This window comes from Moraxella sp. Pampa, from assembly GCF_035181385.1.
In the GTDB taxonomy this organism is placed as follows: Bacteria; Pseudomonadota; Gammaproteobacteria; order Pseudomonadales; family Moraxellaceae; genus Moraxella.
The window spans coordinates 57,672-173,014 of record NZ_JAXCJK010000001.1; the positions used below are offsets into that span (position 1 = coordinate 57,672).

General features: G+C 40.8%; 104 protein-coding genes, 3 tRNA genes, 1 other RNA gene and 1 pseudogene (2 of these 109 cut by a window edge). 68 read left to right on the forward strand and 41 right to left on the reverse strand.

Annotated features, from left to right (window positions below):
- From rsmD to msrB, 7 genes are all read right to left on the reverse strand, one after another.
- Positions 1-462 carry the 5' portion of a 16S rRNA (guanine(966)-N(2))-methyltransferase RsmD gene (gene rsmD / locus R0123_RS00280; protein ID WP_323842690.1) on the reverse strand. The gene continues 129 nt to the left of window position 1, outside the view, so 462 of the gene's 591 nt are visible here — the first part of the coding sequence; the start codon lies at positions 460-462; the stop codon falls past the left edge of the window.
- 18 nt (positions 463-480) lie between these two features.
- Positions 481-2,487 (reverse strand): penicillin-binding protein 2, encoded by a 2,007-nt coding sequence (gene mrdA, locus R0123_RS00285; RefSeq protein ID WP_323842691.1) that lies wholly within the window; start codon positions 2,485-2,487, stop codon positions 481-483.
- Positions 2,488-2,801: 314 nt separating this feature from the next.
- Complete coding sequence (gene rimO / locus R0123_RS00290) at positions 2,802-4,313, reverse strand: 30S ribosomal protein S12 methylthiotransferase RimO (protein WP_323842692.1); 1,512 nt, start codon at positions 4,311-4,313, stop codon at positions 2,802-2,804.
- A 169-nt stretch (positions 4,314-4,482) separates the two neighbouring features.
- Positions 4,483-4,559, reverse strand: a tRNA-Asp gene (locus tag R0123_RS00295).
- Between the two features lie 5 nt (positions 4,560-4,564).
- Positions 4,565-4,640 (reverse strand) — tRNA-Val (locus tag R0123_RS00300).
- A gap of 244 nt (positions 4,641-4,884) precedes the next feature.
- Entirely contained in the window at positions 4,885-5,373 is a 489-nt protein-coding gene (locus R0123_RS00305) for a glutathione peroxidase (protein ID WP_323841278.1), read from the reverse strand.
- Positions 5,374-5,436: 63 nt separating this feature from the next.
- Positions 5,437-5,862 carry a peptide-methionine (R)-S-oxide reductase MsrB gene (gene msrB / locus R0123_RS00310; RefSeq protein ID WP_323842693.1) on the reverse strand — a complete coding sequence of 142 codons (426 nt, stop codon included), beginning with the start codon at positions 5,860-5,862 and terminating at the stop codon, positions 5,437-5,439.
- 281 nt (positions 5,863-6,143) lie between these two features.
- On the opposite strand from msrB, the gene R0123_RS00315 reads away from it, so the two are divergent.
- The 5 genes from R0123_RS00315 (at position 6,144) to R0123_RS00335 (ending at position 12,880) form a co-directional block, all read left to right on the forward strand.
- Positions 6,144-7,733, forward strand: coding sequence for an aminotransferase class I/II-fold pyridoxal phosphate-dependent enzyme (locus R0123_RS00315; protein WP_323842694.1), 1,590 nt, complete (start codon positions 6,144-6,146; stop codon positions 7,731-7,733).
- Between the two features lie 252 nt (positions 7,734-7,985).
- Positions 7,986-9,662 (forward strand): nitrite/sulfite reductase, encoded by a 1,677-nt coding sequence (locus R0123_RS00320; RefSeq protein ID WP_323841281.1) that lies wholly within the window; start codon positions 7,986-7,988, stop codon positions 9,660-9,662.
- A 43-nt stretch (positions 9,663-9,705) separates the two neighbouring features.
- The gene (locus R0123_RS00325; protein ID WP_323842695.1) at positions 9,706-10,221 is read left to right on the forward strand and encodes a DUF934 domain-containing protein; all 516 of its coding nucleotides are present in this window, start codon (positions 9,706-9,708) and stop codon (positions 10,219-10,221) included.
- A gap of 138 nt (positions 10,222-10,359) precedes the next feature.
- On the forward strand, positions 10,360-11,724 hold the full coding sequence (gene cysG / locus R0123_RS00330) for a siroheme synthase CysG (RefSeq protein WP_323843220.1): 1,365 nt from the start codon (positions 10,360-10,362) through the stop codon (positions 11,722-11,724).
- 121 nt (positions 11,725-11,845) lie between these two features.
- Positions 11,846-12,880, forward strand: coding sequence for a mechanosensitive ion channel family protein (locus R0123_RS00335; RefSeq protein ID WP_323841285.1), 1,035 nt, complete (start codon positions 11,846-11,848; stop codon positions 12,878-12,880).
- Positions 12,881-13,015: 135 nt separating this feature from the next.
- Here R0123_RS00335 and sthA read toward each other — a convergent pair whose 3' ends face one another.
- Positions 13,016-14,593 carry a Si-specific NAD(P)(+) transhydrogenase gene (sthA, locus tag R0123_RS00340; protein WP_323842696.1) on the reverse strand — a complete coding sequence of 526 codons (1,578 nt, stop codon included), beginning with the start codon at positions 14,591-14,593 and terminating at the stop codon, positions 13,016-13,018.
- Between the two features lie 73 nt (positions 14,594-14,666).
- Complete coding sequence (locus tag R0123_RS00345) at positions 14,667-15,551, reverse strand: pyruvate, water dikinase regulatory protein (protein ID WP_323842697.1); 885 nt, start codon at positions 15,549-15,551, stop codon at positions 14,667-14,669.
- Between the two features lie 246 nt (positions 15,552-15,797).
- Between R0123_RS00345 and ppsA the strand changes: the two genes are divergently transcribed.
- From ppsA to pyrF, 11 genes are all read left to right on the forward strand, one after another.
- A complete protein-coding gene (gene ppsA / locus R0123_RS00350; protein WP_323841288.1) occupies positions 15,798-18,158 on the forward strand; it encodes a phosphoenolpyruvate synthase in 2,361 nt (786 codons plus the stop codon).
- A 344-nt stretch (positions 18,159-18,502) separates the two neighbouring features.
- On the forward strand, positions 18,503-19,585 hold the full coding sequence (locus R0123_RS00355; protein WP_323842698.1) for a tetratricopeptide repeat protein: 1,083 nt from the start codon (positions 18,503-18,505) through the stop codon (positions 19,583-19,585).
- Positions 19,586-20,109: 524 nt separating this feature from the next.
- Positions 20,110-21,354, forward strand: a complete 1,245-nt coding sequence (locus R0123_RS00360; RefSeq protein ID WP_323842699.1) for an MFS transporter — start codon at positions 20,110-20,112, stop codon at positions 21,352-21,354.
- A gap of 100 nt (positions 21,355-21,454) precedes the next feature.
- Positions 21,455-22,408: an RDD family protein gene (locus tag R0123_RS00365; RefSeq protein ID WP_323842700.1), complete on the forward strand. Its 954-nt coding sequence runs from the start codon at positions 21,455-21,457 to the stop codon at positions 22,406-22,408.
- A gap of 48 nt (positions 22,409-22,456) precedes the next feature.
- Positions 22,457-23,173, forward strand: a complete 717-nt coding sequence (gene ung, locus R0123_RS00370; protein WP_323842701.1) for a uracil-DNA glycosylase — start codon at positions 22,457-22,459, stop codon at positions 23,171-23,173.
- 36 nt (positions 23,174-23,209) lie between these two features.
- Positions 23,210-23,743 carry a tRNA adenosine(34) deaminase TadA gene (tadA, locus tag R0123_RS00375; RefSeq protein ID WP_323842702.1) on the forward strand — a complete coding sequence of 178 codons (534 nt, stop codon included), beginning with the start codon at positions 23,210-23,212 and terminating at the stop codon, positions 23,741-23,743.
- A 17-nt stretch (positions 23,744-23,760) separates the two neighbouring features.
- On the forward strand, positions 23,761-24,465 hold the full coding sequence (gene cmk / locus R0123_RS00380) for a (d)CMP kinase (protein WP_323842703.1): 705 nt from the start codon (positions 23,761-23,763) through the stop codon (positions 24,463-24,465).
- A gap of 171 nt (positions 24,466-24,636) precedes the next feature.
- Positions 24,637-26,310: a 30S ribosomal protein S1 gene (gene rpsA, locus R0123_RS00385; protein ID WP_323842704.1), complete on the forward strand. Its 1,674-nt coding sequence runs from the start codon at positions 24,637-24,639 to the stop codon at positions 26,308-26,310.
- Between the two features lie 309 nt (positions 26,311-26,619).
- The gene (locus R0123_RS00390; protein WP_323842705.1) at positions 26,620-26,928 is read left to right on the forward strand and encodes an HU family DNA-binding protein; all 309 of its coding nucleotides are present in this window, start codon (positions 26,620-26,622) and stop codon (positions 26,926-26,928) included.
- A 63-nt stretch (positions 26,929-26,991) separates the two neighbouring features.
- A complete protein-coding gene (locus R0123_RS00395; protein ID WP_323842706.1) occupies positions 26,992-27,354 on the forward strand; it encodes a LapA family protein in 363 nt (120 codons plus the stop codon).
- Positions 27,355-27,381: 27 nt separating this feature from the next.
- Positions 27,382-28,074, forward strand: a complete 693-nt coding sequence (gene pyrF, locus R0123_RS00400) for an orotidine-5'-phosphate decarboxylase (protein WP_323842707.1) — start codon at positions 27,382-27,384, stop codon at positions 28,072-28,074.
- 73 nt (positions 28,075-28,147) lie between these two features.
- Here the strand turns inward: pyrF and ybeY are convergent, their stop codons facing one another.
- The 5 genes from ybeY to folE form a co-directional block, all read right to left on the reverse strand.
- Positions 28,148-28,681 (reverse strand): rRNA maturation RNase YbeY, encoded by a 534-nt coding sequence (gene ybeY / locus R0123_RS00405; protein WP_323842708.1) that lies wholly within the window; start codon positions 28,679-28,681, stop codon positions 28,148-28,150.
- On the reverse strand, positions 28,674-29,735 hold the full coding sequence (locus R0123_RS00410) for a PhoH family protein (RefSeq protein WP_323842709.1): 1,062 nt from the start codon (positions 29,733-29,735) through the stop codon (positions 28,674-28,676). Before R0123_RS00410 ends, ybeY begins: the two co-directional genes overlap by 8 nt.
- 323 nt (positions 29,736-30,058) lie before the next feature.
- Positions 30,059-30,134 (reverse strand) — tRNA-Asn (locus R0123_RS00415).
- Between the two features lie 142 nt (positions 30,135-30,276).
- Positions 30,277-30,468: non-coding RNA, 6S RNA (gene ssrS / locus R0123_RS00420), on the reverse strand.
- A gap of 193 nt (positions 30,469-30,661) precedes the next feature.
- Positions 30,662-31,267, reverse strand: coding sequence for a GTP cyclohydrolase I FolE (gene folE / locus R0123_RS00425; RefSeq protein WP_323841303.1), 606 nt, complete (start codon positions 31,265-31,267; stop codon positions 30,662-30,664).
- Positions 31,268-31,615: 348 nt separating this feature from the next.
- On the opposite strand from folE, the gene argC reads away from it, so the two are divergent.
- The 7 genes from argC to folD all read left to right on the forward strand — a co-directional run bounded on the left by argC (position 31,616) and on the right by folD (position 40,100).
- The gene (gene argC, locus R0123_RS00430; protein WP_323842710.1) at positions 31,616-32,686 is read left to right on the forward strand and encodes an N-acetyl-gamma-glutamyl-phosphate reductase; all 1,071 of its coding nucleotides are present in this window, start codon (positions 31,616-31,618) and stop codon (positions 32,684-32,686) included.
- Between the two features lie 148 nt (positions 32,687-32,834).
- Positions 32,835-33,047, forward strand: a complete 213-nt coding sequence (locus R0123_RS00435; protein WP_323842711.1) for a heavy-metal-associated domain-containing protein — start codon at positions 32,835-32,837, stop codon at positions 33,045-33,047.
- 148 nt (positions 33,048-33,195) lie between these two features.
- Positions 33,196-35,451, forward strand: a complete 2,256-nt coding sequence (locus R0123_RS00440) for a cation-translocating P-type ATPase (RefSeq protein WP_323842712.1) — start codon at positions 33,196-33,198, stop codon at positions 35,449-35,451.
- A gap of 118 nt (positions 35,452-35,569) precedes the next feature.
- A complete protein-coding gene (locus tag R0123_RS00445) occupies positions 35,570-36,340 on the forward strand; it encodes a hypothetical protein (RefSeq protein WP_323841307.1) in 771 nt (256 codons plus the stop codon).
- Entirely contained in the window at positions 36,333-36,776 is a 444-nt protein-coding gene (locus R0123_RS00450) for an ATP-dependent Clp protease adaptor ClpS (protein WP_323842713.1), read from the forward strand. Before R0123_RS00445 ends, R0123_RS00450 begins: the two co-directional genes overlap by 8 nt.
- Before the next feature lie 87 nt (positions 36,777-36,863).
- Positions 36,864-39,179, forward strand: coding sequence for an ATP-dependent Clp protease ATP-binding subunit ClpA (gene clpA, locus R0123_RS00455; protein WP_323842714.1), 2,316 nt, complete (start codon positions 36,864-36,866; stop codon positions 39,177-39,179).
- Positions 39,180-39,245: 66 nt separating this feature from the next.
- Positions 39,246-40,100, forward strand: a complete 855-nt coding sequence (folD, locus tag R0123_RS00460) for a bifunctional methylenetetrahydrofolate dehydrogenase/methenyltetrahydrofolate cyclohydrolase FolD (RefSeq protein ID WP_323842715.1) — start codon at positions 39,246-39,248, stop codon at positions 40,098-40,100.
- A 152-nt stretch (positions 40,101-40,252) separates the two neighbouring features.
- Here the strand turns inward: folD and R0123_RS00465 are convergent, their stop codons facing one another.
- Entirely contained in the window at positions 40,253-41,044 is a 792-nt protein-coding gene (locus tag R0123_RS00465; protein WP_323841311.1) for a cytochrome C assembly family protein, read from the reverse strand.
- A gap of 370 nt (positions 41,045-41,414) precedes the next feature.
- Here R0123_RS00465 and ffh point away from each other — a divergent pair, with 370 nt between their 5' ends.
- From ffh to radA, 12 genes are all read left to right on the forward strand, one after another.
- Positions 41,415-42,950, forward strand: coding sequence for a signal recognition particle protein (gene ffh / locus R0123_RS00470; RefSeq protein ID WP_323842716.1), 1,536 nt, complete (start codon positions 41,415-41,417; stop codon positions 42,948-42,950).
- A gap of 146 nt (positions 42,951-43,096) precedes the next feature.
- Positions 43,097-43,756 (forward strand): tRNA (adenosine(37)-N6)-threonylcarbamoyltransferase complex dimerization subunit type 1 TsaB, encoded by a 660-nt coding sequence (gene tsaB, locus R0123_RS00475; protein ID WP_323842717.1) that lies wholly within the window; start codon positions 43,097-43,099, stop codon positions 43,754-43,756.
- Between the two features lie 75 nt (positions 43,757-43,831).
- Entirely contained in the window at positions 43,832-44,674 is an 843-nt protein-coding gene (locus R0123_RS00480; RefSeq protein WP_323841314.1) for an undecaprenyl-diphosphate phosphatase, read from the forward strand.
- A gap of 4 nt (positions 44,675-44,678) precedes the next feature.
- Positions 44,679-45,491 (forward strand): class I SAM-dependent methyltransferase, encoded by an 813-nt coding sequence (locus R0123_RS00485; protein WP_323841315.1) that lies wholly within the window; start codon positions 44,679-44,681, stop codon positions 45,489-45,491.
- 14 nt (positions 45,492-45,505) lie between these two features.
- Positions 45,506-45,772 carry a hypothetical protein gene (locus tag R0123_RS00490; RefSeq protein WP_323841316.1) on the forward strand — a complete coding sequence of 89 codons (267 nt, stop codon included), beginning with the start codon at positions 45,506-45,508 and terminating at the stop codon, positions 45,770-45,772.
- An 18-nt stretch (positions 45,773-45,790) separates the two neighbouring features.
- The gene (gene ubiA, locus R0123_RS00495; RefSeq protein WP_323842718.1) at positions 45,791-46,666 is read left to right on the forward strand and encodes a 4-hydroxybenzoate octaprenyltransferase; all 876 of its coding nucleotides are present in this window, start codon (positions 45,791-45,793) and stop codon (positions 46,664-46,666) included.
- A 218-nt stretch (positions 46,667-46,884) separates the two neighbouring features.
- A complete protein-coding gene (locus R0123_RS00500) occupies positions 46,885-47,862 on the forward strand; it encodes a KpsF/GutQ family sugar-phosphate isomerase (RefSeq protein WP_323842719.1) in 978 nt (325 codons plus the stop codon).
- A 22-nt stretch (positions 47,863-47,884) separates the two neighbouring features.
- Entirely contained in the window at positions 47,885-48,427 is a 543-nt protein-coding gene (locus R0123_RS00505; protein WP_323842720.1) for a KdsC family phosphatase, read from the forward strand.
- A gap of 59 nt (positions 48,428-48,486) precedes the next feature.
- On the forward strand, positions 48,487-49,062 hold the full coding sequence (gene lptC, locus R0123_RS00510) for an LPS export ABC transporter periplasmic protein LptC (protein ID WP_323842721.1): 576 nt from the start codon (positions 48,487-48,489) through the stop codon (positions 49,060-49,062).
- Between the two features lie 64 nt (positions 49,063-49,126).
- Positions 49,127-49,660, forward strand: a complete 534-nt coding sequence (lptA, locus tag R0123_RS00515; protein WP_323841321.1) for a lipopolysaccharide transport periplasmic protein LptA — start codon at positions 49,127-49,129, stop codon at positions 49,658-49,660.
- A gap of 41 nt (positions 49,661-49,701) precedes the next feature.
- On the forward strand, positions 49,702-50,433 hold the full coding sequence (gene lptB / locus R0123_RS00520; RefSeq protein ID WP_323841322.1) for an LPS export ABC transporter ATP-binding protein: 732 nt from the start codon (positions 49,702-49,704) through the stop codon (positions 50,431-50,433).
- A gap of 40 nt (positions 50,434-50,473) precedes the next feature.
- On the forward strand, positions 50,474-51,895 hold the full coding sequence (gene radA, locus R0123_RS00525; RefSeq protein ID WP_323842722.1) for a DNA repair protein RadA: 1,422 nt from the start codon (positions 50,474-50,476) through the stop codon (positions 51,893-51,895).
- A gap of 116 nt (positions 51,896-52,011) precedes the next feature.
- Here the strand turns inward: radA and R0123_RS00530 are convergent, their stop codons facing one another.
- The gene (locus R0123_RS00530; RefSeq protein WP_323841324.1) at positions 52,012-52,602 is read right to left on the reverse strand and encodes a septal ring lytic transglycosylase RlpA family protein; all 591 of its coding nucleotides are present in this window, start codon (positions 52,600-52,602) and stop codon (positions 52,012-52,014) included.
- A gap of 446 nt (positions 52,603-53,048) precedes the next feature.
- The gene (rodA, locus tag R0123_RS00535) at positions 53,049-54,194 is read right to left on the reverse strand and encodes a rod shape-determining protein RodA (RefSeq protein ID WP_323841325.1); all 1,146 of its coding nucleotides are present in this window, start codon (positions 54,192-54,194) and stop codon (positions 53,049-53,051) included.
- A 375-nt stretch (positions 54,195-54,569) separates the two neighbouring features.
- Here rodA and R0123_RS00540 point away from each other — a divergent pair, with 375 nt between their 5' ends.
- Both R0123_RS00540 and R0123_RS00545 read left to right on the forward strand, forming a co-directional pair.
- A complete protein-coding gene (locus R0123_RS00540) occupies positions 54,570-55,451 on the forward strand; it encodes a D-Ala-D-Ala carboxypeptidase family metallohydrolase (RefSeq protein ID WP_323842723.1) in 882 nt (293 codons plus the stop codon).
- 3 nt (positions 55,452-55,454) lie between these two features.
- Positions 55,455-56,222 carry a hypothetical protein gene (locus tag R0123_RS00545; RefSeq protein WP_323842724.1) on the forward strand — a complete coding sequence of 256 codons (768 nt, stop codon included), beginning with the start codon at positions 55,455-55,457 and terminating at the stop codon, positions 56,220-56,222.
- 19 nt (positions 56,223-56,241) lie between these two features.
- Here the strand turns inward: R0123_RS00545 and R0123_RS00550 are convergent, their stop codons facing one another.
- From R0123_RS00550 to rpoD, 4 genes are all read right to left on the reverse strand, one after another.
- Positions 56,242-60,153 (reverse strand): AAA family ATPase, encoded by a 3,912-nt coding sequence (locus R0123_RS00550; RefSeq protein WP_323842725.1) that lies wholly within the window; start codon positions 60,151-60,153, stop codon positions 56,242-56,244.
- Between the two features lie 17 nt (positions 60,154-60,170).
- The gene (locus R0123_RS00555; RefSeq protein ID WP_323842726.1) at positions 60,171-61,466 is read right to left on the reverse strand and encodes an exonuclease SbcCD subunit D C-terminal domain-containing protein; all 1,296 of its coding nucleotides are present in this window, start codon (positions 61,464-61,466) and stop codon (positions 60,171-60,173) included.
- A gap of 66 nt (positions 61,467-61,532) precedes the next feature.
- Positions 61,533-61,859 carry a DUF493 domain-containing protein gene (locus R0123_RS00560; RefSeq protein WP_323841330.1) on the reverse strand — a complete coding sequence of 109 codons (327 nt, stop codon included), beginning with the start codon at positions 61,857-61,859 and terminating at the stop codon, positions 61,533-61,535.
- Between the two features lie 211 nt (positions 61,860-62,070).
- Positions 62,071-63,927 carry an RNA polymerase sigma factor RpoD gene (gene rpoD / locus R0123_RS00565; protein ID WP_323841331.1) on the reverse strand — a complete coding sequence of 619 codons (1,857 nt, stop codon included), beginning with the start codon at positions 63,925-63,927 and terminating at the stop codon, positions 62,071-62,073.
- 375 nt (positions 63,928-64,302) lie between these two features.
- Between rpoD and R0123_RS00570 the strand changes: the two genes are divergently transcribed.
- The 4 genes from R0123_RS00570 to R0123_RS00585 all read left to right on the forward strand — a co-directional run bounded on the left by R0123_RS00570 (position 64,303) and on the right by R0123_RS00585 (position 68,252).
- Complete coding sequence (locus tag R0123_RS00570) at positions 64,303-64,812, forward strand: hypothetical protein (RefSeq protein ID WP_323841332.1); 510 nt, start codon at positions 64,303-64,305, stop codon at positions 64,810-64,812.
- Between the two features lie 90 nt (positions 64,813-64,902).
- Complete coding sequence (locus R0123_RS00575) at positions 64,903-65,214, forward strand: hypothetical protein (protein WP_323841333.1); 312 nt, start codon at positions 64,903-64,905, stop codon at positions 65,212-65,214.
- Positions 65,215-65,404: 190 nt separating this feature from the next.
- A complete protein-coding gene (glnA, locus tag R0123_RS00580; RefSeq protein ID WP_323841334.1) occupies positions 65,405-66,814 on the forward strand; it encodes a type I glutamate--ammonia ligase in 1,410 nt (469 codons plus the stop codon).
- Between the two features lie 181 nt (positions 66,815-66,995).
- Positions 66,996-68,252, forward strand: coding sequence for an FAD-dependent monooxygenase (locus R0123_RS00585; RefSeq protein ID WP_323842727.1), 1,257 nt, complete (start codon positions 66,996-66,998; stop codon positions 68,250-68,252).
- 105 nt (positions 68,253-68,357) lie between these two features.
- Here the strand turns inward: R0123_RS00585 and R0123_RS00590 are convergent, their stop codons facing one another.
- Positions 68,358-69,260 carry a lysine exporter LysO family protein gene (locus R0123_RS00590; protein ID WP_323841336.1) on the reverse strand — a complete coding sequence of 301 codons (903 nt, stop codon included), beginning with the start codon at positions 69,258-69,260 and terminating at the stop codon, positions 68,358-68,360.
- Between the two features lie 270 nt (positions 69,261-69,530).
- On the opposite strand from R0123_RS00590, the gene R0123_RS00595 reads away from it, so the two are divergent.
- From R0123_RS00595 to ttcA, 3 genes are all read left to right on the forward strand, one after another.
- Positions 69,531-70,700 carry a mechanosensitive ion channel family protein gene (locus R0123_RS00595; protein WP_323841337.1) on the forward strand — a complete coding sequence of 390 codons (1,170 nt, stop codon included), beginning with the start codon at positions 69,531-69,533 and terminating at the stop codon, positions 70,698-70,700.
- A 133-nt stretch (positions 70,701-70,833) separates the two neighbouring features.
- A complete protein-coding gene (gene rlmKL, locus R0123_RS00600; RefSeq protein WP_323842728.1) occupies positions 70,834-73,653 on the forward strand; it encodes a bifunctional 23S rRNA (guanine(2069)-N(7))-methyltransferase RlmK/23S rRNA (guanine(2445)-N(2))-methyltransferase RlmL in 2,820 nt (939 codons plus the stop codon).
- A gap of 140 nt (positions 73,654-73,793) precedes the next feature.
- The gene (ttcA, locus tag R0123_RS00605; RefSeq protein ID WP_323841588.1) at positions 73,794-74,756 is read left to right on the forward strand and encodes a tRNA 2-thiocytidine(32) synthetase TtcA; all 963 of its coding nucleotides are present in this window, start codon (positions 73,794-73,796) and stop codon (positions 74,754-74,756) included.
- A gap of 94 nt (positions 74,757-74,850) precedes the next feature.
- Here ttcA and aroQ read toward each other — a convergent pair whose 3' ends face one another.
- The gene (gene aroQ / locus R0123_RS00610; protein WP_323842729.1) at positions 74,851-75,327 is read right to left on the reverse strand and encodes a type II 3-dehydroquinate dehydratase; all 477 of its coding nucleotides are present in this window, start codon (positions 75,325-75,327) and stop codon (positions 74,851-74,853) included.
- A 326-nt stretch (positions 75,328-75,653) separates the two neighbouring features.
- Between aroQ and R0123_RS00615 the strand changes: the two genes are divergently transcribed.
- From R0123_RS00615 to R0123_RS00635, 5 genes are all read left to right on the forward strand, one after another.
- Positions 75,654-75,863: a cold-shock protein gene (locus R0123_RS00615; protein WP_323841340.1), complete on the forward strand. Its 210-nt coding sequence runs from the start codon at positions 75,654-75,656 to the stop codon at positions 75,861-75,863.
- A 169-nt stretch (positions 75,864-76,032) separates the two neighbouring features.
- The gene (locus R0123_RS00620) at positions 76,033-76,500 is read left to right on the forward strand and encodes a hypothetical protein (protein ID WP_323842730.1); all 468 of its coding nucleotides are present in this window, start codon (positions 76,033-76,035) and stop codon (positions 76,498-76,500) included.
- A gap of 20 nt (positions 76,501-76,520) precedes the next feature.
- Entirely contained in the window at positions 76,521-77,795 is a 1,275-nt protein-coding gene (locus R0123_RS00625) for a DEAD/DEAH box helicase (protein WP_416381469.1), read from the forward strand.
- Positions 77,792-78,997 carry a radical SAM family heme chaperone HemW gene (gene hemW, locus R0123_RS00630; RefSeq protein ID WP_323842731.1) on the forward strand — a complete coding sequence of 402 codons (1,206 nt, stop codon included), beginning with the start codon at positions 77,792-77,794 and terminating at the stop codon, positions 78,995-78,997. The genes R0123_RS00625 and hemW overlap by 4 nt, the downstream gene beginning before the upstream one ends.
- A gap of 129 nt (positions 78,998-79,126) precedes the next feature.
- A complete protein-coding gene (locus R0123_RS00635; protein ID WP_323842732.1) occupies positions 79,127-79,648 on the forward strand; it encodes a tRNA (cytidine(34)-2'-O)-methyltransferase in 522 nt (173 codons plus the stop codon).
- Between the two features lie 52 nt (positions 79,649-79,700).
- On the opposite strand, the gene R0123_RS00640 is transcribed toward R0123_RS00635, so the two are convergent.
- From R0123_RS00640 to tusD, 3 genes are all read right to left on the reverse strand, one after another.
- Entirely contained in the window at positions 79,701-80,030 is a 330-nt protein-coding gene (locus R0123_RS00640; RefSeq protein ID WP_323841344.1) for a TusE/DsrC/DsvC family sulfur relay protein, read from the reverse strand.
- Positions 80,031-80,339 carry a hypothetical protein gene (locus R0123_RS00645; RefSeq protein ID WP_323842733.1) on the reverse strand — a complete coding sequence of 103 codons (309 nt, stop codon included), beginning with the start codon at positions 80,337-80,339 and terminating at the stop codon, positions 80,031-80,033.
- 67 nt (positions 80,340-80,406) lie between these two features.
- On the reverse strand, positions 80,407-80,787 hold the full coding sequence (tusD, locus tag R0123_RS00650; protein WP_323841346.1) for a sulfurtransferase complex subunit TusD: 381 nt from the start codon (positions 80,785-80,787) through the stop codon (positions 80,407-80,409).
- A 132-nt stretch (positions 80,788-80,919) separates the two neighbouring features.
- On the opposite strand from tusD, the gene glnE reads away from it, so the two are divergent.
- Positions 80,920-83,709, forward strand: coding sequence for a bifunctional [glutamate--ammonia ligase]-adenylyl-L-tyrosine phosphorylase/[glutamate--ammonia-ligase] adenylyltransferase (gene glnE / locus R0123_RS00655; RefSeq protein ID WP_323842734.1), 2,790 nt, complete (start codon positions 80,920-80,922; stop codon positions 83,707-83,709).
- Positions 83,710-83,912: 203 nt separating this feature from the next.
- On the opposite strand, the gene R0123_RS00660 is transcribed toward glnE, so the two are convergent.
- From R0123_RS00660 to R0123_RS00670, 3 genes are all read right to left on the reverse strand, one after another.
- Entirely contained in the window at positions 83,913-84,707 is a 795-nt protein-coding gene (locus tag R0123_RS00660) for a galactosyltransferase Lgt5 (RefSeq protein WP_323842735.1), read from the reverse strand.
- Positions 84,697-85,461, reverse strand: a complete 765-nt coding sequence (locus tag R0123_RS00665) for a glycosyltransferase family 25 protein (protein WP_323842736.1) — start codon at positions 85,459-85,461, stop codon at positions 84,697-84,699. The genes R0123_RS00660 and R0123_RS00665 overlap by 11 nt, the downstream gene beginning before the upstream one ends.
- Before the next feature lie 177 nt (positions 85,462-85,638).
- Entirely contained in the window at positions 85,639-86,106 is a 468-nt protein-coding gene (locus R0123_RS00670) for an Lrp/AsnC family transcriptional regulator (RefSeq protein ID WP_323842737.1), read from the reverse strand.
- 182 nt (positions 86,107-86,288) lie between these two features.
- On the opposite strand from R0123_RS00670, the gene leuA reads away from it, so the two are divergent.
- Positions 86,289-88,031, forward strand: coding sequence for a 2-isopropylmalate synthase (leuA, locus tag R0123_RS00675; protein ID WP_323842738.1), 1,743 nt, complete (start codon positions 86,289-86,291; stop codon positions 88,029-88,031).
- A 146-nt stretch (positions 88,032-88,177) separates the two neighbouring features.
- Here the strand turns inward: leuA and R0123_RS00680 are convergent, their stop codons facing one another.
- Positions 88,178-88,834 carry a TerD family protein gene (locus R0123_RS00680; protein WP_323842739.1) on the reverse strand — a complete coding sequence of 219 codons (657 nt, stop codon included), beginning with the start codon at positions 88,832-88,834 and terminating at the stop codon, positions 88,178-88,180.
- Positions 88,835-89,003: 169 nt separating this feature from the next.
- On the reverse strand, positions 89,004-89,588 hold the full coding sequence (gene ruvC / locus R0123_RS00685; RefSeq protein ID WP_323841356.1) for a crossover junction endodeoxyribonuclease RuvC: 585 nt from the start codon (positions 89,586-89,588) through the stop codon (positions 89,004-89,006).
- 241 nt (positions 89,589-89,829) lie between these two features.
- Between ruvC and R0123_RS00690 the strand changes: the two genes are divergently transcribed.
- Positions 89,830-90,438 carry an FxsA family protein gene (locus tag R0123_RS00690; RefSeq protein WP_323841357.1) on the forward strand — a complete coding sequence of 203 codons (609 nt, stop codon included), beginning with the start codon at positions 89,830-89,832 and terminating at the stop codon, positions 90,436-90,438.
- A gap of 134 nt (positions 90,439-90,572) precedes the next feature.
- Here R0123_RS00690 and R0123_RS00695 read toward each other — a convergent pair whose 3' ends face one another.
- On the reverse strand, positions 90,573-91,517 hold the full coding sequence (locus tag R0123_RS00695) for a LysR substrate-binding domain-containing protein (RefSeq protein WP_323842740.1): 945 nt from the start codon (positions 91,515-91,517) through the stop codon (positions 90,573-90,575).
- Positions 91,518-91,804: 287 nt separating this feature from the next.
- On the opposite strand from R0123_RS00695, the gene R0123_RS00700 reads away from it, so the two are divergent.
- The 9 genes from R0123_RS00700 (at position 91,805) to sodA (ending at position 100,536) form a co-directional block, all read left to right on the forward strand.
- Positions 91,805-93,634, forward strand: a complete 1,830-nt coding sequence (locus R0123_RS00700; RefSeq protein WP_323842741.1) for an AmpG family muropeptide MFS transporter — start codon at positions 91,805-91,807, stop codon at positions 93,632-93,634.
- Between the two features lie 18 nt (positions 93,635-93,652).
- Positions 93,653-94,474 carry a peptide chain release factor N(5)-glutamine methyltransferase gene (gene prmC / locus R0123_RS00705; RefSeq protein ID WP_323842742.1) on the forward strand — a complete coding sequence of 274 codons (822 nt, stop codon included), beginning with the start codon at positions 93,653-93,655 and terminating at the stop codon, positions 94,472-94,474.
- Positions 94,464-95,258: a HesA/MoeB/ThiF family protein gene (locus tag R0123_RS00710; RefSeq protein ID WP_323842628.1), complete on the forward strand. Its 795-nt coding sequence runs from the start codon at positions 94,464-94,466 to the stop codon at positions 95,256-95,258. Before prmC ends, R0123_RS00710 begins: the two co-directional genes overlap by 11 nt.
- Positions 95,259-95,282: 24 nt before the next feature.
- Complete coding sequence (locus R0123_RS00715) at positions 95,283-96,575, forward strand: AarF/ABC1/UbiB kinase family protein (protein WP_323842743.1); 1,293 nt, start codon at positions 95,283-95,285, stop codon at positions 96,573-96,575.
- Between the two features lie 158 nt (positions 96,576-96,733).
- Positions 96,734-97,345: a 6-carboxytetrahydropterin synthase gene (locus tag R0123_RS00720; protein ID WP_323842744.1), complete on the forward strand. Its 612-nt coding sequence runs from the start codon at positions 96,734-96,736 to the stop codon at positions 97,343-97,345.
- A 63-nt stretch (positions 97,346-97,408) separates the two neighbouring features.
- Positions 97,409-97,840, forward strand: coding sequence for a tRNA (adenosine(37)-N6)-threonylcarbamoyltransferase complex ATPase subunit type 1 TsaE (tsaE, locus tag R0123_RS00725; RefSeq protein ID WP_323841363.1), 432 nt, complete (start codon positions 97,409-97,411; stop codon positions 97,838-97,840).
- Complete coding sequence (gene miaA / locus R0123_RS00730) at positions 97,833-98,915, forward strand: tRNA (adenosine(37)-N6)-dimethylallyltransferase MiaA (protein ID WP_416381677.1); 1,083 nt, start codon at positions 97,833-97,835, stop codon at positions 98,913-98,915. The genes tsaE and miaA overlap by 8 nt, the downstream gene beginning before the upstream one ends.
- A gap of 73 nt (positions 98,916-98,988) precedes the next feature.
- Positions 98,989-99,615: an RNA chaperone Hfq gene (gene hfq / locus R0123_RS00735; RefSeq protein WP_323842745.1), complete on the forward strand. Its 627-nt coding sequence runs from the start codon at positions 98,989-98,991 to the stop codon at positions 99,613-99,615.
- A gap of 306 nt (positions 99,616-99,921) precedes the next feature.
- Positions 99,922-100,536: a superoxide dismutase [Mn] gene (gene sodA / locus R0123_RS00740; protein ID WP_323842746.1), complete on the forward strand. Its 615-nt coding sequence runs from the start codon at positions 99,922-99,924 to the stop codon at positions 100,534-100,536.
- A 113-nt stretch (positions 100,537-100,649) separates the two neighbouring features.
- Here sodA and R0123_RS00745 read toward each other — a convergent pair whose 3' ends face one another.
- The 7 genes from R0123_RS00745 to lipB all read right to left on the reverse strand — a co-directional run bounded on the left by R0123_RS00745 (position 100,650) and on the right by lipB (position 105,983).
- The gene (locus R0123_RS00745) at positions 100,650-101,144 is read right to left on the reverse strand and encodes a cytochrome c (RefSeq protein WP_323842747.1); all 495 of its coding nucleotides are present in this window, start codon (positions 101,142-101,144) and stop codon (positions 100,650-100,652) included.
- A complete protein-coding gene (gene mnmC / locus R0123_RS00750; RefSeq protein ID WP_323842748.1) occupies positions 101,144-103,063 on the reverse strand; it encodes an FAD-dependent 5-carboxymethylaminomethyl-2-thiouridine(34) oxidoreductase MnmC in 1,920 nt (639 codons plus the stop codon). The genes R0123_RS00745 and mnmC overlap by 1 nt, the downstream gene beginning before the upstream one ends.
- 20 nt (positions 103,064-103,083) lie before the next feature.
- Positions 103,084-103,473, reverse strand: coding sequence for a hypothetical protein (locus R0123_RS00755; RefSeq protein WP_323842749.1), 390 nt, complete (start codon positions 103,471-103,473; stop codon positions 103,084-103,086).
- 71 nt (positions 103,474-103,544) lie between these two features.
- Positions 103,545-103,847 (reverse strand): YciI family protein, encoded by a 303-nt coding sequence (locus R0123_RS00760; protein ID WP_323841369.1) that lies wholly within the window; start codon positions 103,845-103,847, stop codon positions 103,545-103,547.
- A 52-nt stretch (positions 103,848-103,899) separates the two neighbouring features.
- A complete protein-coding gene (locus R0123_RS00765) occupies positions 103,900-104,520 on the reverse strand; it encodes an inner membrane-spanning protein YciB (protein WP_323842750.1) in 621 nt (206 codons plus the stop codon).
- A gap of 131 nt (positions 104,521-104,651) precedes the next feature.
- The gene (locus R0123_RS00770) at positions 104,652-105,182 is read right to left on the reverse strand and encodes an inorganic diphosphatase (protein ID WP_323842751.1); all 531 of its coding nucleotides are present in this window, start codon (positions 105,180-105,182) and stop codon (positions 104,652-104,654) included.
- A gap of 177 nt (positions 105,183-105,359) precedes the next feature.
- Entirely contained in the window at positions 105,360-105,983 is a 624-nt protein-coding gene (gene lipB / locus R0123_RS00775; RefSeq protein WP_323843222.1) for a lipoyl(octanoyl) transferase LipB, read from the reverse strand.
- A gap of 385 nt (positions 105,984-106,368) precedes the next feature.
- On the opposite strand from lipB, the gene pncB reads away from it, so the two are divergent.
- Entirely contained in the window at positions 106,369-107,580 is a 1,212-nt protein-coding gene (gene pncB / locus R0123_RS00780) for a nicotinate phosphoribosyltransferase (RefSeq protein WP_323841373.1), read from the forward strand.
- A gap of 109 nt (positions 107,581-107,689) precedes the next feature.
- On the opposite strand, the gene xseB is transcribed toward pncB, so the two are convergent.
- Both xseB and R0123_RS00790 read right to left on the reverse strand, forming a co-directional pair.
- Positions 107,690-107,896, reverse strand: a complete 207-nt coding sequence (xseB, locus tag R0123_RS00785; RefSeq protein WP_323841374.1) for an exodeoxyribonuclease VII small subunit — start codon at positions 107,894-107,896, stop codon at positions 107,690-107,692.
- Positions 107,897-108,071: 175 nt separating this feature from the next.
- A pseudogene (locus R0123_RS00790) lies at positions 108,072-109,522 on the reverse strand (NAD-dependent succinate-semialdehyde dehydrogenase).
- Between the two features lie 446 nt (positions 109,523-109,968).
- On the opposite strand from R0123_RS00790, the gene R0123_RS00795 reads away from it, so the two are divergent.
- From R0123_RS00795 to R0123_RS00820, 6 genes are all read left to right on the forward strand, one after another.
- On the forward strand, positions 109,969-111,411 hold the full coding sequence (locus tag R0123_RS00795) for a DASS family sodium-coupled anion symporter (protein ID WP_323842752.1): 1,443 nt from the start codon (positions 109,969-109,971) through the stop codon (positions 111,409-111,411).
- 407 nt (positions 111,412-111,818) lie between these two features.
- The gene (locus R0123_RS00800) at positions 111,819-112,097 is read left to right on the forward strand and encodes a hypothetical protein (RefSeq protein ID WP_323841376.1); all 279 of its coding nucleotides are present in this window, start codon (positions 111,819-111,821) and stop codon (positions 112,095-112,097) included.
- Positions 112,098-112,296: 199 nt separating this feature from the next.
- Entirely contained in the window at positions 112,297-113,022 is a 726-nt protein-coding gene (gene pyrH, locus R0123_RS00805; RefSeq protein ID WP_323841377.1) for a UMP kinase, read from the forward strand.
- A 92-nt stretch (positions 113,023-113,114) separates the two neighbouring features.
- Positions 113,115-113,669: a ribosome recycling factor gene (gene frr / locus R0123_RS00810; RefSeq protein WP_323842753.1), complete on the forward strand. Its 555-nt coding sequence runs from the start codon at positions 113,115-113,117 to the stop codon at positions 113,667-113,669.
- Positions 113,670-113,795: 126 nt separating this feature from the next.
- Positions 113,796-114,578: a polyprenyl diphosphate synthase gene (uppS, locus tag R0123_RS00815; RefSeq protein ID WP_323842754.1), complete on the forward strand. Its 783-nt coding sequence runs from the start codon at positions 113,796-113,798 to the stop codon at positions 114,576-114,578.
- Positions 114,563-115,343 carry the 5' portion of a phosphatidate cytidylyltransferase gene (locus R0123_RS00820; RefSeq protein WP_323842755.1) on the forward strand. 74 nt of this gene lie beyond the right edge of the window, so the window shows 781 of its 855 coding nt (coding positions 1-781); the start codon lies at positions 114,563-114,565; the stop codon falls past the right edge of the window. The genes uppS and R0123_RS00820 overlap by 16 nt, the downstream gene beginning before the upstream one ends.

Below are 115,343 nucleotides of genomic sequence, written 5' to 3' on the forward strand. Positions count from 1 at the left end.
ATCATGGAATAAATGTCCGTTCATGATGAGCATTAAAATATCCTGCCATAGATTAAGACCATACGGTGGGTCAATAAAAATAATATCAAATGCTTGATCTAATTTTGTCAGGGCTTTTTGGGCGGTGTCATGAATGATGCAAATATCAGATTTGGTGAGTCTTAGAGCGTTGGCATTGCGTTTTAATTCGCTTGCTTGAGCTTGATTTGCCTCAATAAGTGTGGCAAAAGATGCACCACGAGATAGGCTTTCAAAGCTTAATACACCAGAGCCTGCACAGACATCAAGCACGCACGCATCTTGTAAATTGCCCATCAGCCAATTAAATATTGTCTCACGCAGGCGGTCAGGTGTAGGACGCAGTCCATCTGCATTGACAAAGCTGATATTTCGGCGTTTAAACTGACCGCCGATGATGCGTACTTGATTGGTGGATTTTTGGGTAGAGGATTTTTGTTTCATTGATGGTTGAGTTTTATTTTATTGATTTTGACTATTTTTGTTTTGTTCTACGCTCTTGTTTGTTACTTCTGCTTTTGCCTGTTCTTGGGTAGCTACATAAGCGTCAATTTTTGCTTGCATTTTGAGTTGTTTATCAGCACGAATGGCAGTCATTTCATTTTGACTTGGTGGTAAAATAGGGTTATTGATACGCTGAATCATCCAGTAGTCAAACAGTATGCGTCCAATAGGAGCGGCAACTTGACCGCCACCGCCACCATTTTCAACCAATACCGCCAAAGCGATTTCTGGGTTTTCAACAGGTGCAAAACCCATGAACCATGCATGATCCCAATGGCGTTCGCTCAGGCTGGCTTTGTTATAGGATTTGCCTTGTGCAATAGATTTAACTTGTGCCGTGCCTGTTTTGCCTGCACTGCGATATCGTGTGGTGTAGGCAGCCCTACCTGTACCAAGACGCAAAGTATCTTCCATGGCTTGGTGCATTTGTAGCCAATCAGACTCCGAGCCATTAAAATCAATTTGCCTTGTAGGTTTGTTAGGAATGGCGATGGTTTTTGCCCCTTCTGATTTTTTAAGAAAGTGTGGTATGGTCATCAATCCTTTGTTGGCGGTCGTGGCAGTGGCAGCAGCGACTTGTAGCGGAGTTGCTAAAAATGCACCTTGTCCAATTGATACCGAAATGGTTTCGCCAGGTAACCAATCTTTGTTGTAGGTTTGTTTTTTCCATTTGGGCGAGGGCATCAGTCCTGCTTTTTCATTAGGCAGGTCAATGCCTGTTTTTTTACCAAAACCAAAACGACCCATCCAATCGTGCAGGCGATCAATGCCTAATATGTATGCGTTTTTATAATAGTAGGTGTCTACTGACATGATGATTGACTTTGCCATGTCTACTGTGCCATGCCCTCCTTTCTTCCAGTCACGAAAGCGATGACTATCTCCTGGCAAGCTAAAATAACCTGGGTCATAAATGGTATCTTCCCAATCCATGATACCATAATGCAAAATCCCCATTGCCTCAAATGGCTTGATGGTAGATGCTGGTGGGTAAAGACCTTGTAAGGCTCGGTTGTACAATGGTTGATCGATATCATCTCTGAGCGTGCCATATAATTTAGATGAGATGCCAGAGATGAATGGGTTGGGGTCAAAACTTGGGTTGGATACAAATGCCAACACCTCACCATTTTTGGGGTCTAGGGCCACGATGGCACCACGCCGACCATCTAGTTGATCGGCGGCAATTTTTTGCAGTCCATAATCAAGGCTAAGGTAAATATCATTGCCCGCTATAGGTGCTTTACTATCAAGGCGACGCAAAACATCTCCATGTGCATTTGTCTCAACCGATTGGTAGCCTGGCTCACCAAGCAAAATATCCTCGTACTGTTTTTCAATGCCAGTTTTGCCAATCAAATCCGTCCCAGCGTACAGCTGTTGGGTGATGGGATTGTTTTTGATGGTTTTGGATTCTTTGTCATTGATGCGTCCGACATAACCGATGACATGGGCAAATAAGTCATCATAAGGATAAGAACGAGTCAATTTGGTCTGTACACTGACGCCACGAAAAAACGGCTTTCTTTCGCTAAATTGGGCAATTTGTTCTTCGGTAGGGTTTATCTTAACAGTAATGGGATTGTTTTTTGATTGATCAATGCGTGATAAAATATCGGTGATGTCTTCGTTGGTTAAAGCAAAAATTGGCTGTAACAACTGCAAGGTATATGCTGCGTTTTCAACTTCATCGGGTGAAATGACGACAGTAAAAACTGGCTCATTGTCTGCCAGCAAAATGCCATTGCGGTCATAAATGTGTCCACGAGATGGCGGGCTTGAAATGAGCTTGATGCGGTTATTGTCAGAAGCGGTAACAAATTTATCATGTTGATGAATCTGCAAATAACCATAGCGTGCCAATAAAACTGCTGTTCCCATAAGTATGGTTATGGCCAAGACCCCAACACGACGACTAAAAAGTTGCTTGTTTTGACTGGTGGTGCTGTGAATGGATTCTCTCATGGTATGCGGTGTATTGTTACGGCTGGCTGTCTGAGTATTAAAAAATCAAAATTAAAATTGCTTTATTTAAAAGTTTGAAAGTCAAGTTGTAAAAAAATAACAATAAGCTAAGCTTGGCATTTTATCACGAATTGGCCATCATTTTAAAAATATCTACAATAAAATGCCTGTACTCAACATGGGTTTATAAAAGCCATCAATGGTAGGTTACTTAAATGGCCTTTAAGGGTGGAATATAGGTTGGTCTAGAGGGTTTGTCATAAAAAAGTAACCCCCCCCCCTTATTCAAAAATAACCTCAAAAAATTTGTATGGCTATTGATTTAAGCTGATATCAAAGCTTGCAAATAGATCATACTCGCTGGCTTCATCAATGGTAACGGTCAAAAACTCACCCACCTTGATGCTTTGATTAATATTATCCACATAGACATGACCATCAATCTCTGGGGCATCGCCATAACTGCGACAAATGGCAATATTTTCTTCTGTGTCAATTTCATCAACCAGTACTGTCATCGTACGACCGACTTTTTCTTGCAATTTTTCTTCACTGATGGCTTGAGCAACCGCCATAAATCTTTCATAACGCTCTTGCTTGATGGTTTCTGGTATGGGATTGGGTAAGTTGTTTGCCATCGCACCTTCAATCTGTGAATAAGTAAAACAGCCAACACGGTCAAGGCGTGCTTTTTTTAGCCAATCAAGTAGGTACGCAAAGTCTTCTTCGGTTTCACCTGGAAAGCCCACCACAAAAGTAGAGCGAATGACAATTTCTGGGCAAATTTCACGCCATTTGGCAAGTCTTTCTAGTACATTTTCACTATGAGCTGGGCGTTTCATTGCTTTTAATACGCTGGGGCTTGCGTGTTGAAAGGGAATGTCAAGATATGGCAAAAGACCGCCTTTACCACCACTGGCTTTCATGCTGTCTGCCATGATTTGTACGACATTATCTACATGTGGATAGGGGTAGACATAGTGCAAGCGTACCCAAATGCCAAGTTTGGCAAGTGCTTGGCACATATCAAAAAATTTAGTTTTAATTGGTTCGCCTTGCCAAAACGCCATTTTGTATTTCAAGTCCACTCCATAAGCAGAAGTGTCTTGGCTGATGATAAGCAGTTCCTTGACGCCTGCCTTTTTGAGCGCTACTGCTTCATTCATCACGCCATCAATGGTGCGAGAAACCAAATCACCACGCAAAGATGGAATGATGCAAAAAGTACAGCGATGATTACAACCTTCTGAAATTTTGACATAAGCGTAATGAGCGGGTGTGAGCTTAACGCCTGCATCATTGATTAGGTCAATTTTTGGATCATAAGTTTTTGATTTGGTGGGTTTTGGTAGATGATGATTGACGGCTTGCACCACCTCATGATAGGCATGAGCACCAGTAACTGCAAGTACGGCAGGGTGCATGGTGCGAATGCGTTCAGCATCTTTGCCCAGACAACCTGTTACGATGACTTTGCCATTTTTGGTAATCGCTTCACCAATAGCATCAAGGCTTTCTTGCACCGCCGATTCAATAAATCCGCAAGTGTTTACCACCACTAAATCTGCACCATTATAATCTTTGGCAACCTGATAGCCTTCTTTGGTCAGTTCAGTGATGATACGCTCACTGTCTACAAGTGCCTTTGGGCAACCAAGTGAAACAAAACCAACTTTTGGTGCATTGATGCTGTTGTCATCTGATTTGGTGGTTTGGCTTAGGTCTGCTGACTCTGTCAGTGTGCGGTTTTGATTGTGGTTGGCTTGATGATGATAACCAACCTCGGTGGGGTTTGGTTTTTTTGGGTTAAAATTCTGAACTGTCATGTTGGCTGTCTTTTATATATAGATGGCTGAATAAAGGGCTAAAAAAAGATAAGGTGTGCAAGGTGGTATTATAGCACAAGTTGACTGATGACTCACAAGACCGTCTTAACGATGGCGTACTAAGCAATAAAAAGTCCCAAATCGTTAAGATTTAGGACTTTTTGTATAATGGCGCAGCGGACGGGACTCGAACCCGCGACCCCCGGCGTGACAGGCCGGTATTCTAACCAACTGAACTACCGCTGCGAACATGGTGGGCGGTAACGGATTCGAACCGCTGACCCTCTGCTTGTAAGGCAGACGCTCTACCAACTGAGCTAACCGCCCATGTTCTTTTAACTCATCAAATGCAGTAACTTAAATATTTATTTGACTAATATTAATTTTACTGTGTTTGTTTGTTGTGGTGCGTATTATATAGATTTTTAAGATGGTGTCAAATACTTTTTTATCTAACTGTTTAAAATATTTTATAGGTTGTTGATTTTGTTATTAAATTTATTTAATAACCACCCAAGTATTACTTAGGTGGTTTTTTGCTCTTATTACAAGCTACCATGGTCAAACAAAACTAAGACAGGATACCCAATGCTTTTTTGATGTCTTTTTCTAAGTCGCTGGGTTTGGTTGTGGGGGCATAGCGACCAACCACTTTTCCATCACGACTGATTAAAAATTTGGTAAAGTTCCATTTGATTGCATCGCCCAAGATACCGCCTTGTTGGGATTTTAAGAAATTGAAAACTGGGTGAGCGTTGTTGCCATTGACATCAATTTTTTGCATCATCAAAAAATCTACGCCATAATTTTTCTGGCAAAATTCACCAATTTCGCTGTTATCATAGGGTTCTTGTCCGCCAAATTGATTGCAAGGAAAGCCAATGATAACCAAGCCTTGTTGGTGGTATTTGGCATGCAATTCTTGTAGTCCTGCAAGTTGTGAGGTGAATCCGCATTTGCTGGCGGTATTTACGATCAGCAAGGCTTTATCTTGAAAGTCCTTAAAATCAATGTTGTTTCCAGTGATGTCATTGGCACTAAAATCGTAAATGGTGGTCATGGTGTTCTCCTAGGGGTTGTGGTTGCTTGTTTAAAAATTATTTTAAATTTAAACATTAAATAATCAGCGTGCCTTAAAATCAATGGCAACCGAATTAATGCAGTATCGTAAGCCTGTCGTTTCTTGTGGACCATCTGAAAAAACATGGCCTAAGTGTCCGCCACAATTTGTACAAGTAACTTCAATGCGTCTCATGCCGTGCGACAGGTCAAGTGTTTCGGTTAAGGCGGTATCAGTCTTGGTTCGATCAAAACTTGGCCAGCCACAACCTGAGTGAAATTTATGCGTACTATCAAATAATATTGCATGACAGCCACGACAATGATATACGCCATCATCTTTACTGTCGGTGTATATACCTGTAAAAGGGCGTTCTGTACCTTTTTGGCGTAGTACATGATACTCATCGGGGCTTAGGCGTTCTTGCCAGTCGGCTTCGGTCATTTGACGAATCTGCTCTGGGCTTAAGACTTGGTCGGATAATGACATAAATTCTCCTTATTTTTGGTTTAAAAGTTATTAAAGTTTTTGTGCTTAAGTTTGGTATAAATGGTTGTTGTGTTTAATAAATACAAGAAAAAACAAGAAAAATATGAAGATTTATTATATTTGCAAGATTTACTTGCATTTTTAATATCAAGTGAATGATTTTTACATTTTTGCCATGAATTTTCTTGCAAATTAAGAAAAAATTACTTAGAATGATTGCAGATTTTAACCATTTTTAGCAAATTTTTTGTTAAACTTTTTACAAAGTTGCAAGTTGAATCATGACGAACTTAGAAGACAGGCAAAAATTGCAAGGCAAGCGTCTAAAACAGCTTCGCAAACAACTGGGTATCTCTGCCAATAGGCTTGCTCATCAGTTAAACGAGCAGGGAGCGAGTGTTAGCCGTGGAGCAATAGCCAATTGGGAATGCGGTAAAAATGGTATTGCCAGCAATAAGTTACCTATTTTGGCAGCTGTGCTCAATACCACAGAAAGCTATCTTTTGACAGGTCAGGGCGAGCCAAACGCAACCAATACGGTAAATACGACAAAAAATGTGCAAGTCACTAAAAAGTCATTACCTTTTAATCATCATACAGACATACAGGCGAACAGCATGAGCCAAGCCAATCAAATGAATAGACCTTTAAAAAAATCCAATAAACTTGCCAATGTCTGTTATGACATTCGTGGCGAGTTGTTGCAGACAGCCAATCGTATGGAAGCAGAAGGACAAAGGATCATTAAATTAAACATTGGCAATCCTGAGCCATTTGGTCTTTTGCCACCTGATGAAATTGTGCAAGATGTGGCAATCAATTTGCAAAATGCTTCTGGCTATTCAGATTCTAAGGGGATTTTTGCCGCTCGCAAGGCGATTTTACAGTATTACCAAGCTAAGGGTTTATTGTCTGCCACTGATGTTAATGATGTTTTTATCGGTAACGGTGTGAGCGAACTGATCGTGATGGTCATGCAGGCACTTTTAGATGATGGTGATGAAGTGTTGATTCCTATGCCTGATTATCCGCTGTGGACGGCGGCAGCAAATTTGGCAGGTGGCAAAGCGGTGCATTATCGCTGTGTTGAAGAGGATAACTGGCAACCAGATCTTAGGGATATTGAAAGTAAAATTACGCCAAATACCAAAGGTATTGTGGTGATTAACCCAAATAACCCCACAGGTGCCTTGTACTGTGATGAGACATTAAAAGGGATTGCTAATTTGGCACAAAAATATGGGCTGGTCATCATGGCAGATGAGATTTATGACCGTATTTTATATGATGATGCGGTGCACACACCCATGTGCACGATTACTGATGAGTCTTTGGTATTGACCTTTAATGGCTTGTCTAAGTCGCACCGCATTGCAGGGTATCGCTCAGGTTGGGTAATGCTGTCTGGCAAAAAAGACCATGCCAATGATTTTATTGAGGGTTTGACCATGTTGGCGAGCATGCGTCTGTGTGCTAATGTGCCAGCTCAATATGCCATTCAGACTGCGATGGGTGGTTATCAGTCCATGCAGGCTTTGACCGCACCGACAGGGCGACTGTGCAAACAGCGAGATTTGGCAGTTGCTAGGCTAAATGCCATCAAAGGCGTGAGTTGTACTGTGCCACAAGGAGCGTTTTATTGTTTTGCTAAAATTGATCTTGATGTTTATCCAATCAGCAATGACATGCAGTTTATGATGGACTTGCTTGTTCAAGAAAAAGTATTGATGGTGCAAGGGAGTGGCTTTAATTGGGATAGGCCAGACCACTTTCGTGTGGTATTTTTGCCCAATCTGATTGATTTGGAAGATGCGATGGATCGTTTAGATAGATTTTTTGCAGCCAAACGCCGTGAATTTGGTACAGAATAATACAGAATAAAATGATGTGCAATCAACGATATGGCAGTGTTTAAAAAAAAGCTCACTTAAATGGTGGGCTTTTTTGTTGGGTGTGTGTATGGACTTAATGGTTGTCTCATTGCTTCTTAAATATACCCAAACTTGCTATTGATATGCTGTTTTTGAATTTTAAATTTTGGCATGAAATGCTTAATATGGTTGACCTAAAAGTTAGTGTTAATGCCAAGGCTAGGACCAAATTCAGCACCAAAGGAAAAAAATATGTATCAATATTCTTATACTGACCAAAAAATTGTTGATGAGCGAGTGGCACAATTTCGTGATCAGACTCAGCGTTTTTTGGCAGGTGAATTGTCAGAAGAGCAGTTTTTGCCACTGCGTCTGCAAAATGGACTTTATATCCAGCGTCATGCACCAATGCTTCGCATTGCCATTCCTTATGGATTGATGGCAAGCCATCAACTTCGGGTGCTGGCTGAGATTGCTCGTGATTTTGATAAAGGTTATGCACATTTTACTACTCGCACCAATTTACAGCTCAACTGGTTAAAAATTGAAGAGGTGCCTGATATTTTAGCAAAATTGGCAACTCATCAAATGCACGCCATTCAAACATCAGGTAATTGTATCCGCAATACCACAACAGACCCCTATGCAGGCATTCATGGTGAGGAGGTGGCCGATCCACGCCCATATTGTGAGATTATTCGTCAGTGGAGTACTTTTCACCCTGAATTTGCTTATCTGCCAAGAAAATTTAAGATAGCGGTGATTGGTACAAAGGTGGACCGTGCTGCCACTCAGGTGCATGATATCGGCTTGCATTTGGTCAAAAAAGATGGGCAAATTGGTTTTGAGGTCATTGTGGGTGGTGGGCTTGGGCGTACACCCATCATTGGTAAAGTGATTAATGAATTTTTACCAAGAGAGCATCTGCTAAGCTATCTTGATGCGATTTTAAGGGTGTATAACCTAGAAGGACGCCGTGATAATAAATATAAAGCACGCATTAAAATTTTGGTAGAAAGTCTGGGCAAAGAGGTGTTTGCCCAAAAAGTTGCTGATGAGTGGAAGTGCCTAAAAGATGGTGATTTGACCTTAACGCAGACACATTTTGCTAAGGCGGAAAGCTACTTTACCTTGCCTAATTATGAGCAGATTGACGCATTAGCCGCTCAAAATAACCTACAAGAATACTTACAGAACAAAGATTTTGACAACTGGTATCAGCACAATACCGTTGCCCATAAAGTGGCGGGCTATCGTGCGGTGGTGATTTCATTAAAAGCAGGTATGGTTAATGGTAAATATGTACCATCTGGTGATATCACTGACGCACAGATGTTTGCTCTGGCGGATTTAGCAGACGAATATAGCATGGGTGAGATTCGTGCCACCCATCATCAAAATTTGGTACTTGGTGATGTAAAAATTAGCGACTTATACACCCTTTGGCAAAAGTTGGTGGCGTTAAATTTGGCTCGTGCAAATATTGGCACATTAACCGACATGACGGTATGTCCTGGCTTTGATTATTGTGCACTTGCCAACGCCACAACACACAACATTGCTGCCAGCATTGAAGCTAAATTTAATGATTTGGATTATCTGTACGATTTAGGTGATATTCGTCTGAATATGTCAGGTTGCATGAATGCTTGTGCACATCACCATGTGGGCGATATTGGCATTTTGGGTGTGGATAAAAAAGGTGAGCATTGGTATCAAATCAGCTTAGGTGGTAGCTCTGGTGAAAACACCAAACTTGGACAAATTCTAGGGCGTGCGGTAGCGGCTGACCAAGTGGCCAATGCAATCAATACCATTGTAAAAGTCTATCAAAATGAGCGTATCATTATTGATGGGCATATAGAGAGCTTTGCACAGGTGGTGGAGCGTGTGGGTATTGTGCCATTTAAGATGGCGGTTTATACATAATTTTGGACATTAAAAATTTGGATATTAAAAAAAAGGAGTGGTTATGGTAACGCAGGTCATCAATATAGATGGTATGGCAAATATTTATGAAAGTGCAGAGGATTTCTTTTTAATCACCAGTTTAAAAGATAAGCCATCAGAGTATTTGGGCTTTGATATGAATGCCTTAAAAGCACATGATCAGGGTAAAGGTACTTCACTTAGTACACCAAGCGATTATCATGATGCCAGCGGACTGCTCTTGACAGCCAATGACACCATAGAGACGGTAAAAGCAGTACTTAATCAAACATCGATAAAGCTGTTTGTGGTCTATGTGCTGGATTTTAAAGATGGTCGAGTATTTAGCTTGGTGCGTCAGCTTCGTCAGCTGGACACACAGGCACGAATCATCGTTGCAGGTGAGTTTGGGCTTGACCAAGCATCTTATTTTTATAAATCTGGTGCTGATGGTTTTGTGGTATCGCCCGAACGCATTACCCTACTTAAAAGCACCTTGAATGACCTAAAAACAGCACACGCAGGCACTTCAGCCAACGCCTTGCCGATGTTTTGCTAAACCAATGTTTTGTAAATATTTACTTTCCTTTGTGTATGTGCCGATGATTATTGGCGTATTGATTTTGACTGCCAATCATTTTAATTGACTGTTTCAAGTTTAATTGTCAGGCTTGGCCTTATTTTGTGATGAATGATGATGAATACCTTGCCGTTATTTTTTAATTTAAAGCATCGAAGTGTTTTGATTGTCGGTGGTGGTGATGTTGCCAAACGAAAAGCAGATTTACTGCATAAGGCTGGTGCAAGCCTTATTGTGCTAGCAAATAACTTTGATGATGAATTTTTGGCATTTTTGCATGATCATCAGCACATGGTTTTGCACAAGCCTTATCACAGTTTGGATTTGACGAGCATTGCAAATGAGCATCAGCTTGCTTTGATGATTTGTGCCACAGATGATGATGCTCTAAATGTCCAAGTTCACGCTGACGCCAAGCGTCTAGGAATTGCCATTAATGTGGTGGATTGCCCATCATTGTGTGATTTTATCTTTCCTGCAATTGTTGATAGAAGCCCAATTGTTATTGGTGTTTCAAGTAATGGTAGGGCGCCTGTGTTGGCAAGGCTGATTCGTGCTAAGATTGAAAGCCAACTGCCATCTGGTATTGGTAAAATTGCTAAATTGGCGGGAGATTTTCGCCAAATCGTCAAGAAAAAGTTACCAACCATTACTGAGCGTCGCTATTTTTGGGAAAAAATTTTTAATGACGCATTGGCCGATAGAGCGGTGGGTGCTTTGTCGGATGAGCTTGATGATTTTGTGGCGAACAATAAAAAAACAGGCGAGGTATATATTGTCGGTGCTGGTGCTGGCAACTTGGATCTATTGACTTTTAAAGCGTTAAGGCTCATGCAACAAGCAGATGTCGTGCTGTACGATGCCTTAGTATCACCTGATATTTTGGATTTATGCCGTCGTGATGGTGATAAGATTTTTGTGGGGAAAAAACGAGTCAATCATACCAAGACCCAAGATGAGATTAATGCACTCATTGTTAAATATGCCAAGCAAGGCAGGCGAGTGCTACGCTTAAAAGGTGGTGATCCTTTTGTGTTTGGGCGTGGTGGCGAGGAGATGCTTGCTTGCCAAGAAGCTGGTGTGCCTTATCAGGTGGTCAGCGGCATCACATCAGCGTTGGCGGCAAGTAGCTATGCGGGCATTCCTTTGACGCATCGTGGGCTGGCGACCAGTGTGCGGTTTTTGACAGGCTGTTATAAAAGTGGCGATGTGTTTGATGGGTTAAAAAGTGTCTATCAACCTGACGAGACATTGGTTTTTTATATGGGTTTGCATACTTTGGCAAAAATTGTAGACGGTCTGGTTTTGTCTGGCCTGTCAGGCGATACGCCGATTGCCATCATTTCAAATGCCAGTTTGCCTACGCAACAGGTATTGATAGGTACGCTAAATGATATCGTCCAAAAAAATGAACAAGAACAACCATCTGCACCTGCAATTATTATTGTTGGGCAGGTTGTCTCGCTATACCAAGCAGATTGATTTTCTTTCGTCTTTACAAATGCAAAAAGATGAATTTTAAATGAAAATAAGATACAATGACGCACTTGCTGGGCTTATTTTTTGAATATCGTCATTGATTTAAAGAGTACTGGGTGCGACCATGACAAAACAAACCATAAATAATGTGGTAACAAATGTTGCCAAAGAAGTAGAGCAAACAACAGAATCCACCAAGGATGTGGTCAAAGATGTGACAAAAGCAACCTCTCAGGGTTTGGAAAATGGTACCAATGATGTACTACAATTTTTGGGTGTGCCAGTTGATATTGATGGGTTGATGCAGTATGGCTTAGAGCTTGGGGTTAATCTACTACTTGCTTTGTTCATCTTTTTTGCAGGGAAATGGGTTGGCAAGCGTCTTTTGTCGGTGGTTAATCGTGTTTTAGAAAGTACGCAACTTGATCAAACGGTGGTTAATTTTTTAAACAACCTTTTGTATGGCGTGATGATTGTTGCTGTTTTATTGGCGGCACTGAATAAACTGGGGATAAATACCAACTCATTCGTAGCGGTTCTGGGTGCGGCAGCAGTGGCGGTCGGTATGTCGCTAAAAGATCAGTTGTCTAATTTGGCAGCGGGTGTGATGATTGTGGTATTTCGTCCATTTAGTCGGGGTGATTATGTTGAGGTGGGTGGTAAAACTGGTACGGTGATTGAGATTACATTGGTCAATACACGCATCAGAACACCCAGCAATCACGAGGTCATCATTCCTAATGGTGATATCATGACGACATCTAGTACCAATTATTCATCATTGCCTACACGCCGAGTTGAGGTATTGGTTGGTATTGGTTATCAAAGCGACATACAAACAGCACGCAACATTATGTTGTCGGTTGCCAAAGAGCATGAGCTCATTTTGTCAGAGCGTGAGCCTTTGGTTAGAGTAACTGCTTTATCAGAAAGCTCGGTGGATTTGACGCTGTATGTATGGACGCAAAATGATGACTGGTTTGGGGTACAGTGTGATTTATTGGAACAAATAAAATACGCTTTTGATGAGGCTGGGGTGGATATCCCATTTCCAAATCGTACACTGCATTTAGAAAGTCTTGATAATTTGACAAAGTTACTACAAGAGCAAAGTATTGATAAAATGTCAGATTTAACAAAGCAGCATAATAAAGAGTGATGATAGCAGAGTGATGGTTATAATGAACAGTGGTGATCATGATGAGTAAACAAAAAATCCCTAATACATTTAGGGATTTTTTGTTTTGTGGTATTTATCATAACCATCATGTTTTAGGTCAATATAAACGGCTATTTAAAAAATACGATTTAAGCCGTTGAGTGCTGCCACACGGTAGGCTTCAGCCATCGTTGGGTAGTTGAAGGTGGTGGAGATAAAATATTCTAGCGTGTGGCCACATTTCATGACTGCCTGACCAATATGAATGATCTCGGAAGCATGATTACCATAGCAATGAATGCCCAAAATTTCTAAGGTCTCACGGTGAAATAAAATTTTTAATACACCAGAGCGTTCACCAATGATCTGTGCGCGTGCCAAATGTTTAAAAAATGCCTGTCCAACTTCATAAGGAATTTGGTCTCGTGTTAAGTCTTCTTCGGTCGCACCAATACTTGAAATCTCAGGAATGGTATAAATGCCAGTTGGTACACTGTCAATGAATTCAGCTTGCTCATCACCTACCATAAAACCTGCGGCGTTGCGTCCTTGGTCATAAGCAGCAGAGGCCAGTGATGGCCAGCCAATGACATCACCAACTGCATAGATATTTGGTATGTTGGTGCGATAGGTTTTATCAACTTCAAGCTGGCCACGATTGTTGGCTTTTAGACCAATGGCTTCTAGGTTTAAACTTTCGGTATTGCCCGAGCGTCCATTGCACCATAAAATGGCATCGGATTTAATTTTCTTACCGCTTTTTAGGTGTAATATCACACAATCATCATGAGTTTCTAGGTGGTGAATTTCTTCATTATTGCGAATGCGTACGCCAAATTGTCGAAAGTCATGACTGAGTGCATCAGAGATTTCATTATCCAAATAGCTGAGCAACTGGTCCTTATTATTAATCAAATCAACAACATAACCCAAGCCTGTAAAGATAGAAGCGTACTCACAGCCAATCACCCCAGCACCATAGATGATGATTTTACGAGCGACATAATCCATTTGTAGGATTTTGTCAGAATCAAAGACTCTTGGGTGGTCAAAGTCCAAAGCATCTGGACGATAGGGGCGAGAACCAACAGCAATGACTGCTTGGTTGAAAGTAAGGGTTTGTTTAATGCCGTCTTCTGGTGATTCAACTTGTAAAGTATGTGTGTCCACAAAACTGCCCCAGCCTTGAATGATTTCAATGCGATTGCGTTCATAAAATAGGCGATGGGTATTGACCTGGCTTAAAATAACTCGGCGAGCCTTGCTGAGTACTTTATTGAGTGGCACTTGAAAGTTGTCTGTAAATGAGCTAAACAAAGGGTCTCGCCGCATGGCAATGATGTTAAAAACCGATTGACGCAGTGCCTTGCTGGGAATGGTACCAACATGAGCACAGTTACCACCCACTTGGTCTCGTGGGTCAATGACAGCAACTCTTAAGCCTGATTTGGCAAGCTTCATCGCAGCTGCCTCACCTGCAGGGCCTGCACCCAAGACGATGGCATCGTATTCATAACCATGTTTTTTGTGTTCTTTGGCACCGCTTGGCGTATGCAGTTCAATGCGTTGGCCGTCTAGTGGGCTGATGAGCGTTTGGTGAATGAGATCGGCATCTACCTGTTCGTGAATTTGTGAATTGGCGTCTTTGATGTCATGGCTTTGACTGATCGCTTCCTTCTTTACCGTGTCTGTATTTGCTGTTTTTTTGGTCATGGATTGGCCTTGTTTTGGTGAGTTGTATTTAACATGAATTGTGAATATGAAGGCTGGCAGTGCTGATTAAAATTTATCCGATGCGTCTGGCAAGCCCAGTAACTTGTAAAATGCGTGTGGCGATTTCTTCAACACTCATCTCCGACACATTCAAATTGGGGATTTTTTGGGTGTTATAAATCGCTTGAATTGCACGCTGTTCTTCTTGGCACTGAGCAAGCGAAGCATAGCGACTGCCTGCTTTACGCTCTTGACGAATCCTAACCAGTCGTTCGGTGTCAATCGTTAGGCCAAACAGCTTATGGCGGTAAGGTTGTAATACCTTGGGTAGATTGCTGGCGTCCAAATCGTCCTCGGTGAGCGGGTAATTGGCTGCACGAATACCAAACTGTAAGGCAAGATATAGTGATGTCGGTGTTTTGCCCGAACGAGATAGGCCAACTAAAATAATATCTGCACCATCATAATGGTTGGTGCGTGCACCATCATCATTATCAAGTGCATAATGCACCGCATCAATACGAGCTTTGTAATCTTCTGAATCCACATCACCATGTGCCATGCCTGAATGTGAATTGGGAGTTTCACCGATTTCAGTGGCGATGCGATGGATTAGACCTTCGTAGATATCAAGGTTGGTTGCATCTGCACCATTGATGATGGTGCGAATTTCATCACTGACAATTGTATCAAAGACGAGTGGTTTTAGCCCTGATGAACGATGTGCTTCATTGATTCTACTGACTGCTTTATGGGCCAATTCTATGGTATCTACATAGGGAATGATTTTGATATCAAATTTGACATTGCCAAATTGACTCAGTAATGAGCGTCCTAAGGTTTCGGCGGTAATGGCTGTGCCATCAGAGATAAAAAATGCACTACGCAAAAGTACTTGTGATGTGCTGAGTTTTTCTTGTGTTCGTTGGTTTGATGCGGTGGGGGTGTGAACATACATGGCTTATCCTTTGTCCTTGTTGATGCGCCAATATTTGAAAATTCACAAAAGTATAGCATAAAAAACGCTTAATTTTGAGTGATATTTGGCAATCAACGGAAATTTTCTTTAAAAAAATGGGTATTTATAAGTTGGTAAAAATCATTTTTAAATAAAATATCACTTATTTTTATAAAAAATAACATTGAGTATTGGTTAATTTACCGCTATAATTTAACAAATTTTTATACAGTTGGGGGAAGTCTCATGACACAAGTCATTCCATTTAGTCGTCTTGGTAAAGATGATGTAGAAATTGTCGGCGGCAAAAACTCATCATTGGGTGAGATGATCAGCAATCTTGCCAATGTTGGTGTGTCTGTGCCAAATGGCTTTGCCACCACTGCAGATGCCTTCAATCGATTTTTAAACGAGTCGGGTTTGCTTGATAAAATCAATGCTGAGTTAAAGGGGCTTGATGTCGATGATGTTGAAAAATTAACCGAAGTTGGTGCTAAGGTGCGTGGTTGGGTCATTTCTCAGAAGTTGCCAAGTGATTTGGAAAATGAGATTCGGGCAGCTTATGATGAATTGACTGGCGGTCAAGATGTGGCGGTGGCGGTGCGTTCCAGTGCTACCGCTGAAGACTTGCCTGATGCTTCTTTTGCAGGTCAGCAAGAAACATTTTTGAACATTCGTGGCATTGATAATGTTTTGATCGCCATTAAAGAGGTTTTTGCCAGCCTTTATAATGACCGTGCGATTGCTTATCGTGTGCACAAAGGCTTTGAACATGCAGGCGTGGCACTGTCAGCTGGCGTACAACGCATGGTGCGTTCAGAGACTGGTACCAGTGGTGTGATGTTCACATTGGATACCGAAAGTGGTTTTGATGAGGTTGTATTCATCACTGCAAGTTATGGTTTGGGTGAGATGGTGGTGCAAGGGGCGGTAAACCCTGATGAATTTTATTTATCCAAAAAACTGCTGGCAGAAAATCGTCCTGCTGTAATACGCCGTAATCTTGGTTCAAAGCACATTAAGATGGTTTATGGTGATGAAGGCACAACCAAGCGTTCTACTAAAATCGTTGATGTGGATAAAAGCGAGCGTCAGCAGTTTGCTTTAAGTACAGATGAACTGACCGCTCTTGCCAAGCAAGCTTTGATTATTGAGAAGCACTATGGCTGTCCTATGGATATTGAGTGGGCAAAAGATGGTGATACTGGTGAATTATTCATTGTGCAAGCACGCCCAGAAACGGTAAAATCTCGCCAAGATAAGACCAGCATGGAGCGTTATGTCATCAATAGCAAAGGGGCGAAAGTCTTGTGCGAAGGGCGCTCTATTGGTCAGCGTATCGGATCTGGCAAGGTGAAGATTGTAACCAATCTCAATGAAATGAGTAAGGTACAAGACGGCGATGTATTGGTTTCGGACATGACCGATCCAGATTGGGAACCTGTGATGAAGCGAGCATCTGCCATCATTACAAATCGTGGTGGCCGTACTTGCCATGCAGCGATTATCGCCCGTGAATTGGGCGTGCCTGCGATTGTCGGCTGTGGCAATGCTACTGAGTTATTGGCAGATGGCCAAGCTGTTACGGTATCATGTGCCGAGGGTGATACAGGGTTTATTTATGATGGGTTGCTTGATTTTGAAGTGCAAAAAAATTCGGTATCTAGTATGCCAGAGCTTGCCTTTAAAGTGATGATGAATGTTGGTAATCCTGACCGTGCTTTTGATTTTGCTCAGATTCCTAACGAAGGTGTGGGTTTGGCAAGACTTGAATTCATCATTAATCGTATGATTGGTGTGCACCCTAAGGCTCTACTTAATATAGACAGTCTGCCACAAGAAACTCGCCTACAGGTTTTTGAGCGTATGGCAGGCTATAATTCACCTGTAGAGTTCTACATCAATAAACTCATCGAAGGCATTGCCACGCTTGCTGTTGCTTTTAAAGATAAGCCTGTGATTGTGCGTATGAGTGATTTTAAATCCAATGAATATGCCAACCTCATTGGTGGCAAGCTTTATGAGCCACATGAAGAAAACCCCATGCTTGGTTTTCGTGGAGCAAGTCGCTATGTTTCGGAGAATTTCCGTGACTGCTTTGAGCTTGAATGCCTTGCTTTAAAATATGTGCGAAATGATATGGGTCTGACCAATGTTAAAATTATGATTCCATTTGTTCGCACCACAAGTGAAGCAGAAGCGGTGATCAGACTGCTAGAAGAAAATGGCTTAAAGCGTGGTGAGAACGCTCTTGAAATCATCATGATGTGTGAGCTACCGACCAATGCTTTGCTTGCTGATGAATTTTTACAATATTTTGACGGCTTTTCTATTGGCTCAAATGACTTGACGCAATTAACCTTGGGTCTTGACCGTGACAGTGGCATCGTCTCGCACTTGTTTGATGAGCGAGACCCTGCAGTCAAAAAGCTACTTGGCATGGCGATTGAAGCCTGTCGCAAACAAGGCAAATATGTCGGGATTTGCGGTCAAGGACCTTCTGACCATCCAGACCTTGCCAAATGGCTGATGGAGCAGGGCATTTCATCGGTATCGTTAAACCCTGATACAGTGCTAGACACTTGGCTGTTTTTGGCAGATAAATAGCTTTTATATTACTCTATAGCGTTTTCCGCAGGTCTTTTTATCTAAATTAAAATAGACCTGTGGAATTTTTTTTAATCAAATTTATTGATTTTATAAAAATTACATGCTAAAAATTGGGTATGTTATTTTGTTGGTTTAAAGGACTTTGATATGAATAGGGTTAAAAATTTGGAATTCGTTGTTTATCATGACAGTAGAGATATTGTTGCTTTTTTTCTGCTGTAAAAGATTTGTTTGGAAAGTTAGGCTTGGATGAGAAAAGCTTTAACCCAAGTTTGTCCAAATATCTATATTTGTTTTATCCTACTGATACTATTGTAAAATCTAACTTTTATCGGTGTGATTTGAATTTAACAGAAAAAATCCCTTTAGAGCAAAGAATTCGTTATAGAACTAAAAATGTTTTGGATTCAACATATGCTGCAATTATTGATTACCTTAATAAAAATATTGGCGAAAAGAAAATTTCTATTTGTGTTGTATGTCATTCACAATTGGATGAGTTTAGTCAAAGATTTTTTGAAATGGCTCAAAAGTTTAGCAACTGGGATATTTCTTACAATATAAAATGTTGTTATGCTTTAGATTTGTCTAGAAATCAAAATGATGAGAGGTTGTATGATAAATTAAGCATATTAAAGTTTAATGGAAAGGGTAGGTTTGACAAGGATTTATATGATGATTTAATTGATATCGCACCTGAGTACTTGAATGCTGGAGATGCCTTGACTGCAAGGAATATTTGTAATTTTATCAAGAGTTTTTATGGTGATTCTAATCTATGGAATGTTCTTTCCATATCTGAACAAATGTTGAAAAACCCTATAATGTCTGAGTATTATTTAGACTTAATGCTGAATGACGACAATATCCAAAAGTATAAAAACGGTTCTAGGTATTCTAAGGCTATGCTATATGCTAGAATGCATAGTCAAGAAATTCAAAGTATAGAGAAGTCAGAACGCCTATTAGAACAAGCCTATGATGCAATTGTAAACTCTAGTGAATATGTAGAAAATCACCCAAGTGCAATTTTTTCCGCTTTATTTAATCGCAATGGATATGCTTTGGTCTTGTTTAGGAAGGATAGAGTAGAGGAAGCGAAAGACTTGATGGTGGATTGTATAAATAAAATTGATAAACTATCCATCCATGATAGAGAGGAGGAGTTGGAGTTATATCGTTCTGTTTTAGTGTATAACCTAGCTCAATGTTATGAAAAGCTTGGGGATTATAATAATGCTATCATTTCTCTAAACAAACTTTTGGATAAAGATGAATTGATGGATACTTATTATTTGGATTTATCAAGAATTTTTGGGCTTGTAAATGATCTAGATTCCGCTATATCTAGTTGTAAAAAAGCAACCTCAATCAATCATTATAGCCATCAAAACTGGGCAATGCTTGCTTATTGGCAATTGTAGAATCAATTATATACTGAGTCAGCAAATAGTTATTATTATGCTTATAAGCTCTGTCTTGATTCTAAAAAGTCTTTGAGTTACCTAAATAATGCCCTTTATTCAAAAATTTCATCCAAAGAAAATGATTGTTGCTTGAATGCAGAGCAAATATTAAAAGAACTTATAATGCACGAGGAATTGTTTGTATTGGATGAGAGTGAAGTTATAAGATCTTTTAGCTTGTTGGCGGAATCCGAATTGCACAGAGGTAACAATGAGCAAACTCTCACTTATTTGTCATTAGCACTAGATGAGTTTCCTTATAGTGTTATTTTAAAGCAGAATTATGATTATTTAAGTTCATTGTAACTTCAATAAAATACGGTTAAGTATTAACCTAACCGTATTTCTACTTCTTGCACAGAATAAATAATTAAAAACTAGGGTTGATTGTAAAGCAAATCGTGATCAACTTTTTGTGCTTTTGGGGCTTGAATTACCAATTGCATAATAACTTCCTTTTTAAAGTGAATTGAGGTTTTTTGATGATTAACGCAATTTTCTCATCTCATGCCAGTTTAAAATGGTATGCTTTTTTTACCTTGTTTTTCCAGATGGGCATGGCGGTGTCGCTGGCAGCCATGCCGCTGTATTTTAAGCATGAAAATGCGTTGGCTGCTTATGGCATGGCATATTCAGTCATGGCGGTTACAGGGGCGTTTTCTTTTGCTTATGGCTTATTTGTAGATAGGATTGGCTTTGCTAAGGCGTTGATGTTTGGGCTGCTGCTGTATGCGTTCGCCTTGTCCATGCGAGTATTTACCAGTCCGATGATTGCCATCATGACCGCCATCATGGCAGGCGTTGGAGCTTCTACAGCACTGCTTACCAAGCGTGCTTGGATATTTCACATTTCACAAAGCGATGATAACAATACCACGCAGCTGACCGCCATCAATTCAATATTAGGTAATGCCAGTACGCTGATTGGCACCGCCCTTGTATCTGTGGCGGTGTTTTTGTTTGGTTCGGTGTATTTTTGGCTGCTGTTGTTGGCAGGGTTGCTGGTACTGGTGGCGGCGTTTTTTGCTCGGCATAATCTAAATCCCAGCCCTACTTTTAATTCCAATTCCAATCCCAGTACAAATGCCAATAGCAATACGCCCAGCAACAAATCCAGTTCGGCAATGCAGACGGTAAGACAAACATGGACGGTGTTTGTGGGCTTGTTTGTGCTGGCAAACTTTGTGATGGGAGTGTATGTTGGGCTGTTTAAGCCTTATTTGATTTTGATGTTTGTGGATTATGGCGTGCCTGAGTTCAAGTCTGTCTTTATTTTTCTTTTGACAACACTCATGACCATCGTGGTAAATGCTTGGCTATTAAAGCATCATTATTGGGTGAAAAACACGCCTTTTGTGGGTTATTTTGTGGCGATGGCAGGTTATGTTGGCTCGTTTTTGCTGATGGCGGTAGGGCTGTATTTTGAGCTTGGGCTTTGGCTGTTGGTGTTGGCGGTATTGGCAAGAAGTGCTTTTTCAGGCTTGGCGGTGTCTTTTGAGGAAGTGCTAGAATACGAGCTTTTTGATAAGGCGGTCTTGGCGACAGCACTGGGCTTGACGCAGACGGCATTTTTGGCAGGCGATGCGGCAGGTTCTTTGCTGACGAGCTTGTGGATTGTGCCAAAGAACAGCGATGATTATGCACGGCTTTGTCTGTATTCTGCGGCGTTGGCGGTGGTGCATATGGCGGTGTTTGCCTGCCTAAAAATAAAGTCTAAGCGGCGATAGGCGGGCAAGAGGCTGACAACACAGCTTACAAAACCCAGCTTGTATTGTCATCATCTTTTGGTTACAATAATCGGATTTTTAACACTTAAAAAAGTATGCGATGATGAAAATCTATCTGGCAAGAAACAATGTCCAAGCAGGACCTTATAATCTTAATGAACTCAATGTCATGCTCGCCTCAGGCGAGGTGCTGCTTGATGATTTGATGTGGCATTCTGGCATGGCAAATTGGCAGAAAATTGGCGAGATGACGGGTGGTCAAGCCTGCTATCAGCCTGCCGTGCCACAGGGCAATGCGGTACAAAACAGTCATGTACAAAGCCACACGCAAAACCATGCTCACAATGAGCAGCGTGGCTTTGGCGATAATGTGGATTTTCAAGCTGGCAGGCAAGCCGATGAGCAAAAGCGAGTGAGCGTGGCGGAGCTGTATGGGCGTAAGCCCGAGGCTAATAAGGTGCTAAAACCCATCGCCATGCCATCTTTGACAAAGCCTGTGCATTCGGCAGGGGTAGAGTATGCGTCTGTGGGCAGTCGTTTTTTGGCGTTGGCGATTAACATGACTTTGTTCATTGTGGCGTTCATGCCTTTTGTTTCGGGGCTGATGAAACTCAATCCCGACCAACAAAAAATGACCACAGGCACCTTTGAAGCTCGCATGGCGTACGCACAGACACTGGCGGAGCAGCTACCAAGCCAAGTGATAACGATGACCTTGATGCTTTTGGGCGGCTTTGTGCTCATTCAGCTGCTTTTGATTGTGATGCGTGGTCAGTCCTTTGGTAAGTTGGTTATGGGCATTCGTGTCGTTGATGAAAAAACAGGCAAGCTGCCATCGTTCATGTCGCTTGTAGGGGTGCGTACATTGTTGTTGGTGGTGATTTATTGGGCGGTCTCTGCTTTGCCATTTAACCTAGCATTTGTACTGGTTGGGATAAACTACTTCATGGCAAGTGGTCATTCTAAAAAACAAGGTTGGCATGACCGCCTTGCCAAGACGGTGGTGGCGAAAGCAAATCCAAGCCAGCTTGATAAAACAACAAAAAATTCTTAATTTTTAATTTTTTAAATTATTTTTACACGATTAGCTATTTTTATTATGATGAATGATTTTACCCCTGAGCAATTGGCCATCTTACAAAAAGTGCAATTGCCAAATGACTGGAAAACAGCACTTGCTCACGAATTGGTGAGTGAGAATATGGCAAAATTGCGTGAATTTTTACGCCATGAATATGCTCAGGGCAAGACAATTTACCCACCTAAGGATAAGATTTTTAATGCTTTAAATACCACACCTTTGTCTGCTGTCAAGGTTGTGATACTAGGACAAGATCCTTATCATGGTGCAGGACAAGCGATGGGATTGTCATTTTCTGTGCCAAAAATCATTCCAAAACCACCAAGCCTACAAAATATCTTAGGTGAACTTGCTACTGATTTGGGTGTGCCTATCTCGGTACATGGAGATTTGACACATTGGGCAAATCAAGGCGTCTTATTGCTTAATGCAACTTTGACAGTAGAAAGTGGGCAGGCAGGCAGCCATCAAAACCGTGGCTGGGAAGGGTTTACTGATGCGGTGATTGATGTCATCAATAAACAAACCGACAAGACGGTTTTTATATTATGGGGTAGTTATGCTAAGAAAAAAGGGCGGTTTATTGATGCATCTCGCCACTTAATCCTGACTGCAACACACCCATCGCCATTGTCGGCAAATCGTGGTGGGTTTTTTGGCTCTCGCCCTTTTTCGCAGACTAACACATACTTAGCTAGACATGGCAAGACGCCTATTGATTGGCTATTGCCACGATGATGAAGCTAATGGTTTGTCTTATTAAGAGGTGGTAAAATGATGGATTTTGCCACGCTGACATTTTGGTCGCTGTTTGATGTCGCTATGATGAATAAAGCATTACAGCTTGCTAGACACGGAATAAGTCAAGATGAAATTCCAGTGGGGGCAGTGGTGGTGCATGAGGGAAAGATTCTAGGTGAGGGTTTTAATTGCCCCATTGGTACAAACGATGCGACACATCATGCTGAGATAGTTGCCATTCGTCAGGCTTGCCGAACAATTAACAATTATCGCCTACCTGCCAAAAGTACATTGTATGTTACACTTGAACCTTGCACCATGTGTTTTGGGGCGATTATTCATAGCCGTGTCAGTCGTGTGGTTTTTGGTGCTTATGAGCCAAAAGCTGGTGTGATAACCAGTCAGCTTGATTTGCCAAATCAGACTTTTTATAATCATAAAATCAGTGTTCAAGGTGGGCTTTTGGCGTATGAAAGCGGGCGAGTTTTAAGCGAGTTTTTTAAAAAAAAGCGACAGGAAAAACGCCAAATCAAGCAGCAAATAACTAAAAAATCAAACAGCGAGTAAATAATGAGTACAAAGTCATGACAAATCCAATCATCATCACGATTGACGGACCGTCTGGGGCTGGCAAAGGGACGGTGGCATATCGCCTTGCTGAGTATTTTGGCTTTGAGCTGCTTGATAGCGGAGCTTTATACCGCATTGTTGGCCTGCTGGCTCATCAAGAGGGTCTGTTGAATAAGACCGATGAAACTGATGAAACACTAGAAGATAAGTTGGCGACATTCACCAAATCTTTGAAATTATCATTTCTTCCAAACCCAACTGCTAAAACGGTTGAAATTTTAGTGGACAACCAATTATTGCAACAAGATATTCGCAATGAGGTGGTGGGAGGGTATGCGTCCCAAGTGGCTGTTTTTCCAAAAGTTCGCACTGCTTTGCTTGATTTACAAAAAAATATTGCACAAGAGAAGGCGGGTCTGGTGGCAGACGGTCGAGACATGGGGACGGTGGTATTTCCTGACGCGTCCGCCAAGGTATTTTTAACCGCAAGTGCTCAGACACGAGCAAATAGGCGTGTGATGCAATTACAAAATTTAGGCAAAGTGGCGGATTATGAAGCCATTTTAGCAGATATTGTGGCCAGAGATGAGCGAGACGAAAACCGTGTGGCCGCCCCCAGTCGCCCTGCATTAGATGCTTATGTCATAGACAGCTCAAACAAGTCGGCAGATGAAGTTTTTGATGAAATTTTGTCATTTATCAAGGCCAAGCTATCTTGATGCTTGCTCGTTGCATACAAAATGCTATCTATCTTGTCAAGACTGTGATATAATTGCTAGGTTTATTATTTTTGTGCTGTTATTAAGCTAAAAACCAGTATCTCTTAATGACACATATCACCAGAACCGTACTGAGCTGGACAGGCTACGGCTAATTTTAAGGTATTACTAATGAGTTTATCATTTGCTGAACTGTTTGAACAAAGCAACGCCAACGAAATCAAGGTTGAAATTGGTGCTGTGATTTCTGGTACTGTTGTTGCTATTGACAACGAGCGTATCACTGTTGATACTGGCCTTAAATCAGAAGGCTTTATCGCTCGTTCAGAATTTTTGAACGAAGCTGGTGAATTGGAAGTTGCTATCGGTGATAAAGTTGATGTTGTTGTTGAAAAAGTTGACAACGGTATGGGCGAAACCGTGCTTTCTCGTGAAAAAGCAAAGCGTGAGGAAAGCTGGCGTGCACTTGAACAGCTTCATGAAAATGACGAAATTGTTACTGGTCTTATTTCTTCTAAGGTTAAAGGTGGCTTTACCGTTGAAATCGGTTCTGTGCGTGCATTCTTGCCAGGTTCGTTGGTGGATGTTCGTCCAGTGCGTGAAACTACTCATCTAGAAGGCAAAGAGCTAGAATTTAAGGTTATCAAGATTGATAAACAACGCAATAACATTGTAGTATCTCGCCGTGCAGTGATGGAAGCTGAAAACAGTGCTGAGCGTGATGAACTGCTTGCCAAGCTAGAAGAAGGTATGGAAGTCAATGGTATTGTTAAAAATCTAACCGACTACGGTGCATTTGTTGACCTAGGTGGTATTGATGGTCTTCTGCACATTACTGATATGGCTTGGAAGCGTATCAAGCATCCATCAGAGGCGGTAGAAGTTGGTCAAGATCTTAAAGTTAAGGTATTGAAATTTGACCGTGAGCGTAACCGTGTTAGCTTGGGCTTAAAGCAGCTTGGCTCTGATCCATGGGGCGAGGTTGAAAAAACTTACCCAGTTGGTACCATCACTAAGGCTCGTGTAACCAACCTAACTGATTATGGTTGCTTTGCTGAAATCGCTGAAGGCATTGAGGGCTTGGTGCATGTTTCTGAAATGGATCATACCAACAAAAATATCCATCCATCAAAAGTTGTTCAAGTTGGTGACGAAGTTGATGTCATGGTTCTTGAAATTGATGGCGAGCGTCGTCGTATCAGCTTGGGCATCAAACAAACCATGCCAAACCCATGGGCTGAATTTGACAAAAACCATGCTAAGGGCGATAAGATTTCTGGTACCATCAAATCAATCACTGACTTTGGCCTGTTCATTGGTCTAGAAGGTGGTATCGATGGCTTGGTTCACCTATCGGACATCTCTTGGACTGAGTCTGGTGAAGAAGCTATCCGCAACTATAGCAAAGGCGATACTGTAGAAGCAGTTGTTCTGCAAGTAGATGCAGATGCCAACCGTATTAGTTTGGGTATCAAACAGCTTAATTCTGACCCATTTAATGAGTATCTATTGGCCAATGACCGTGGTGCCATCGTAAAAGGCTTGGTAAAAGAAGTTGATGCCAAGGGTGCGGTGATTACACTGGCTGACGAAGTTGAAGGTTACTTGGTCGCTGCTGATATCTCTCGTGAGCGTGTTGAGGATGCGTCAAAAGCTTTGAATGTTGGTGATGAAGTTGAAGCGAAGATTGTTCGTGTTGATCGCAAATCTCGTGGCATTACTTTATCTGTCAAAGCTAAAGATGAAGCTGATGAGCGTCAAGCCATCAAAGAGCTTTCTAATGCTGCATCAGACAACCAACCAAAAACACTGGGCGATATTTTTGCCGACCAGCTAAAAGGTTGATTTCTACTTGGTGATAAAAAAAGAGCGGTTTTTACCGCTCTTTTTTTATGTGTATCTAAAAAGAGGTTTGTACATGACATATGGTTGGCACGCCAATTGCAAAATATTTTAAAAATATGATAGAATGTTTGCTAGATTGATGAAAATTCACAAAAATTTATTCACATTTAGTGATTTTTCCGTTATTATTATATTTCTATTTTAGATATAATATTTGAAGAAAAAAAACTTATACAAAGATTGAATTTTGGTTAAATCCAAGGATTTAAAGACATTGTTGTCATTTTTTGAACCATTCAAGGTGGGTATATGCAACCAGCACAGCAAGTAATTAACAGGTCTGACCTTATTTCTAATTTGGCATCGGTATGTGATGGTGTTGAGGAGCCTGTTGTTGATGAGGCAGTGCGTGAAATCATTAACTTAATGGTGGATTGTTTATCGCATGATGGGCGTGTGGAAGTGCGAGGCTTTGGTAGTTTTTGTCTACACCATCGCAATGCCCGCAATGCCCGCAATCCACGCACAGGTGAGTCAGTTGCTGTTGAAGCTAAGGCTGTGCCATATTTTAAGCCTGGTAAGATGCTAAGAGAAATGGTAAATGAGGCTAATGATTAGTCATTTTTCTTATTATTTTTTTATTGTCAAATCTTGATTATTTAACCAAAAAAGAGAAAAGATATGCATATTGTTTTGGTTGTATTATTGGTGGCTGTATGTGCCTATGCGATAGGCTTGGTGCTATTAAACAATAGCGAGGTTGCGGTGAATTTGATGTTCTCAAATGTACCAACCATGAATCTTGGTCTGTTGCTTGTGATTACTATCATTTTGGGCATTGTGCTAGGAATGTTACTTGCACTTTTGGTATTTCGTGTGTTGCAAAATAAATGGGAAATCAGCCGCCTGACGAAAGAACTTAAACTAGCTCAAACTCAGCTTACTGAAGCAAACATCAAACTCGCCAAGCAAGCCGAAGTGCATTCTGCTGAAATAGTGGCGACCGAAGGTGCCTCATCAATCAATAATCCTCCCAATCTATAAATTATAGAGCATTATTAAGGAAATGTGATGGTCAGTTCTCCAATTATAGTGGCGGTGGATAAGCATGATCTAAATGGTGCTTTGACTCTTGCTGATGGTTTAGACCCAAAGCTTTGTCGCTTAAAAGTAGGGAAGGAGCTGTTTACTATTTGTGGCCCAAAGGTGGTACAAGAGTTTCACCAGCGTGGCTTTGAAGTATTTTTGGATTTAAAATTCCATGACATTCCAAATACAACTGCCCAAGCGGTATTATCGGCAGCAGACATGGGCGTATGGATGGTAAATTTGCATGCCTCTGCTGGTTCAAAGGCGATGATGCTTGCCAAATCTCGTCTACAAGCAGGTGGCTATAATACCATGCTTATTGCGGTAACGGTACTAACTTCAATGTCAGACAGTGATTTGATGGAGCTTGGTATTTTTAGTACTGCTAAGGATCATGTACTTAAATTGGCAACCTTAACCAAAAATTCAGGGCTTGATGGTGTGGTATGTTCTGCTCAAGAGGCGCAAATGTTAAAACAAGTGCTAGGGCAAGAATTTAAACTCATCACGCCAGGCATTCGTTTGGCAACAGACAGTGCTGATGATCAGCACAGGATATGCACCCCAAAAGATGCACTGGCTAATGGCTCAGATTATTTGGTGATTGGGCGTTCCATCACGGGTGCGAATAACCCAAATGAGAAATTGCACTTAATTTTGAATGATTTTAATTAAATGGTTTTGTTGGCAATAAAGCAGTCTTTATTAGGCTGTTTTATTTTTTTTGACCATAAAAATTGTAAGAAAATTAGGAGTAAGGATCATCAATACCTAATTCTCGTAAAATTTCAATTTCAAAATTCTCCATCTCAACAGCGTCTTTATCGCTGATCTCATGATCAAAACCTAGCAAGTGTAACAAGCCATGCACGAGTAAATGTGTTAAGTGATTGATAAAAGGTTTATTTTGTTCTTTGGCTTCACGCACCAAAACATCATGGCAAATAATGAGTTCGCCCAAAGGCACTCCTCCCATCACTTCCATGATGTCAGATGATAAAGCACTTGGATAAGATAAAATATTGGTAGCATAATCTTTGCCACGAGCGTCTAGATTCAGCTGTCTGCCCTCAATATCATTTGTGATATAAATATCCACCATTTTTGGCTTATGCCAATAGTCTGATGCGTTATTAAAATAGGCAAATTTTAGTCCGTCATACATTTTATTGCTCATGACAGTCATGACATGGCCGATGACTTTGGTTAAATACTGCGTATCGTATTGACTACTGTCTATGTCGTCATGATGGCTAATAAAAACTTCTGTTGCATCAGGCATTGCCACTTCCTACTTCTTTTTGGTTTTTGTCAGCTTTTTCAATGATGTGGGCGGCTTTGCGTGCAGATTTTATTTTTTCTTGTTCTTCATCAAAATCATCATAAGCTTGAACAATTTTTTGCACCAAATGATGACGTACCACATCTTTGCTGTCAAAATAGGTAATATGGATTTCATCAATTTTTGATAAAATGTGAAGTGCTTGTGATAAGCCGGATTTATGCCCACGAGGTAGGTCTACCTGTGTCATATCCCCCGTAATAACTGCACGAGAACCAAAGCCTAAGCGAGTTAGGAACATTTTCATTTGTTCTGGTGTGGTGTTTTGTGCCTCATCTAAAATAACAAAACTGTTGTTGAGTGTGCGTCCACGCATATAGGCAAGTGGTGCAACTTCGATGACTTGACGCTCAAGTAATTTGCCTACTTTTTCAAAACCAAGCATCTCATACAATGCATCATATAAAGGCCGTAGATAAGGGTCGATTTTTTGACTCAAGTCCCCTGGCAAAAAGCCTAACTTCTCGCCAGCTTCCACCGCAGGACGCACAAGTAAAATACGCTCAATCTCACCACGCTCCAACATGTCAACAGCACACGCCACCGCTAAATAAGTCTTACCTGTGCCAGCAGGACCCACACCAAATGACACATCAGAGACAAGAATTTTTTTGACATATTCTTGTTGATTATAGCCACGAGGTGTAATTTTACCTTTACGGGTGCGTAAGCTGATATCGGCGTACGATTTGTTTTTGTTAGGTTCATTCATCTCATAATCTTTATTATTGTCATAAGACAGGCTAGATTGAATGATGAGATGCAGTTCTTCGCTGTCAATATTGTCATCTGCAATTTCAGCCAACTTATTGATGATAAACTCACCACGCTCCACAGCGGTTAAATCGCCTGTTAATATGAATGAATTTTGGCGTTGAACAATCTGAATGTCTAGGCGTTCTTGGAGATATTTTAGGTGTTTGTTGTATTCACCAGCCAGATTTCTTAGGGTATTGGCATCTAATTCTAGGATAATCGTGCGAGAGATGGTCAAGAATGTTTCCTTTTTTTTGAGTAAATAAGTCTTGTGTTATGTGTTTGAATGAACGATGCGACTATAATAAGGATTTGGGTTGGGATTTTCAAGAGGGGTAAAATGGTCTTATTACCATAAGACATAAAAATGGTATTAAAAAAAGATAGGGTGCTGAGCTTTAAAATATGCTTAAATGACTAAGCAACAAGCTTAAATAATCATGATAAACACCAAATCTTGGTGATGGATAACTGCTATGAGCAGGTATGGCTAACAAACATGATCAAAAACCCTTCTCAGTACATTGAGAAGGGTTTTTGATTGCTATTTCTAGCTTAATATGGCTCCCCAACCTGGGCTCGAACCAGGGACACACGGATTAACAGTCCGATGCTCTACCGACTGAGCTATTGGGGAATATCTAGCAAGTCGCTTAATATGAGGCGTATTATAACAGCTAATTTTTACTTGTCAACAATTTTTTTAACTTTTTTATTTAACTTTTATTTAAATATCTCAAAAGTATTTTTGCATTTAACTTTGTATCAAATGACAAAAATAAAAAACCAAGGTGCCGCTACAAAGGGGTAACCATGAACCGTAAGGTTCAAGGCGGAACACACCACTATTTATTACGGCTTCCTGATACATCACAAGATGCAGGCCTGCACAACAAAATAGTAGGAGTGCGTTCCTAGGATAAAATTATCGGCTCAGGAATACGCTTTGCTGGCGAACACCCCAGTTGCGGTCATTATAGCATTTTTTTGATAATTTTCAAGGCTTGACATGAATTTTATATGAATAACTATTTGATTTATCACAACTTATTGGATTTTTTTAGATTTTTAACTCTAAAATAAAGCCCATACCTGATGGTATGGGCTTTAAGACAAATTGGGTGACTTTAAGCATGATTAATATCACTGGCATAAAGATGTAGTTTAACCAAATGCAGGTTGTCGTTTTGGAATGGCGTTTAAAAATTCACTTCTTGCCTGTTGGTTTGTGTTAAAATCGCCCAACATACTGACTGTGCGAGTGGTGGATTGTTGCTTGCTGACACCACGCATCATCATGCACATATGGCTTGCATCCATGACAACTGCAACGCCATGACAATCTGTTAGACTCTCAATGGCGGTGGCGATTTGCTTGGTTAAGTTTTCTTGAATTTGTAGGCGACGGGCATACATGTCAACAATGCGTGCAACTTTGGACAGTCCCAGTACTTTGCCATTTGGCAGATAACCGACATGTGCTACGCCGTAAAAAGGCAATAGGTGATGCTCACATAGTGAATAAAATTCTATGTTCTGCACCAGCACCAGTTCAGGATTGTCTGATGGAAAAATTGCATCATTTGCCACCACATCAAGCGACTGATGATAGCCACGAGTTAGATAGCTAAATGCTTTGGCAGCACGCATTGGCGTATCTAGCAGGCCTTCACGGTTTAAATCCTCACCGCTACTTTCTATGATATTGACATAATGACTGGCGATTTTTTCGTAATCTGGGATAAAATCAATGTTATCGGAATTTGACATGATGAATGATTTAATATTATGAATAAATATAAAAGATATAGCTTAACTTAAAATCAAATTTTATCAAGTAAAATCTTAAAAACTTGCAAAAAATTTCTCAACTTGTCATAAAGTTTGCTAAAAATGGCAAAATTTTCATCAAAATCGTAAAAAGTTTGGCATAAAAAATGTGAATTTGTTATATTAAGATTTAAAACTGTATTTTATATTTAAGAAACTTTATATAATATATTTAAGAATGTTTGAATGTATTAAATTGAATTGTATTAAAGCTGTTTTTTAATCTTTTACATCGGTTGCACTGGTGAATTGCTAAGCAATTAATTTCAATCAATTGGCGGGGTGGGTATGTCGAAAAATGCAACAAAAATTAAAGTTGGTATCGTAGGTGGCACAGGCTATACAGGTGTGGAACTGATTCGTTTGCTGTCAAACCATCCAAATGTACAGATTGTCATGTTGACTTCTCGCACTGAGGCTGGTAGAGAGGTTAGTGAGATTTTTCCATCATTGCGTGGCGTATCTGATGTGCAGTTTAGTGATGCTGATGATGACAAGTTGGCACAATGTGATGTGGTGTTTTTTGCCACGCCGCATGGTGTCGCCATGAGAGCGGCTGAATTTTTGCTCAGTAAGGGTGTAAAAATCATTGATTTGGCAGCGGATTTTCGCTTACAGGATTTAGATGCCTTTAAAGAGTGGTATGGCATGACGCATGAATGTGCAGACATTTTGGTGGATTCAGTTTATGGCCTGCCAGAGATTAACCGTCAGAAAATTAAGTCTGCTCAAGTGGTGGGCAATCCTGGTTGTTATCCAACTACTGCCATTTTGGGCTTGTCTGCAATCATCGATGAGCAAAATCGTCAAAATCAGATGTTGATTGAAGAGCGTATTATTATTGATGCCAAATCAGGCATTTCTGGAGCGGGGCGTGGTGCGAAATTGGATTTGATTTTTAGTGAAATTTTGGATAACTTTAGTGCCTATGGTGTGTCAGGGCATCGTCATTTGCCTGAGATTGAGCAGGGGGTGCATGGTGTTTTGGGGTCAAAATTTACGCAAAAAATTCGTTTTGTGCCACATCTTGTGCCGATGATTCGTGGTATGTTTAGTACGATTCATTTGACACTGACAGATGCAGGTCAAAGCGTAGATTGGCAATCGGTGTTTGAAAATCGCTTTCAAGATGAGTATTTTATTGATGTATTACCAAAAGGTCTGTTGCCACAGACTAAGCATACTCGGGCATCCAACTTTTTAAGAATTGGCTTGCATCAAGATAAAGAAACTTTGACTGTGCTTGTGGTGCAGGATAACTTGGTCAAGGGTGCAGCAGGACAGGCAGTACAAAACATGAATATTATGTTTGGACTGGACGAAAAATCAGGGCTAAATGTTGTGCCTGTCGTGCCATAACTTTAATTTTTAATCATGGTGTGTTTTTTGTCAATCAAACTGCTTGTACCTATTTGTCTTAAGTTTGATTGTTTGATTGAGTGTGCTGGTTGCTATCAATTTCATTTGTTAATTTGATTTGTTAAATTTAAAACATGAGGAGAAAATCATGAGTATTGAAACATTAACTTTAAAAATCTATGGCATGACCTGTGAAGGCTGTGAATCAAGTGTGCATCATGCTTTTAACGCACTGGCTGGTGTGCAAAATGTGGAAGTGAATCGTCTGCTTGAACAGGCTGTTGTTACTTATGATGATGAACTATTAGATAAAATCCAAATCATCAATGCGGTTGAAGATGCTGGATTTAGTACAACTTAAATTGATAAAAAACCGAATGTATGTCATTTGGTTTTTTTTGTTGATTAAGATTAAATTGCACAAAAATATTTGTGCATGGTTGCTGTTATAACTAGGAAGCAACAATACCGATAAATACATCAAAATGACAAAATGACAAAATGACAAAATGACAAGTAAAACATTGACAGAGCAAAGGTTTGCCATCATGGGCATGACCTGCCAAGCGTGTGCCAATCGCCTAGAAAAAGTTTTAAATAAAAATCCGTTGGTGGATATGGCACAGGTGAATTTTGCAACCGAAACACTCACTATTCGCCATAAGAATGCCGACAGCCAAGATGTCGTGGCATGGATAAGCAAGGCTGGTTTTGAAGGGGTGTTGGTAGATGAGTTAAAACCCGCAGATAAAGTAACGATTCCCTATCAGCTTTTGGTGTTGTGGTTGATTTCTTTGCCATTTTGGGTGGGTATGTTTGGCATGATGATAAAGAATCATGCGTTGATGCCGTCTGTTTGGGTACAGTTTGTACTATCAAGTATTGTACAGTTTGTTTTTGGTTGGCGTTTTTATCGTGGTGCTTGGTCGTCTTTGCGTGCTGGCCTTGCCAATATGGATGTTTTGATTGCTCTGGGAACGACAGCGATTTGGCTGTATTCAACCTATGTATGGCTTTTTCATGTTGGGCGTGGCACTCATGAGATGGTGTATTTTGAAGCATCGGTGATGGTGATCGCCTTTGTGAGTCTGGGGAAATATCTAGAAGCACGCACCAAGCAAGACGGCTTAAATAGTCTTTCTTTATTGATGGGTCTGATACCAAATACCACATCACGCAAAAATAACAAAACTTGGCAAACAATTGATGTTGAGTTTGTGAAAGTGGGCGATGTTTTGTTGGCACGAGTGGGTGAGCGAATTGCTGTAGATGGTGTGCTGACAGTAGGTGTAGGATTGGTTGATGAAGCACATTTGACGGGCGAAAGCGAGCATTTACCTAAGATGATGGGTGATACTGTGTTGGCTGGCAGTATTGTGATTGATGGTGGTTTTGAGTATCAAGCGACAGCGACAGGCAATCAGACAGCACTTGGCGATATGATCACCGCACTTAATGAGGCTCAGAGTACAAAAGCGGACATCACACGATTGACAGATAAGATTGCAGGGATTTTTGTGCCTGCGGTGGTATTGGTAGCATTTGTGGTCTTTGTATTTAATTGGCTAATACTTGGTGTATTTGATGTAGCACTCATGCGAGCGGTGTCGGTTTTGGTCATCGCTTGTCCATGTGCACTTGGGCTAGCAACTCCTGCCGCCATCATGGCAGGAATGGGTGTGGCGGCACACCACGGTGTGCGATTTAAGGACGCATCAAGTCTTGAGATGGCGGGGCGTATTGATACAATGGTTTTTGATAAGACAGGCACGCTCACGGTGGGAAAGCCTACCATTCGTGCGGTGTTGTTGGCAGATGGCTTTGCTTATGATGATGTTTTGACCATTGTTGCAAGTCTAGAACAGCAGGCCACTCACCCACTTGCCAAGAGCATTGTTAAAAGTGCACTTGACAAAGGACTTAATTTGCACTCTGCCAGCTGTTCAAAAACCATCATTGGTGAGGGCTTGATGGGCGATGTTGGTGATGTGGGTATGGTCAAGGTGGGAACACCAAAATTTGTTGGTCTGACCAATTTCAATCATTTTATAAAAAACCAACCAGTTGGTTTTAAAACTATTCATATTGATGATGATAAACATGGTGCATCAGAGGCTATTTGGGAAACTGCCAGCATTGTTGCTGTTTCGGTTAATGACAAGTTGATTGCTATTTATGCACTGAGTGATACACCAAAATCTGACGCCAAGCAAGTGATTCATCGTTTACAAAAAGATGGCATTTGTGTCATTATGATGAGTGGAGACCGCCAAGGTGTGGTTGATGATGTGGCAGGTGGTCTGGGCATTCATCAGGCATACGGTCATTTATCCCCACGAGATAAATCAATAAAAATCAATAACTTAAAAAAATCTGGTAGCATTGTGGCAATGGTTGGTGATGGGGTGAATGATGCACCAGCTATGGCATCAGCACAGGTGAGTTTTTCGGTGCGTGATGCATCAAGCATTGCCAAATATGCCGCTTCTGCTGAGTTGATTGGTGATTGTTTGGCTCATGCTTACTATGCACAAAAAATCGCCAAAGCCACTTTAAAAAATATTAAGCAAAATCTATTTTTTGCTTGTATTTATAATGTTTTTGGTATTGTTTTTGCAGCGTTGGGGTTGTTAAATCCCATTGTTGCGGCAGCAGCTATGGCACTAAGCTCTATCTGTGTTTTGGTGAATGCTTTAAGATTAAAAAGATTTGACATAAAAAATGATTTTGAAAGCAACCTTAAAAACAAATACCAAATACCATGATTACCGTGTCATCAAAAATAACTGTGATGTGATTTTTACACAATTTTTTGTAAAATTACCACGAATATTGAGCTGATATTTGATATAATGAACGAACCTTATTTGCTTTTTTAAATCCATGTCAAAAACCATCACACAGCTTAATTTTCATTTTCTTGATAAATCGTCTCCCGCTCAACAACAAGGTGCAGTAGCACAGATTCTGACATTGTTCCTTGTGGCGATTGTCTTTACAGCACTTGTATTGGCATTTGTTGGTTATCAGTTTGGATATCGTCAGGGTGTGAATTCTGTCCAAGATACGCTGGCTGATAAGGCATTGGGTGCTGATGCAAGTGCACTTGCCACCCAAAATACCGAACTGCAGTTACAGCTCGATGCCATCATTAAAGAACGAGACATTAGCCTTAATAATTTTGAACATCTGAGTGCTGAAAAGCAGTATTTACAGACTAAAAATTTGCAATTAGAGCAGACCAATGCCTTGTTAAAAGCATCGGTGGCAGAGCAAGGTGGTGTGGCACTTAAAGTTACGGCGTCTGAGATAAGCTCATTGCCAGATAATACTTTTGAATACCGTTTTGATGTAGCGATGATTGATGTTTCTGGTAAGGCAATGCGAATGACACCACGCTTGACGCTACTTAATAGCACGAGTATGGTTGAAATCCCATTGACTCCTTCAAGCTATGAGATTGATGGTGCGGCAAGTATTCGTGGGCGGTTTGTGATGCCAGATGGCTTTGTGCCACGCCAAATGAAATTGGAGCTGATTGCAGGTGAGCAAAAAGTACAGCAACTTTATAATTGGCGAGTTGGTAAAATGAAGACAAATGCCTCTTTACCACCATCTAAAAGTGGAATGAACAAGCAATTGGGTCATGAATAATATCAAAAGTCGGGCGATTGCTCGGCTTTTTCTTGCTTGGCTTGGTTTTGTTAGTATGTTGGACATTAAGATAATGAAATTTTCACCTATTCATCAGATGAATCATCAACTGCATCATGGGCAATATGCACATGATACACAAGAACAAGAAGATATAGCACTGCTTGAGAAAGTGGAAAAAACACAAGCACCGATGTATGCGGTTGTCATGCATAACGATGATTATACAACGATGGATTTTGTGGTGTATGTGCTGATGGAAATGTTTAATCATACACTTGAGCGTGCCATACAGCTGATGTATGCCATTCATGAAACTGGCTGTGCGATGGTGGCGATCATGCCGTATGAGATAGGTGAGATGAAAGTGATGCAGGTAACTGAGCTTGCTGAGCAAATGGAGTATCCGCTTTTAACCACCCTTGAAAAGCAATAATTTTGAAAAAGCAATGAGGGTGGGTGGTGATGTCTAAGTCTTAATGGTTGTTTTGAAGATTTTTTATGGGAAAAATTAGGAAAAATAATGTTCAGCACAGATTTTGAAACCGTACGACAACAGATTGAGAAGTATACCAAAAAACACCGTCATGAGTTCATTACGATAGAGCATTTATTGCTTGGGTTGTTAGGCAGTGATTCGGTGAGTGAAATGCTGACTGATTTTGGCGTGGATATTAGTGCATTAAGCGATGAATTAAAAATTTATTTATCCAATTATGTGCCAAAAACTGCCAATGATCACGCTCACATTAAACCCACCAAAAGCTGTGAGCGAGTATTACAACGAGCCATCTGGCATCAGCAGTCAAGTGGGGTAGAGCGTCTGATTGATTGTATTGATGTGTTGGTGGCGATATTCAACGAAAAAGATTCGCAATCGGTATACTTATTGCAAAATTGTGATGTGAATAAACTGCGTGTGCTTCGTTATTTATCGCATAATAAAAAAGACAAAGAAGAGGGCATTAAACATACCCAAAATATCAAAAAAACCACTAAAAAATCCGCAAATCCGCTGAATGATTTTACCATCAACCTGAACGAGCGTGCAAAAAATGGACAAATTGACCCATTGATTGGGCGAAATGCTGAAATTGAACGCACAGTGCAGGTGTTGTGTCGTCGTCGCAAGAATAATCCGTTACTGGTTGGTGAAGCAGGCGTGGGTAAAACTGCCATTGCTGAGGGATTGGCGTGGTTGATTGTCAATGGTAAAGCACCAGAAGCATTGAGCAAAACAGTGATTTACGGTCTTGAAATTGGCTCGCTTGTCGCAGGCACAAAGTTTCGTGGTGATTTTGAAAATCGTATGAAAGAGCTGTTAGCTACCCTAAAAAATACACCAAATGCCATACTCTTTATTGATGAGATTCATACCGTGATTGGGGCTGGTTCCACCATGAACAGTACGATGGATATGTCTAATCTCATCAAGCCTGCTCTTTCTAATGGTGAGCTTCGTTGTATTGGCTCAACCACCTTTAATGAATATCGGCAAATTTTTGAAAAAGACCATGCTTTATCTCGTAGATTTCAAAAAATTGATGTTACTGAACCATCTGTGGTGGATACGGTGGGGATTTTGCAAGGGTTGAAAGAAAAGTATGAAAACCATCATCGAGTGTGTTATACCGATGAAGCATTAGAATCGGCAGCCAACTTGTCATCACGATACATTCAGGATAGATTTTTGCCTGATAAAGCGATAGATGTTATTGATGAGGCGGGTGCTAGGGTTAAAATGCTTGGTAAGGGCGGTGATGAACCTACCGTGATTGATGTTGCCATGATTGAAGAGGTGGTGGCGAAAATGGCACGCATTCCAGCAAAGTCTGTCTCAACAGATGATAAAAAGACTTTAAAAAATCTTGAACGCAACCTAAAACATGTCATTTTTGGGCAAGATGAGGCAATTGAAAGTATCTCATCTGCCATCAAATTGGCTCGTGCAGGGCTAAAACCTATTGATAAACCAATTGGTGCTTTTATGTTTGCAGGTCCTACTGGTGTGGGCAAGACAGAGGTCTGTAAGCAGCTTGCCTTTATGCTGGGCGTGGAATTTGTGCGGTTTGATATGAGTGAGTATATGGAGGCACACACCGCATCACGGCTGATTGGTTCGCCTCCAGGTTATGTAGGCTTTGATCAAGGCGGTCTTTTGACTGAAAAAATCCATAAACACCCACATTCGGTGTTATTGCTTGATGAGATTGAAAAAGCCCACCCTGATGTATTTAATCTGCTTTTGCAAGTCATGGACCATGGCACGCTGACGGACAATAATGGACGCATGGTGTCATTTAAACAAGTCATTCTCATCATGACAACCAATGTTGGTGCACAGAGCATCAGTCGTGCATCAATGGGTTTTACTCATCAAGACCACTCAACTGACAACTTTGATGCACTCAAACGCACTTTTACACCAGAGTTTCGTAACCGCCTAGATGCAGTCATCAGTTTTGCACCGCTTGATGAACGAGTAATGGCTTTGGTCGTGGATAAGTTTATTGTAGAGTTACAAACCCAACTTGACGATAAGAATGTTGTTTTGGAAATAGGTGATGAGGTGCGAGACTATCTTGCCAAGAAAGGCCATGACAGATTGATGGGTGCAAGACCAATGGCACGCTTGATTCAAAATGAAATTAAAAAACCACTTGCTGAATTGATTTTATTTGGTGAGCTTGTGAATGGTGGCGTGGTGCAGGTTTTATTAAATGATGGCAACAGCATAGATTTGTCCGAGCAAAATACAGCACAAAGCCCATCTTCGGGTGTGGAAAAACTACGCTTTAATGTGCTACAATCTACGCCTAAAAATGCGGTGGCTAAGTAGGAATTTTCTTATTTTAATCCCGCTGTTTTTTGTGTATTTATCTAATTTTGGTTTAAGGAAATGGTTATGGCACAGATTTTGGACGGTAAAGCGTTGGCACGCTCAGTTGAAAGCGAGCTGTCGGCACGAGTGGCAAATTTAAAAGAAAAAACAGGGCGGACACCCATTTTGGCGACCATCTTGGTGGGTGATGACCCTGCATCAGCAACCTATGTGCGTATGAAAGGTAATGCCTGCAAACGCATTGGTATGGATAGCATTCGTGTGGAGATGCCACAAAGTACCACCACCCAAGAGTTACTTGATAAAATTGATGAACTTAATGCCAATCCTGATGTGCATGGCATCTTGCTACAACACCCTGTGCCAGAGCAGATTGATGAGCGTGCGTGTTTTGATCGCATTGGTCTTGCCAAAGATGTGGACGGTGTAACTTGCCTAGGTTATGGGCGTATGGCGATGGGTGAAGTTGCCTATGGTTCCTGCACTCCTCAGGGCATCATGCACCTATTAAATCATTATGATGTAGAGCTGTCTGGTAAGCATGCGGTTGTTGTTGGTCGTAGTGCGATTTTGGGCAAACCTATGGCTGCCATGCTCTTAAATGCTAATTGCACTGTAACCATTTGTCATTCACGCACACAAAATCTTGCTGAGCATATCAGACAGGCAGACATTGTGGTTGGTGCTGTGGGCGTGCCAGAATTGATTAAAAAAGACTGGATTAAAAAGGGTGCGGTGGTCATTGATGCAGGCTTTCACCCAACGCCACAAGGTGGCTGTGGTGACATTGAACTTAATGGCATTGAGAGCATTGCGGCGGCTTATACGCCTGTGCCAGGTGGCGTGGGTCCAATGACAATCAATACGCTGATTCGCCAAACTGTCGAAGCAGCGGAGTTGGAGGCTGGTATTCGTTAATTTATTTTGCACCAGCAATAAAAAAACTGCCTAAAAATTGGGCAGTTTTTTGTTTTATTAAGATTGAATGGCTTAATATCAGGAGTTATATGAATGACAATAATCAGTTTGTAGTATTTTTTAACTGAGGGGTTGGTTTGCTTGTTTAGATGTCAGACCAACAAATCCATCACTGCTTTTGAACCAATAAAGCCGACAGCAAGCAGAATAAAGCCATAAATGGTGAAATTTGCCGCACGCTTGCCACGCCAGCCAAAACGGTAGTGTCCAATGATGAATATGCCAAAAACCACCCAAGACAGTACGCTAAAAAATAATTTGTGAGCGATGTGTTGTGCCATGATGTCGTAAGTTGCCACCATACCTAAGCCCAGTGCCACGCTTAAAATCACAAACCCCATCAAAATCATGTCAAACAGTAGGCTCTCCATACTTTGTAAGCTTGGCAACTTGCTCACCCAAAAGCGATGAATGGTACGGCGTTTGAGTTCTTGAATTTGCAATCGCAGCATGACCGCCTGCACTGTTGCCATAAGTAGTACGCAGTAAGCCGCAAATGACAGCAGAATATGTAGTTGCAAAAATGGACTTAAGTGAATAAGTGGCTCGTAAGCTGCTTTTCCCAAATGGCCAATACTAAGTCCAATAAAAGATACAGGTGTTGCCAAAATGCCCAAGCTTAAAATCGGGCGGTATAGGCTAAACAATGCAAAAAATATCAAAAAAAACAAACTGATCAGGCTGATGGTATTAAAAATATTAAAATTTAGTCCGTATGGCGTAATGATTTTTGGATACAACAAAAATGCGTGTAATGTTGCACCGATGAGCAAAGTGATGAGTGTTTGGGTTTTGTTGATGGGTTGCTCTTTGGCGAGTTTTTGGTATAAATTTAGGCCTGTGATGGCATAAATCAACGCAGTTACAAGATAAATAGTCAGCATGGCAACCCCTAAAATACAACTCTGTATTTGCGTTAAAATGACGATAAAGGCCCAGTTAACGACCGTCAATCTTGCTATTTTTACATGAAAAATTAAAATTTATGCTGATGATTGAATTGACCGTCAATGGCAAAAAAGTATAGCAAAATTCACAAAAGGTGTAAAGTAGCATTCTTGGGGTTGTCGTTGGCTCATCATTTTAACTTGATGCACCGATTTAATGTATTGGCTTGATGGATGAATTGGTTTAATTGATGCTGGGCAAATCTGCCAATTCTTCCATAAACTTTAATTTGCATTGGCATAATTATTCATTTTGGCTTACAATAGGCACAGTTTATTTAATTGTAAAAGTCATCTTGGAAAAATTATGTTTGATACCTTAACTCAAAGACTCTCTGGTAGCCTGCGTAACATCACAGGTACATCACAGCTTAGCGAAGACAATATCAAATCCACCCTTCGTGAAGTACGCATGGCACTATTAGAAGCTGATGTGGCATTGCCTGTAGCGCGTGAATTTGTCGCCAAAGTTAAAGAGCAAGCACTGGGTCGGGAGGTTTTAAAAGAGCTACAACCTGGTCAAGCATTTGTTAAGATTGTTTATGATGAGCTGACCGAGATGATGGGCTCGGCCAACCAGTCGCTTGCAATGACAGGCAAACCGCCCGTGGTGTATCTTTTAGCAGGCTTGCAAGGGGCTGGCAAGACGACCACCGCAGGCAAGCTGGCTAAGTTTTTACAAGAAAAACAAAACAAAAAGGTCATGCTTGTTTCGGCGGATGTGTATCGTCCTGCAGCGATTAATCAGCTTGAATTTATAGCAGGTCAGGTTGGTGCGATGTTTGTTCCATCTAGCACAAGTGAAAATCCGATTGATATTGCTCGCCGTGCCATTGAGGAGGCGAAGTTAAAATATGCTGACATTCTTATCATTGATACGGCAGGTCGCCTAGCGATTGACGAGGAGATGATGAAGGAAATTAAGGAGTTGACGCAGGCTGTCAATCCGAGCGAGACTTTGTTTGTTGTGGATAGTATGACAGGTCAAGATGCGGCCAATACCGCCAAAGTCTTTAATGATGCACTGTCTTTGACTGGTGTGATTTTGACCAAAACAGATGGCGATGCCCGTGGCGGTGCGGCACTTTCAGTGCGTGCAATTACTGGCAAGCCAATTAAATTTTTGGGGCGTGGTGAAAAACTAGAAGCACTTGAATTATTTCACCCTGAGCGTATTGCTCAGCGTATCTTGGGTATGGGCGATGTGCTTTCTTTGGTTGAAGAGGTTGAAAGTAAAATTGACCGTGAACAAGCCGAACGCATGGCCAAAAAACTCCAAAAAGGTGGTGATTTTGATTTGGAGGACTTGCTAAACCAATTTCAGCAAATGAAAAATCTTGGTGGTATGGCGGGATTTTTGGATAAGATGCCAGGCATGGGTGGTGCAGACTTACAAAAAGCAATGGAGGAGGCCAAGCCTGAACAAAAGGTTAAAGAAATGGAGGCATTGATTCATTCAATGACCCCATTTGAACGCCAAAACCCTGACAAAATTACCCCAAGTCGCAAACGCCGTATCGCTGCAGGTTCAGGTAAACAGATACAAGATGTAAACCGCCTGCTAAAACAACACAAGCAGATGGCAAGAATGATGAAAATGATTAGCCGTCCTGATGGTATTGGAAAAATGATGAAGGCGGTGCAAGGTCTGACTAAGGGTATGTCAGGCGGTGGTCCGTTGTTTGGTGGTAATAAAGGTCAGGCAGGCATGAATGAAACGCAGATGCGACAATCCATGAGCGAGCTGGGTCTTGACCCAAATAATATGCCAAGCATGGAAGAGATGCAAAAGCAAATCAAAGCAATGGAAGGTCAGTTGCCTAATTTCAAAAAGCGTTTTTGAGTTTTTGATTCATAAAAACACCTAGCAGACAGTTTGGGTGTTTTTATGCTTTTTTTACTCTCTGCATTATTTTATATCATCTAAGCTAAGCAACTTAAAAAACAAACCAAACAATAAACCAAACTAAATCAGTCAAGTAAATTCTTATGTTAATCGCTTTTGATACAGTGTTTGAGCAATGCTCTGTTGCACTGCTGGACAATCATAAATTGATCGCTCAAAAAACCACCGAGGGTGCTCGTGGTCAAACAGAAATTATCCTACCGATGATAGATGAGCTACTTAGGGCGAATGATGCCCATCTTGATGATGTTGATTTGCTCGCCTTTAACCGTGGTCCAGGTGCATTTAGTGGCATTCGTATTAATACGGCAGTTGTGCAAGCATTATCTTTTGCACATGACATTGCTTGTGTGGGTGTATCAAGCTTGCAAGCATTGACAAATGGTTTTTCTATGCAAAACAGCTTGATGAATGGCACAACCATCGCAAGTTGTATTGATGCTCGCCAAAATGAAGTTTATGTATGTTTTTATCAAATTAAAAATAGCCAGCCAATCCAAGTTGCTGATGAACAGTTATTATCCTATGAAAGTCAAGTCAATGCCGATATTGTGATTGGTGATGGCGGTGATTTTATTCAAACTGATGGCACGAAAGTTTTGTATAGACCGACTGCTTATGACATCGGTAAAATTGCTTATGCTGAATTTTTAAAAAATGGCGGAACAACCGCAGACAATGCTTTGCCAGTGTATTTGCGTCATAATGCGTGGAAAACTTTAGCGGAGCAAGGCAAAAAATAATTTTATTTTTTTGTCATTTTCATTTGTTATTGTTATAAAAATTAATAAAAATCAATCATGTGAGTTAGAAAATTCATGGACATACTGTTGTTTATCAAAGCTGTTATCATGGGCATCGTTGAGGGTATTACAGAGTTTTTACCGATTTCTAGTACGGGCTACTTGATTTTATTTGGCGATATGATGGATTTTTGGAGCAAAGATAAGCGAGATTTGTTTATTGTAGTTATTCAGCTTGGGGCGATTTTGGCGGTCATCTATGACTATTGGGGTCGACTGTGGTCGGCATTTATGGGTCTGCTAACAGGCAGAGCGAATGGCATGAACAGCCCCAGAGGGCTTGGTGGTGCACTCATCATTGCCACCATACCTGTCATGGTCATGGGTTTTGCATTCAAAGACTTGATCACAACAATGCTATTTCATCCGCTCATTGTGGCAACCATGCTCATTATCGGTGCGTTGTTCATCATGTATGTTGAAAAACGCCCACGACCCATTAAGGTAATGGAAGCTGAACAAATGGATTTTAAAACAGCTCTAAAAATTGGTTTGGTCCAATGTCTTGCACTCATTCCCGGCACTTCTCGTTCTGGGGCGACCATCATCGGTGCATTATGGTTTGGTGCGTCCCGAAAGGCAGCAACTGAATTTTCATTTTTTTTGGGCATTCCTGTGCTTGTTGGTGCGGCCTTGCTGGATTTGTTGGATAAAAAACAAGCGTTGCAAACAGGGCAAGATTGGGTGATTTTGGGCTTGGGAGTGGTGGTCTCATTCATTGTGGCATTGCTTTGTATTCGCTTTATGGTAACTTGGGTGTCTAAGAGGGATTTTATGATTTTTGCTTATCTGCGTATCCTGACAGGCGTGGTTGTTCTGCTGATGTATTTTATGTTTGGCTATCAGGTTCAAGGTTAAACTGATGGAGATTTTGGTTGTCGGAACCAATCAAGATGATGAATTGATTTTTGATAAATTGCAGTTCATCAATCAGACAAAGGCACTAAATTTGGCTTTGTCGTTTCATGCTTTGCCAAAGCTGAGCAACAAATTCATTTTGTCGTTATCTGGTGAGTGTGATGACAAAACCATCATCGCCATCATCAAAAATACGCCTACTTTAATTAAGATTGACAATGGCGATATTGTCAAATCTTATTTGAATTGGCCGTCTTTAACCAAGCGTATTGTTACGGCTGGACGCAAATCCGAGCTGATTTTACAAGTGTGTAAATTAAATGCTGGCATGAGTGCGATAGACGGCACGGCAGGATTTGGGCATGATGGGCTGATTTTGGCGAGCACAGGAGCAAGTGTGGCAATGATTGAGCAAAACCCACTTGTTGCTTTGTTGTTATTTTATGAATATGATGTGATGAATGCTCATGTAAACTGGCAAAAATTACTTGGTAGAATCAGCATTCATCACGGTGATTTTTTAGATTTTAGTTTTTTACAAAATTTGCCAAAAGTGGATTTGGTATATCTTGACCCCATGTTTCCTTCTGCCAGCTATTCAGCAAAAGTCAATAAAAATATGCAGCTGCTCCATGGGCTAGTGGTTGCACCAAGCATTGATGATGAGCAAAATTTTTTATCTTTTGCCAAATCTAGATTAAATGATGATGGAAAAGTGGTGGTAAAACGCCCAGTTTTTGCACCACATTTGTCAAACCAATATCCAGCCCAAAGCGTGGCAAATGATGCGATTCGTTTTGATAAATATGACAAATAAAAAAGGAGATATCCATGCAGTATGAGTATTTGGTGTTGTTTGTTGTGCTTGTCATGACTTGGCAGAATTTTTCATTAAGACGCAAAATCAAACAGTTGTGGCAAGCGATGGATAAAAGTAAATATATCGCTCGCTATACCGAGTTGGTTCATCAGCACAAAGACCAAATGAAGGCGGTTAAGTCATTGCGTCAGGAGTTTAGCGAATTAAACCTATTGCAGGCGGTGGAGGTCAGTAAATTTGCCCATCACCAGATGGATAATAAGCCTGATAAAAGCTAAGATGAAAGAGCGATAAACATGACCTTTAGACAAAAACTGATTGCATGGCTACAATTAACACGCTTTGATAAACCTGTGGGGACGGAGCTTTTGCTGTACCCAACCTTATGGTCGTTGTTCTTGGCAAACGCAGAGCTTGGTAAGTTGCCAGATATTGAGCGCATACTGATTTTTGCACTTGGGGCGGTGTTCATGCGTGCGGCAGGTTGTGCGATTAATGATTTTGCTGACCGAAAGGTTGATGGCAAGGTCAAACGCACCAAAGACCGTCCGCTTGTTGATGGGCGGTTGTCTGCCAAGACAGCGGTGATGACTTTTTTGGGGTTGTCTTTGCTTTGTGCTTGCTTGTTGTTTTTTCTGCCCATTCAGGTGTTTTATTGGTCGCTTGGGGCGTTGCTATTGGCTTTTATTTATCCGTTCATGAAGCGTCATACGCACCTACCACAGGTTGTCTTGGCAGCAGCATTCGGTTGGGCTGTTCCGATGGCATATGTGGCGACATTGGGCCATGTCAGTGTGTGGGGCTGGGTGTTGTTTGTGGCTTATATGTGTTGGACGGTGGCGTATGATACCGAATATGCGATGTGCGATCGAGATGATGATGTTAAAATTGGTGTAAAATCTACTGCCATTTTATTTGGTCGCTATGATGTGATGGCGATTATGATGCTGATGATGGTGTTTTTGATACTGATGGCATTATCGTTCATGTATTATTTTGGTCTGTGGGCAAAATGGTTGTTACTCCCTGTGCTTGGTTTGTTTGTTTATCAGTACTTACTTATTCAAAAAAAACAAAGACTAGATTGCTTTAAGGCCTTTCGCCACAACGCATGGGTGGGGCGTTATGTCTTTTTAGTCACAGTCATTGTGTGTGTTTGGCTTTTTGGCTAGAAACGGCCTTTAAATTACTTGGTTTTTGGTCATACATGGTCTAAAAAATTGGGGCTAATTGACCGAAAATGTATTTAAATATGATATGATGAGCCATTGATTCTTTGTGAAAAAAGCCTAAAATAACTAAGATAAAAAGCCTAAAATCTTAAAAATAAAACAACCAATTCTTAAAATTTGATTTTAAGTTTTATAAAAAAAGCCAATTTGGTGAGCGTATGAATACAGCAAATAATCACAATACAGATTTTCTTACAAATGCGATGAACGCCATTCGTACCGAACAGCGTGCTTTGGATTTGCTTATTGAAGAGCTTGATGAGCGATTTGTTGAAGCGTGCAAGGTGATTTTGGCGTGCAATAGGCGTGTGGTCGTTACTGGCATGGGTAAGAGCGGACATATCGGGCGTAAGATTGCCGCAACGCTTGCCTCAACAGGCACGCCTGCTTTTTTTATACACCCAGCAGAGGCAGGGCATGGTGATTTGGGTATGCTGGTCAAAGGCGATGTCTTGATTGCCATTTCAAATTCTGGTGAGTCAGATGAGATTCGCACGCTTATCCCTGTGGTAAAGCAGTTAAATATCCCACTCATCAGCATCAGCCGTGATCAGCGAGGATTTTTGCCGAAGTCTGCTGACATTGTACTGACTTTGGGGAAATCCGAAGAGGCTTGTCCACTCGGACTTGCACCGACTTCTAGTACAACAGCAACACTGGCACTTGGCGATGCACTTGCGGTGGCATTGCTTCACGCTCGTGGGTTTACCAGTCATGATTTTGCCTTGTCTCACCCAGCGGGAGCATTGGGGCGAAAGCTGCTGACAAAAGTACAAGACTTGATGCATTCGGAGAACTTGCCTGTGGTGAATGAATCTGCAAGTTTGCATGAAACTTTGTTGGTGATGACAGCAGGCAGATTGGGTTTGGCGGTCATTGTTAATGCTAATCATGATGTGGTTGGGGTGTTTACCGATGGTGATTTACGCCGAAAACTTGCTGAGCATACCGATTTGTCAGTACAAATTGCCAGCATCATGACACGCACGCCTAAATCTACCACAAGTGAGATGCGTGTGTCAGATGCTTTGACCATGATGAATGAACACAGTATTGGTCAGCTTTTGGTGCTTGATGGTGGTAAGTTGCAAGGCGTACTAAGCATTCATGATGTGATTAAGGCAGGCGTGAGCTAAAATCAAAAAAATGGAAAATCAAATGAACGACACCAAGATTGTACCAAATGCTGTACTAGATAAGGCCAAAAAAATCAAACTCTTTGCCATGGATGTTGATGGTATCTTATCTGATGGCAAAATCATCTATAATTCTTATGATGTTGAAACCAAAGCTTTTCATGTGCAAGATGGCATGGGATTGGTGGCATTAAAAGAAATAGGCATCATCCTTGCCATCATTACAGGGCGTACATCACCGATGGTTGCTCGTCGTGCAACTGAGCTTGGCATTCATCATGTGGTACAAGGGCGTGATGATAAGTTTGTGGCACTTTCTGCTTTGGCAGAACAATTGGGATTTTCCTTAGAAGAATGTGCTTATATGGGTGATGATTGGCCTGATTTGAAGGCAATTGATGAGGCAGGCCTTGGTGTGAGCGTGCCAAATGGTGCAGATATTGTTCAGCAAGTTGCTGATGTCGTTACCATAAAAAAAGGTGGTGATGGGGCGGTCAGAGAAGTGTGCGAGTTGATATTAAAAGCACAGGGCAAATATGATGATTTTATTCAGCGATTTTTATGACTGACCAGCAAAAAATATGATTGACTAACAAAAAATAGTGTAAAAATAGCGATGACTGCATGAATGTTAGAATTTTAAGTGTGCTTGGTGTGTTGGTGATGATGGTAGTAGCTTGGTTTTTTTACCAAGAAGATACTAAGTTTGCTTCGGTTGCTCCAATCAAGCCTAATGTGGCATATGAAGTCAATGAGATTAGGGCGGTACAGACCAATGAAAAGACAGGCGATGTTGAGTACACTTTGACGGCTGATTCACTTGTGCAAAATGCTGCTGGTGAAGACGAGATGCTTGATGCCGTCTTAAACTGGCAGGTGCCACAAGGTGAGAAATATGTCATTACTACTAAGCGTATCACGCTTGACCAAGACACGGGTAATTTAAAGATTTCAGATGGTTTTGTGATGATGCGAATGGCTACTGATACCAAGCCAGCACTTGTTTTTGAGGGTCGTACGCTGTTTGGTAATGTCAAATCGCGTCAATTGACAAGCAATGAGTCTTTGTTGGTAAAAAATGGTAAAGATGAGTTTTATGCTGCTAAAATGACAGCCGACTTAAATTTGGGTGAATATGAATTTAGCAAAATAAAAATGCAATATCATGCCATTGAACGCAAGGATAAATCATTGTTTTAATTGATTTTTGATGGTTAAAAATGCCAATGATTCATTTAAAAATTTATAAAAATTGAGAAAATTTATGACAATTAATCATACCTTCATTAAGCCTGTACTTATTGCGAGTGTGCTTGGTTTACCATTGGTGATTGGTATTGCTAATGCTTTGCCATCTGATGCCAATCAGCCAATCCGTCTGCTTGCTGATCGTGCCACCTATGTTGAACGCACGGGTGTAACGACCTATTCTGGCAATGTTAGTATTGAGCAAGGAACGCTCAAAATCACCGCTGACGATATTACACTCAGCCTAAGCAATGATCGCAAAATAACAAACGCTGTTGCCACAGGGAAACCATCTGTTTTTCAGCAGGCCATTAGCCAAAAGCAAGGGCTTGCCAAAGGTCAGGCGACTCGCATTGATTATGATGCAAAGACAGGTATTGTAACTTTGGCTGGCAATGCTAAACTTACCCAAGCAGGCTCAAGCTTCTCGGGAGATACCATTCGTTATAGTCTAAAAGCAGGTGATGTAGAGGCTAACTCGGGTCGTGGTCAGCGTGTAGAATTGGTATTTCCACCAAGTGCCAGCAGTTCACAACAAAGCCTGCGTTAGTTTTATTCATTATCTTTAAAAGGTTTTTTTTAAGGAAAATTATGTCAGATATGGCCTTAAAAATGCGTCATTTGGGCAAGCGTTATGGTGAGCGTTGGGTGGTCAAAGATGTATCCTTTGAAATCTGGCAAGGTCAGGTGGTGGGTATTTTGGGTCCAAACGGTGCAGGCAAAACAACCAGTTTTTATATGGTCATTGGACTGGTGCCAATGGACAAAGGTCAAGTGATGCTTGGCGATGTTGATTTGTCTAAAAAACCCATGCACCAAAGAGCTACACAGGGCATTGGTTATCTGCCCCAAGAAGCGTCAATTTTTAGAAAGCTTACCATTGAGCAAAATATCCTATCTGTGTTGCAAATGCGTCAAGACTTGGATAAAAAGGGTCAATTGCAAGAACTTGAAAAGCTCATACAAGAATTTTATCTAGAACATGTGCGTCATTCGCTTGGCATGAGTGTTTCAGGTGGTGAGCGTCGTCGTTGTGAGATTGCTCGTGCCTTGGCAAGCAACCCAAAGTTTATCCTGCTTGATGAGCCTTTTGCGGGTGTAGATCCTATCTCCGTAGGTGACATCAAAGAAGTCATCAATGCCCTAAAAGAGCGTGGCATTGGTGTTCTTATCACCGATCATAATGTGCGTGAGACTTTATCGATCTGTGAAAAAGCTTATATTGTCTCTGAGGGTGCCATCATTGCTGAAGGATCACCACATGATATTTTGGAGAATGATTTGGTGCAAAAAGTTTATTTGGGCAAAGATTTTACTGTTTAGTTGGAAAAAATCATCAGATACTTGTTAAATTTGGGATAAAATGTCAAAAAAATCATCATCTTATGTCTGCCAATCTTGTGGTGCAAGTTTTGGCAAATGGTCTGGTCAGTGTGCCGACTGTGGTGAATGGAATTCGCTTGTTGAGGCACCAGACATTGCCATGCCGCATCATAAACACAAAGTTGCCAAAAAATCCACCACCAAAAATGCCAACTATGCAGGTGCGGTCTCTGGTGTGATGAATCTTGATGAAGTGGGTGTAACGATTGAAACACGCATGCCAACTGGAATTGGCGAGTTTGATCGTGTGTTGGGCGGTGGTCTGGTTGCAGGCTCGGTGGTGTTGATTGGTGGCGATCCAGGTATTGGTAAATCCACCATCTTATTGCAGACTGCCACTAATATGGCCAGTAGTGATTCTTTGGCAGGTTCAGCGCTTTATATCACGGGCGAAGAAAGTTTATCTCAGGTCGCCATGCGTGCCAAAAGGCTTGGTTTGCCCACCGATCGCCTCAGGGTGCTCGCTGAGACCAATGTTGATGCCATTTGTTTGGCATTGTCCACCGAACAGCCTGCTGTTGCCATCATTGACTCTATTCAGACCTTATTTACTGATGTAATACAGTCTGCACCTGGGGGCGTGGCTCAGATTCGTGAGTCGGCAGCGATTTTGACACGCTATGCCAAACAATCAGGTATAGCACTGTTTTTGGTAGGTCATGTTACCAAAGAAGGGGCGCTTGCTGGCCCAAGAGTGCTTGAACACATGGTTGATACCGTGCTATATTTTGAGGGTGAAAGTGATTCTCGGTTTCGTATGATTCGTGCGGTAAAAAATCGTTTTGGTGCGGTCAATGAGCTGGGTATTTTTGGCATGACGGATATGGGGCTAAAGGAGGTTGCCAATCCGTCAGCGATATTTTTAAGCCGTTATGAGCGACCGATTGCAGGCTCGGTGGTGATGGTCAGTCGAGAAGGTACTAGACCGCTGTTGGTTGAGGTGCAGGCACTTGTTGATGATGCACATGCCCAGCCACGGCGTATGGCACTTGGGTTGGACTATCAACGCCTATCTATGTTGCTTGCGGTCATGCATCGTCATGGCGGTATTTATACGAATGGTCAAGATGTCTATGTCAATGTCGTAGGCGGTGTCAAAGTTATGGAAACTGGTTCAGATTTGGCAGTGCTACTTGCTTGTGCATCAAGTTTAAGGGAAAAAGCTTTGCCGCCTCGCCTTGCGGTTTTTGGTGAAGTGGGGTTGTCTGGAGAGATTCGCCCTGTACCAAATGGTCAAGAGCGTCTAAGAGAGGCGATGAAGCACGGTTTTACGCACGCCATCATTCCTAGGGCCAATGCACCAAAAGCTGATAGCGACCAATTTTATGGCATTCAAGTCATTGCGGTAGATCGGCTTGATGATGCAATCAACCATGCTTTTGATTTGGCATCATCAATATAATTTTATAACTTTGCTATGCCACTTGCCTTAATAAGTAACTAAAATATAAAAAAATAAACCTAAAGCTAGGTTTATTTTTTTTATGATTAAAATATGATTAAAGAATACCGATTTGACTATGACTCATCAAGTCGCTCAATCACAACATTGCCTGAGCCACGCTGGGTTAGTCCGATTGCTTTGGCGGCACCATAAGACAGATCAAGCACACGGTCGCCATGAAATGGACCACGGTCATTAATTCTTACGACAACCGACTTACCATTGTCTTTGTTGGTTACTCTGATATAACAGTTGAGTGGCAACGAGCGATGTGCAGCAGTGAGTGCATTCATATCAAAAGTGTCGCCACTGGCGGTTTTTTTACCATGAAATTGGCGACCATACCAAGATGCCAAACCTGTTTGCTTAAACTTGTTTACTGTATTAGAGGCGACAGCTGTTAGTTTTTCTAGGACAGGGTCATCTTTTTTAGGTGCGGTGTTGGTTTTGGTAGGGTTGGTAGCTTGCACCAATAGTGGACTGCTTAGTGTCAGTGATGTTGGCTGACGAGTTGATTTAATCAAACTTGATGCACCATTGTGCTGTCGAGTCAGCTCGCTTAGTACTTGGTCAATGTTGGTGCTTGCACTATCTTCTGCAAGTGCTGGCATGGCACATATACAAAAGATGCTTGTGCTTAGCAAGTACTTGGTGATGTGTTTCATAACAACCTCTTTTGAGTATTTTGTGAGCAATCCTAGCAAATCATCTGGCAAGATAGCATGCCAAATATCAAGTTTACACAAATAGGATTGTCTCATATAGACTTATTCATACAGGCACAGACTTATTAACTTTGAAACTTAGCGTACAAATCCACACTGTCCATGATAAATCCATTTTATCAATATGGGGATGAATGCTAAAAAAATCAATGAATTAAGGCGTTTGTCTGTGATAAGCAAGTCAATCTAAGAAAGTGGAAAAAAATGAGCATTATATCCAAACCTCTATATTAAGAGCATACCCATTTTATCCATGCTTTTCTTATGGTTATATATTAGCATGATTAAAATAAATTACAAGTATATTAAATGTATAAAAATCATATGGTTGTATAAAAAATTTGGTAAATCATATCGGTAGAGGGCTTTATCATCAGTTATTATTGCTAGCTGTTTTTGTGTGTGTGGGTGTGTATGCAAGTGAGTAATCCAAATCCTGCCATCAGTGTGATGATTGCTGTACCGCCATAACTGATGAATGGTAAGGGGACCCCCACGACGGGTAAAATACCGCCAACCATACCAACATTGACAAACACATAAATAAAAAATGACATTGAAAGAGCCCCTGCCAACAGGCGACAATAAGGGTCTGGATTGACAAGAGCAATATACAACGCCCGAGCCAGTAGACATAAATAAAATATCATGAGTAAAGATACGCCTGCCAAGCCAAACTCTTCACTAAAAGCAGCAATGATAAAATCTGTATGGCCTTCGGGTAAAAAATGTAAATGCGATTGAGTGCCTTCAAGATAACCTTTGCCTGTCATGCCACCTGAACCAATGGCAATTTTAGATTGGGTGATGTTCCAGCCTGAGCCAAGCATATCTGCTTCGGGATTGAGTAGAGTAAGTACACGAGTTTTTTGATAGTCGTGCATGATAAATTGCCACATGATTGCTATCGCAGGTATGCTTAGTAATACTGTTGAGCCAATCATCCACCATGGCAAGCCTGCCAAAAATAGCACAAAAATTCCGCTAGATGCTACCAATAATGATGTACCAAGGTCTGGTTCTTTGGCAATGAGTACAACAGGCAACAAAATAATCCCAAGAGTGATGCCAACTGTCTTAATGGTCGGTGGTAATTCTTTGTCAGACAGATACCATGCACACATCATGGGCATACCCAGCTTCATGAATTCAGATGGTTGCACACTGCCAAAACCTGGAATGCGAATCCAGCGTTGTGCCCCCATACGCACCTCACCAATTAACTCCACCAAAATGAGTAAAACCACACCTATGGCATAAAAAATAGGTGTGAAAGTGCGATAAAAACTTGGCGGAATTTGTGCCATACCAATCATTACCGTAAAGGCAATACCAAAACTCACCATTTGCCGAACCACCATGGACATGTCTTGTGTTGATGCACTATACAGTACGGTCAGCCCAATAAAGCAAATTGCCATTAAGAGCAAAGTGAGCCATGGGTCAATATGTAAACGCTGCCAAATGCTTGGTTCTAGGTCTCTTCTTAGGTGGTGGCTTTGGCGTGAAAATCTATATTGTTGATTGGTCATGGTGGGTGCAGGATAAATAAAACTATGATTAAGTTAAGTTTTTAAATTTTAGGGCGTTGTTAAACAAAGATACTTTTTTATGTTTTTGGTTCGTCTTGGGACAAATTTAACTTTTAAAGTATGTATCTGATGTTTTTTTTAAAACTTAATAGTTTAACTGATTTTGATACAATTTGATAGTTATTTGATGATAGGCTGGCGTGTTGTATTTGCTTTTGTATGATTTTTTTAGATGAGTGAGGTTAAAGGGGTTATTAGATGGGTCGCTTTATTGATTTTATTGAACTAAAATTTTGTTCAAATTGCCAAAACTGTAAAAATAACCTACAATAATGAAAATTAAAGTGTCATTGAAATATGATCAAGGTTATGACCATGAAAAATGATAAAAATGATAAAAAAAGTCGTGATGAATGTGGCATGACGGGCATGGTAAGTAAGGTGCAAAAACCATTTGTCAGCACGACCTTGTTGTCTGCTGTGTTATCATCTGTATTGATGATGATGCCTGCTTGCACGCAAAGTATGCCTGTCTTGCAAAGTCAAGGTAGTAAAAGAGTGCAAGCCATCAAGACCATCAAAGTTGTGCAAAAAGATCAAAACATCACGCCCAACCAGCTGTATGTTGATCACAATCACAATCACAATCACGACCATAACCATGATATTCCTAGAAATGTCGGTACAAAGGCAGATTTTGATGCATGGCTTGCGTTACACCCTCATGTTGCACCACAAGTGGCTGAGTATGAGCAATATTTGACCAGTCGTTTGGGGTTGGGTCAGCTGCCGCCAATGTATGAGCTTTTAACAACAGCACGCTCATGGCAAGAATGTGGACATGAGCCATACGAAGTGCCACCCCGTGCTTTGTGGGATGCGATGATTCCAACCATCATATTGTTTAATGATTTGCGACTTAATGGTATTTTGCCTGACAATACGCATATTCGTTCGGTGTATCGTAGCCCTGATTTAAACCGCTGTGCTGGTGGAGCGGTCAGCAGTAAGCACATGACTAATGGTGCGATGGATATCTGGGTGCCTAATATTGATATGGGTAGTCATGAGATGTTTCAATTGCAAAATAGATTATGTGAATATTGGCTGTTTAATGGTAAGTTGTATGAGTTTGGCTTGGGGTTGTATGCCACAGGGGCGATTCATTTGGATACGCAAGGATACCGCAAATGGGGTGCTCAATTTTCCGAAAATCACTCCATTTGCCGTATTACGCCCTCAAAATCGGACGAATGATTCATGATGACCCAGCAATCTGTCATTGCCCAGCAAGCATATATTTTGAGAAATTTTGGTGTAACGCATTGGGTGCAAAAAGACACGCTTGGCATTGTGGTTTTTCCTTATTGTGCTGACCGTTTTCATAAAAATATTGATGACAATACAAAAAATGACAATACAAAAGATGTTGCCAGCACAACAAAATCATTAATACAATCATTGGGTAAGTCTAGCGAATCTATTTTGATTGATTTAAAGCGACCTGTAAAAGCAGTGGTTGCTGGTCAATCATCGGCTTTGTCTAATGATGGCTTGGATAAAGCTGTTAAAAATACTACTCAAAATGATATTGCCAGCACCCCAGATCAAACAAAAACTGACACGCCCATCAAATATGAGCTTGAAGGGATTCGGGTGGGTGATTGGGTACTGATGGTTGATGTAATGACAACGCAACATGAAGAACGGTCAATATGGCTATCATTAAAATCAGCAATGTCTAATTGGGCAACTCAAAATGAGCAATTGTTTGGCACTCATCGCATCAGCTATCCGATGAATGATGAGATGAAAGTTTCACCCACTCTTGCCCAAAAGTGCTTAGATGGCTTTGTGTTGCGTTTGCAGATGCTTGGGGATTTTACCCAAAAGGTGGCATTTTTAAATGTCCTGCCCGATGGTGTAGACTATTTTGGTGAAACGATGCCATTGCCAAGCTTAACTCAGATGAATGATGATGGCAACTTAAAAAAATTATTGTGGCAACAGGTGGTTGGCGGTCATTGACAATACTGATATTGACAAATCAGACACTGTCAGATGAGCTTACTCCCAATCCAGACAGTCGGCTTGTGCCATTATTGCCTTTGTGAACGATGATTTGTGTGCCAATGCGTTCTTTTAGGTTGGTAACATGGGAAATGATGCCAATCATTTTACCCTCATCTTGTAGGGCGGAGAGTGTATCAAGTGCAATATCTAGGGTCTCTTCGTCCAATGTGCCAAATCCTTCATCTAAAAATAACGAATCAATGCGGATGTTCTCGCTACTCATCATGGATAACCCAAGTGCAAGTGCTAGGCTGATGATGAAGCTCTCACCGCCAGATAAGTTTTTGGTGCTGCGTTCTTCGTTGCCTTGCTGTGTGTCTATGACATGGATTTCTAAAAGTTTATCATCATGACCACGGCATAGAATATAGCGTTCATTCATGCGTGCTAACACTTCATTGGCATAAAAAAGCATCATCTCAAGCGTCAGACCTTGCACAAAGTTGCGGTATTTTTTGCCATCTGCTGAGCCGATGAGTTCGTTTAATTTTGCCCAGATTTCAATATCCTGCTTTTTTTGGTCGATAAGTTTGGTCAGCTCAGAGTGCTTGGTGCGGTCATGATGAGCATTACTTAGGCATTGTTGGTTTTTGCCTAAGTTTTGTAATAATGCACGCTCTTTGTTATGTATCAATTCTTTGCGTTGATACAACTCATCAAGCCCATCGTCTGTTTCGATGCTGTCATTTAATCTGGATAAATTCTCTTGCTCCCAAGCAAGACTGTCTGTGGTTTTTTTGATGGCATAGCAAAGTGCCTCAGCCTGTTCGCTTAGCATGATTCTCTCATTATTATCAAGCCTTGATGCCAAAAATTGTGCCTCATTGGCAAAGCCCTTGTTGGTTAAGGCGATGTCAAATTGTCTTGCTTTTTCATTGATGTCTTGATTGAGTTCTTCTAGATGATCTTCTAATATTTTTAATCGCTCGCTCAATGATGCAACGCCATGCTCGTGTTTGTGTAGCTCGGTAAGGCCGCGATGATAGTCTGTACTAATATTATTCACACGCTCTTTTAGTAGCATGGCTTCATCATCAACATTTTTTGTGCCAAATAAGGCAAATCGTGCTTGATTGAGCTGATGTATGTCATCGGACAGTTTTTGAATGCTTGTGTGGATATCTTGTTTGGCTTGTGTCAGATCTTGTTGTTTTTGTGTCTGATGGTCAATGTGAATGATGATGCCATCAAGCTGGCGTTCAAGCTGTTGTTTGTGTGCAACTTGAGCCTGACGGTCTTGGTATTTTTTATTAATATTATCAATTTTTTCTAAAATGTCTTGATTGATTTTCATCAGCTCATCATCAACAGCTTGGTTGTGTCGCAATGATACTTTTGTCATGTCTGAAATATCTGCCAGCAGAACAAAATCAAGCAACTGATTAAAATTTGTCAAATTTCCCCAATCTTTTGTATTCTCCAGATTTTCTAAGCTGAATTCATCTACACTTAATTTTCCTTGATGTTCGGTATTGCTCATTTGCTCAAAAACAGATGCCATTTTGGCTAAGCTGTCTTGAATCATAAGGCAAGTTTTGGTTAATTGCGTCCAATGATTATCAAAGTTTTTCTTGTGTAGTTCAATTTGTTTTTTGAGTAATTCACCGTCTTGCTGAATGCTATGAGATTGCTCTTTGTTTCGGCTGATGTCGTTGAGTATGTTTTTTAATGACGGCTCAATATTTTTAAAATCTTTTAGTTTGACACTAATTTGGTGCATTTGGTTATTGACGATACTGTCTAGCTGAGCGAGCAGTTGTGCATTGATACCATCTAACTCAAATCCAAAATGCTGACAAAGTGGCATGATTTGAATGCCAAGAGTGCTTACTTTTTGTGTTAGTACTGGTGTTTTTTCTTGTAGGTCTTGCAAATTTTTATGTAGATTTTCTAAATTGTTATCATTGATGAGATTGGCTTGAATGGCAATTTGCAGTTCGTCATTTAGTGTTTTGATTTTATCGCTGGTCTGCTTGATGGCATTGGTTGTGTCATCATTTGTGGTGGGTATTGGGCTGTTTTTATAAGGGTGATTGGTTGCTCCACACAATGGGCAGGGCTGCCCGTTTTCTAGGTTTTGTAGCCGTTTTTGTAAGGTTTGAACTTCAATTTGCAAGGCGTGATTGTGTTCTAAGGCAATCAGTATGTTTTCTTCTTGGGTGATTTTCTTTTGTGTGTTATTGATTTGAGATTTAAGTTCTTGTGATGTCTTTTGCATCTTGATGATTTTGACTTGGCAGTCATCGATATGAGCCTCATGAATATTAAGCTCGTCTTGTGCTGCAAGTAGTGAGTCAAGGGTAAGACGCAATTGAGTGCAAAGATGGCTGTCTTGATTAAGCGATGCGTCATATTGTAAAATCGCCTCACCATCAATGGGTGTGGGTAAGTTTGACAGCAGGGTAAACTTTTGTTCTAGTTCGGCAAATTGTGTCTGATGAGCATCAAGTTTGGTTTTATTTTGGCGGTAGTGATGACGCTTTTGTTCAAGTTCGGCATTTAATGTATGAAAGGAGACTAAGTCATCGCTTAGCGTGGCTTGGGATTGTGATAGTTGAATGATTTGACGATGAAATTCTGCTTGATGGGCAGTCATTGCACCTAAAAGCTGAGCGTTATTGCTGGGCTGTTCGTTGATGTTGATTTGTGCCAGTTTGCTCTTAATGTCTTGTTTGGATTGATTGTGTTTGGCAAGATTTGTGGTAATGGCTTCTAGGTCTTTTGCGTATTTATCATCATCACTTTGTAATTGTAAAAGCTGGTCATTTGCACGACCAATCTGCCCATCAAGTTTACGCACTTGGTCAAAGATGGGTAAGTATTTTTGTTCTTCATCTTGAATGCGATGTAGTGATTTTTCGGCAAATGATTTTTGTTCAAGGCTTATCTTTACCTGATTTTTGGCGGTTTTTAGGGCTTGATGTAGTTGTTTTTGTTCTGTTTGACCGTGGTTTTGTTGCTGTCTTAGGTGTGATAAAGTGGCATGACTGCTTTCTAATTCAAAGGCTTTTTTGGCATTGTCCAAAATGATGAACTTGTCATGAAAGCTGTCAAAATTTTGCTGATGAGTGGTTAGGGATTTGTGCAGTTCACAAATTTTCTGCTCGCAATCACGCTTGTACTCAAGCTGTTTGATGTGCTGTTCGGTGGTAGATAGTGTTTGTTTGAGTGCAGACAAGGTGGTTTTGTCGGTGGTGATGGTACTGCTAAGCTGATGAAATTCTTCATCATTCATGATTTTTAGGTCGGTTAATTTATCTTGTAAACTAATGAGTGCAAGGCGTTTAGATTTTTCAGTTTCAAAGGCTTTGATGCCAATTTTGGCATAGATTTCTGTGCCTGTGATCTGTTCTAATATTTCGCCTTTTTCGCCAGCATCTGCTTTTAAAAATGCTGCAAAATTACCTTGTGCAAGCATGACCGAGCGGGTAAATTGCTCAAAGTTCATACACATGATTTCTAGGGTTTTTTTGTCGCATAGGCTTGGCTTGGTTTCTAAAATTTTGCCATGGTTGTCGCCTGCGTGTTTGATTTGGCTAATCTCTCTGCGAATGGCTTGTAATTTGCCGTCTGCTTTACCACCTGCTCGTCTTTGTTGCCAAGTAAATCGATAACAGTCATTGTTTATTTGAATCTCAACTTGTGCCATGCATTCACCAGCACCAATGCTCATCAGCTCGTTGTGTGCGGTGCTGATTTGCTTAATGCGAGGGGTTTGTCCATAAATAGCAAGGCAAATTGCGTCCAAAATCGTTGTTTTGCCTGCACCTGTCTGCCCAATGATGGCAAAAATACCATCTCTGACAAAAGTGTCGTGGGTAAAATTGATGTGCCAAGAACCTTTTAGGGAGTTAAGATTGGTTAATGCTAGGCTTAAAATTTTCATGATTGGTGATAAAAAGGTTAATCTATATTGTGGTCATTGTGGTGAATGTCGGCAAGTAGTGCTTGATAAGCCTGTGTCAAAAAAAGTTTTTCATCGCTGCTGATGTTTTTTGTGGTTAGCAACTGTTCAAAAATGTCTGTCTCTTTAAGCTGTTTGAGGTTCATTGGCTTTGGTTTTGAACCAAGCACTCTTTGGTGTAATGTGCGATTTTGAATGTTTAGCGCCAGTATTTGCGAGCCATCAATAAACTCGCGTATGTCTTGGGTGAGCGTTGGTCGTAATTCTTGACCTGTGTAGATGATTTCCACCCAAATGCTGGTATTTTTAGCCATCAGCTCAGTTAATTCACTACTGATTTTTTGCCAATCACCTGTGATTTTTGCCAGCATTTGAAAGACTGGCACAGCAAGGGGGTGGATACTGGGTGTGGTGGTTTGATGATCTGGGTTAAAATCAACAATCAGTACTTGTTTGGTCTTGCCAATCTCACCAAAACCCATCGCAATGGGCGAGCCACAGTAACGAATATGCTCGCATTCTGCAACCCTTTGTGGTGCATGAATATGACCAAGTGCAACATAATCAATGCAATCATCAAAAATGCTGGCAGAAATTTGTCCTAATGTGCCAACATATAAATCTCGCATACCGTCATCTTTTGATGAAATGTGCGACCCTGCAACAAACAGGTGTCCTGTTGCAATGATGGGGATTTTTTTGTTAAATTTTTCTAAAATATCACTTTGTGCTTGTTTGGCATGGTTGGTTAGTGTTTGATAATGATTGGCGATGCCTATGATGGTGTCATGTTCTTTGTTTTTGATGTCATCAAAACTGCCACTATTTCTAATATCTTTGTCTCGTAAATATGGTACAGCAAGTACGATGGCTTTAGGTGTATCATCTTGGCTTAAAATCAATAGCTCATCGTCAATATGACCACTTGTAGTGCCAATAACCTTGATGTTTAAAGCGTTTAAGATGGATTTGGGTGCATCTAAAAAGGTTGGGCTGTCATGATTTCCTGAGATAATCACAATGTTGTGGCAGCTGCTTTTGGCGACTTGACCTAAAAATTGGTAATACAGCTCTTGTGCCTTGTTACTGGGGGTCATGGTGTCAAAAATATCACCTGCCACAATGAGTATATCAACAGCATTATCGTTGATGGCATTGATTAGCCAATCTAAAAAATGAGTAAACTCGTCATAGCGTTGCTGGTTGTACAGCCGTTTGCCAAGATGCCAGTCAGAAGTATGCAACACCCGCAAGGTGGATTTACTTTTTTTGGGAATGGGGACAAATGTACTCATAAAATTTAAAAAACCTTGCAGGGTATTTTGGGCATGGCATCACAAAGGCTATGGCAATTGTGTGCTTTATATGACTGTCTTTACAGTTTTCGCTTTATCAAGTGCGGTGTATAGGCGATTTACTTCATCAGCAGAGGTCAGATACAGGCGTGTACGAAGTGCGTGGAATTTGCCCGTTTTTGAGGGTTTGACTTGAATGCTAGCTGCATCAAATTCTGGAAAAATCTCTGCCAATATGAGTGTTACTTCATGACGCAAGCTGTCATGCTCGCCTTCATGCCCAATAATACTGATTGGATAGTCCATTGGAAACTGCCATAATTCTGGATTTTGAATTTCGGTGCGTTTTGCACCTTGTGCGGTAGGTGTGCGATTTAAGTCGGTTAATTTCATCAGAATGCCTTATGTTTTATATTTTATGATGATTTGTAAATGGGGTGTGGATAATAATTTTCAAGATGTTATCAGCTGGTGCCAAGCTAAGATGTGCCATTTAGGCGTATTTAAAAAGTACGAAAGAGACTGCAATAAAACTGTAACAAAATAACCACGCAAAGGTGGTTATTTTGTCTTATCTTGCTGTTTTATCTGCTTGGGTTTTTGGTTAATCATTTTCTAAGAATGAACGCAAATGCTCGGAGCGAGAAGGGTGGCGAAGTTTACGCAAAGCCTTAGCCTCAATTTGGCGAATGCGTTCACGAGTTACATCAAATTGCTTACCCACCTCTTCTAGTGTATGATCAGACGCCATATCAATACCAAATCGCATTTTTAGTACCTTTGCCTCTCGTTCGGTAAGATTATCCAAAACTTCACGAGTCGCTTCACGCAAGCCTTCGGCTGTAGCACTTTCCACAGGGCTTGAAATGGTGCTGTCTTCAATAAAATCCCCCAAATGGCTGTCTTCATCATCACCAATTGGCGTCTCCATTGAGATGGGTTCTTTGGCAATTTTTAAGACTTTGCGGACTTTGGCTTCGTCCATATCCAAGCGTTCGCCCAGCTCTTCTGGTGTTGGTTCACGACCCATTTCTTGAAGTAGTTGACGGCTGACACGGTTAATTTTATTGATGGTCTCAATCATGTGCACAGGAATGCGAATCGTGCGTGCTTGGTCAGCAATAGAACGAGTAATGGCTTGGCGAATCCACCAAGTGGCATAAGTTGAGAACTTATAACCACGGCGGTATTCAAACTTATCTACCGCTTTCATCAAGCCAATATTGCCCTCTTGAATGAGATCGAGAAATTGTAAGCCACGGTTGGTGTATTTTTTGGCGATGGAAATGACCAGACGCAAGTTGGCCTCAACCATGTCTTTTTTGGCACGGCGTGCTTTGGCTTCACCGATTGCCATTTGGCGTGCTACCGCTTTCATGTTTTTGACATCCATGTGTAGCTCATTTTCATGAGCTAGGATTTTTTCTTGCAAAGCGATGACTTCTGGCAGTACTTTTTCTAGTGTATCGGCAAAAGCAGGTTTGCCAGCAATGCGTAGGCGTAGCCACTCTAAGTTGGTTTCGTTACTTGGAAATGTCTTTTTGAACTCATCTACAGGCATTTTGCCACGACGCACAACCAAACGCATGATTTTTCTTTCGCTGTTGCGTACATCTTCATAAACTTCACGCATGAGTGTTGTGGCTTGCTCAGATAGGCGGTTGTTGAGTTTGATTAGCATAAAGCGTGAGGCAAGCTCATCATAGGCAGACTTTGCTTCATCGCTGCCACGACCATATTTTTCTAAGGCTTTTTGAGATTTGTTAAATAAGTCTTGGATTTCTTCAAAGCGTGTACGCACCTCTTCTGGGTCAAGATTGCTGTCATCATCGCTATTTACAGGGTCTATGTTATCGTCTTCATCGTCCGAGTCGCTGATATCGTCGTCATCTTCTTTGATATCATCAAGCTCAACCTCAACATCTTCTTTGAGTTCAAATTCATCATCTTCAAGATTTAAAAAGCCAGCAACAATGTCAGAGATTTTCTTTTCACCTGTTTGTATTTGGGCGTATTCATCAAGCACAAATTTTACGGTACCAGGCCAATAGGCCATGATGTATTGTACTTCTCGAGTGCCTTCTTCAATACGCTTGGCAATTGCAATTTCACCATCACGAGAAAGCAAATCCACCGTCCCCATCTCACGCATATACATGCGTACAGGATCGGTGGTACGACCAGGCTCAGTCTCAACACTTGCCAGTACCGCTGCCGCTTCATCTGCTGCCATATCATCATCATTGCCTGAGCTGGCCAAGATGATGTCATCTTCATCAGGGGTAACTTCATAAATTGGAATGCCTACATCGGTAAGCATTTGTACAATATCTTCAATCTGGTCGCTTTCTGTTACAGAATCGGGCAATTGATCGTTCATTTCGGCATAAGTTAGGTAGCCTTGCTCCTTGCCTAATTGAATTAGGGCTGCCAACTGAGAATTAGAATGTTGTTCGCTCATGAATGCTCACTTTTTTATTATCAACTTGATGGTAATATTTGCTTTTTATTATAGCATGGATATGTGGTATTTGGGGGTGCTTGTTGTATTTTTAAAGGTTTTTATGGGTTTTTTGAATGAATCTGATGTCATAAACAGCCCCATCATGATTATTGGCGAGAACCAAGTAAGATGCAAGCTGGATAATTAAGATGATTTAGTGGGTGGAATGGATAATATTTTATAAGATTGCTGGCAAAATATATAAATTCTTTGTAAAATAAGATGCGTCGTATTATTTTTATTGATTTTGTTAGGTCTTTATTTATCCTATCTTAATTTTGTTTTGGTTCAAGGTTTTGGTTTAAGATTGCTTGGGTTGTCAATTGGTTTTGTATGTCTTATTATTTTTGTAGTTTTTCTATGTTTTTTGCTCGATTTCTTGGTGTTAGGTTGTTTTGTGTTGCTTTATTAGGGTTGATTTTGGCTGCTTGTCAAGACAAAGCTCAAAATTCTTCAAACGACTCCAACTTTGAACCTGATGCTTTGGTGGGGTGCTATGCGTTGGATCAAAATGAGCCTGCACAAATTAAAATTGATCATGTTAAAAGTGGCTTTATTATGCAAATGAAAGAGCCAAAAGATGATGGGGTGAATGTGTGGGATAGTGGCGAGTCATTGCAAGTGTTAAATACTGACAAAGGGTGGGAATACTTTAAGAGTAATGCACTGGATTTAAACAAAGATGATGTCTTAAAAATCATTGCACGCCCAGACGGTATGATGGCATTGGCACAAGTCAAAGCATCTGCAAAAAATATCAATCCACGCCTAGACAGTCCATATGTCATGTACATCGTGCAAGGCTCTAATACTGTTTATCAAGTGTCGTGCCATGTGGATTGATCATCACCAATCAAATCATGATGAAAAGTCATGACAAATGTTTTAAATCATAGACAAGATTGCAATTAAAAGTATAAATGGGAGCTTGACATGGGGTTGATTGGCTATTTGGTTTTGGGTTCGGTAATGTATTTGGCGGGCTTTATGGTGCGTCAAAAATTTCTTAAACCGTATCAAAAGCAGGCCAAAGATGGGCGATTGCCTATTTTACACCCAGCATTAATGAAATGTTTAATCATTTGTTTTGGTGTGATGTTGGTGGTGAGTGCCTTGATGGGGCGTTTTATACTACACCATCTTGTTTTTGATTGGGCGTTTGTTTTGATGAATAGTTTGGTGGCGACGGTGGTGTTTTATTTTGGGGTAAATCCTGATATCACCAGAATGAACTTGCCAGACTGATGGCTTTTTTGATGTGTTTTTTTGGCGCACAAAAACTAGAAAATTTGATGGCATGATGATAAATTGTGCTGATTTGATGATAAGATATTGCAAATCCGACCAACTTGTCAAAAGTGATTGACAGATGGTGGTTGAGGCTTTAATATCGTGCGTTATCTTTGTTTTTTAATTTGACCTTTGGAGTAATATTATGTCTAACAAGTTGTTTGACTTGATTGAGTCATCAAACGCAAAATGGGTGGATTTTCGGTTTACTGATACGCATGGCAAAGAGTTGCATTTGACTTTTCCTGCATCATCAATTGACGAAGATACGCTAGAAGATGGTAAGATGTTTGATGGTTCATCGGTAGATGGTTGGAAGGGCATTGAAGCATCAGACATGATTTTATTGCCAGATGTAGATACAGCATACCTTGATCCATTCTTTGAATCACCAACAGTGGTCGTTACTTGCGATGTCATTGAGCCAGATACAATGCAGGGCTATGCAAAAGACCCAAGATCTATCGCTCGCCGTGCTGAAACTTATCTGAAATCAACAGGTATTGGCGACACCGCCTTGGTTGGGCCCGAGCCTGAGTTTTTTGTGTTTGATGAGGTTAAGTGGGACATTGATATGTCTGGTGCTAGAAGTACTGTCATCGCAGAGGCGGCAGCTTGGAGCACCAACAAAGACTATGCGTGGGGCAATCACGGTCAGCGTCCTGCTGTCAAAGGTAACTACGCTGCCATTTCACCTGTAGATCATCATCAAGACATGCGTGCGGTGATGTGCGATCGCATTGAAGAGGTGATGGGCGAGGGGCGTATTGAGGTACACCATAACGAAGTGGCCAGCTGTCAGCTTGAAATTGGCATATCTTTTAATACATTGGTCAAAAAAGCAGATGAAGTGCAACAGTTTAAGTACATTGTGAAAAATGTTGCCAGTCAATTTGGTAAAACAGCAACTTTCATGCCAAAACCACTTGTTGGTGATAATGGCTCGGGTATGCATGTCAATATGTCCATATCCAAAGATGGCGTAAATACTTTTTCAGGTGATGAGTATGCTGGCTTATCAAAGACGGCATTATACTTTATTGGTGGTATCATCAAGCACGCGCGTGCGTTAAATGCGATCACAAACCCAAGCACCAATAGCTATAAGCGTCTTGTGCCACATTTTGAAGCACCAATTAAACTGGCTTATTCTGCATCAAATCGCTCGGCATCTATTCGCATACCGCATGTCAATAGTCCAAAAGCGGTGCGTATTGAAGCTCGTTTTCCAGACCCATCTGCCAACCCTTACTTGTGTTTTGCTGCCATTTTAATGGCAGGTCTTGATGGTATTGAGAATAAAATTGAACCAGGTGAGGCTGCGGATAAGAATCTGTACGACTTGCCACCAGAAGAAGAGGTGTTGATTCCGACTGTGGCGGAGAACTTGGAGGTGGCACTTAATGCTTTGCGTGATGATCATGAATTCCTACTAAAAGGCAATGTATTTAGCAAAGAGATGATTGATGATTATATTGCTTTAAAAATGAAAGAAGTACAAAAAATCAATGAGGCGGTGCATCCATTGGAATTTGATATGTATTATCGTGCGTAGTTTTATTGGTGGATTTGTTAGTAAATTTAAAAAAAGCATAAGACTGTCTTATGCTTTTTTTATAAAATGGGTTAAATCATTGGTAAAAATGGCGTATTTTCAGTACAATAATTTATTAATGCGATATTAATGATATTAATGATATGAATAAAGCCGTAAGATTTGATGATTTGGGAAAATAATGAAAACAGATAATATGGTGCAAATCAATACTGATGTACTTGTTGTGGGTGGTGGTGCGGTTGGCATGACATTGGCTATTGGGCTTGCCAAGTTAAAAAAGACCGTCATGTTGATTGATGTTAAGCCTAAGCTGTCGGTGGTTGACGAACAAATGGCATTAAACAGGCGAGATGCTCGTGTTTATGCATTGAATTTAGCCAGTCTGAATTTGTTTGATGGCATCGGTATTGGCATTGATGTTTTTCAGCGCCGAGCAGACTACACAAAAATGCAGGTGTGGCAAGGCGATGGGCGTGGCGAGTTAAATTTTGCCAAACAATCGCTTACGCCAAGATTGTTGGGTAGTATGATTGAGCCTGCCATTATTGATGAGGCACTAAGACAACGAGCAATGCAGGCGGATATTACGCCATATTTAACCGTGCTGCATGGCACTTGGATTGATGAGCATTTTGGTATTGATGTGCGGCCAAAGACGGTGTGTGTTCGTATCATGAATGATACAGGTTGGACTAAGATTGTAAATACTCATCTGCTGGTTGGTGCAGATGGGCGAGGTTCTGTCGTGCGTAGGCTGTCTGGCATTGGCGTGGATACATTAGATTATCATCAAACAGCCATCTGCTGTGCCATCAAAACCGATAAGGCACATCAGCATACAGCCCGTCAAGCCATGCTTGATACAGGAACGCTTGCTTTATTGCCACTTGCAGATATGTCAGCAGATGATGGTGGGCATTGGCAATCGGTAGTTTGGACATTACCAACTCAGATTGCCAAAGAATTTTTGGCATTGTCGCCTGAAAATCTTGCTGATAAATTGGCATTGGCAAGTAGTTTTGAACTGGGAAAAATCCATCAGATCCAATCGATTGCCAGCTTTGCACTGTCTACCCAAGTTGCCAAAAGCTACATTGCTCCGCACACATTGCTTATTGGTGATGCAGCACACGGTGTGCACCCATTGGCGGGGCAGGGGTTGAATTTGGGTTTGGCAGATGTTAGCGAGCTATTAGCTCTTATTGCAAATGATGGCAAAAATATCTGCAAAGTAGGCTTACTTCGTCAATATGAGCGAGCCAGATATGGCAAAAATACTTTGATGATGCATGGCTTTTCGGCGATTAATTATGCTTTTGTGGGCAAAATCTTTCAAAAAGAGCCGATGCGGTTTATCCGTTCAGAGGTGGTCAATTTGACAGGTAAAATCCGCCCATTGATGGATTTTTTCAATAAAAAAGCAAGTGGATTTTAGTGATGGTTTTTTTGTAATGAGGGTATGAGGGTGATAGTGTGAGGGCAATAGATTGTTTGGGATAGCTTGCTATAGCCAATCAAACTGCCCTATGAGTCATTTAAATCAGCCCAGTGCACTAAAAAATACCATTAAGATGGGCGAGACGATGTTGGTGATAAAACCAAAACTGATCACAGCAGGAATGATTTGTGTGCCACCTGCCGATGCGAGTGTGGGTAAGGCAAAATCAAGGCTGGTTACACCGCCAAGCCCAATCGCTGCTGATGATGAATATCGCATGACATAAGGAATAATGATGAGTGCAATGATTTCTCTGCTAAGATCGTTAAGTAAAGCAATGCTTCCCCAGACGGCACCATAAGCATCAGTCATGACCGTGCCTGATAGCGAATACCAGCCAAAACCTGATGCTAATGCCAGACCTTTGGTCATAGAAACATCATCAAATATCAGTGAAAATATTACGCCAGATAATAAAGTTGCTGTCATGAATATCAGACTGATTTGCACCCCTTTTTTATTGAGCATGGCTTCTTTTAAGGTCATGCCAGAGCCTTTTAGACTGATGCCCACCAAGAACAATAATGCCATCAGTAAAATAGTAGTGGTGTTTTGTGGGGGTAAAAGCTGTTCTGGTAAAAATTTTGCTATTACAAAGCCGATTGCCAAGCAGACAAGCTGAACCATGCTACTTTGTAGGTTAATTTTTGGCTTGTTTTGTAAGGTATTTATTTTTGTTTGACTGCGGTGATCAAGTAGCCATAGTGCGACCGACCCAACACTGAGTGTCAAAAAAACAAGAGTGCTTAGATATAAAGCAATTTCACCAATTTTTTCAACAAGGTCATCAATCAGTCCAAGCTCAATGCCAATAACAATTAAAATCAAATAAATCAGATAATTCAGTGCACGCTCGGCCATTTTTGTTAGGTCGGTGCGATTGGGCAGGGCAAACCCAATAAACATTGGTGTTAAAATCAGAATCAGTGTAACCAGTGCATTCATTGCGTCATCTTAGTCGGATAAAATAAACCCAAAGTACGGCAATATTTTTTAATAGTTTAAAAATAAAAGCGTATTTTTGGTGATAAGTTTGTTAAAATGGTACATAATTTTTTTTTTATGAATAAAAACACACTGCGCTGACTTATTCATTGCATTATTTTATTTGCTAATGAGGGTTGAGGTCAGCAAGGGTGGTTTTAGGCAATCAAATATGGGCGAATTTCTGCTACTATTGTAGCATTCTTACCCAACAAACGCTACCTTGGTCCTATGAATAGTCAAAGTGTCATTCAATTTTTTGATAAAATTTTAAAAGATTTGCACCAAAGTGTGTATTTATTTTTGGGTGGCTCGCTGGACGACCAGACTTTGAACTGGGCGGAGCGTGGGCTGTCTTTGGCAACAATCATGATAAAAATTATGATTTTGCTGTCGGTGATTGGGCTTATTTATTGGTTTTGGGTGTATTGTATCAAATACGCTCAAAGATTTTTTCATGTGTCGCATCGTGGTGTACGCATTATGCGTGCTGTGCTACGATATATGTGGTTTGTTACAAGCTTAATTGCGGTGATGATGCAGGTCGGCATTCAGGCGGACATGGTCAAAGCAACAGCAAAAGCGGCAGCATGGACAGGGTTTTATTATGTTTTGTGGACGACATCGGGCAAAATGCTTAGTGGCGTGTTAAAACATTATGAATTGAACGCCTCCATTGAACAGCTGTTTAAAAATATGATGCTTGTTGTGGTGTTGGTGTTGGCATTGGCAAGCGTATTAGCCCAGTTTGGCTTTGATATTGTATCTTTGGTTGCAGGTCTTGGTATTGTTGGTTTGGCGGTGGGTTTTGCTGCCCAAAGTACGCTTGCTAACTTTATTGCAGGCATCACCATCTTGATTGAACAATCCTTTCAGGTGGGTGACTGGATTCGTTTGGGTGATAAAGAGGGTCGTGTGGTCAAAATCTCTCTACGAGCCACACAGATTCTTGACCGTGACAATATCATCATCATTATTCCCAACTCTACTGTTGCCTCATCTGAGGTGGTCAATCTTACCTCCAAAAAAATGATTCGTTTTGATGTTAAGGCTCGTATTGCCTTAGAGGCTGACATCAGTCAGGCCCGTAGCATCATTGTTAAAACGCTATCTAAAGATGAGGTTGTATTAAAGCACCCAGCACCGATGGCAACGGTAGCAGAGGTTGGTGAATATGGCGTATTTTTTATTGTGCGTTTTTGGGTTGCTCCATTGTCGGTGGCTCGCATTCCCATCATCAAAGAAAATATCAATGAAAAAATTAAGCGTGCCTTAGATGAGGCGGGTATTTGGGCGCCTTATCCACACATGCGTCTTATCATGCCTGATGATGGCGGTATTCAAATTGTCAGCCCATCTAAAAAGCTCGGCACAGCCATTGACGAGCAAACTGATGAATAGGGTATTGATTGCATCTAGGGGTGCTGAGTATAAAAGTTAGCCAATCATTATGCTGATAAATCCACCAAAAAGCATCGGTATTTGGTGGATTTATGCTATAATAATCGGTTGATTGCCCTGCTTTGGAAAAATTATGAGCCTTACCACCCCTTTTCTTACCAATCCCTTTGACCATTTTGATGTTAATGCGTTTAATCTTGTCATCACTTGTGCTGATGGACTTGAAAATGCTTTATTGATTGAGCTTGATGGTTTTGGTTTGCAGGGAGATATTTTGCGAGCAGGACGCGTGCAAGTTAAGGTCAATCTTGCCAAGTTTTATCACATTTGTCTATATTCTCGTGTGGCAAGCCGTGTTTTGTTGCCAATAGGTGAGTATTATTTTAAGCAAAAACCAACCATCAACAATCAAACGCTCAAGAACGATAAAGGACGCACCACGGCTCGCACGCTTGATACACCAGTGATTGACGAAGATGTACCAGAGGCGTTGTACCAATTTGCATCTCGTTATGACTGGACGGCAATTTTTGGTCTAGATAATACTTTTGCCATTCGTCTGTCTACTGACAAACGCATGACGGTCAATCAACAGTTTGCAACCTTACGCATCAAAGATGCGATTGCCGATACTTTTAATAAAAAGCTTGGTGCACGCCCGAATGTTTCAAAAACGCCTGATTTTCATATTTTTGTTGCAGCAAATAATAAGTTTGCCGAGATTTTTTTGGATTTATCAGGCGTCAGTTTGCACCGTCGTGGTTATCGTGTGGTTAATACTACTGCACCTTTAAAAGAAAACTTGGCGGCAGCACTTTTGTATGAGTGCGGCTGGCATACAGGGCGACATGATGCCTTGATTGATCCGATGTGTGGTTCTGGAACTTTTATTGCAGAAGCCTTACTCATGCGAGCCAACTACCCTGTGGGATTGGATAAAAACACGAATGAGTTCGGTTTTTATTGCTGGGTGCATCACGATGATGAGCTGTGGCAGAGCATTGTTAGTATGGCAAGTGAGCAATTTCATGCCAATTTGGACAAGCTTGTTCAAAATCCACCAACTGTCATTGCCTTGGATGCAGATGCTGCGGCTGTTCATGCTTGCCATCAGAATTTGCTTGTCTCGGGGCTTGCGCCAATATTGCCACACATTACCTTGCAACAAAGGTCTTTATCGGGGCTAAAAGATGTGCTGTCTGGCATTAAGGTAAATCATCCGTTGATCATCACCAACCCTCCTTATGGTGAGCGTTTGGGTGAGGGCGATTTTATCAAGCCGCTATATCACGGCTTGGGTTTGCTGGCAACTGACGGATTTGCTCTTGCGGGTGTGGTAAGTGCGGATATGGCGGTGTTGGGCAGTCATGTTGAACATGTGGATACCTTGCCCATCTTGGAGCCAAAAACTTTACGCTGTCATAATGGTGCACTGACAGTGTATTTTAGATATGGGGCGATGGATTTGACAAGTGGCCCAACCTTGCTCGAGCGATTTGAAAAAAGACAAATCGTCCATGAAGAGTCGCAGGAGTTCATCAATCGGCTTCAAAAAAATTTGACCCACCTAAAAAAACTTGCCAAATCTAATGGGGTGAGTAATGTGCGTGCTTATGATGCTGATTTGCCCAATTATAATGTCGCTATTGATATTTATGGCGATAAAGTCCATGTGCAAGAGTATGCACCGCCTAAACAAATCCCTGTAGAGGTTGCTAAAGCACGATTTAATTTGGTATTAAATGGTGTGCGTGAGGTGCTTGGTGTGTTTCGTGAAGATGTGTTTATTAAGACACGAACTAGGCAGTTGGGTAATGAACAATATACCAAAAATCCCAATGCAGACATTAAACGCAAAAAAATGTATGTCGTGCGTGAACATGGTGCGTATCTGTATGTGAATTTTACTGATTATTTGGATACAGGATTGTTTATTGATCATCGCAATATGCGTCAAATTGTGGCTCAATCCAGCCGTGCTAAAAGAGTGTTAAACCTATTTGCCTACACCTGCACCGCCAGCGTGCATTCTGCAATGGCGGGGGCAAAGACGGTAACAAGCGTGGACTTGTCTGCTAATTATCTTGACTGGGGCAAGCAAAATTTTGCTCTCAATGGTTTGGATTTAACTGCCACTTTGCAAGATGAGGACAAATATCAATTCATTGCATCTGATGTTTTTGAATGGATTAAAGAGCATACCGAACACTATGATGTGATTTTTATTGACCCGCCAACTTTCTCAAATTCTAAGAAGTTTAGAGGCACTTTTGATGTTCAAAGAGATCATGTTGCCTTAATCAACCGTGCCATGAATCGCTTATCTGCCGATGGCGTGCTGTACTTTAGTAATAACTACACGCGTTTTGCGTTAGATGAGAGTCTAATTGAGCGTTATGATGTGGTGTGCATGACAGATAAGACAATTGGTTTTGATTTTAATTCAAAAAAACCAATTCATCAAAGTTACCAAATTCGCCACAAAAATGGCACTCAGGCTAAGATAATACAAAGCACCCAAGATGATGATTTTTTAGATGTTTATGATGATTTTAGAACCGATGGTAAGTTTGGTTTTAATAACGACACTCTAAAAAAAGGCAAATCTAGAGGTTTTATTAAAGGCAATGCCAGCAAAGATGATGTCAATCTTGACTCTGGGCGTAGCATGAGGTCTGACGGTGCTAAAAAGAGTGGATTGAAAAAAGATAATTTTAAAAAAGATGGGGTAAAAAACGGCCATTTTGATAAATTTGATAAAAAATCCATCAAAAATTCTACTCGATTTGATACGGGGGAATTAAAGCATCAAAGAGATTCTGCCCAAAAATCAAATACACCTGCACAAAAGGTGCGTTATGAGAAAATTGATGGCAGACTTGTGGCAAAACCTATTGATGAGTCGCAAGCTGATAATATTCCAAAAAAATATACAATAAAATCAAAATCTTAATAAAATGAAATCTGAGCTGAGAAAAGATTATGAATGATTTGAATCTTAATTTAAATGCAGATGATTTAAAAATCATTGAAGCTTTATCGTCAAAATCAAATAGTGATGACCATGCTGATTTGGATAACGCTTACGATGAGATGTACGATTTGAACGATGGCATTAAATCTGTTCGCTTTAAAAAACTGCAAAAAAAGTTACGCAAAGAAGTCTCTTGGGCGATTCGTGATTTTAACATGATTGAAAATGGCGATGTGGTCATGGTTTGTATTTCTGGCGGTAAAGACAGCTTTACATTGCTGGATATTTTGTTATTTTTAAAACGCATTGCACCGATTGATTTTGAGGTGGTGGCGGTCAATCTTGACCAAAAACAGCCAGGCTTTCCTGAGCATATTTTGCCAGAGTATTTATCTAAGCAAGGCATTCCTTATTATATTTTAGAAAAAGACACTTATAGTATTGTCAAGCAAGTTGTACCAGAGGGTAAAACTTACTGTTCGGCTTGTTCCCGTTTGCGTCGTGGCTCGCTGTATGGCTTTGCCAAGCAAATTGGAGCGACCAAAGTGGCATTGGGGCACCATCGTGATGATATTTTGGCGACTTTCTTTTTAAATTTATTTCATGGCGGCAGCTTAAAGGCAATGCCACCAAAATTATTATCAGATGATGAGCAAAATGTACTGATTCGTCCGCTTGCTTATGTTGCTGAAAAGGACATCATTAAATATGCCAATTATAAGGGCTTTCCAATCATTCCTTGTAATCTGTGTGGCTCACAAGAAAACTTACAACGAGCTATGATTAATGATATGCTTCGTGAATGGGATAATGCTCACCCAAAACGCCTAGCCAGTATGTTTAAGGCGTTACAAAATGTTGCTCCAAGCCAGCTTGCTGACCGCAAATTGTTTGATTTTGAGAGTTTAAAAATCAATCGCAATGATGATAAAAGACTGTTTGAGGGCGATCATATTCAGGTGGGTGTTGTTGATAAGCTGGCGGATATGGGTCTGCCGACTAACCCTGAGGTGCAGACCTTTAATCCTAAGTTTGATAAGAATAAAGAGAATAAAATTCCTGTGATAAACCCCTTATTATAAGGCTTAAATTAAAAGATCGGGTGTGGTCATGACATCTTGATTGATTGCACTTTTGCTTTGGTGTGTTTTTTTGTTAGATGGTATGATCATGTGCTTACACACCTGTATCTTGTTTAAAATGCTCAATAAACCATGCTAAAGCCATGTCATAAGCTAAATCACCAAGCCCACAAATCACACCGACCGCCTTATCGGAAAAGTAAGAATGCGTGCGAAACGGCTCACGAGCGTGAATATTGGATAAATGCACTTCAATAAAAGGCTTGTCTGCTGCTAACAATGCATCTCTGATGGCAACCGAAGTATGTGTAAAAGCGGCAGGGTTGATGATGATGGCATCAAAACTTTTGCTGTCGGCCAGCAACCCTAATTCGCTGATTTTATCAACGATATCGCCTTCATGGTTGGATTGAAAAGCGGTGAGTTTAATGCCATGTGCGTTCGCTTTTTCTGATAGGCGATTTTCAATATCGCTAAGCGTAGTTGTGCCGTAGATGTGCGGTTCTCTTTTGCCTAATAAGTGCAAATTTGGACCATTTAATAATAAAATGTGCGGTGTTTTTAAACTCATGCCAAATGCCAAAATCAAACTGATGAACGGGGCTATTGTAACAGATTTATCAGCAAAGATTTGAGTTTATTGTTGCTTAAATCTGCAAATTTTTCGTAAAAATTTTGGTAAAAATTGTAAAAAATACTTGTATTCTTAAATTATCATTGATATGATAATTTCAGCAGTTATTCAAAGATGTGTTTTTTTGTAAATATTTCATACAATTAATTTGCGAAAAATTAACCGCCAGAATGTCTGTGTTTGGAATAAAAGATCGATTGTCGGTCTTGTTAGTTGGCTTGCGATGAACATCGATTAAGCATTTTTAGTTTATAGGAAAAAATATGTCAGTTCGTGAACAAGGTACTGTGAAGTGGTTCAATGATTCTAAAGGCTTTGGCTTTATTCAACGCACAACAGGCGAAGATGTGTTTGTACACTTCCGTGCGATTTTGGGCGAGGGCTATCGCTCACTAAAAGAGGGTCAGGCGGTTGAATTTGTGGTAACCGAAGGTGATAAAGGATTGCAAGCAGAAGAAGTGACCAAGCTTTAAAAATGTCTTTAATTTAAGTATTTTAAATAAAAAAGCCCGCTAAATAGTGGGCTTTTTTGTTACCAAAAAAACTGATAAAATGTGGATAATGTTTTAAATCATTTGCATAAATTGTCAAAATAAGCTATTGTATTACGGCTTTTTAATTAAATTAATAGAGGTTATTTTTATGAAAACTGCACAAAAAGTTATTGTTGCAACTGCACTATTTGCCACTTCTATCTTCTCTGCATCTGCGATTGCCAAGACGACTAAGGCAACCAAAGCACCTGCTGCCAGTCCTGCAGTCATAGAAAAGCAGGTAAGCGATGAGCAAAGATTGGACGCCAGCCTTAATCAAGGTTATCAAATGTGTTTATCAAATGCTTTATTGCTCGCTGATGTATCAAAAATGCGTCAAGGCGGGGTGAGCGAGACTGATGCTAAGAAAAAATTTAGTGAAATCGCTGAGGGTGCTCCTAAAGAGACGCAAGAAATTACTAAAAAACGACTGAATTCTTTGATTGAGAATGTGTACGCAAAACAGCCCATTCAAAAAACAGATGCCGAAAAACTCAGTTTGGTGGAGAGTGTAACATTTGGTGAATTCTATGACTGTTCTATTGCTGTTGGCTACTCATTGGCTGGTGGTAAGTAATTAATAAAAAGGATTTATTTTTGATAGAAAATACTTTTGCTGAGGCCAGCTTACATCAATTGGGATTTTGCCATTTTGATGATTTGCCATTGTCTGAACAGACCTTAAAGGCGGTGCGTGCACTGAATTTTGAACAACTAACGCCAATTCAAGCACAAATTTTACCGCATACTTTGGCCAATCAAGATGCCATTGGTCAGGCGCAGACAGGCACGGGTAAGACAGCGACTTTTTTGATCACCATCATTGAGTCGCTATTAAAGCGTCCGTTCGTTGATGGGGAGGTGCGTTTTTTGGGTGAGCCACGAGCACTCATCTTGGCACCGACCCGAGAGCTTGCTCAGCAGATTTTTGCTGATTGTCGAGAGCTTACTAAATTTGCCAATCTATACAATTTGTGTATTACAGGTGGGGCGGATTTTGATAAACAGGCGTCTCAGCTTGAACGCCGCCCCCTTGATATCCTAATTGGTACGCCAGGGCGTATCATTGATTGGGTGAATAAGGGTGTCTTATTTTTAGATAGGGTAGAAGTTTTCGTCCTTGATGAGGCAGACCGTATGCTTGACATGGGCTTTATCCCTGATATTAAGCGTATTGTCCGCCATATGCCTGCCAATACACACCGCCAAAGTTTGCTGTTTTCAGCAACTTTTAATACCGATGTGATGAATTTGGCATATCGTTGGCTAAACAATCCTGCTTTTGTTGAGATTGCACCACAGAATAAGACAAATAAAGCGATCGATCAAAAATTCTTTTTATTGACTGAACGCGAAAAGATGAGCGCGCTGCGTGAAATTTTGTCTGCTGGTGATGTCAAAAAAGCCATCGTCTTTGCCAATCGCAAAGATCAGGTTAAGCGTTTGTATGATAATTTGCGTCGCCAATTCGAGGTTACCATGCTTTCAGGAGATGTTGCTCAACAAAAGCGAGAACGATATCTACAGCGTTTTAAAGATGGTGAGGTTAATATTTTGGTGGCGACTGATGTTGCGGGGCGTGGCATTCATGTTGATGATGTTACCCATGTGATTAACTACACTTTGCCAGATATGCCAGATGACTATGTGCATCGTATTGGGCGTACTGGTCGTGCAGGACATACGGGTGTATCAATCAGCTTTGTTAGTGAAAATGATGCTTTTAATTTACCCGCTCTTGAGAAACACTTGGATATGAAGTTTAAATTAAGCCAATTTAAATCCCAATCTCAAGTTAATACCACCCAAAGTCAATCACATTCATCGGCTGACCAGCTGGGTTCAAGTGATGACATGGCGAATGGTTTATGAATCCGTTGTTAAAGTTATTGGCTGTTAATGTTCCTTTGTCTCTGTATATCCATATCCCGTGGTGTGTGAAGAAATGCCCTTATTGCGACTTTAATTCACATGCTTTGCCAGTTCATAGTGATGCCGATACACTGGATATGTCCTTTACTGAGTATGTTAATGCACTGCTTGCAGATGCACGCTCACAGACATCTTTTGTGCAGGGTCGGCAGATACATTCGGTATTTATTGGTGGTGGTACGCCATCACTTTTGCCTACCCATCAGCTCAAAAGACTTTTTGATGAGCTTCGTGATGTTTATCAATTTAGTGAAGATTGTGAAATTACGCTAGAGGCCAACCCTGGTACGATTGAGCATGCACCTTTTGAGGAATATTTAAGCATTGGCATTAATCGCTTATCCATCGGTGTTCAGACTTTTGATGAGCAAGCATTGCAAATACTTGGACGCATTCACAATCCTACGCAGGCGACGAGTGCAGTAGCCAATGCAAAAAATGCAGGCTTTCGCCGTATCAATGTTGATTTGATGTACGGACTCCCCAATCAAACCGAAGTGCTTGCTGTTAATGATTTGAAAACCGCCATTCAATCAGGAGCGACGCACATCTCTTGGTATCAGCTTACCATTGAGCCAAATACTGCCTTTTATCGTACGCCCCCCAGTTTGCCTAATGATGATACGCTTGATGCCATTGAAAAGGCTGGGCGTAAGTTGCTCGTTGATTACGGCTTTGATAATTATGAAATCTCGGCGTGGGTAGGTGCTGATGACACGCCATGTAGACATAATGTGAATTACTGGCAATTTGGTGATTATTTGGCGATTGGTGCTGGTGCACATGGCAAGATAACTTTATGTGGTCATGCCAACTTTGCTGATGGTATTTATCGGTTTAGTAAGTCTCGCATACCAAAAGACTACCTAAATTTTATGCCATTGGTTGCACCAAAGATGGTGAATTTTGAAAAGATTGCCGAAGACGCACTGCCCGCTGAATTCATGATGAACGCACTAAGATTGCGACATGGTGCAACAACACAGATGTTTGAAGAGCGGACAGGATTGCTTGTTAGTAGCATTGACAATGAGTTATTGCCACTGCAACATGAAGGTTTTATGGTGCATGATGCATCTTTATTGAGCCCTACGGCCATGGGTTTTCGCTATGTAAATCATTTGGTTAGAGCATTCTTATAAGGATAAATGATGAGCAATATGAATGAATGCTAAAAATAGGTTTCTTTGGTGTTTTTTTTGATCATATTTTTTAATCATATCTAGTGCATAACTTTATTTAATACATAACTTTAGTCGGTGTATTGAGCCATGTCCAACATTCATATTGTCTTATTTTCTCCAAAAATCCCCAATAATACAGGTAATATCATTCGCTTATGTGCCAATACTGGAGCCAAACTGCACTTAATTAAGCCACTTGGCTTTGAATTAGATGATACTAAATTGAAACGAGCAGGGCTTGATTATCATGAATATGCTCAGATGCGTGTTCATGAAAATTGGCAGGCCTGTCTTGGTGATTTGACCTCCTTGGGCGTGTATCAGATAGTGGCACTGACAACCAAATTCAGCCACTGCTTTTATGCACATGACTTTGTTCATGAAGAGAGTGTGGCGATGGTATTTGGCTCTGAGACCGATGGGCTACCCCCTGAGGTGCGTGCTGATATCGGTGAGTTAAACTGGCTAAGATTGCCCATGTTGCCCGAATCTCGCAGTTTGAATCTTGCTAATTCAGTATCAATTTGCTTATATGAATTGTGGCGGCAAAAGGGTTTTACTGGTGATGTGGGGCAAAGTGTGGGCTATCATAAGCTGACATCAAGATGAATAAGCCTGTGATCTTGTTTTAACATGGTTTCTTCTGTCAGCCATCATTCATTCATAAACAGTTGGGTGGTTTTGGCAGGCCTGCGATGCGATTGATATGGCGTGCTACTAACCCTGTGTTAAAGAGCCTTTGTAGCTTGGCATTATCAATCTCATCATCAGGTAGGCTTTGACTTAGATGCTTGATGAGTGGGCGTGTGGCAGGACTGTGATGGTATTTGTCAAAAAATGCTCTGACTTCGTCTAGAATGCGATAATGAATGCCATCAAGTTTTATGTTCAAGGTATCGGCAAGTTGTTGGGCTGTGCTTGGCGTCCATAGTGTATGGTCGGTCAGGTGCCCATCACCATCTAATTGTAGTTCTGGTATTGTGTTTGTCATTTAAAATTCCAAAATGCCATCAAAATCCATCATTTTTGGTGGGTCATCTAAATGTAACATCATGTCATCAATGGTGGTATTTAAGATGATGTGTTTGTCAAAACTTATCCAAGGTTGCTTAATATCATATAGGCTTAACGATTGAACCATGCCATATGTGCGACTCCGCGAATCATTTAATATCACATGACTAAGGCCTGAAAAATAAAATTGCACTTGGTGATCAAAACTTGCCAAAGTCAAACCCAAAGAGATGGCTTCGTAATTGATCAACTCGCTGTCTGACTGGATTTTTATTAAAAATTTCATAATTTATCAAGGCTGATTGCTAAAATTTTTTGTTTGTTGATTTGCTTGTTCATTTTGTTGGCTTGCATTAAAACTGCATTATTTTTGTATCATTATTTAGCATTAAGACAAGTTCTGATAATCCTGTTAGGCGAAAAGATGGGTGCAAATTATCACCATCTAGCTGATGTCGCTTAGCATTGCTACTGTCTGTGATACCGCGCGCCAACGCTGTGCTGACACATACGGGCAAATCAAGCGAGTATTGATTTGCCAGTTTCACCCATTCATCTTGAATATTGGCTACATCTGCTGTTTGCCACATGAGACGATTGGCTGTGTAAGCACCATCGCCATAAAAAAAGACATGCACGGTTTCGTTGTTTGTGAGCATTTGTTTGGCGGTGATCAGAGCCATTTTGGCGGCGTTGCTGTGTGGATTGGTGGTGATGAGTAATAAGATTGGCATGGCTGGCATTGATTTTAAAAAAGTAACTTAAAAATTTGTCAAAAATTATGCTTATTATAGCCTAAAATTTGGTGTAAAATGAGAAAAATTGTTTTTATTTTTTAACTGGTTTTAACATTTGAACAAACTGCCATGACGACATTTAGCCCCAGCCAAGCCGAACTTGATACCTTGAGACTTGCCAGTCCTTTTGCGTATTCATTATACAACAAAAAAACAACAGATGCTGAGGCATTCTTGACCAAATATGGTTTTGAATATGCGATTGCCGACGCTGAATTTGATGTAATGATTGATGATTATATCAAATCGGCAGAGCAAGATGATGATGTGATGGCGTTGCTGCGTGCATTGCGTAACCTGCTTATGCTTAAATGGATTTGGCAAGATGCGTTGGGTATGATTGAGCTTACTGTGCTGATGCATGAGCTGTCTGCTTTTACCAATGCGTGTATTTGCTTTGCCAAAAATCATGTTTATCAAAACCTTATTCGTCGTTATGGCATACCGATGACAATCGTTGATGGACAAAAACAAATTGATGAATTTGCCGTAGTTGCTATGGGTAAGCTTGGGGCGATGGAGCTAAATTTATCCAGTGATATTGATTTGATTTTTATTCACAAAGGCACTGGTCAAACAGATATTAGTGAAATCGGTAAAAAAACCATTGAAAATCAAAAATTCATGACCAGTTTGGGGCGTGGTATCATCCGTTTGTTGGACGAGATGACGGTTGATGGCTTTGTATTTAGAGTGGATATGCGATTGCGTCCATGGGGCGATGGCTCGGCGATTGTCATGACAGCAGCGGCACTTGAAAAGTATTTTAATCATCATGGGCGTACTTGGGAGCGTTTTGCATGGTTGAAGGCTCGTGTGGTTAATCAAATCAGTGAGCCGTTTTTGGATAGGTTGTCCAATCTACGCAAAAACTTTGTTTATCGATATTATATTGATTATAGTGCTTTTAGTGCGTTGCGAGAGATGAAGTCGATGATTGTGGCACAGCAAACGCAGCGACAAGATTTGGATAATGTTAAGCTGGGTGTGGGCGGTATTCGTGATATTGAGTTTATTGTGCAGTCGTTCATGCTCATTTATGGTGGTCATCAAGTGGCGTTGGGTGAGAATCTGTCTTGCCTTGATGGTATTGTCGCTTTGACTCAATTTGGGTATCTAAATGCTGATGAAGCGGATAATTTGGCAGGTGCGTATCGTTTTTTAAGGCGATTAGAGCACGCCATTCAAGCTTGTCATGATAAACAGACGCAAAGACTGCCCCAAGATAAGACGGAGCTGTCTGCCATTGCAAGTGTGCTTGGGTTTGTGGATATTGATCATTTTATCCAAGCGTTAGATGAGCATCGCCAAAAGGTATCCATACCTTTTAATAGAATGATTACCGACCGCAAAAGCCCAAATCAGAAGATTGGTAGTTCTGCGACCATTTGGCAAGAATTGCAAGCGGTGTTGAGCGATCAAAGCGTGCGATTGTTTGAAGAGTTTTATGGTTCAAAGCTCGTGCAAAGTTTGGACGAAGAACCAAAATCTCGTTTGGACGCTGCCTACCCCATCATCTTGCACGCTTTACTTGAACACGCCAAACAAGATGGTGAACAGCGTGCAAATTTAGCAGTACCCAGATTGATTACACTACTTGAATCCATTTGTCGGCGTTCAATTTATTTGGTGATGTTGGCTGAAAATCCTAATGCGACCATTGCACTGGTGCCCATGCTCTCAGCAAGCCACTGGATTGCTAAAGAGCTGGCATTACACCCAATGCTACTTGATAACTTTTTGCAAAAACGCTACCTGCATTTGCCAAATAAGGCTGAATTGGCTGATATTTTGCGTCAAGGTTTGCTTAGGGTAGAGCGATTTGATGATGAAAACTATTTGGCAAGCATTAGGCTTTTTAAAAAAACACAAGTTTTGGCAGTGGCAACCGCTGATGTGCTAGGGCTTCGTCATATTATGAAAGTCTCGGACAGCCTTACTTTTATCGCTGAGGTGGTATTGGAATCAGCATTACAGCGTGCTTTTGATGAACTTACGCATAAGCATGGCTATCCACTGTTACAAAATGGTGAGCGAGCCAGCCATACGCATCTTGGATTTGCCATCATCGGCTATGGCAAATTAGGTGGTATTGAAATGAGTTATGCGTCAGATTTAGATGTGGTATTTTTGCACAACATTAATGAACAATCTGATACAGATGGCAAAAAACCTGTCAGTGGCATGAGATTTGCTTCTCGTATGGTGCAAAAGATACTCAGCTACTTGACCACTCAGACCCGAGATGGCAGAGTGTATGAGCTTGATATGCGTCTGCGTCCATCGGGTAATGCAGGTGTGATGATTGGCTCACTTTTGGCATTTGAGTTGTATCAAACTCAAAAAGCATGGGCGTGGGAGCATCAAGCACTGGTACGAGCAAGGGGCGTGGCAGGCGATGTGTCAGTGCTGTCGGCATTTAGCAATATTCGCCAAACCGTTCTCATAAAAGCACGAGATACCAAACAGGTGTGTATTGATGTACAACAAATGCGTCAAAAAATGCAAATGCATCTTGGTACGCACGATGGCAACACACATCAGTTTAATATCAAACAGGACTTTGGCGGTCTGGTGGATATTGAGTTTTTGGCACAGTTTTTGGTGCTTGCTTATGCGTATCAATACCCCAATCTTGCCATCTGGTCAGATAATGTGCGTATCTTTGAAGAAGTGGCAAAGACAGGACTGATGAGCGAAGAATGGTGTGATAAGCTCACTCAGACTTATCTGTTACTACGCAAAACCACGCACGAACTTGCCTTGTCTGATAAGCAAATCATCGTTAATGATGAAGCTTGGCAAGACAGCAGGGCGTTTGTACGAGAGGTATGGCGGAGTGTTTTGGGTGATGGATAAAAAGTTGTGTGAGTTTTTGTTATTTTATGAGTTAAAATAAAATGTTACTTAAAAAACACAAGATTGCTTCAAAAATAGGCATATTAAGAGTTTTTACTGATTATAAAAACTCTTAATGCACCCAATAAGGTTGTTAGAATCAATCAAGAGCCAAATTATTTGAAAAGATTTTGGGTAAATATTGATTGAGAGCTTCTTGGATATCAGATTTGATTATCCAGCATTTTTGCCAGTACACAATTTTTATCTATATGACTTAAATCTTGATGGCGCAAAACCTCATTGTATAAATGCACACAGACACTGCGTTCGGTGATGATGTCATCAAGCGTGAGTGCTGGGTCTAATAGTTTTAATACGGTGTCATATTGAATGGGGTATAATACATCTAATGGTTGTGCCAAATGATCGACATCATGATGGTTGGTATAATAAGTGATGGCACTTGGGCCAGCAACACCCCACGCCATTTGGGAGATATGCTGATGAGAACCAAATAACCGTTTGATTTTTAGTCTAAATTTTCTAAAGGGCGAGTACCATTCTGGTGTAAAATTTGGTGTATCAATGATGTTGCGTAAAGATTGTAATGTTGCACTGTCTTTTGGAAGAGCCAATATTGCACCATTGATCAGATTGTCTCGTTCATATCCAAATAAATAGCCATGCTCAGGTAAGCTGATGGGTTGCACGCAGTAGACATCGCAATCTACATAAATGGTTTTGGGTTTTTTGTGCAGGAGCTCATAGCGAAAAATATCCGAAAATAACGCATAACTTTGGGTTTTTTCGTGTTTGATGATTTTTGAGTGGTGAATGATTTCATTGCCATCGCATACCGTAATGCCATTTGGGACATCGGGCAGTTGTCCGTAAGTATAAAGATTAACTTGATGGCCACGCATTAAAAATGAGGTTAAGCAGGCGGACGCCATTGTGCCAAGCTTTCCGCCAATCCATAAAGCACCAATCGTGGGCAAACTAAGATTATTTGACATCGGTTACTCCAAAAATTTTGTGTTTAAAGGCGATGATTTTGTCTTGCCATAGGCGTTTTTGTTTTAAAAACCCATAATTTTTGGTGCGGTTGTTTTGTTTGCGTTTTGCACCATGGTCAATATCACTGGCCACATCTCGTGCAACAACTAAGGGTGGATACACGCCGATGCCAAGATTAGACTTGGTGAGCCAATCTCTAAAAAAATTGTCCACGGGGGCGTAGATAGGTAAGCCTTGTTCTAAAAAAGCTCTTGCACCGTTTTTATTCCATACCACACCCGTGGTGGTCATTGGAAAATAATGAGCGTGCGAGACTTGGTGTTCGCCAATCTTAAATAGGGGGGTAAAAATTTTGCGTTTATTCGCCCCAATGTTAATCAAATGCCATTTTTCATCAGCCAAACCTTGAATTAACATATTGATTTTATGAGCTAAATCATCGCTTGGTTTCATATCATCTTCTAAAACCACCACAAAATCAGCATCGGACTCTAAAAATACTTTGGCACAATTTAAATGACTAAAATAGCAGCCAAGTTCGCCCCCTGTCAGCGTTCGCCCCATGTAGGCCAAAGCTTTTGGTTCGCTGTATTCATCAAATGAAGTGGGATCAACTTGACGCCCATCAAAAGCAGAAATTCTAATAAAATCAATACCTTGCTCCGATAGTGTTTGAGTTACATTCGCTAAGCGTTCATTGCTACCATCTAGGTTGATGACATAATAAAGAATTTTTGCTTTTTGGGTGTTCATCATATATTCCATTGGACAAATTGCTATCAACCTATTAATTAAGCTGATATTCTTATGATTGCTTGGGGTGGGCTACTAAGAATAGATTGGGTTCATTATACCCATTATTCATCAAAAAATTAAGTATCTCATGATGTATTTTTTTTTGCATTTAAATCATCTAAATAATAAGAGGGGTTACACTGCTCCACGATGAAATACTTCTCTTAATTCAAAACTGGTATGCAGTTGGCTTACCCCGTCAATTTTACTTAGGCGATGGAGTAAAAACTCTTCATAATGTTTCATGTCTTTTACCATCACCTTTAATAGATAATCTTCTGTTCGCCCTGTAACCACGCTGCATGATACCACCTCTTCAAATTCACGAATTTTATTTTCAAACTGTTCAAAGCGTTCGGCGGTGTGCTTATCCATACTGACTGCCACAAAAACTGATAGTGTATAGCCTAGTCTGGTGGGGTTTGTATGAGCGTGATAGCCTGTGATAATCCCTGTGTCTTCTAGGCGTTTGATACGGCGAACCACAGGGGTGGCTGATAAGCTGACACGCTCGCTAATCTCTGCTATGGGCAGGCGTGCATCATTGGTCAGAAGTTTTAAAATTTTGTGGTCGGTATTGTCTAAGTTGATGGTGTTGGTCATGACGGTATCAAAAAAATGATGATTTTAGTGAATTTTACTATAAAATGGTTTATTTTTGGTAAATTTTAATAAAAATAATGAAAATTTTTTGTAAAATTAGTAAAAATTGATGTGAAAATTTGTTAATATAATCACCATAAATTTTTTTAAAATGTCACTTATAGGATATAGGAAGGTCAGCCATGAGTCAGTCTGCCAACACACCCAAAATCACTCCAAAAAATCCTGCCTTTGATTTTACCAAATACCGTGCTTTTGAGTTTGCCCCACATCTGCCTGACCGCACTTGGTGCGATAAGCGTATTGAAAAAGCCCCTATCTGGGCGAGTGTGGATTTGCGAGATGGTAACCAAGCTTTAATTGATCCTATGACCATTGAGCAAAAATTAAAGTTTTTCAAGCTTCTTGTGGCGGTAGGTTTTAAGGAAATTGAGATCGGCTTTCCATCTGCCGCCCAAGTGGAATTTGATTTTACACGCCTTTTGATTGAGGGCGGTCATGTGCCTGATGATGTCACTTTGCAAGTGTTGGTTCAGGCACGAGAGCATTTGATTGAGCGTACTTTTGAGGCTCTAGAAGGGGCAAAAAAAGCAATTGTTCATGTTTATAATTCCACCTCTAAAGTTCAGCGAGATAAAGTTTATCAACTTGATAAAGAGGGCATTAAAGCCATTGCGATCAATGGTGCAACTTTGCTTAAAGAGGTCTCCAAGCGTTATCCTAAGACAGAATGGACTTTTCAGTACAGTCCAGAGAGCTTTTCTCAGACCGAGACTGATTTTGCTGTAGAGGTATGTCAGGCGGTGTGTGATGTTTGGCAACCTGAAAATGGGCAAAAAGTGATTTTGAACTTGCCAGCCACTGTGGAAGCAAGCACGCCCAACTTATATGCTGACCAAATTGAATATTTTTGTCGTCATTTGCCAAGTAGAAAAGATGTGATTATTAGCTTGCATACGCATAATGACCGTGGCTGTGGTGTGGCAGCAAGTGAGCTGGGCGTCATGGCAGGGGCAGACCGTGTAGAAGGTACGCTTTTGGGGAACGGTGAGCGTACGGGCAACATGGATATCTTGACAATGGCGATGAATCTTTATACACAAGGTATTGACCCTGAGCTTGATTTGTCGCAGGTGAGTGAAATTGTACAAGTAGCGACTGAGTGCACTAATTTGCCTGTGCACCCACGCCATGCTTATGTAGGTGAGCTTGTATTTACTGCATTTTCTGGTTCGCATCAAGATGCGATTAAAAAATCTTTGGATTACAATGAGGGTCACCCAGAAACAGAAAAGCATTGGGATGTGGCGTATTTGCCAATAGACCCTGTGCATATTGGGCGTAGTTATCAAGATGTGGTGCGTATTAATAGTCAGTCTGGCAAAGGTGGGGTGGCATATATTTTACAAAGGCATTTTGGCTTTAATCTACCACGCTGGACACAGATTGACTTTGCCAAAGTGGTGCAAAATGAAGCGGAGCGTTTGGCTCGTGAGCTTAAAAATGAAGAGTTGTTGGATATTTTTACCAATACATTTTTAAATCAAGAAACCTTTAAATTGAGTGATTATCAGATCAATAACAAAGGGGGTGGGGTAACCTTTAATGGTCAAGTTACCACACCTAGTGAAGTGTTGGAAATTGTCGGTCAGGGCAATGGTGCATTATCAGCATTCATTGATGGTCTTGTTAAGGTAATAGGAAAAGACATTCATGTAACCAACTATTCTGAACACGCCATTAATACTAAAGATACGCCCAATGTGCTAGATGATGAGCTTGGCAATAACCAGACCAATTCGGCAGCAGTATCGTATGTTCAGCTTAATATTGCTGGCAAAGTGTACTCAGGCATCGGTGTCTGCAACAGCACGGTATCCTCTATGCTAAAAGGCGTGTTATCAGCTTTGTCGCAGGCGTGTTAAAGCGTCCACCTTGTTTAGACATTAATTTTAGATATTAATAAAAGATGAAAGCAATGCAGTCGTAATGACTGCATTGCTAACAATAAATCAATCAGCTTCAGCGATTTTTTGTATCTTTTATGTATTTTGGCGTTTTGATGAACAGATTACCAGCGAGTCTGTGCGGATAAAAACTCCGATGTTTGCGTTAAAAGATTTTCCATGCTGTCGTGCCCAATGGCTTTGAGTGGGGCACGAACCGACCAATCATCATCGTTGCGTTTGATGTGCCAAGCGATGATGGCGTGTGTATCTTTATCTAAAGATGCCAACTCAAATTCGTGTATGAGTGCCCCTTCATTATCTCTAAGTATGCCCAAGCCTTTATTGGCCAAGGTTAAAGATTGTTTATGATAACTACCAATGACAATAAAGATGTGATGAACATCGTCATGGATTTTGTTTAAGTGTAGATGAATTTGCTCTTGATTGATGAATTTATCGTCAAAATTTATGGCACCTATCAGTGCATCACCACCATGACGCACACCATCATTGTCGCTACGAATATTGCCATAATACACCTTGTCAATAATGTTGCCTGTCTGCCCAAGCAACACACAACCTACATCAATATCCATAACGATGGGTTCTTTGCTGATTTTTGGTAGGTAGGACAGCCACTTTGCCAATCCTTTTTTTGGCAATCTGGTGTCTTCAAAACGCACAGCAGGGACCAAAATGTGACCCATGACCCCAAGCTCGCTTAGGGTTTTTGGCTCAAAAAATGTTTTTAATGGTTTATCAATCGCTGACTGACTCATGAAAAATTCCTTAAAAATTTTTGCCATTGTAGCAAACTTTTATCAAAAAATCTTAATAATTCTCAGTAATAAAACGGCCAGTAAAGCACTTCATACAATCTGTTACATAAAAAACAAAAAGACCATAATCCTAATGTCTGTGCCAAAAAAAGCATTGATGATAGGTTGTTTAACGCAATTTTAACAAGTCTTCTTCTGACAGTCGCCAGCGTCCTTTTTTCTTGGAGGTACTACGACTTGCTAAGGCGGTATTACCCAATAGTTTGTGCATAGAATGACTAGAATGCGCATGGCAAATTGCACACGCAAGCCCATCTGCTGCGTCTGTTTGTGGGGTTATGTCAAGTGATAGAATACGACACACCATCGCTGAGACCTGTTCTTTATCAGCTGCACCATAGCCACAGACAGCTTGTTTGATTTGGCGGGCGGTATATTCAGAGACGCTAAGGTTTAGTGCGGTCAAGGCAGCAATAGCAGCCCCTCGTGCTTGTCCAAGTTTTAAAGCAGAGTCTGGATTATTTGCCATGAATACTTGTTCAACAGCCGCATGCATGGGCGTATTGCTGTATTTTTGATGGTGCTTGATAATGCGTGATATGCCAGCAAAAATCTGTGCAATGCGTTGTGGCATATCCGCACTGTCGGTACGAATTGTCCCTGCATCTAAAAAAGTAAGTTTGTCTGCGGTGGTGCTGATGATGCCGTAGCCTGTCATGCGTGAGCCAGGGTCTATGCCGATGATGAGTGTCATGATTGCTTATTTTAAGATGTATTTTAGTGATATGTTAATAAATAATCATTAAGTATTAAATTGGTGATGTTTTAGGTGTTGTAATCAATGCACAAATCATTCCATCAAATAGTTCCATATTATTAGGAAAAATCTGATCAAGACTTGAAAATCTTGCCAAATGCCTAAAATATCTGATAGTATAGCGTATTTTTGAGTATTTTAAAAATTTTATTGATTCATTAACTTACAAGGAAAATCTATGGGTGCGGTTGTTGGCATTGCTTTAGTTTGGTTCATCATCGAGATGCTGATTTGGTATCTGGTGGCACAATTTATGAGTGGTTGGTGGGTGTTTTTTTGGTTCATCATTGCGGCGGTATTGGGTTTGATGCTGATTAAAAAAGCCGCCAGCACGCTCAACCCAATGGCACAGCAACTAAAACAAATGCAAAGTGGCGTTATTCCAAATCCTGCCAATCAGCCTGCCGAGACGACGGTTGCTGGGTCTGTGGCGACGGGCATTGCGGGAATTTTATTCTTGTTGCCAGGTCTGCTTTCTGATGTTGGTGCGTTGATTTTGTTGTTGCCATTTGTGCAAAATAAGTTGACTGCTGCTGCAAAAAATTACGCCTTAAAAAACCAAGATAAAGTACTGCAAATGATGTCTCGTCAAATGGGTGGTCAAAGTCCGTTTGGTATGGGCGGTACTGTCAATCCTAATAATCCATTTGGGCAGGGTAATCCGTTTGGCCAAGGTGGTGGTTTTGGCAGTTTTGGCAAAAATGGTTTTGGTGGCACAACTGTCGATGGCGAAGCCAAAACCGTACAAAAAGAGGCCAAACGCCTAAAATCTGCTAACGATGAATGAAAATTATGATTAAATTCAAAAAATCCACCTTTTTTTGGGTGGATTTTTTGTGGCATGATGCTAAGCGAGTATCTTTTTAATGCTTTTAATCATTTCAATCGTTTTTTTTAATCGGCTAAAATGTGGGGGTTGATTCATAAAGTGTCAAACTGTCCTTGGCACAGCTTGATGAATTCATGCCCAAATTTACGAATCTCACTGTCATCACGCACCGCAATCCAGCTGGTAAATCGGCCAAAATGCGTCATTGGAATGGCGACTAGGTCTGGATAATGCTTGGGTTCGTATGCCATTTCAGCGATAATACCAATGCCCAAACCTGATGATACATAAGTGCTGATCACATCTGAGTCAAGTGCTGCAAGTACAATATCAGGTCTAAGTCCTGCTTTGGCAAAGACATCATCAATTGCACCACGCCCTGTGAAGCCACCATGATAGGTAACAATTGGATAGCTTGCCAAAGTTGGTAGGTCCACAGCATCAGTGATGCCTGAGAGTTCAGCAAGTTCATGATTTTTTGGTATGATGACGACATGAGACCAATCGTAATAGCGATGACAGCGTAATACATCATTATTTAATAGCGACTCGGTGGCAATACCAATGTCTGCTTGACCACGAATCACCATCTGTGCGATGGTCTCTGGGTCAGCTTGTTGCAACACAAGATTGACTTTGGGGAATTTTTCACGAAATGCTTTGACGATGCTGGGCAAAACATATCTTGCTTGGGTGTGTGTGGTGGCGACTGTGAGTGTCCCTGCGGCAGAGTTATTAAAATCAAGGCTTAGATTTTCAATTGTGCGAATCTCTGCAAAAATTGCTTCAATATGCGGTAGTAGTGCCTTGCCAATTGGTGTCAGTCCTGTTAGACGCTTGCCTTGACGGGTAAAAACATCGGCTTTTAGTTGATTTTCTAAAGCAGCGATTTGCTTGGATAGGCTCGATTGACTGGTGTGCAGTAGGGTGGCGGCTTGGCTGAGATTATAACCATTAACCACTGTATGCCATACGGTTTCAAGTTGTTTGAGCTGGATTTGTAAGTGTCGTTGATTGATGACGATATCTATTGCCATAAAAATGTCCAAAATATGCGTGAGTAAAAATAATTAGATTTGTAGATAATATTCAAAAATAAGGGTTAAAAATCGCAATCATGCTAGATTGACCTATTATAAAAGCGACTTTAAAAAATGAAACCAGCAAAGTAATCAAAAGTATATTCTAAATTTGCATATTGTTTTTTTTACACATTATACCGAACTTGTCATTAATTGATGATGAAAAGTTGCAAATTTCTTTGCAAATAGATTAAATTTGTTCTAATATTGTGTACTTATTTCGTTTTGTCGTTTAGATTATTATGATTGATGCAACACGCAACTCATCTTGGGCAGTTTTTAAAGAAGCTTATCTGACTAAAAATGCTCTGATCATGCTCATGCTCGGCTTTTCAGCAGGATTGCCGTATTTTTTGGTGTTTTCTACGCTTGGCATTTGGCTTAGAGAAGCTCAGATTGACAAAAGTACGGTAACCATGTTTGCTTGGGCGGGGCTTGCATATTCTTTTAAGTTTTTATGGTCGCCTTTGGTAGATGGGCTGTCTATTCCATTTTTGAAAAATTATTTGGGCAAACGACGCAGTTGGTTGGTACTGATGCAGTGCTGTGTCATCACGGCGATTGTATTGATGGCATTTACAAGCCCTGTGGCAAGTCAGATGAATTCTTTGGAAATGATGGCATTGTTTGCTGTGTTGCTTGCATTTTCTTCGGCATCTCAGGATATTGTGATTGATGCGTATCGTATTGAGATTGTACCAAAGTCAATGCAGACAGCATTTTCAGCATTATATGTGTTTGGCTATCGCTTAGGATTGATCATCTCAGGTGCAGGAGCGTTATATCTGGCGACTTATTTTGGCTCGTCAGAAGAATTGTATCAATATGATGCGTGGAAAAATACTTATTTGGTCATGGCTCTTGTGATGGGTGTAGGCGTGATGGCAACACTGACTGCCAGCGAGCCAAATAGTGAGATTTTGACACCAAAAAAACAATCGCTGAATGATAAGGTCATGGGTATTTATGCCGCTCTTGCACTCATTCCGATGGCACTGTATGGCATTTGGTATTTGCTGAATCAAATCTCGGTGCGTATTTTGGAAATGGCAAATAGCCCCTTTGTCATTTCTGATACAGTGGCAAACACTGCCAGCTGGTATGGTGTAGCCATGCTCATTCCCGCACCAATCATCTTGATTTTTCTTCTTTTAAACCAGCCAAAAATCAAGATGATTGCTCTAAATACCAATGATGATACGCTAAACAGCCGACAACATGGTAAAGATAGCCTGCGTTTGGTGTTGATGTTTATTTTGTCAATGCTTGGTTTTATTTTTGCATTTCGTGCGATTGGCGATGTGATGATTGCTGATGTTAAGCATTCAAATCTGGTTGGATTTTTGCTTGAAAGCGTGCGATTTGTTGGTAGTTCGGTGATGGCAATCGTGGTGGCGACGGCACTGATTAAATTGGGTGTGGTTAAAAAAGAAATTGCTGTGCGGTATTGGGCTGAGCCGATTTTAGATTTTTTTAGAACCTATGGCAAAAAAGCCGCCTTAATTCTTGCTCTGATCGGCGTGTATCGCATTTCAGACATTGTTGCAGGCAACATCGCTAATATATTTTATCAGGATTTGGGGTTTACTAAGGTGCAAATCGCTGACGCCAGTAAATTGGTCGGTTTGACGATGAGTATTTTGGGTGGATTTTTGGGTGGGTTCATCGCTCAAAAAATGCGAATCATCGCCGCCATGATGATTGGTGCTATTTTGGCGGCAGCAACCAATTTACTGTTCATTTTGTTGTTTAATAATCCGACCGCAGGTATGCTGTATATGGCGGTGGTTTTTGATAATTTGGCAGGTGGCTTGGCAAGTGCGGTGTTTGTGGCATTTTTATCGGTACTGACATCAATTCGTTTTACAGCGGTTCAATATGCTTTATTTTCATCTCTTATGACCTTATCGCCAAAGATTTTAGGCGGTTATTCTGGCAGTATTGTTGAGGCGACAAGCTACCCAACTTTCTTTTTGATCACTTGTGTCATGGGTGTTCCTGTGCTATTTTTGGTGTATTTGGTGGGTAGATATATTGACCTGGGCGATGGCAAATTTAGTGTAAAAAACTGAACAAATTGGAATGAAATTTTGACCGTTTTTGAGATAAAAGATACATATAGAAATGGTATTTTGCCACGCCATTGGTGGCAGGCTTGGTTGTGTTTTGTGCTTGATAAGCCGACCAGTTTTTTGATTACTGATGATAATTATGTGCTGACAGAAGCAGAGTTGTCATGCTTTGATGATGGCATTGCTAAGATGCTAAGTGGTGTGCCACTTGCGTATTTGATGGGCGAGCAGGAGTTTTTTGGGCGTATATTTAAGGTTAATGAACATACGCTGATTCCAAGACCTGATACAGAACGGCTTATTGAAGAGGTGTTGGGCTGGGCTGGGTCTCATGACTTACAAATGGGCAAGTTGCTGGACTTGGGTACAGGAACAGGCTGTATTGCCATCACGCTTGCCAAGGCATTACCAAATTATCAAATAACAGCATTAGATATTTCGCAAGATGCGTTGTTGGTTGCGATAGAAAATGCTAAAAATTTATCTGTGGATAATTGTACTTTTTTGCAGTCAAATTGGTATGAAAATGTTCATGAAAAATTTGACATCATTGTTGCCAATCCACCTTATATTGCCAAAGATGATGAGCATTTGACGGCTTTGATGGCAGAGCCAATGACTGCATTGGTGGCAGAAGATGATGGTTTGATGGATATTAAGCACATCATCAGTGGTGCAAGAGAGCATCTTAATGCTGGTGGATTGCTTGCCATCGAGCATGGCTACGACCAAGGAAGAAAGGTCTGGGCGATTTTTGATGAGTATGGCTATCAGTCGTTGCGATCGGTGCAAGATTACGGTGGCAATGACAGGCTGACTATGGGGGTATATGGTGGCTAATTCGTTTACTGATGAAGAGTTGTTACGCTATTCTCGGCAAATTTTATTAGATGACTGGGACATGAACGCACAGTTAAATTTAAAAAATAGTACTGTGTTGATGGTGGGTATCGGTGGTCTTGGCTGTCCCATCTGTCAAATACTGGTGCGTGCTGGCGTGGGGCGGCTACATTTGGTAGATTTTGATGTGGTAGATGAAAGCAACTTGCAACGCCAAATGCTTTTTACCAGCCTTGATGTTGGCCTATCCAAGGCCAAAACCGCCTGTGAAAAACTGCGTACACATAATGAGCTGGTGCAGGTTGATTATACCGACACCAAGCTGACCCATGATAATATTATGGACTTTATGACAAAAATTTCCCCCAGTCTTGTGATTGACTGTACTGATAATTTTGCTATTCGGGATTTGTTGAACAAATCATGCCGTGCGATGAATGTGCCGTTGTTGTCTAATTCTGCAATTGGTGAAGTGGGGCAGATTGCCTTATTCACAAGTGATACTGGCTGTTATCAATGTTTGTTTGGTGTTGATATGGGTGATGAGACGACTTGTGCTACATCTGGCGTGCTGGGCAGTACTGTGGCCGTGATTGGTTCAATGACAACTCAAGTCGCTTTAGATTTTTTAGGTAGGCATCATAACCCAATTGCAAATGAACTTGTGCTTTGGCAAGGGAGGACGATGACTTTGCGTAAGGTAAAATTTAGTAAAGATGAAAATTGTGCCATTTGCCAATTTACGCCAAAAACAATGCCTGATGAAACAATGTCTGATGAATAATACATGAATAACAAAAGTAAAAAAATGAAAACTGCATTCAAAAAATCGCCATTAGTTATGGTCAAGTCGTCCATTGATACAGGGGTTAATGTACTTAAACGCATTCAAAAAACTGCTGGTGTGGCAGGGTTGTCCGCACTCAGGGTTGCCATGGGCGAAAAAATGGACGCACAGCTATTAAAAGAATCTTTTGAGCAAATGGGGGTTACTTATATTAAGCTTGGGCAGTTCATTGCCAGTACGCCGTCTATTTTTCCAAGGGAGTATGTGCTGGCATTTCAAGATTGCCTAGATGCAACCACGCCCATACCATTCACAAAAATATTGTCGGTGCTGCGTGAAGAGCTTGGGCGTGAGCGTGACTTGGGCGATATCTTTGAGCATATTGATCCTAAGCCACTGGCATCGGCAAGCATTGCACAAGTGCATCGGGCGGTACTCATCGGTGGCCGTCAGGTGGCCTTGAAAGTACAAAAACCCAATGTTGCTACGGTCATTCATACGGATTTGAGTGTATTGCACCGTGGATTTTGGCTGGCAGAGAAACTTGTGCCATCAATCAGGGCGGCCAATCTTGCACCAATTTTGGACGAGATTCGTTCAAGAATGCTGATGGAAACCGACTTTGTCGCTGAGAGTTGCCATATTGAAAAGTTTTTAAATTTTTTAAAACAAATGGGTAATACTCAGGTTACCGCGCCTACCGTACATCATGAGCTGACAACCAAGCGGGTTTTGACAATGGATCTACTGCTGGGTAAGTCTTTGGTTGATGAGACTTTGGAGATTGCCAAAGATGATGAAAAATCACACCAGGTGATGAGTGATGTGTTAGATACTTGGTTTTCATCTCTTATGGCGACAGGCGAATTCCATGCGGATTTGCATGCGGGCAATCTGATGATGCTAGATGATGGGCGGATTGCATTTTTGGATTTTGGCTTAGTGGGAAAGATTGAGCCAAAAAGTTTGCAGGCGTGTTTTGTGTTAGTACAAAGCCTGCAAACCAACGATTATCAAGGCATGGCAAGAGCAATGGTAGAAATTGGTATGACGCATGAGCGGGTGGATATTGATGGACTTGGTAAAGATTTGCATCGAATGCTTGGTCAGATTGGCAAAGATAATCGGCCAGAGAGCTTGAATGCGATGATGCTTGAACTGACTGAGATTGGTAAGCGACATGGCATTCATTTTCCTAGAGATTTTGCATTGCTTTTAAAGCAACTGCTGTACTTTGACCGCTTTATGGTAACCCTTGCTCCAGAAATGCAATTGTTGGAAGGTGGTAGACTAAAGATGGTGGGTGGTGAATAAGACTGACTCAATATGGCCAAGCATGATGAGCGGTAAGAAAAACTAAGTGATTGTTATTGTAGATGTTTTCTTGTTTGGCAGATATTTTTTATTGTTAATAAAGAAATGTGCTATAATAAAAAGTTATCTTGTCTTTATTCATAATATTTATCATCAATATGCGAATCCGAAAACTCTTTAAATTTGAGAATGCACACATTGTCCGCAACTGCTCATCTGACCGCTGTAAGTACTCTATCCATGGGCATAGCTACCAAGTAGAGTTGATATTGCAGGCCAACGCTCTTGATAATGGGCACATGGTCTATGATTTTGGATTATTAAAAGGTCATATTAAAGACATTATCGATGGCTTTGACCATGCCATTACTTTGTGGGCAAAAGATGATCCTGAATATGTTCGTGTGTGCAAAGAGTTTTCATCTCGTTGGGTTGTACTGCCTGTCTCTCCATCTGCTGAGCAATTTAGCCGTGTCATATTTTTTTGGGTGAGTGAAATCTTAAAGCAAACTCAGATGAATAATGGCGAGCAGAGTGTATCTGTCTATTCAGTCATTGTTCACGAAACCGCCACAGGCTATGCTCAGTGTTTTTATGAAGATGTGGTTAATCCACAGATGGGTCTGTTGGCTCTTGATGATTTTGAATTTAGTGATGATGTCAAAAAAGAGTGGGGAGATCCTTTGCTATTTGATAAGCTAAAAAGCGGTGAAATATTTACCAACCCAAAAGTTCAATTGCAGGTTATAGATGTTAAGTTGCATGATTAAATAAAAATCTGAGACGATTTAGACAAATCATCAACCTTTAAAAAAATATCACTCAAATTTAAAATGACACAACAATTTATTTTAGCCTCCGAAGCTGACACCGCCCAACTTGCCCAAAAAATTGCAAGCCTTAATCCTATGGGGAGTATTTGGCTATCGGGTGATTTGGGTGCAGGTAAGACCACATTTACTCGTTATCTACTGCAAGCACTTGGACACCAAGGGGTAGTAAAAAGTCCGACCTTTACTCTTGTTGAGTCGTATTTACTGGGCGATAAGCCAATTTATCACTGTGATTTATATCGCCTGCTTGACCCAGAAGAGCTTGAATTGATGGGTTTTTTTGAGTATTTTGATGAGCCAAATTCGCTACTGATTATAGAATGGGCCAGTCGTGCTCAAGCCATTTTGCCAAAGCCTGATGTCTTGATTGATATTAAAAAACTGGACAATGAGAATAGGTTGGTGATCATACAAGGAATAAACCTTGAATAATCTGAATGATTTAATCAAAACTTTGAATCTTGAAAACTTAAATTACAAAAATTTACCCAAAAATTCTGTTGTTTGCCTCATTGCTCCAACCGCCAGTGGAAAAACGGATTTGGCATTCAAGCTGTATGAGACAGGGCGATTTGAGTTGATTTCTGTAGATAGTGCTTTGATTTATCGTGGTATGAATGTCGGTACGGCAAAGCCTACACCAGCAGAATTATCAAGGTTTCCGCATCATTTGGTGGATATCATTGCACCAACTGACACTTATAATGTGGCAACTTTTGTTGCTGATGTTGAGATTTTAATCAACCAGATTCACCAAAACAATAAAATCCCCCTACTTGTTGGGGGTACAATGATGTACTACATGGCACTTTTAGATGGCTTATCGGCCGTGCCTGATACCCAGCCTGCCACTCGTCAAAAAGTGATGGCTTGGCTAAATGATGAGGGTATTGGTGATTTATATGCCTATTTGCAAACTCACGACCCAGACATTTGTGAACGCTTAAAAATAAGCGATACTCAAAGAATCACAAGAGCGGTAGAGGTGTATTTGCAGACAGGTACGCCAATGAGCGTTTGGCAAGCCACACCCAAAACTGCCCCTTGTCATGACCTTAGCCAATTGTGGTTGACGCTGTCGGTAGAGCCAGACAGAGCTTGGTTGCATGAACGGATTGAAAAACGCCTTGATGTCATGTGGGAGAATGGTTTGGTTGAGGAGGTGGTCGCCTTGCTAGAACAATATCCGACCCTCACACCTGATATGCCTTCTATGCGGTGTGTGGGTTATCGGCAGGTGCTAGAATTTTTAGCGATAAAAGAGCATGAGGTCATGCAAATCTCGCCAGCTTGGCAAAGCTTTTCTAAAAACTTACAAAAAGAACCATCAAATACAATCCAAATGGCTTGTCAAGATATGAAAAATAAGGCATTATATGCAACAAGACAGTTAGCAAAGCGTCAATCAACTTGGCAGCGTAGCCTTGCTCGTCTTAATGATGTACATCGCTCATCTTTCATTGCATCATTTTCTAGCATACAAGAAGTAGAAAAACAGTTATTATAAAAAAGCATCTATGTTGATGCGTTAATTTTTTTTAAACTGTAATCTTTCATCAGTTTATTTTTGGAGAATTTTTATGTCAAAAGGACAAAGTCTACAAGACCCATTTTTAAATGCACTACGCAAAGACCGTATTCCTGTATCTATTTTTTTGGTCAATGGCATCAAGCTACAAGGGCAGATTGAATCATTTGACCAATATGTTGTACTGCTTAAGAATACTGTGAGCCAAATGGTGTATAAGCATGCGATTTCTACGGTTGTGCCAACTCGTAATCCACGCACAGATGGCACACCCACATCTGGAGCATCTACAGGTTATCCAAACACGCCCATTGGTGTGATGTCTTCTGGTGGCTATCAAGCTGGTGGTATGTCTGGCGTTACCAATGCTGGCTTTGACCGTTCTGGCAATTTTGGTAGTCGCCCTTTGGGTGGATTTACACGCACACCACCCAATGACAATTTGAATGTTCGTGGTGGTTTTGAGCGTGGTGGTTATCCTCAGGGGAATGCTAACCAAGGCTTTGAGCATCATACAAACACAGGCTTTGAAAGAGGCTTTGATCGCTCGGCATTTGAGGAGCGTGGTTTTGATGGCAAAAACTTTGAAAAAAAGGAGAGTCGTGGTATTGGCGGTGGTTTTGACGAGAAGGTATTTGATAATAAATTTGTCAATCGTGATGGGTTTGATAACCAATAATCTTAACCGATCATCACGCCAATCCCTAAAAAACCTTGATGATTCAATATACCAATCATGCCAAAAGTTAGATGTCTAAACCTAATAATCTGGTTTTTGGAGCATGATTCATGAATTTAATGGCTGTTTATTTCTTATTTCATCGTTTTTTTGGTTTTAAAATTTTTTTTATTTTTACTTATTTGTTTTTTACTTGATTTTACCCAGTAAAGGCCTTATATTAACTAAAGTAGCCACAAGCTACTATTTGTACTAGTACGCACTATATAACTCATTTATTTAAAAAATCAAAAGGAAAATACCATCATGGCATTTACATTACCAGAATTAGGCTACGCCTATGACGCACTAGAACCGCATTTTGATAAACAAACCATGGAAATCCACCACAGCAAGCACCATCAGGCTTATGTGAATAACGCTAATGCTGCACTTGAGGGCACTCAATGGTCAGATAAATCAGCCGAAGAAGTGATTGCCAATCTTGATAAAATCCCAGCTGACAAACAAACTGCTGTGCGTAACAATGCAGGTGGTCATGCTAACCATAGCCTATTTTGGACAATTTTAAAAACTGGCACACAATTGGGTGGCTCACTAAAAGACGCCATCGTGCGTGATTTTGGTTCGGTAGAGGCATTCCAAGAGCAGTTTGAAAAAGCAGCACAAACTCGCTTTGGTTCTGGTTGGGCATGGCTTGTAAAACAAGGTGATAAACTTGCTGTTGTTTCTACTGCCAATCAAGACAGTCCGTTAATGGGTAAGGCCATTGCAGGCTGTGAGGGTACACCCATCATCGGTCTTGATGTGTGGGAGCATGCCTACTATCTAAAATACCAAAACAAACGCCCAGACTACATCAAAGCATTTTGGTCGGTGGTAAACTGGGATGAGGCACAAAAACGCTTTGACGCTGCTTGATTTTATATTAAGAGTTTAGCGTAACTTTTTTTAGATTTTAATGTTAAAAATCTAAAATTGTTTGTAAAACACTCAAAACTTCATGGTTTTGGGTGTTTTTTTATTGTTGCGATTTAAAAAATTGATGGTTTTTTATAGGTTTTATGACAGCTTTTACAGCTTGCTTTGACTTGCTTAATTTCATCTTTAATGTCATTGATAGAAGTGGTGTGCTGACTGGCTTGGTGCAGGCGTTCAAAAACTTCATCAAATTGATTGGTGGCTTGCTTAAAATCAGTGGGGTTTTGTTGGACCAGTCTATTTACTCGGTTGGCTCGTTCATTTGGTGGGTTATCATTGATATGACCATTGAAATAATGCCACATTTGAGCCTTGCTTTCATTAATGAGTGTGGTTTGTGCGGTCAGCTGTTTTGCATCAAAAGATTCTGGGTGTTTTGCCATGTTTTTGATGATGTCGTATGAATTGCCCCATTGATGCATTAAATCCTGTCGTGCTTTAATGCTGTCTTTGCTGGGCTGTGGTGCGGTATTGTTATTTGGCTGATGGCAAGCCATCAAAATGCCAGTGGTAGAAATGATAAAAACAAAGTGCGGTATAAAATTCATCAAATTTCATTATCCATCAAGGGTGTGCTAAGCCGTGAGCGTTGTGGGCTAATTTTATGAAGTAATTCGCCACTGATGGGCAAAATTTCATCACAAATCATGCCAGCTAAAATTTCTCCACATAATGGTGCAAAAGTAAAGCCTTTGGATCCCATGCCGTATATGGTGTAAATATGTGTATCAATTTTTCCAACAATAGGGTGGTAGTCGGGTGTTTGTGCTCGAATGCCAGCTCGTCCTTTTAGGGCATTTGTTGATAAGTTAAGTTTTTTGGTAATGTGTGGCAAGCTGTGTGTTAATTTACTGATATTAAATTTGTGTTCGTCTACGGTGATGTTGGTGTTGGTGCAGTTGCGTACAAAGCTGGCACCGATCAGAAATTGTTTTGTGTCGCCTTCATCAAACTTGGCACAATAGCCATCATACTTAATGGGGTGATTTGGTAGGCTGTTAAAAGTATCGTCATCAACCGACAGCCATGAGACCTGCCCACGGATTTTGCGTGGATTAAATAGATTGTCGTGCAACATATGACTTTGATGGCCTGATGAAATGATGGCCCTATCTGCCATGAGTTTGTCGTTATCGCCTAATAATATAATGCCATCATCATTGTGTACGATTGATTGCACAGCAAATTTTTGCCATGAAATCAATGGATGGCAAAGTATGGCTTCTGCCAGCTTTTTTGGGTTAATCAAGCCTGCTTGTGGGACAAATGCGTGAATGGCTTGGTTGGGATAAATTGGTTTGATTTCATGAATCAGCTGGTTGGGGTAGGGTGCGATGAGTGTGTGTAATTTGTCATAGCTTTTTTGTGTGGGAAGTAAAAAATCCACCACACCAAGTGGTGCGTACACATCGGCCAGTTGATTAAGTTTGTGATACACCCGTGTTGCGTATAAAAACGACACGGTTGATAGATGGTGTGCTGCTTGTTCAATAAGTGATAATTTAGGGGCGAACATGGCCCTAGGGTTGCCTGATGCACCCGATGGCGGTGTGTTTTTGTCAAGCAAAGTTACCTTTATGCCTCGTTGTGCTAAGGCATATGCACTACACAGCCCTGATACACCTGCACCAATGATGGCAATGTGTGCTAGATTGTTGTTCTTAACATCATCACGGCTGCATATGGTTTGTGCCAACATTTGACCTGTGAGCATTTCACGCTTGTGTCCAAATCCTTTTTTCTTAGCCATGACAAAACCTGCCACCTGCAAGCCACGCCGCACAAACCCTGCCGAAGTGAAAGTGGCCAGTGTGGCATGATCTGCTGACAATTTTTTGATTGTATCAAATAACTCATCTGACCACAGCTCGCTATTTTTACTGGGGGCAAAACCATCTAAAAACCAAGCGTTAACTTTTGGGGTGGGGTTGGGATTTATACTGCGACTTTGATGAATGATCTGAAAACTGGTCAATGCATCACCAAACCACAAATCAAGTACCACATCATTACGCACATAAAGTCGATGACAGCCCTCTAAAGGTAGTGGGTACTGATCAATTAGAGCGTTGATGAATTGAGTGATGTCATCGCCATCTTGATTTCGCCAAGAGTCTAATGCTTTTTGTAGGTCGGATTGTTTTAGGGGGAATTTTTCGGTACTGATAAAATGTAAGCGTGCGGTTTTATTAAGCTTGCCTTGTGTTTTTAGATGATTCCAAAACTTACACAAAGCAAGAAAATTTAGCCCTGTGCCAAAGCCAGTTTCTGCCACAACAAAGACTTCGTTATCATGGAGTTTTGTTAATCGGCTGGGTAAATCATTGCCTTCAATAAAGACATAATGACTTTCATTGAGTCCACCTGCGTGTGAAAAATACACATCATCAAATGTGTCAGAGGTTGGAACGGTGTTACCAAGTTGGTCGGTTTGCCAGTTGATGATGGCGGTTTGAAGTTGGCTCATAATGGGGTGTTTTGATGATTCTACCAGCGACTGCGTTGTCCACGCATGGAGATGAATGTACCAGCCAGCATGCACAAACCAATCGTTATCAGCACTGTCATTGCACCGTACAAATATAGCTGTCCGCTACGCTCATGGGTTAGGACATTGACCTGTGTTGTTAAGTCATTGACACGGCGTTCCAGTTCAGCATTTTTGATGAGTAATTCAGCATTGGCATGAGACAGACTGCCATCATTGGGGGCGGCAATTTCTTCAATGCTTGGTATGCCTACATCTTGTAACTTGGAGGTGTTGGTAGCATTTTGGTTGCTAAGATTTTCCTGTGATACATTTTGTGTTTCTTGTGCTTCTTGAGTTTTTGTGTCCTGAACAGTCATCTTGTCAGTGTCGGTTGGCTGTACAGCCATAGTAGGGGCTGACCAAGCTGGTATGGTAAAAAATGAGCATATTAGTAATAAAAAAAAGGCGAATCTTTGCATCATGAGTCCATTTTTGGCAAGGCTTGAATGAAGGGCTTAATGTCTACATGGCTATACACGCCACCATGTAGGTAGGGCTCGTCATTCACCCATGCCTGCGCTTGTGCCAAATCGTCAAAATGTGCGATGATCAGACTGCCACTCATTGTAGGTTCGTTGTGTGCAATTGGTGTTGGCCCTGCAATGACAAGACGATTTTGGGCGTGTAGAGCATTCAGACGCTCAATGTGTGCAGGGCGAATCTCGGTGCGTTTTGAGGTGCTGTCGGCGACATCGTGTCCAATGATGGCAAATAAAGGCATGATTTTCTCCTTGAGCTGTGATTATAAAATGAACAGGGTGTAAAACTTGATTTTATTTCTTTGCTTCGTCTAGGCGAATGTTTTTTCTGAGTGCGTAAAACATACCCATCATAAAAATTATCATCACAATCATATCACCAAAAGCGGTAAATTCACCCCAATATTTTCCGTTCATCAATACAAAAGCGAAAAAGGCGTGCAAACTTGCCATCAGTCCAAAAAAACCTACCCATGACCAATGTAATTTTTGCCAGCCACTTGCTGATAATTCAAAAACAGGTGAGAAAAATTTTTGAATGGCAGACTCTTTATTCTTTAAAAATAGTGGTGATGATGCCAAACCAACAGCAAAACCTAGGTTGATTAACACAGCTTTTAGACGAATATAAAAATCATCTCGTAATGCTAAGGTCAGTCCACCAAAAATAATCGTCATCAATAGTACAAAAATTTGCTGTTTTTCTAGGCGAAATCTTTGATTGATGAACAAAAACCCATACACCATGAGTGTTGCAAGACTAAGCCCCAAGGTTGCAACGATGATGTGGTTATTCGTTGTTGCACCAGTTAGACCAAAAAGGTCAAGCAATGGGTGATTGGGATTGGTTTCACCTGTGGTTTTGTACAGATAAAAAAAGACAATCAGTGGAATATAGTCAAGTATGGCTTTCATGAATTGGCAGACAATAAAAAACACATAGTTTAAAATAAAATGAATAAAAATAAAACCAAAATTTTTAAAATGACCATCAAAAACAAAAAATAGCCCAATTTTGAGCTATTTTTTTATGATGGATCAAAAAGTTATTTCTCATTCCAGCGTTTTTGGCTTTCAATAATGACCGCTTTTGCTTCATCAACATCAAAAAATCCCTCAACCTTAGTGGTGCCAGCTTTTTTCAAATCTTTATAATGGTTGAAATGAAATTCTAGCTGTTTGATGAATTGTTTTGGTAGGTCTGCCAATGAGTGATAGGCATTGCCATTATTACGATCATCTGCTGGCACAACGATGATTTTATCGTCCACTTCACCATCGTCTACAAACTTCATGACACCAATAACTCTGGCTTTTAAGAAAATGCCAGTAGTCAAAGGCTGTTCGGTTAGAATTAGGGCGTCTAGCTCATCACCGTCTTCGTCTAGAGTTTGGGGGATAAAGCCATAGTTGCAGGGTTTGGCAAAAGCAATTGGTTCAACACGGTCAAGCTCAAAGCATGCCAATTTACGATTCCACTCAATTTTATGGTTTGAGCCTGCTGGTATTTCCACAACAACATTGATGATACCGCCATCTACATCGCCTGCGTCCAAAATTTGGTTAAAATCTGCCATAATGTGCTCCAATTTAAGTAGACTGCTTGTAAAATCGGTCGTCTTGTTTGTGGTAAGCGTGTTGTACCATAAAAAGCTGGCTCTTTGATGAGATACAAACAGACGGCTTTTGGTTTTTTTTATGATTTTACAAGAGCTTTGGTGAATGAATTTAAAAAAAACCGCACCATTGTAATATTAAATCTTGCGAAGTGCAATCGTTCCTTGATGCCTGCTGTAAATATTTTGAACAAATTTTTGAATGAATGCGTGCGTATCGTCAGCGGTAAATTTGCCAAAACTGGATAATTTCACCATATTCATACCAGCATAGCCACAAGGATTGATGGCGTTAAAGGCGGTTAAATCATTGGTTAAATTTATCGCAACACCATGATAGCTATGTCCTTGCTTGATTTTGAAGCCCAAAGATGCAATTTTGCCAAGCATATCGCCTGCGTGATTATAGACATATACTCCAGGGGCATCTCGACGAGCTTTGGCAGTCAAGTTGCTTGGCAGATATTCATGTACAACATCTTCAATCGCTTGCTCGGCATGACTGACCAAATCTCTTACACCCATGCCAAGCTGGTGCAAATCCCATAACCAATAAACCACAAGCTGTCCTTTGCCATGCCAAGTAACCTGACCGCCTCGGTCGGTCTTGATGATGGGCGTGTCTGTTTTATGTAAGATATGTTCTTCTTTACCTGCTTGGCCGAGTGTATAGACATCTTGATGTTCTACAATCCACAGCTCATTGGGTGTGAGCTTGCCATTTTTTTTGTCATCAATGCGTGCTAAAACTTGCGATAGCATTGCGTCATGTGTGGCGTTATACTCAGCATCATTGCAAATAAAAATACGCAAATCGTTCCATTGCTCTTGGATATCTAGTGTGGACAAATTTAAGGAAGTGATGGGTGTTGTCATGATGATGAACTGCTGTAATAAGAGTAATAAAGAAATGCTTTATTGTACCCTTAAATTGAGAATTTTTTAAGTTGTTTGTTGGGATTTTGTTAAATTGCCAGCAAATTGCCATACGGTTTTTAGAATTTTAGGCAATTTTTTAAGAAAAGTTTTTATAGCTTTCAGCATTTGAGTGGCATTATTTTGTAACATTTTTCCAAAGACGATGCAAAAATTGTTATTTTTCGGTATGATAGAGCAACCTTATTGTGATAATTTGGACAAAAAAATCATGCAAACCACGCCCATTATTACTTCATTGCTTGATAATGATTTGTATAAGTTTACCATGCTTCAAGCGATGCTGCACCAATTTCCGCAGACGCATGGCGTGTACCGATTTCGCTGTCGCAACAATGAAGAGACGGCCTACCCCCTTGCTTGGATTAAGGACGATTTAGAAACACAACTGGATTATTTGTGTGAGCTTCAATTTTCTCAAGATGAGCTCAGCTATCTGCGTGGATTGAGATTTATTAAATCTGATTTTGTTGATTATTTAGAATTATTCAAGCTAAAACGCCGTTTTATTAAAGTATCGGTTGATGGTGATGATCACCTAAATATTGATATTGAAGGCCCAATGATTCAGGCAATGTTTTTTGAGATTTTTGTTTTAAGTATCATCAATGAGCTTTACTATGTGCGTTTGCACAATGATGATGTTTTGCAAGAGGGTCAAAGGCGTCTTTGTGAAAAAGTGCAAACACTCCAGCACTACGAAATGCTTCAACGCTCAGATTTGACAAACCCACCCTTTGCGGTGGCGGATTTTGGTACGCGTCGCCGTTATTCTAAAGACTGGCATTATCATGTGGTGCGTATATTAACCAAAGCTTCGCCTGAAATTTTTCGTGGCACAAGCAATGTGTATTTGGCCAAAGAGTTGGGCATTACACCGATTGGCACGATGGCACATGAATTCATGCAGGCTTTTCAGGCATTGGATGTACGACTAAGAGACAGTCAAAAGGCAGCTCTTGAAAGCTGGGTGCGTGAATATCGTGGTGATTTGGGTATTGCCTTGACTGATGTTGTGGGTATGGACGCTTTTTTAAAAGACTTTGATTTATATTTTGCCAAACTTTTTGATGGTTTGCGTCATGATTCTGGAGATCCGTACGAGTGGGGGGATAAAGCGGTTGCTCATTATGAAATGCTAAAAATTGACCCTAAAACCAAGAGTTTGACTTTTAGTGATGGCTTGACGCTAAAAAAGGCTTGGAGCTTACATCAATATTTTAAAGAACGCATCAAGACAGGCTTTGGCATTGGCACAAATTTAACCAATGATATGGGGTTGACGCAGTTAAATATTGTCTTAAAATTGGTGCAATGCAATGGTCAACCAGTCGCTAAGTTATCTGACAGTCCAGGCAAAACGATGATTGATGATGATACTTATTTGGCATATCTAAGACAAGTATTTGATATCAAGGATTGATGCTAAAAACCTAAGAATTGTTGTATTTCAATAAAAGGCGTATCTTAAATGCGTCTTCAATCATTACAATCACCAATCATCATTGCTTTGATGGGTTTTGAGAATTGGTTCATTCATCAAGCTTGTCATCAAAGGCTTGTGCCAATGCTTTTTCTACTGCCAAAATCCGTTCTTGGCAGACCTTATAAGCGGTAATAGATTCTTCAATGGTCTTCACCAAATTATCAATGTCCAGCTCTTCTGTCTGTTCTAGATTTTCACTATTGGTTTTTAATATGTGATAAGCGTCTTTGAATGTGGTTGGTTTTTTTGCCATTGTATTCTCTTACTTTTTTTGTAATCATTAATAAAAATTTAGAATGCTATTGTAATCGATCATGAGCATTTTGTTAAGAGGGCTGATGAAATGGGTTGATAAACGCACATTAAGCTAATAAGCTCAGATGTGCATTTTGTTGATGAAGGCGGTGCTTATTTTTACTATTTACTCATCATCTACCAATATCCAAGCACCAATATTTGGTTACGATGTACTCGTCTATGCCGTATTTTGACCCTTCACGCCCAAAACCAGAATCTTTTATGCCACCAAATGGAGCAACTTCTGTAGAAAGCATGCCTGTATTTTGGGCGACCATGCCGTATTCAAGCTGTTCGGTAACTCGCCATGCACGCGCGTGGTTTTGAGTGTAAAAGTATGCCGCCAGACCGTAGGGTGTGTTGTTTGCTTGTCTGATGACATCGTCTTCGTCATCAAAAGGGTAAATGGCTGAAATGGGTGCAAAAATTTCTTCGTGGGCGATGCGCATATCATTTGTAATGTCTGTAACAACGGTTGGCAAAAAGCAAGAATTGTATTTGGCATGGCGTGCACCACCTGTAATGAGTGTAGCACCTTTATCCAGTGCATCTTGCAATAATTCTTGGGTTTTTTTGATTGCAGCATCGTTGATAAGACAGCTGATGTCTGGGTCATCAAGCCCATTACCCACCGTAAGATTATTGACTTTGGCTGTGAATTTATCCAAAAATTCATCAAAGATATTGCGTTGTACATAAATTCGGTTTGCACAGACACAAGTTTGCCCTGCGTTGCGATATTTTGATGACAACGCACCATCAATGGCTTTATCAAGGTTGGCATCATCAAAAATGATGAACGGTGCATTTCCGCCCAGTTCAAGCGATAATTTTTTCAAGGTGCTGGCGGATTGCTCCATCAGTAGCTTACCAACCCGAGTTGAGCCTGTGAAAGAAAGTTTTTTGATGCGTTTGTCGGTTGTCAATACACCGCCTACAATCTGCGACTCTCCTGTAACAATTTGTAGTACACCTTTGGGAATGCCTGCCTGCTTGGCCAGTTCACCTAGGGCAAGTGCAGAAAAAGGTGTCTGACTGTCTGGGCGTACGAGCATGGTACAGCCTGCTGCCAGTGCTGGTCAACTTTGCGTGTCAGCATTGCGGCTGGAAAATTCCACGGTGTGATGGACGCACATACACCAATCGGCTGTTTTAGGACGATGTGGCGTAGGTTGTTGGCTTTGGCAAAAATAGTGTCGCCATAAATGCGTTTGCCTTCTTCGGCAAACCAGCGTATGAAGCTATTGGCGTAGGTGATTTCGCTTTTTGATTCTTTTAATGGTTTGCCTTGTTCGGTAGTCATGATGATGGCTAAATCATCAATATGTTCATCAATCAAATTTGCCCATTTGTGTAAAATTTCACCACGCTCATGTGCTGTTTTGCTTGCCCAGATTTTTTGGGCATCTTGGGTAAATCCGATTGCATCTTTGATTTCATCAGCAGATAGATTGGCAATCACGCCAATTTTTTTGCCATCAAACGGATTGAATACATCTATTGTTTCACCAGAGTTGGCACATTGCCATTCATTATTGATGAAAGCGGCTTGACGAAATAAAGCGGAATTTTTTAGTTTCATGTTTCTTCCTAAATTTACTTTTTAAAGTTGTGATTTAATCTTGATTTCATCTGTGGAAGGGCTTTACTTATTGACTTATTTTTACTACTTATTTACTTCTACTGATGAATGATTAAAATGATTAAGGTGATATGGCAAGACATCATAAGAATGATAAAACAAAAACAATGAAAAAAGCCATTGTTAATTAATGAAGTAATTAAGTATAAACCAAACGCATGATAAAGGTAGGTGTAAAAAGTAAATATTGACCGCAAATTGTAACAGCAGTGCTTAATTATTTTACGATGTGTAACTTTTGTGTTATTATGGTGTTAAGTTGTGTCTATTGGGTACAAAAAGTGGCATGACTTAATAAAAAATTTGAGATTGGCTTAGACTTGTAAAGTCATGGAAGCTGCTCTATCTGAGTTTATTTCATGGCTATTTTTTAAAAGGAACTTCATATGGTTCAATCAACTCAAAACAACGAGACAGATTTTGCTCTTAGGACTGATTATCAAAATAATGATGACCAGGTACCACCTTCAGGAAAAGTGCGTTCTGATGTGGTCAGAGGCTTGGTCATCACGGTGATTGCTGCGATCATCTCTTATTTCTTGGCGACAAGCATTTTACCATTTGATGCTTTGGCAAATAAAGGTCTGGCACTGGCGACTTTTATCGGTATTTTATGGTTAACAGAGGCCATCCATATCACAGCAACGGCCATTCTTGTGCCAGTATTGGCGATTTTTATTGGCATTCCAGAATTTGACACCAAAAAAGCCCTCGTATCATTTGCTGACCCTATTATTTTTGTGTTTTTTGGTGGGTTTGCATTGGCAGCAGCTTTGCATGTGCAAAAACTTGACCGCAAGATTGCGTTTGGTATTGTCAGTCTTGCTGGTGGGCATTTGGGTTGGGCGATTACGCTGATTTTTGTGGCAACTGGCTTTTTGTCCATGTGGATTAGTAATACCGCCACTGCGGCGATGATGTTACCTTTGGCGGTAGGTTTATTGAGTCATGTTGATGGCAAAAAAGACCGCAATACTTTCATCTTCGTTTTACTTGGTATTGCTTATTCAGCATCTATCGGTGGCATTGGTGCACTTGTTGGGTCGCCACCAAATGGTATTGCTGCCAAGGAGTTGGGGCTTGATTTTATTGGTTGGATGAAGTTTGGTGCACCTGTCATGTTGGTCATGTTGCCCACACTGCTGATTGTCATGTATTTTGTGTTACGACCAAATTTAAATCAAAAGGTTAGCTTGGTTCAAGAGAATATTCCTTGGACGCTACCACGCGTAATGACCATTGTGGTGTTTGTCATCACAGCATTATGCTGGATTTTTGGCAAACAGCTGGGTGCAACCTTTGGTTTTAAATCACCAGATACAGTCATCGCTTTATCTGCAGCAGTAGCGGTATTGCTTTTTGGTCTGGTCAGCTGGAAACAAATATCTGATAATACCGACTGGGGTGTGCTCATGTTGTTTGGTGGCGGTATTGCACTATCGAACATCATGAAGGATACAGGAGCATCAGCTGTTTTGGCTGAACAAATCTCAAACGGTTTGTCTGGTACCTCTGCATTTGTGGTCATTCTTGTGGTATCAACATTCATCATTTTCTTGACTGAATTTACCAGTAATACTGCCTCAGCGGCATTATTAGTACCTTTGTTTGCCCCTATTGGTGCGGCACTAGGACTGTCTGATCAAGTATTGGTGCTGGTGATTGGCATTGGTGCGTCGTGTGCGTTTATGATGCCTGTTGCTACGCCACCAAATGCCATTGTTATGGGTACGGGTCATGTCAGACAAAAAGACATGATGAAGGTGGGTTTTGTATTAAATTTGGTTGCAATCATGATTGTAACTTTGATGGCTTATCTGTTTTGGTAAAATGTCATCTTAAATTTTTTTAGTTGGCGGTCTTATGACTTTTTCAATCATTCTTTTGGTCATCAAGCCTGCATCTTAATATGTGGATATAAAAAAACACGCTGACATCAAGTCGGCGTGTTTTTTTATTAACAATGGCTAAATTTATTGTAATTTTATGTAATATTTTGCTATAAAATGTGATAAAAAAGCAGATTTTTTTGGCAGAAGTGCTACCATGCACCAGCATAATTCGTAGCGAACCACTGCTTCCACTCCCTTATTGTGTTTTTGTTTGATTTTGAGTGGTTGGTTTGCTTATTTGCTTATTTGCTTATTTGCTTTTTTGTCTTGGTGATTGGGTGCTTTTAATGTTGATGTTATTAAAAAGATTGGTCATATTGTCTTTTTGGTCCATGATGTTGGCGATGATGCCTATCTTCGCGTATTCTGAGAGTCTATATTCAAATCATATTCACGAGGGGTATGATGAAATGGCATTTGCCGAAACTCGCACCAAGGCATTGCGTATGCTTCAAGAGCATGGCTATCAAGTGCGTAATATTGAGTTGCAACCTCGCATGAATGCTTTTATTTTAAATATCTATGCCTTAAAAAATGGCGTACACTATGTGCTGATACTGAGCTATCCTGAACTTAGGATTATTCAAGAAGCTCGCATACAAGAAGCTCGTATAGATGCTTGATTGATTTTGTTGATGATTAAGATGGTTGCAGATTGTCAAGTTTACAATGAGTTTAAGGTTTTAAAACAAGTGCAAATTAAAAAATCAAATTAAGTCATGACTGGAAATAAAATTATCAAAAGTAGTCAAAATGTGATAGAATTATAAAAATATCTATGAACTTTTCAAGTTGGATTGATTCATCAAATTTGAGGTTGTTATGTCTGATAAAAATCCAAAATTTTCTCGCATTTTATTAAAATTATCTGGTGAAGCCCTAGCGGGTGGTCGTGACATGGGCATTGATGCATCTATTTTAGACCAAATGAGCCTCTCTATTGCACATTTACGAGGTTTGGGCGTGCAGGTGGGCATTGTTGTTGGTGGTGGCAACTTGTATCGTGGCTCAACCCTGCAAAAAGAGGGTCTGGTTGGCCGTGTTACTGGTGATCAAATGGGTATGCTTGCTACGGTTATGAATGGTCTTGCCATGCGTGATGCTCTTGTACGCCGTAATATTACAACGCGTCTGATGTCGGCTGTTGCCATTTCAACCATTGGTGAACCATATTCTAGTCGTGATGCCATTCGCCATTTAAGTAATGGAGAAGTGTGTATCTTTGTTGCTGGTACAGGCAATCCTTTTTTCACTACCGATACCGCCGCTTGTTTGCGTGGCATTGAGATTGAAGCTGGGCTGATCTTAAAAGCCACCAAGGTTGATGGTGTGTATGATAAAGACCCAAGCATTCATGATGATGCGGTCAAATACGAAAGCCTAACTTTTGATGAAGTGTTAGAAAAAAAACTTGGTGTGATGGACTTGACTGCCATCGCCTTGTGTCGTGAGCACAATGTTCCGTTGCAAGTATTTGACATGAATAAGCCTAATGCGTTGTTAAATGTTGTGATGGGTGAAAAAGAAGGCACGAGAGTTTTTCATTGATTTATATCAACATATTTGTGTTTTTAGCAATTTTATTTAATATTTTTTTAACTTTTTCAACTAAAACCATTTGAATTATTTAAGGAATGACAATGATTGATGATATTAAAAAAGACGGTGAGAGTCGTATGCAAAAAGCACTAGAAGCCTTGGAAGGTGCTTTTGCTAAGTTGCGTACGGGGCGAGCTCACCCTGGCATTTTGTCTGGGGTGATGGTCAGTTGCTATGGCTCTGAGATGCCACTAAATCAAGTGGCGAGCGTCAATGTTGAAGATTCTCGTACGCTATTGGTTCAACCCTTTGACCGTTCGATGGTGCAGGCTGTGGATAAGGCAATTCGTGAGGCAGATTTGGGGCTAAATCCCATGACTGCAGATGTGATTCGTGTACCAATGCCAGCTTTGACTGAAGAGACTCGCCGTGATATGCAAAAATTGGCACGCTCTGATGCAGAATCTGCGCGTGTATCTGTGCGTAACATTCGTCGTGATATGTTGGGCGACATTAAAAAATTGGTCAAGGATAAAGAAGTGAGTGAAGATGATGAGCGTCGTGCCGAAACTCATATCCAAAAACTGACCGATGATTTCATCAAAACCATAGATACACAACTTGCCAAAAAAGAAAGTGAGCTTATGGAAGTTTAATATTGTCTTTGACCAAAAGATAATAATCAAGCTAAACAAGACTTATGCAAGTTGTCAAAATTGACTTTGGTTTTGAGATAATTTTGTATAAGTCTTTTGTTTTTATTGTTTTAATTGACTAAATTTATGCCAAATACTGCCAGCCCAATACCGCCTGTTGCTATGCCCAAACACATTGCCATCATCATGGACGGTAATAATCGTTATGGCAAATCTCAAAACCTTGCCGCAGGTCAAGGTCATATCAAAGGTAAAGATGCTCTTGATCCGATTGTGGAGCATTGTTTGGCTTGCAAGGTGGAAGTCTTGACGGTCTTTGCTTTTTCTTCGGAGAATTGGGAAAGGCCTAGGGCGGAGGTGGATTTACTCATGGATTTACTTGCTCAGACCATTTATGAGCAGATGCCCAGAATGCATAAATACCGCATTCGCTTAAAATTCATCGGTGAGCGTGCCTGTTTGTCAGATAAATTGGTTCAGCTGATGACCGATGCTGAAACCAAGACGGCAGCATTTGATGCGATGACTTTAGTGATAGCCATCAGTTATGGTGGCAAGTGGGATATTGTTAATGCTACCAAGGCCATTGCCCAAGATGTGCAAGTAGGGAATATTTGTGCTGATGATGTTGATGAAAGCGTGTTTGATAAATACATTCAATTATCGGAGTATCCGCCTGTAGATATGTTGATTCGTACAGGTGGTGATTATCGCATTTCCAACTTTTTACTTTGGCAAGCAGCCTATGCAGAGTTATTTTTTACGACGACTTTGTGGCCTGAGTTTGGCGTTGATGAACTTGATGCAATGATACAAAATTTTGTCAATCGTGAACGCCGTTTTGGTAAGACAAGCCAGCAAATTGCCAGTCAGCAACCAACGGAGAGTGTATCATGTGGCAACGAATAAAAACTGCCATCGTTTTGGTGTTGGTTGTTGGCTTTGCGTTATTTGCCAGTTCAGCACCAATTTTTATCATTCCGCTATTATTAGTGGGCGTGTTGATGGCTTCTTATGAATGGACAAAGTTTTTGCCTAAGCAGGGCAATCCGTTAATATTTGTTGCTGCTACTTGTGCATTGACGGCGGTGTCGATATTTTTGCCACAAACTTGGGTGTTTTGGTGGGCGATGTCGCTTCTTATTTGGGTAATGGCGATGATATGGGTTAAGCAATATCCCAGTAAAGAAAAATGGTATGGCCATCGTCTGATATACATGGGCTGTGTGATTTTGACCGCTGCCATCACGGCGATGTACGGACTTTGGCAAATGTCGCCTTGGTGGCTCATGTATGTGTTTTTGCTTGTGTGGTGTGCTGACAGTGGTGCGTATTTTGTTGGTCGCCAAGTTGGTAAAACCAAACTTGCACCAAATGTTTCGCCCAATAAATCGGTAGAAGGGCTGTGTGGTGGTCTTGTAACAGCAGGCGTGGTTGCTGGTATTGTGGGTTATTATTTACAATTATCAGGTGCAGCCTTATTTTGGTTTTTGGCATTGTCCGCTCTGACGGTGGGCGCAAGCGTTCTTGGTGATTTGTTTGAGTCCATGCTAAAACGCCGTGCAGGAATGAAAGATTCTGGCAATGTTCTGCCAGGGCATGGTGGTGTGCTTGATCGTATTGATTCATTATTATCAGCAACGCCTGTATTTGCTCTGGGTTTTTGGGCATTGA

Excerpts from the sequence above, each read along its gene's own strand:
- mrdA (WP_323842691.1), bottom strand. The coding sequence starts at position 2,487 with ATGAGAGAATCCATTCACAGCACCACCAGTCAAAACAAGCAACTTTTT.
- rimO (WP_323842692.1), bottom strand. The coding sequence starts at position 4,313 with ATGACAGTTCAGAATTTTAACCCAAAAAAACCAAACCCCACCGAGGTT.
- R0123_RS00305 (WP_323841278.1), bottom strand. The coding sequence starts at position 5,373 with ATGACCACCATTTACGATTTTAGTGCCAATGACATCACTGGAAACAAC.
- msrB (WP_323842693.1), bottom strand. The coding sequence starts at position 5,862 with ATGTCATTATCCGACCAAGTCTTAAGCCCAGAGCAGATTCGTCAAATG.
- R0123_RS00315 (WP_323842694.1), top strand. The coding sequence starts at position 6,144 with ATGACGAACTTAGAAGACAGGCAAAAATTGCAAGGCAAGCGTCTAAAA.
- R0123_RS00320 (WP_323841281.1), top strand. The coding sequence starts at position 7,986 with ATGTATCAATATTCTTATACTGACCAAAAAATTGTTGATGAGCGAGTG.
- R0123_RS00325 (WP_323842695.1), top strand. The coding sequence starts at position 9,706 with ATGGTAACGCAGGTCATCAATATAGATGGTATGGCAAATATTTATGAA.
- cysG (WP_323843220.1), top strand. The coding sequence starts at position 10,360 with ATGAATACCTTGCCGTTATTTTTTAATTTAAAGCATCGAAGTGTTTTG.
- R0123_RS00335 (WP_323841285.1), top strand. The coding sequence starts at position 11,846 with ATGACAAAACAAACCATAAATAATGTGGTAACAAATGTTGCCAAAGAA.
- sthA (WP_323842696.1), bottom strand. The coding sequence starts at position 14,593 with ATGACCAAAAAAACAGCAAATACAGACACGGTAAAGAAGGAAGCGATC.
- R0123_RS00345 (WP_323842697.1), bottom strand. The coding sequence starts at position 15,551 with ATGTATGTTCACACCCCCACCGCATCAAACCAACGAACACAAGAAAAA.
- ppsA (WP_323841288.1), top strand. The coding sequence starts at position 15,798 with ATGACACAAGTCATTCCATTTAGTCGTCTTGGTAAAGATGATGTAGAA.
- R0123_RS00360 (WP_323842699.1), top strand. The coding sequence starts at position 20,110 with ATGATTAACGCAATTTTCTCATCTCATGCCAGTTTAAAATGGTATGCT.
- R0123_RS00365 (WP_323842700.1), top strand. The coding sequence starts at position 21,455 with ATGATGAAAATCTATCTGGCAAGAAACAATGTCCAAGCAGGACCTTAT.
- ung (WP_323842701.1), top strand. The coding sequence starts at position 22,457 with ATGAATGATTTTACCCCTGAGCAATTGGCCATCTTACAAAAAGTGCAA.
- tadA (WP_323842702.1), top strand. The coding sequence starts at position 23,210 with ATGATGGATTTTGCCACGCTGACATTTTGGTCGCTGTTTGATGTCGCT.
- cmk (WP_323842703.1), top strand. The coding sequence starts at position 23,761 with ATGACAAATCCAATCATCATCACGATTGACGGACCGTCTGGGGCTGGC.
- rpsA (WP_323842704.1), top strand. The coding sequence starts at position 24,637 with ATGAGTTTATCATTTGCTGAACTGTTTGAACAAAGCAACGCCAACGAA.
- R0123_RS00390 (WP_323842705.1), top strand. The coding sequence starts at position 26,620 with ATGCAACCAGCACAGCAAGTAATTAACAGGTCTGACCTTATTTCTAAT.
- R0123_RS00395 (WP_323842706.1), top strand. The coding sequence starts at position 26,992 with ATGCATATTGTTTTGGTTGTATTATTGGTGGCTGTATGTGCCTATGCG.
- pyrF (WP_323842707.1), top strand. The coding sequence starts at position 27,382 with ATGGTCAGTTCTCCAATTATAGTGGCGGTGGATAAGCATGATCTAAAT.
- ybeY (WP_323842708.1), bottom strand. The coding sequence starts at position 28,681 with ATGCCTGATGCAACAGAAGTTTTTATTAGCCATCATGACGACATAGAC.
- folE (WP_323841303.1), bottom strand. The coding sequence starts at position 31,267 with ATGTCAAATTCCGATAACATTGATTTTATCCCAGATTACGAAAAAATC.
- argC (WP_323842710.1), top strand. The coding sequence starts at position 31,616 with ATGTCGAAAAATGCAACAAAAATTAAAGTTGGTATCGTAGGTGGCACA.
- R0123_RS00435 (WP_323842711.1), top strand. The coding sequence starts at position 32,835 with ATGAGTATTGAAACATTAACTTTAAAAATCTATGGCATGACCTGTGAA.
- R0123_RS00440 (WP_323842712.1), top strand. The coding sequence starts at position 33,196 with ATGACAAGTAAAACATTGACAGAGCAAAGGTTTGCCATCATGGGCATG.
- R0123_RS00445 (WP_323841307.1), top strand. The coding sequence starts at position 35,570 with ATGTCAAAAACCATCACACAGCTTAATTTTCATTTTCTTGATAAATCG.
- R0123_RS00450 (WP_323842713.1), top strand. The coding sequence starts at position 36,333 with ATGAATAATATCAAAAGTCGGGCGATTGCTCGGCTTTTTCTTGCTTGG.
- clpA (WP_323842714.1), top strand. The coding sequence starts at position 36,864 with ATGTTCAGCACAGATTTTGAAACCGTACGACAACAGATTGAGAAGTAT.
- folD (WP_323842715.1), top strand. The coding sequence starts at position 39,246 with ATGGCACAGATTTTGGACGGTAAAGCGTTGGCACGCTCAGTTGAAAGC.
- R0123_RS00465 (WP_323841311.1), bottom strand. The coding sequence starts at position 41,044 with ATGCTGACTATTTATCTTGTAACTGCGTTGATTTATGCCATCACAGGC.
- ffh (WP_323842716.1), top strand. The coding sequence starts at position 41,415 with ATGTTTGATACCTTAACTCAAAGACTCTCTGGTAGCCTGCGTAACATC.
- tsaB (WP_323842717.1), top strand. The coding sequence starts at position 43,097 with ATGTTAATCGCTTTTGATACAGTGTTTGAGCAATGCTCTGTTGCACTG.
- R0123_RS00480 (WP_323841314.1), top strand. The coding sequence starts at position 43,832 with ATGGACATACTGTTGTTTATCAAAGCTGTTATCATGGGCATCGTTGAG.
- R0123_RS00485 (WP_323841315.1), top strand. The coding sequence starts at position 44,679 with ATGGAGATTTTGGTTGTCGGAACCAATCAAGATGATGAATTGATTTTT.
- R0123_RS00490 (WP_323841316.1), top strand. The coding sequence starts at position 45,506 with ATGCAGTATGAGTATTTGGTGTTGTTTGTTGTGCTTGTCATGACTTGG.
- ubiA (WP_323842718.1), top strand. The coding sequence starts at position 45,791 with ATGACCTTTAGACAAAAACTGATTGCATGGCTACAATTAACACGCTTT.
- R0123_RS00500 (WP_323842719.1), top strand. The coding sequence starts at position 46,885 with ATGAATACAGCAAATAATCACAATACAGATTTTCTTACAAATGCGATG.
- R0123_RS00505 (WP_323842720.1), top strand. The coding sequence starts at position 47,885 with ATGAACGACACCAAGATTGTACCAAATGCTGTACTAGATAAGGCCAAA.
- lptC (WP_323842721.1), top strand. The coding sequence starts at position 48,487 with ATGAATGTTAGAATTTTAAGTGTGCTTGGTGTGTTGGTGATGATGGTA.
- lptA (WP_323841321.1), top strand. The coding sequence starts at position 49,127 with ATGACAATTAATCATACCTTCATTAAGCCTGTACTTATTGCGAGTGTG.
- lptB (WP_323841322.1), top strand. The coding sequence starts at position 49,702 with ATGTCAGATATGGCCTTAAAAATGCGTCATTTGGGCAAGCGTTATGGT.
- radA (WP_323842722.1), top strand. The coding sequence starts at position 50,474 with ATGTCAAAAAAATCATCATCTTATGTCTGCCAATCTTGTGGTGCAAGT.
- R0123_RS00530 (WP_323841324.1), bottom strand. The coding sequence starts at position 52,602 with ATGAAACACATCACCAAGTACTTGCTAAGCACAAGCATCTTTTGTATA.
- rodA (WP_323841325.1), bottom strand. The coding sequence starts at position 54,194 with ATGACCAATCAACAATATAGATTTTCACGCCAAAGCCACCACCTAAGA.
- R0123_RS00540 (WP_323842723.1), top strand. The coding sequence starts at position 54,570 with ATGAAAAATGATAAAAATGATAAAAAAAGTCGTGATGAATGTGGCATG.
- R0123_RS00545 (WP_323842724.1), top strand. The coding sequence starts at position 55,455 with ATGATGACCCAGCAATCTGTCATTGCCCAGCAAGCATATATTTTGAGA.
- R0123_RS00550 (WP_323842725.1), bottom strand. The coding sequence starts at position 60,153 with ATGAAAATTTTAAGCCTAGCATTAACCAATCTTAACTCCCTAAAAGGT.
- R0123_RS00555 (WP_323842726.1), bottom strand. The coding sequence starts at position 61,466 with ATGAGTACATTTGTCCCCATTCCCAAAAAAAGTAAATCCACCTTGCGG.
- R0123_RS00560 (WP_323841330.1), bottom strand. The coding sequence starts at position 61,859 with ATGAAATTAACCGACTTAAATCGCACACCTACCGCACAAGGTGCAAAA.
- rpoD (WP_323841331.1), bottom strand. The coding sequence starts at position 63,927 with ATGAGCGAACAACATTCTAATTCTCAGTTGGCAGCCCTAATTCAATTA.
- R0123_RS00570 (WP_323841332.1), top strand. The coding sequence starts at position 64,303 with ATGTCTTATTATTTTTGTAGTTTTTCTATGTTTTTTGCTCGATTTCTT.
- R0123_RS00575 (WP_323841333.1), top strand. The coding sequence starts at position 64,903 with ATGGGGTTGATTGGCTATTTGGTTTTGGGTTCGGTAATGTATTTGGCG.
- glnA (WP_323841334.1), top strand. The coding sequence starts at position 65,405 with ATGTCTAACAAGTTGTTTGACTTGATTGAGTCATCAAACGCAAAATGG.
- R0123_RS00585 (WP_323842727.1), top strand. The coding sequence starts at position 66,996 with ATGAAAACAGATAATATGGTGCAAATCAATACTGATGTACTTGTTGTG.
- R0123_RS00590 (WP_323841336.1), bottom strand. The coding sequence starts at position 69,260 with ATGAATGCACTGGTTACACTGATTCTGATTTTAACACCAATGTTTATT.
- R0123_RS00595 (WP_323841337.1), top strand. The coding sequence starts at position 69,531 with ATGAATAGTCAAAGTGTCATTCAATTTTTTGATAAAATTTTAAAAGAT.
- rlmKL (WP_323842728.1), top strand. The coding sequence starts at position 70,834 with ATGAGCCTTACCACCCCTTTTCTTACCAATCCCTTTGACCATTTTGAT.
- ttcA (WP_323841588.1), top strand. The coding sequence starts at position 73,794 with ATGTACGATTTGAACGATGGCATTAAATCTGTTCGCTTTAAAAAACTG.
- aroQ (WP_323842729.1), bottom strand. The coding sequence starts at position 75,327 with ATGAGTTTAAAAACACCGCACATTTTATTATTAAATGGTCCAAATTTG.
- R0123_RS00615 (WP_323841340.1), top strand. The coding sequence starts at position 75,654 with ATGTCAGTTCGTGAACAAGGTACTGTGAAGTGGTTCAATGATTCTAAA.
- R0123_RS00620 (WP_323842730.1), top strand. The coding sequence starts at position 76,033 with ATGAAAACTGCACAAAAAGTTATTGTTGCAACTGCACTATTTGCCACT.
- hemW (WP_323842731.1), top strand. The coding sequence starts at position 77,792 with ATGAATCCGTTGTTAAAGTTATTGGCTGTTAATGTTCCTTTGTCTCTG.
- R0123_RS00635 (WP_323842732.1), top strand. The coding sequence starts at position 79,127 with ATGTCCAACATTCATATTGTCTTATTTTCTCCAAAAATCCCCAATAAT.
- R0123_RS00640 (WP_323841344.1), bottom strand. The coding sequence starts at position 80,030 with ATGACAAACACAATACCAGAACTACAATTAGATGGTGATGGGCACCTG.
- R0123_RS00645 (WP_323842733.1), bottom strand. The coding sequence starts at position 80,339 with ATGAAATTTTTAATAAAAATCCAGTCAGACAGCGAGTTGATCAATTAC.
- tusD (WP_323841346.1), bottom strand. The coding sequence starts at position 80,787 with ATGCCAATCTTATTACTCATCACCACCAATCCACACAGCAACGCCGCC.
- glnE (WP_323842734.1), top strand. The coding sequence starts at position 80,920 with ATGACGACATTTAGCCCCAGCCAAGCCGAACTTGATACCTTGAGACTT.
- R0123_RS00660 (WP_323842735.1), bottom strand. The coding sequence starts at position 84,707 with ATGTCAAATAATCTTAGTTTGCCCACGATTGGTGCTTTATGGATTGGC.
- R0123_RS00665 (WP_323842736.1), bottom strand. The coding sequence starts at position 85,461 with ATGAACACCCAAAAAGCAAAAATTCTTTATTATGTCATCAACCTAGAT.
- R0123_RS00670 (WP_323842737.1), bottom strand. The coding sequence starts at position 86,106 with ATGACCAACACCATCAACTTAGACAATACCGACCACAAAATTTTAAAA.
- leuA (WP_323842738.1), top strand. The coding sequence starts at position 86,289 with ATGAGTCAGTCTGCCAACACACCCAAAATCACTCCAAAAAATCCTGCC.
- R0123_RS00680 (WP_323842739.1), bottom strand. The coding sequence starts at position 88,834 with ATGAGTCAGTCAGCGATTGATAAACCATTAAAAACATTTTTTGAGCCA.
- ruvC (WP_323841356.1), bottom strand. The coding sequence starts at position 89,588 with ATGACACTCATCATCGGCATAGACCCTGGCTCACGCATGACAGGCTAC.
- R0123_RS00690 (WP_323841357.1), top strand. The coding sequence starts at position 89,830 with ATGGGTGCGGTTGTTGGCATTGCTTTAGTTTGGTTCATCATCGAGATG.
- R0123_RS00695 (WP_323842740.1), bottom strand. The coding sequence starts at position 91,517 with ATGGCAATAGATATCGTCATCAATCAACGACACTTACAAATCCAGCTC.
- R0123_RS00700 (WP_323842741.1), top strand. The coding sequence starts at position 91,805 with ATGATTGATGCAACACGCAACTCATCTTGGGCAGTTTTTAAAGAAGCT.
- R0123_RS00710 (WP_323842628.1), top strand. The coding sequence starts at position 94,464 with ATGGTGGCTAATTCGTTTACTGATGAAGAGTTGTTACGCTATTCTCGG.
- R0123_RS00715 (WP_323842743.1), top strand. The coding sequence starts at position 95,283 with ATGAAAACTGCATTCAAAAAATCGCCATTAGTTATGGTCAAGTCGTCC.
- R0123_RS00720 (WP_323842744.1), top strand. The coding sequence starts at position 96,734 with ATGCGAATCCGAAAACTCTTTAAATTTGAGAATGCACACATTGTCCGC.
- tsaE (WP_323841363.1), top strand. The coding sequence starts at position 97,409 with ATGACACAACAATTTATTTTAGCCTCCGAAGCTGACACCGCCCAACTT.
- hfq (WP_323842745.1), top strand. The coding sequence starts at position 98,989 with ATGTCAAAAGGACAAAGTCTACAAGACCCATTTTTAAATGCACTACGC.
- sodA (WP_323842746.1), top strand. The coding sequence starts at position 99,922 with ATGGCATTTACATTACCAGAATTAGGCTACGCCTATGACGCACTAGAA.
- R0123_RS00745 (WP_323842747.1), bottom strand. The coding sequence starts at position 101,144 with ATGAATTTTATACCGCACTTTGTTTTTATCATTTCTACCACTGGCATT.
- mnmC (WP_323842748.1), bottom strand. The coding sequence starts at position 103,063 with ATGAGCCAACTTCAAACCGCCATCATCAACTGGCAAACCGACCAACTT.
- R0123_RS00755 (WP_323842749.1), bottom strand. The coding sequence starts at position 103,473 with ATGGCTGTACAGCCAACCGACACTGACAAGATGACTGTTCAGGACACA.
- R0123_RS00760 (WP_323841369.1), bottom strand. The coding sequence starts at position 103,847 with ATGCCTTTATTTGCCATCATTGGACACGATGTCGCCGACAGCACCTCA.
- R0123_RS00765 (WP_323842750.1), bottom strand. The coding sequence starts at position 104,520 with ATGAAAGCCATACTTGACTATATTCCACTGATTGTCTTTTTTTATCTG.
- R0123_RS00770 (WP_323842751.1), bottom strand. The coding sequence starts at position 105,182 with ATGGCAGATTTTAACCAAATTTTGGACGCAGGCGATGTAGATGGCGGT.
- lipB (WP_323843222.1), bottom strand. The coding sequence starts at position 105,983 with ATGCTATCGCAAGTTTTAGCACGCATTGATGACAAAAAAAATGGCAAG.
- pncB (WP_323841373.1), top strand. The coding sequence starts at position 106,369 with ATGCAAACCACGCCCATTATTACTTCATTGCTTGATAATGATTTGTAT.
- xseB (WP_323841374.1), bottom strand. The coding sequence starts at position 107,896 with ATGGCAAAAAAACCAACCACATTCAAAGACGCTTATCACATATTAAAA.
- R0123_RS00795 (WP_323842752.1), top strand. The coding sequence starts at position 109,969 with ATGGTTCAATCAACTCAAAACAACGAGACAGATTTTGCTCTTAGGACT.
- R0123_RS00800 (WP_323841376.1), top strand. The coding sequence starts at position 111,819 with ATGATGCCTATCTTCGCGTATTCTGAGAGTCTATATTCAAATCATATT.
- pyrH (WP_323841377.1), top strand. The coding sequence starts at position 112,297 with ATGTCTGATAAAAATCCAAAATTTTCTCGCATTTTATTAAAATTATCT.
- frr (WP_323842753.1), top strand. The coding sequence starts at position 113,115 with ATGATTGATGATATTAAAAAAGACGGTGAGAGTCGTATGCAAAAAGCA.
- uppS (WP_323842754.1), top strand. The coding sequence starts at position 113,796 with ATGCCAAATACTGCCAGCCCAATACCGCCTGTTGCTATGCCCAAACAC.